72 protein-coding genes, 1 tRNA gene and 1 rRNA gene (2 of these 74 only partly in view) are annotated in these 82,344 nt (G+C 70.2%); 29 read left to right on the top strand and 45 right to left on the bottom strand.

Annotation, left to right across the window (positions count from 1 at the left end; translation table 11 throughout):
* A 16S ribosomal RNA gene (locus EU555_RS02770) occupies positions 1 to 372 on the bottom strand (its annotated part extends 1,021 nt beyond the left edge of the window); the annotation flags it as partial.
* Positions 373 to 1,031: 659 nt separating this feature from the next.
* On the opposite strand from EU555_RS02770, the gene EU555_RS02765 reads away from it, so the two are divergent.
* Positions 1,032 to 1,436 carry a Ros/MucR family transcriptional regulator gene (locus tag EU555_RS02765; protein ID WP_135412889.1) on the top strand — a complete coding sequence of 135 codons (405 nt, stop codon included), beginning with the start codon at positions 1,032 to 1,034 and terminating at the stop codon, positions 1,434 to 1,436.
* A gap of 104 nt (positions 1,437 to 1,540) precedes the next feature.
* Here EU555_RS02765 and lon read toward each other — a convergent pair whose 3' ends face one another.
* The 5 genes from lon to EU555_RS02740 form a co-directional block, all read right to left on the bottom strand.
* Positions 1,541 to 3,964, bottom strand: coding sequence for an endopeptidase La (lon, locus tag EU555_RS02760; protein ID WP_135412888.1), 2,424 nt, complete (start codon positions 3,962 to 3,964; stop codon positions 1,541 to 1,543).
* Between the two features lie 292 nt (positions 3,965 to 4,256).
* Positions 4,257 to 5,528: an ATP-dependent Clp protease ATP-binding subunit ClpX gene (gene clpX, locus EU555_RS02755; protein ID WP_048445376.1), complete on the bottom strand. Its 1,272-nt coding sequence runs from the start codon at positions 5,526 to 5,528 to the stop codon at positions 4,257 to 4,259.
* Between the two features lie 274 nt (positions 5,529 to 5,802).
* Complete coding sequence (locus tag EU555_RS02750) at positions 5,803 to 6,432, bottom strand: ATP-dependent Clp protease proteolytic subunit (protein ID WP_048445377.1); 630 nt, start codon at positions 6,430 to 6,432, stop codon at positions 5,803 to 5,805.
* A gap of 115 nt (positions 6,433 to 6,547) precedes the next feature.
* The gene (gene tig, locus EU555_RS02745; RefSeq protein WP_135412936.1) at positions 6,548 to 7,975 is read right to left on the bottom strand and encodes a trigger factor; all 1,428 of its coding nucleotides are present in this window, start codon (positions 7,973 to 7,975) and stop codon (positions 6,548 to 6,550) included.
* Between the two features lie 143 nt (positions 7,976 to 8,118).
* A tRNA-Leu gene (locus tag EU555_RS02740) sits at positions 8,119 to 8,203 on the bottom strand.
* Positions 8,204 to 8,396: 193 nt separating this feature from the next.
* Here EU555_RS02740 and EU555_RS02735 point away from each other — a divergent pair.
* Both EU555_RS02735 and EU555_RS02730 read left to right on the top strand, forming a co-directional pair.
* Positions 8,397 to 9,815 carry a multicopper oxidase family protein gene (locus tag EU555_RS02735; protein WP_135412887.1) on the top strand — a complete coding sequence of 473 codons (1,419 nt, stop codon included), beginning with the start codon at positions 8,397 to 8,399 and terminating at the stop codon, positions 9,813 to 9,815.
* A gap of 240 nt (positions 9,816 to 10,055) precedes the next feature.
* A complete protein-coding gene (locus tag EU555_RS02730; RefSeq protein ID WP_135412886.1) occupies positions 10,056 to 10,520 on the top strand; it encodes a hypothetical protein in 465 nt (154 codons plus the stop codon).
* A gap of 139 nt (positions 10,521 to 10,659) precedes the next feature.
* Here the strand turns inward: EU555_RS02730 and cobT are convergent, their stop codons facing one another.
* Positions 10,660 to 11,691: a nicotinate-nucleotide--dimethylbenzimidazole phosphoribosyltransferase gene (gene cobT, locus EU555_RS02725; RefSeq protein ID WP_135412885.1), complete on the bottom strand. Its 1,032-nt coding sequence runs from the start codon at positions 11,689 to 11,691 to the stop codon at positions 10,660 to 10,662.
* Positions 11,692 to 11,865: 174 nt separating this feature from the next.
* Between cobT and cobS the strand changes: the two genes are divergently transcribed.
* From cobS to EU555_RS02710, 3 genes are read left to right on the top strand one after another with little or no spacing between them, the layout of a single operon-like run.
* Complete coding sequence (cobS, locus tag EU555_RS02720; protein WP_135412884.1) at positions 11,866 to 12,741, top strand: adenosylcobinamide-GDP ribazoletransferase; 876 nt, start codon at positions 11,866 to 11,868, stop codon at positions 12,739 to 12,741.
* The gene (locus tag EU555_RS02715; protein ID WP_135412883.1) at positions 12,741 to 12,971 is read left to right on the top strand and encodes a DUF1289 domain-containing protein; all 231 of its coding nucleotides are present in this window, start codon (positions 12,741 to 12,743) and stop codon (positions 12,969 to 12,971) included. The genes cobS and EU555_RS02715 overlap by 1 nt, the downstream gene beginning before the upstream one ends.
* 3 nt (positions 12,972 to 12,974) lie before the next feature.
* Complete coding sequence (locus EU555_RS02710) at positions 12,975 to 13,766, top strand: retropepsin-like aspartic protease family protein (protein ID WP_135412882.1); 792 nt, start codon at positions 12,975 to 12,977, stop codon at positions 13,764 to 13,766.
* Here EU555_RS02710 and EU555_RS02705 read toward each other — a convergent pair.
* From EU555_RS02705 to EU555_RS02690, 4 genes are all read right to left on the bottom strand, one after another.
* Positions 13,685 to 14,560 (bottom strand): bifunctional helix-turn-helix transcriptional regulator/GNAT family N-acetyltransferase, encoded by an 876-nt coding sequence (locus tag EU555_RS02705; protein WP_135412881.1) that lies wholly within the window; start codon positions 14,558 to 14,560, stop codon positions 13,685 to 13,687. The genes EU555_RS02710 and EU555_RS02705 overlap by 82 nt on opposite strands.
* 135 nt (positions 14,561 to 14,695) lie before the next feature.
* On the bottom strand, positions 14,696 to 15,499 hold the full coding sequence (locus tag EU555_RS02700) for a Bax inhibitor-1/YccA family protein (RefSeq protein ID WP_135412880.1): 804 nt from the start codon (positions 15,497 to 15,499) through the stop codon (positions 14,696 to 14,698).
* 235 nt (positions 15,500 to 15,734) lie between these two features.
* Complete coding sequence (locus tag EU555_RS02695) at positions 15,735 to 18,329, bottom strand: ABC transporter permease (protein ID WP_135412879.1); 2,595 nt, start codon at positions 18,327 to 18,329, stop codon at positions 15,735 to 15,737.
* 5 nt (positions 18,330 to 18,334) lie between these two features.
* Complete coding sequence (locus tag EU555_RS02690; RefSeq protein ID WP_135412878.1) at positions 18,335 to 19,030, bottom strand: ABC transporter ATP-binding protein; 696 nt, start codon at positions 19,028 to 19,030, stop codon at positions 18,335 to 18,337.
* Positions 19,031 to 19,201: 171 nt separating this feature from the next.
* On the opposite strand from EU555_RS02690, the gene EU555_RS02685 reads away from it, so the two are divergent.
* The 3 genes from EU555_RS02685 (at position 19,202) to EU555_RS02675 (ending at position 22,282) form a co-directional block, all read left to right on the top strand.
* On the top strand, positions 19,202 to 19,801 hold the full coding sequence (locus tag EU555_RS02685) for an arylesterase (protein ID WP_245524110.1): 600 nt from the start codon (positions 19,202 to 19,204) through the stop codon (positions 19,799 to 19,801).
* Between the two features lie 5 nt (positions 19,802 to 19,806).
* Complete coding sequence (gene thpR / locus EU555_RS02680; RefSeq protein ID WP_135412877.1) at positions 19,807 to 20,355, top strand: RNA 2',3'-cyclic phosphodiesterase; 549 nt, start codon at positions 19,807 to 19,809, stop codon at positions 20,353 to 20,355.
* 355 nt (positions 20,356 to 20,710) lie between these two features.
* A complete protein-coding gene (locus EU555_RS02675) occupies positions 20,711 to 22,282 on the top strand; it encodes a Hint domain-containing protein (protein WP_135412876.1) in 1,572 nt (523 codons plus the stop codon).
* 97 nt (positions 22,283 to 22,379) lie between these two features.
* Here EU555_RS02675 and coaA read toward each other — a convergent pair whose 3' ends face one another.
* The 13 genes from coaA to EU555_RS02610 all read right to left on the bottom strand — a co-directional run bounded on the left by coaA (position 22,380) and on the right by EU555_RS02610 (position 33,472).
* Positions 22,380 to 23,468 (bottom strand): type I pantothenate kinase, encoded by a 1,089-nt coding sequence (gene coaA / locus EU555_RS02670; RefSeq protein ID WP_245524094.1) that lies wholly within the window; start codon positions 23,466 to 23,468, stop codon positions 22,380 to 22,382.
* A complete protein-coding gene (locus EU555_RS02665) occupies positions 23,465 to 23,788 on the bottom strand; it encodes a phosphoribosyl-ATP diphosphatase (protein ID WP_135412875.1) in 324 nt (107 codons plus the stop codon). Before EU555_RS02665 ends, coaA begins: the two co-directional genes overlap by 4 nt.
* A 97-nt stretch (positions 23,789 to 23,885) precedes the next feature.
* The gene (hisF, locus tag EU555_RS02660) at positions 23,886 to 24,668 is read right to left on the bottom strand and encodes an imidazole glycerol phosphate synthase subunit HisF (protein WP_135412874.1); all 783 of its coding nucleotides are present in this window, start codon (positions 24,666 to 24,668) and stop codon (positions 23,886 to 23,888) included.
* A 10-nt stretch (positions 24,669 to 24,678) separates the two neighbouring features.
* Complete coding sequence (locus EU555_RS02655) at positions 24,679 to 25,176, bottom strand: DUF29 domain-containing protein (RefSeq protein ID WP_245524093.1); 498 nt, start codon at positions 25,174 to 25,176, stop codon at positions 24,679 to 24,681.
* A 55-nt stretch (positions 25,177 to 25,231) separates the two neighbouring features.
* Positions 25,232 to 26,008, bottom strand: coding sequence for a 1-(5-phosphoribosyl)-5-[(5-phosphoribosylamino)methylideneamino]imidazole-4-carboxamide isomerase (gene hisA, locus EU555_RS02650; protein ID WP_135412873.1), 777 nt, complete (start codon positions 26,006 to 26,008; stop codon positions 25,232 to 25,234).
* A 47-nt stretch (positions 26,009 to 26,055) separates the two neighbouring features.
* Positions 26,056 to 26,715 (bottom strand): imidazole glycerol phosphate synthase subunit HisH, encoded by a 660-nt coding sequence (gene hisH / locus EU555_RS02645; protein WP_135412872.1) that lies wholly within the window; start codon positions 26,713 to 26,715, stop codon positions 26,056 to 26,058.
* 64 nt (positions 26,716 to 26,779) lie between these two features.
* Positions 26,780 to 27,271, bottom strand: a complete 492-nt coding sequence (locus EU555_RS02640; RefSeq protein WP_135412871.1) for a DUF2628 domain-containing protein — start codon at positions 27,269 to 27,271, stop codon at positions 26,780 to 26,782.
* Between the two features lie 52 nt (positions 27,272 to 27,323).
* Complete coding sequence (gene hisB, locus EU555_RS02635; RefSeq protein ID WP_135412870.1) at positions 27,324 to 27,926, bottom strand: imidazoleglycerol-phosphate dehydratase HisB; 603 nt, start codon at positions 27,924 to 27,926, stop codon at positions 27,324 to 27,326.
* A 114-nt stretch (positions 27,927 to 28,040) separates the two neighbouring features.
* Positions 28,041 to 28,919 carry an S-methyl-5'-thioadenosine phosphorylase gene (locus EU555_RS02630; protein ID WP_135412869.1) on the bottom strand — a complete coding sequence of 293 codons (879 nt, stop codon included), beginning with the start codon at positions 28,917 to 28,919 and terminating at the stop codon, positions 28,041 to 28,043.
* Positions 28,920 to 28,991: 72 nt separating this feature from the next.
* Positions 28,992 to 29,888: a cytochrome c1 gene (locus tag EU555_RS02625; protein WP_135412868.1), complete on the bottom strand. Its 897-nt coding sequence runs from the start codon at positions 29,886 to 29,888 to the stop codon at positions 28,992 to 28,994.
* An 86-nt stretch (positions 29,889 to 29,974) separates the two neighbouring features.
* Positions 29,975 to 31,261 carry a cytochrome b gene (locus tag EU555_RS02620; RefSeq protein WP_135412867.1) on the bottom strand — a complete coding sequence of 429 codons (1,287 nt, stop codon included), beginning with the start codon at positions 31,259 to 31,261 and terminating at the stop codon, positions 29,975 to 29,977.
* A gap of 41 nt (positions 31,262 to 31,302) precedes the next feature.
* A complete protein-coding gene (petA, locus tag EU555_RS02615) occupies positions 31,303 to 31,866 on the bottom strand; it encodes a ubiquinol-cytochrome c reductase iron-sulfur subunit (protein WP_135412866.1) in 564 nt (187 codons plus the stop codon).
* 298 nt (positions 31,867 to 32,164) lie between these two features.
* The gene (locus EU555_RS02610) at positions 32,165 to 33,472 is read right to left on the bottom strand and encodes an MFS transporter (protein WP_135412865.1); all 1,308 of its coding nucleotides are present in this window, start codon (positions 33,470 to 33,472) and stop codon (positions 32,165 to 32,167) included.
* A gap of 266 nt (positions 33,473 to 33,738) precedes the next feature.
* On the opposite strand from EU555_RS02610, the gene ribH reads away from it, so the two are divergent.
* The 4 genes from ribH to EU555_RS02590 all read left to right on the top strand — a co-directional run bounded on the left by ribH (position 33,739) and on the right by EU555_RS02590 (position 38,335).
* The gene (gene ribH / locus EU555_RS02605) at positions 33,739 to 34,281 is read left to right on the top strand and encodes a 6,7-dimethyl-8-ribityllumazine synthase (protein WP_135412864.1); all 543 of its coding nucleotides are present in this window, start codon (positions 33,739 to 33,741) and stop codon (positions 34,279 to 34,281) included.
* Position 34,282: 1 nt separating this feature from the next.
* Entirely contained in the window at positions 34,283 to 34,780 is a 498-nt protein-coding gene (gene nusB / locus EU555_RS02600; protein WP_135412863.1) for a transcription antitermination factor NusB, read from the top strand.
* Positions 34,781 to 34,975: 195 nt separating this feature from the next.
* The gene (gene thiL, locus EU555_RS02595) at positions 34,976 to 35,980 is read left to right on the top strand and encodes a thiamine-phosphate kinase (RefSeq protein WP_135412862.1); all 1,005 of its coding nucleotides are present in this window, start codon (positions 34,976 to 34,978) and stop codon (positions 35,978 to 35,980) included.
* A 207-nt stretch (positions 35,981 to 36,187) separates the two neighbouring features.
* A complete protein-coding gene (locus EU555_RS02590; protein ID WP_135412861.1) occupies positions 36,188 to 38,335 on the top strand; it encodes a sodium-translocating pyrophosphatase in 2,148 nt (715 codons plus the stop codon).
* Positions 38,336 to 38,457: 122 nt separating this feature from the next.
* Here the strand turns inward: EU555_RS02590 and EU555_RS02585 are convergent, their stop codons facing one another.
* The 7 genes from EU555_RS02585 to EU555_RS02555 all read right to left on the bottom strand — a co-directional run bounded on the left by EU555_RS02585 (position 38,458) and on the right by EU555_RS02555 (position 43,981).
* Positions 38,458 to 39,672, bottom strand: a complete 1,215-nt coding sequence (locus tag EU555_RS02585; protein WP_135412932.1) for an MFS transporter — start codon at positions 39,670 to 39,672, stop codon at positions 38,458 to 38,460.
* Positions 39,669 to 41,045 (bottom strand): FAD-dependent oxidoreductase, encoded by a 1,377-nt coding sequence (locus EU555_RS02580; RefSeq protein WP_135412860.1) that lies wholly within the window; start codon positions 41,043 to 41,045, stop codon positions 39,669 to 39,671. Before EU555_RS02580 ends, EU555_RS02585 begins: the two co-directional genes overlap by 4 nt.
* Before the next feature lie 46 nt (positions 41,046 to 41,091).
* The gene (locus EU555_RS02575) at positions 41,092 to 41,409 is read right to left on the bottom strand and encodes an ArsR/SmtB family transcription factor (protein ID WP_135412859.1); all 318 of its coding nucleotides are present in this window, start codon (positions 41,407 to 41,409) and stop codon (positions 41,092 to 41,094) included.
* Between the two features lie 195 nt (positions 41,410 to 41,604).
* Positions 41,605 to 42,669, bottom strand: a complete 1,065-nt coding sequence (gene arsB / locus EU555_RS02570; RefSeq protein ID WP_135412858.1) for an ACR3 family arsenite efflux transporter — start codon at positions 42,667 to 42,669, stop codon at positions 41,605 to 41,607.
* Positions 42,670 to 42,676: 7 nt separating this feature from the next.
* Entirely contained in the window at positions 42,677 to 43,102 is a 426-nt protein-coding gene (arsC, locus tag EU555_RS02565) for an arsenate reductase (glutaredoxin) (RefSeq protein ID WP_135412857.1), read from the bottom strand.
* Positions 43,102 to 43,629, bottom strand: a complete 528-nt coding sequence (locus EU555_RS02560; protein WP_135412856.1) for an arsenate reductase ArsC — start codon at positions 43,627 to 43,629, stop codon at positions 43,102 to 43,104. Before EU555_RS02560 ends, arsC begins: the two co-directional genes overlap by 1 nt.
* The gene (locus EU555_RS02555) at positions 43,622 to 43,981 is read right to left on the bottom strand and encodes an ArsR/SmtB family transcription factor (protein ID WP_135412855.1); all 360 of its coding nucleotides are present in this window, start codon (positions 43,979 to 43,981) and stop codon (positions 43,622 to 43,624) included. The genes EU555_RS02560 and EU555_RS02555 overlap by 8 nt, the downstream gene beginning before the upstream one ends.
* A gap of 50 nt (positions 43,982 to 44,031) precedes the next feature.
* On the opposite strand from EU555_RS02555, the gene arsH reads away from it, so the two are divergent.
* Positions 44,032 to 44,778, top strand: a complete 747-nt coding sequence (gene arsH / locus EU555_RS02550) for an arsenical resistance protein ArsH (protein ID WP_135412854.1) — start codon at positions 44,032 to 44,034, stop codon at positions 44,776 to 44,778.
* 195 nt (positions 44,779 to 44,973) lie between these two features.
* Complete coding sequence (locus EU555_RS02545; RefSeq protein ID WP_135412853.1) at positions 44,974 to 48,138, top strand: PAS domain S-box protein; 3,165 nt, start codon at positions 44,974 to 44,976, stop codon at positions 48,136 to 48,138.
* A gap of 3 nt (positions 48,139 to 48,141) precedes the next feature.
* On the opposite strand, the gene EU555_RS02540 is transcribed toward EU555_RS02545, so the two are convergent.
* Positions 48,142 to 48,834 carry a DNA-binding protein gene (locus tag EU555_RS02540; protein WP_167858414.1) on the bottom strand — a complete coding sequence of 231 codons (693 nt, stop codon included), beginning with the start codon at positions 48,832 to 48,834 and terminating at the stop codon, positions 48,142 to 48,144.
* 387 nt (positions 48,835 to 49,221) lie between these two features.
* Here EU555_RS02540 and EU555_RS02535 point away from each other — a divergent pair, with 387 nt between their 5' ends.
* Positions 49,222 to 49,830, top strand: coding sequence for a toll/interleukin-1 receptor domain-containing protein (locus EU555_RS02535; protein ID WP_245524092.1), 609 nt, complete (start codon positions 49,222 to 49,224; stop codon positions 49,828 to 49,830).
* Positions 49,831 to 50,113: 283 nt separating this feature from the next.
* Here EU555_RS02535 and EU555_RS02530 read toward each other — a convergent pair whose 3' ends face one another.
* The 4 genes from EU555_RS02530 to EU555_RS02515 form a co-directional block, all read right to left on the bottom strand.
* Positions 50,114 to 50,911, bottom strand: a complete 798-nt coding sequence (locus EU555_RS02530) for a DUF3800 domain-containing protein (RefSeq protein WP_135412851.1) — start codon at positions 50,909 to 50,911, stop codon at positions 50,114 to 50,116.
* Positions 50,912 to 50,975: 64 nt separating this feature from the next.
* Positions 50,976 to 52,250 carry a PD-(D/E)XK nuclease domain-containing protein gene (locus tag EU555_RS02525; RefSeq protein WP_135412850.1) on the bottom strand — a complete coding sequence of 425 codons (1,275 nt, stop codon included), beginning with the start codon at positions 52,248 to 52,250 and terminating at the stop codon, positions 50,976 to 50,978.
* Entirely contained in the window at positions 52,238 to 54,514 is a 2,277-nt protein-coding gene (locus EU555_RS02520; RefSeq protein WP_135412849.1) for an argonaute/piwi family protein, read from the bottom strand. Before EU555_RS02520 ends, EU555_RS02525 begins: the two co-directional genes overlap by 13 nt.
* Before the next feature lie 237 nt (positions 54,515 to 54,751).
* Entirely contained in the window at positions 54,752 to 56,185 is a 1,434-nt protein-coding gene (locus EU555_RS02515) for a hypothetical protein (RefSeq protein ID WP_135412848.1), read from the bottom strand.
* A 616-nt stretch (positions 56,186 to 56,801) separates the two neighbouring features.
* Here EU555_RS02515 and EU555_RS02510 point away from each other — a divergent pair.
* From EU555_RS02510 to EU555_RS02475, 8 genes are all read left to right on the top strand, one after another.
* On the top strand, positions 56,802 to 57,356 hold the full coding sequence (locus EU555_RS02510) for a metallophosphoesterase (RefSeq protein ID WP_135412847.1): 555 nt from the start codon (positions 56,802 to 56,804) through the stop codon (positions 57,354 to 57,356).
* Between the two features lie 271 nt (positions 57,357 to 57,627).
* Entirely contained in the window at positions 57,628 to 57,960 is a 333-nt protein-coding gene (locus tag EU555_RS02505) for a hypothetical protein (protein ID WP_135412846.1), read from the top strand.
* Positions 57,961 to 58,139: 179 nt separating this feature from the next.
* On the top strand, positions 58,140 to 60,173 hold the full coding sequence (locus EU555_RS02500) for an AAA family ATPase (protein WP_135412845.1): 2,034 nt from the start codon (positions 58,140 to 58,142) through the stop codon (positions 60,171 to 60,173).
* A complete protein-coding gene (locus tag EU555_RS02495; RefSeq protein WP_135412844.1) occupies positions 60,166 to 60,372 on the top strand; it encodes a hypothetical protein in 207 nt (68 codons plus the stop codon). Before EU555_RS02500 ends, EU555_RS02495 begins: the two co-directional genes overlap by 8 nt.
* 554 nt (positions 60,373 to 60,926) lie before the next feature.
* Positions 60,927 to 61,535, top strand: a complete 609-nt coding sequence (locus EU555_RS02490; protein WP_135412843.1) for a hypothetical protein — start codon at positions 60,927 to 60,929, stop codon at positions 61,533 to 61,535.
* A 74-nt stretch (positions 61,536 to 61,609) separates the two neighbouring features.
* Positions 61,610 to 63,823: a hypothetical protein gene (locus tag EU555_RS02485; protein ID WP_135412842.1), complete on the top strand. Its 2,214-nt coding sequence runs from the start codon at positions 61,610 to 61,612 to the stop codon at positions 63,821 to 63,823.
* Positions 63,823 to 64,869, top strand: coding sequence for an ATP-binding protein (locus tag EU555_RS02480; RefSeq protein WP_135412841.1), 1,047 nt, complete (start codon positions 63,823 to 63,825; stop codon positions 64,867 to 64,869). Before EU555_RS02485 ends, EU555_RS02480 begins: the two co-directional genes overlap by 1 nt.
* Positions 64,866 to 66,743, top strand: a complete 1,878-nt coding sequence (locus EU555_RS02475; protein ID WP_281041268.1) for a TniQ family protein — start codon at positions 64,866 to 64,868, stop codon at positions 66,741 to 66,743. The genes EU555_RS02480 and EU555_RS02475 overlap by 4 nt, the downstream gene beginning before the upstream one ends.
* Before the next feature lie 12 nt (positions 66,744 to 66,755).
* Here the strand turns inward: EU555_RS02475 and EU555_RS02470 are convergent, their stop codons facing one another.
* From EU555_RS02470 to EU555_RS02450, 5 genes are all read right to left on the bottom strand, one after another.
* Positions 66,756 to 67,421, bottom strand: coding sequence for a hypothetical protein (locus EU555_RS02470; protein ID WP_135412839.1), 666 nt, complete (start codon positions 67,419 to 67,421; stop codon positions 66,756 to 66,758).
* Positions 67,422 to 68,309: 888 nt separating this feature from the next.
* On the bottom strand, positions 68,310 to 69,320 hold the full coding sequence (locus tag EU555_RS02465) for a type I restriction enzyme HsdR N-terminal domain-containing protein (protein ID WP_342636459.1): 1,011 nt from the start codon (positions 69,318 to 69,320) through the stop codon (positions 68,310 to 68,312).
* A 363-nt stretch (positions 69,321 to 69,683) separates the two neighbouring features.
* A complete protein-coding gene (locus tag EU555_RS02460) occupies positions 69,684 to 69,959 on the bottom strand; it encodes a hypothetical protein (protein ID WP_135412838.1) in 276 nt (91 codons plus the stop codon).
* A gap of 344 nt (positions 69,960 to 70,303) precedes the next feature.
* Positions 70,304 to 70,807 (bottom strand): GNAT family N-acetyltransferase, encoded by a 504-nt coding sequence (locus EU555_RS02455; protein WP_425375072.1) that lies wholly within the window; start codon positions 70,805 to 70,807, stop codon positions 70,304 to 70,306.
* Entirely contained in the window at positions 70,792 to 72,408 is a 1,617-nt protein-coding gene (locus EU555_RS02450) for a glucan biosynthesis protein G (protein ID WP_135412837.1), read from the bottom strand. The genes EU555_RS02455 and EU555_RS02450 overlap by 16 nt, the downstream gene beginning before the upstream one ends.
* Positions 72,409 to 73,154: 746 nt before the next feature.
* Between EU555_RS02450 and EU555_RS02445 the strand changes: the two genes are divergently transcribed.
* Both EU555_RS02445 and EU555_RS02440 read left to right on the top strand, forming a co-directional pair.
* Positions 73,155 to 74,321 (top strand): type III PLP-dependent enzyme, encoded by a 1,167-nt coding sequence (locus EU555_RS02445; RefSeq protein WP_135412836.1) that lies wholly within the window; start codon positions 73,155 to 73,157, stop codon positions 74,319 to 74,321.
* Between the two features lie 181 nt (positions 74,322 to 74,502).
* Positions 74,503 to 75,039 carry a GNAT family N-acetyltransferase gene (locus EU555_RS02440; protein ID WP_135412835.1) on the top strand — a complete coding sequence of 179 codons (537 nt, stop codon included), beginning with the start codon at positions 74,503 to 74,505 and terminating at the stop codon, positions 75,037 to 75,039.
* 82 nt (positions 75,040 to 75,121) lie between these two features.
* On the opposite strand, the gene EU555_RS02435 is transcribed toward EU555_RS02440, so the two are convergent.
* From EU555_RS02435 to paaG, 4 genes are all read right to left on the bottom strand, one after another.
* Positions 75,122 to 75,751: a TetR/AcrR family transcriptional regulator gene (locus tag EU555_RS02435; protein ID WP_135412834.1), complete on the bottom strand. Its 630-nt coding sequence runs from the start codon at positions 75,749 to 75,751 to the stop codon at positions 75,122 to 75,124.
* Between the two features lie 29 nt (positions 75,752 to 75,780).
* The gene (gene paaK / locus EU555_RS02430; RefSeq protein ID WP_135412833.1) at positions 75,781 to 77,115 is read right to left on the bottom strand and encodes a phenylacetate--CoA ligase PaaK; all 1,335 of its coding nucleotides are present in this window, start codon (positions 77,113 to 77,115) and stop codon (positions 75,781 to 75,783) included.
* Between the two features lie 108 nt (positions 77,116 to 77,223).
* A complete protein-coding gene (paaI, locus tag EU555_RS02425) occupies positions 77,224 to 77,685 on the bottom strand; it encodes a hydroxyphenylacetyl-CoA thioesterase PaaI (protein WP_245524089.1) in 462 nt (153 codons plus the stop codon).
* On the bottom strand, positions 77,682 to 78,485 hold the full coding sequence (paaG, locus tag EU555_RS02420; protein WP_135412832.1) for a 2-(1,2-epoxy-1,2-dihydrophenyl)acetyl-CoA isomerase PaaG: 804 nt from the start codon (positions 78,483 to 78,485) through the stop codon (positions 77,682 to 77,684). The genes paaI and paaG overlap by 4 nt, the downstream gene beginning before the upstream one ends.
* 242 nt (positions 78,486 to 78,727) lie before the next feature.
* Between paaG and EU555_RS02415 the strand changes: the two genes are divergently transcribed.
* The 3 genes from EU555_RS02415 to EU555_RS02405 form a co-directional block, all read left to right on the top strand.
* A complete protein-coding gene (locus EU555_RS02415; protein WP_135412831.1) occupies positions 78,728 to 79,888 on the top strand; it encodes an ABC transporter substrate-binding protein in 1,161 nt (386 codons plus the stop codon).
* A 267-nt stretch (positions 79,889 to 80,155) separates the two neighbouring features.
* Entirely contained in the window at positions 80,156 to 81,193 is a 1,038-nt protein-coding gene (locus EU555_RS02410; protein WP_135412830.1) for a branched-chain amino acid ABC transporter permease, read from the top strand.
* Position 81,194: 1 nt separating this feature from the next.
* Positions 81,195 to 82,344, top strand: the 5' portion of a protein-coding gene (locus EU555_RS02405; RefSeq protein WP_135412829.1) for a branched-chain amino acid ABC transporter ATP-binding protein/permease. Its footprint extends 614 nt past the window's final position; 1,150 of the gene's 1,764 nt are visible here — the first part of the coding sequence; it begins with the start codon at positions 81,195 to 81,197; the stop codon falls past the right edge of the window.

The following is an 82,344-nucleotide window of genomic DNA, read 5'->3' as shown; positions in this document are numbered from 1 at the left end:
GCATGGCTGGATCAGGGTTGCCCCCATTGTCCAATATTCCCCACTGCTGCCTCCCGTAGGAGTCTGGGCCGTGTCTCAGTCCCAGTGTGGCTGATCATCCTCTCAGACCAGCTACTGATCGTCGCCTTGGTGAGCCATAACCTCACCAACCAGCTAATCAGACGCGGGCCGATCCTTCGGCAGATAAACCTTTCTGCTCTCGCACGTATCCGGTATTAGCTCAAGTTTCCCTGAGTTATTCCGAACCGAAGGGCACGTTCCCACGCGTTACTCACCCGTCTGCCGCTGACACCACAAGGATGCCCGCTCGACTTGCATGTGTTAAGCCTGCCGCCAGCGTTCGCTCTGAGCCAGGATCAAACTCTCAAGTTGAAGAGCTGATCAAAGCTGATCACAACTTAAACGGAAGCACACAACCGACCGGCGTTTCCGCACGATCGTGTGAGCACCGAAACGTCAGACCAGCATCATCCTACTCACAGCCGGCCCTCCCAAGAAGGCCGACCCGCAGGGACGACGCCGTCCACGCTTCTCTTTCTCATATGAACTTGTCAAAGAGCGATCCGGCGCGAGCCGGGCATCATCGGCAACAAAGAGACCAGCGCCTGACCAAGGTCAGGCTCGCCGGCCCGGACTGTGCAGAAGACGTTTCAGCGCCCGGTCCGCGGAAGCGGCCGGCGCCGATGGGTGGTCGTATAGGCCCCGATTCTCGAGCCGTCAACTCCCTTGTGAAACTCTCGCGACAAGGCCCGGCGCCCTCCCCTCTCGCACCGCCTCGTGCGCGTGAGCTGTCCGGGAGGGATGCGCCCGCATCCGGGCTGGCAGCGGCCGGGCTTCTCAGCCTAACACGCAACGCCTGTATTACGTGGGCGCATAGGGAGAAACCGGCCAGCCTCCTGGCCACTCCGCCGCTTTCGATGGCGCACAATTCTGTTTCTTCGGTGTAATTCTGTCGCATTCACAAAAAGAAATCTTGACCCGGGGCGCGCCAGCCCGCATGGGGCACCCACTCTGTCATCGGAGCCGATTGAATGCTGGACCAAGAGCAAGAAACCAATCTGATTGAACGCGCCGCCGACATCGTGTCGGCCTACGTGTCCAACAACTCCGTGCCGCTGGCCGACCTGCCGGCCCTGATCAACACGGTGCACCAATCCCTGAGCCGCCTCGGCGGCCCTCAGACGGTCGAGGCCGAGAAGCCGGTTCCGCTGATGCCGGTCAAGAAGACGGTGACCCCGGACTACCTGATCAGCCTCGAGGACGGGAAGCAGTACAAGTCGCTCAAGCGCCACCTCTCGACCCGCGGGCTCACCCCCGAGGAGTACCGGCGCAAGTGGGGCCTGCCTCACGACTACCCGATGGTCGCGGCCAACTACGCCGCGCAGCGCTCGGAACTCGCCAAGAACAGCGGCCTGGGTCGGCGCCGCAGCGCCTGAGTGAGGTACTCTCCCCCAGGGAGCACCGAGCCGACACGAAAGAAGGCCCCCGGACATCCGTCCGGGGGCCTTCTCATGTCAGCACAAGATCTGTGGCACTCGGGTCAGTGCGCGACCACCCCCGAGGCGTCGTCCTCGGTCCGCGCCGGAGCGGCCTTGGGCAGCGGCTCGTCCCAGTCGATCGCCTCCGGCATGCGCACCAGTGCCCGCTCGAGGACCTGGTCCATGCGCGAGACGGGAACGATCTCGAGCCCGTTCTTCACGCTGGCCGGAATCTCCGCCAGGTCCTTGGCGTTCTCCTCCGGGATCAGCACGATCTTGATGCCGCCCCGCAGAGCCGCCAGCAGCTTCTCCTTGAGGCCGCCGATCGGGAGCACCCGCCCGCGCAAGGTGACCTCGCCGGTCATGGCGATGTCGCGGCGCACCGGGATGCCGGTGATGACCGAGACGATCGCCGTCGCCATGGCGATGCCGGCCGAGGGCCCGTCCTTCGGGGTCGCCCCCTCCGGGACGTGGACGTGGATGTCCCGGCGCTCGAACAGCGGCGGCTCGACCCCGAAATCGACGGCCCGCGAGCGGACATAGGATGCCGCCGCCGAGATCGACTCCTTCATCACGTCGCGCAGGTTGCCGGTGACCGTCATCTTGCCCTTGCCGGGCATCATGACGCCTTCGATCGTGAGCAGCTCGCCCCCGACCTCGGTCCAGGCCAGACCCGTGACCACGCCGACCTGATCGTCCGTCTCGACCTCGCCGTACCGGAACTTCGCCGGGCCGAGGAAGGTGTCGAGATTGTCGGCCGAGACCGTCACGCTCTTCACCCCCGAGATCAGGATCTCCTTCACCGCCTTGCGGATCAGGTTCGAGATCTCGCGCTCGAGATTCCGTACGCCCGCCTCGCGGGTGTAGCGGCGGATCAGGAGCATCAGGCCGTCATCGGTGATCGACCACTCCTTCTCGTCGAGGCCGTGCTTCTTCAGCGCACCCGGCATCAGGTGCTTGCGCGCAATCTCGACCTTCTCCTCCTCGGTGTAGCCGGCGATGCGGATCACCTCCATCCGGTCGAGCAAAGCCGGCGGGATGTTGAGGGTGTTGGCCGTCGTCACGAACATCACGCTCGACAGGTCATAATCGACCTCGAGGTAATGGTCGTTGAAGGTCGCGTTCTGCTCCGGATCCAGCACCTCGAGGAGCGCCGCGGACGGATCGCCGCGGAAGTCCATGCCCATCTTGTCGATCTCGTCGAGCAGGATGAGCGGGTTCGAGGTCTTGGCCTTGCGCATCGACTGCACGATCTTGCCGGGCATCGACCCGATATAGGTCCGGCGGTGACCGCGGATCTCGGCCTCGTCACGGACGCCGCCGAGCGACATGCGCACGAACTCGCGGCCCGTGGCTTTGGCGATCGACTTGCCGAGCGAGGTCTTGCCGACGCCGGGCGGTCCGACGAGGCACAGGATCGGGCCGGTGAGCTTGTTGGCGCGCTGCTGCACCGCCAGGTACTCGACGATCCGCTCCTTCACCTTGTCGAGGCCGAAATGGTCGGCATCGAGCATCGCCTGCGCGCCGGGCAGGTCCTTCTTGATCTTCGAGCGCTTGCCCCACGGGATGCCGAGCATCCAGTCGAGGTAGTTGCGCACGACCGTGGCCTCGGCCGACATCGGCGACATCTGGCGCAGCTTCTTCAGCTCGGCCAGCGCCTTGTCGCGCGCCTCCTTGGAAAGCTTGGTCTTCTCGATCTTGTCCTCGAGCTCGGCCAGCTCGTCGCGGCCGTCCTCGTCGCCGAGTTCCTTCTGAATGGCCTTCATCTGCTCATTCAGGTAGTACTCGCGCTGGGTCTTCTCCATCTGCCGCTTGACGCGGGTGCGGATGCGCTTCTCGACCTGGAGCACCGAGATCTCGCTCTCCATCAGCGAGAGCACGCGCTCCAGCCGCTGGGCGACGGTCGGGATCTCGAGGATCGCCTGCTTGTCGGAGATCTTGACCGCGAGGTGCGAGGCGACCGTGTCGGCGAGCTTCGAGGGCTCGTCGATCTGGATCACCGCCGAGACCACCTCGGGCGAGATCTTCTTGTTGAGCTTGACGTAGTTCTCGAACTCCGAGATCACCGAGCGAGCCAGCGCCTCGGCCTCGATCCGGTCGCCGAGGTCGTTCGGCAGCACCTCGGCCTCGGCGGCGTAGTACTCGTCCGAGCGCACGAAGTCCTGGATCTTGGCCCGGCCGCCGCCCTCGACCAGCACCTTGACGGTGCCGTCCGGGAGCTTGAGCAGCTGCAGCACGCTCGCCAGCGTGCCGATGGTGTAGATCGCGTCGGTGGCCGGATCGTCGTCGGTGGCGTTGACCTGGGTGGCGAGCAGGATGTGCCGGTCGGTGCGCACCGCCTCCTCGAGGGCCCGGATCGACTTCTCGCGGCCGACGAAGAGCGGCACGATCATGTGCGGGAAGACCACGATGTCGCGCAGCGGCAGGACCGCGTAGGTCCCGGTCGAGCCGGGAACGACGGGCTGGCGCGATTTCGGCTGGGTCATTGACTGACGTCCTTATGTGGTGACGCCCAGGTCCCTCCCCTCGTCGGGGAAAAGCAGGAGGGACGGTGGGGGCCGACCGGGCCGCGGGGGTCGGAAACGAGAAGAGCGGCCGGGTCGCGGCACCGCACCTCGTTTCGGTGAGCATGCGGCCGCCGCGTCGACTCTCAGGTGGCTCCTCCGGGTGCCGCTTTCAAGCACCGTGCCACTTGCGGGTCGCTGGCCGGGTCCGGGCCGCGTGCGGGCGATTCTCGAACGGGAGGCCGCCGTTTTCGCGGCGGCCTCCGGGCGGCCATCAGGCGCTGGCGCTGGCCGGCGCGTCCTTGCCGCGGTCGCCGTGGATGTAGAGCGGCCGCGACTTGCCGTCGACGACCTCCGGCCCGATGACCACCTGCTCGACCGAATCGAGGCCCGGCAGGTCGTACATCGTCTCGAGCAGGATGCTCTCCAGGATCGAGCGCAGGCCGCGGGCGCCGGTCTTGCGCTCGATCGCCTTGCGGGCGACGAGGCTCAGCGCCTCCTCCTGGAACGTCAAATCGACGTTCTCCATCTCGAACAGGCGCTGGTACTGCTTGACCAGGGCGTTCTTCGGCTCCTGCAGGATGCGCTTGAGCGCGGTCTCGTCGAGGTCCTCGAGGGTCGCCAGCACCGGGAGGCGGCCGACGAATTCGGGGATGAGGCCGAACTTCAAGAGGTCCTCGGGCTCGACGTTGCGGAAGATCTCGCCGGTGCGGCGGTCGTCCGGAGCCTGGACGGTGGCGCCGAAGCCGATCGAGGTGCCCTTGCCGCGGGCCGAGATGATCCGCTCCAGCCCCGCGAAGGCGCCGCCGCAGATGAACAGGATGTTGGTCGTGTCGACCTGGAGGAATTCCTGCTGCGGGTGCTTGCGCCCGCCCTGCGGCGGCACGCTCGCGACCGTGCCCTCCATGATCTTCAGGAGCGCCTGCTGCACGCCCTCGCCCGAGACGTCGCGGGTGATCGAGGGGTTATCGGACTTGCGGGAGATCTTGTCGATCTCGTCGATGTAGACGATGCCGCGCTGCGCCCGCTCGACGTTGTAGTCCGACGCCTGCAGCAGCTTGAGGATGATGTTCTCGACGTCCTCGCCGACATAGCCGGCCTCGGTCAGCGTCGTCGCGTCCGCCATCGTGAACGGCACGTCGAGGATGCGCGCGAGGGTCTGGGCCAGCAGGGTCTTGCCCGACCCGGTCGGGCCGATCAGCAGGATGTTGGACTTCGCCAGCTCGACGTCGTTGTGCTTGGTCGCGTGCGCCAGGCGCTTGTAGTGGTTATGCACAGCCACCGACAGGACCTTCTTGGCAAAGTCCTGCCCGATGACGTAATCATCCAGGACCCGCCGAATCTCCTTCGGGGTCGGTACGCCGTCCCGCGACTTCACAAGCGAGGACTTCGATTCCTCGCGAATGATGTCCATGCACAGCTCGACGCACTCATCGCAGATGAAGACGGTCGGGCCCGCGATCAGCTTGCGAACCTCGTGCTGGCTCTTGCCGCAGAACGAGCAGTACAGCGTGCTCTTCGAGTCGTTGCCGCCAGCCTTGCTCATATGGGTCTCCAAGTCCCCGATCGGCCCCGCCCCGGGGGCGAGACCGCATCGCTTTTAGATAGTGGCGCCCGGCTAAAGAAACAGTCACCGCCCCCCACGGGCCGGGCGCCCGGTGCAGAATCGCGATGCAAACACGCAGCCAACGCCGGATCAATCCCGCGGATGCGACAGGCTCCCGCCAAATGGCCGCATCAGTGGGATCCGCCTTCGGGAGCGGGGACCGCCCTCGAAGAGGGGCCCGCGCGGGGCGGGACCCCTCCGGCGGATGGCGTCGTCAGGCCTGGGCCGGCGCCTCGGCGCGCTTCTGGAGCACCTCGTCGATCAGGCCCCACTCCTTGGCCGCGTCGGCGGTCATGAAGTTGTCGCGCTCGAGGCCCTGCTCGATGGCGTCGTAGTCGCGGCCGGTGTGCTTCACGTAGATCTCGTTGAGGCGCCGCTTCAGGGCCTCGATCTCGCGGGCGTGGATCAGGATGTCGGTGGCCTGGCCCTGGAAGCCGCCGGAGGGCTGGTGCACCATGATCCGGGCGTTCGGCAGGGCGAAGCGGTGGCCCGCCTCGCCGGCGGCCAGCAGCAGCGAGCCCATCGAGGCGGCCTGGCCGACGCAGAGCGTGGCGACCGGGCAGCGGATGAACTGCATCGTGTCGTAGATCGACAGGCCGGAGGTGACCACGCCGCCCGGCGAGTTGATGTAGAAGGAGATCTCCTTCTTCGGATTCTCCGCCTCGAGGAACAGCAGCTGCGCCACGATCAGCGACGCGGAATAGTCCTCGACCGGGCCGGTCAGGAAGATGATGCGCTCGCGCAACAGGCGCGAGTAAATGTCGAAGGCGCGCTCGCCGCGGCTCGACTGCTCGACCACCATGGGGACGAGCGCGCTGTTGTAGTACTCGACCGGATCTCTCATCTCACTGGCCCTCTGAACGGAGCCCGGCCGCGCTCGGTGGCGGCCGGGATGGCGGCGAAAACGAACGACCTCGCAGGTCCCCGTCCGCCACCCCGTTCGGGGCTTGAGCCGGGGATCAGGCCGGGTTGGCCTCGCCCGCGGGAGCGGCCTCGGCGGGGGCGGCGTCTGCCTGCGCAGGCTCGGCCTTGCCCTCCTCGGCCTCGTCCTCGTCGGCGAACAGCGCCTCCTTGGAGACGGGCTCCTCGACCAGTTTGACCTGCCCGAGGACGTGGTCAACCACCTTCTCCTCGAACAGCGGGGCGCGCAGCTCGGCCAGCGCCTGCGGGGTCTTGCGGTAGAAATCCCAGACCTGCTGCTCCTGGCCGGGGAACTGACGGACGCGGGCGATCAGGGCCTGATTCACCTCGTCGTCCGAGACCTTGATATCGGCGCTCTCGCCGGCCTGCGCAAGCACCAGCCCGAGGCGCACGCGGCGCTCGGCGATCCGGCGGTACTCCTCGCGCGCCTTCTCCTCGGTGGTGTCCTCGTCCTCGAAGGTCTTGCCGCGGTTCTTCAGGTCCTGCTCGACCTGGGCCCACACCGCGGCGAATTCCTGGTGCACCAGGCTCGGGGGCAGCTCGAACGAGTAGCGGCTGTCGAGGGCGTCGAGGAGGCCCTTCTTCAGCTTCTGGCGCGAGGCCGCCTCGTACTCGCGGCCCATGGTCTCACGCACGGCGTCCCTGAGGGCGTCGAGGGAGTCCATGCCGAAAGTCTTGGCGAGCTCGTCGTCGATCGTGAGCGCGCCCGGCGCCTTGACGGCCTTCACCGTCACGTCGAACTCGGCCTCCTTGCCGGCGAGGTGCTCGGCGCCGTAATTCTCCGGGAAGGTGACCTTGACCAGGCGCTCGTCGCCGGCCCTGGCGCCGGTCAGCTGGTCCTCGAAGCCCGGGATGAAGGTGTTCGAGCCGAGGTCGAGGGTGATGTCCTCGCCGGTGCCGCCCTCGAACGGGGTGCCGTCGATGCGGCCGGTGAAGTTGATGACGAGGCGGTCGCCGGACTGGGCGGCCTCGCCCTCGGGCCGGTCCTCGAAGGGCCGGTTGGCCGAAGCCATCCGCTCGATCGTCGCGTTGACCTCCTCGTCGGAGGGGGTGACGACGAGCTTGGTCAGGCTCACGTCCGACAGGTCGACGAGGTCGAAGGTCGGCATCACCTCGAGGGCGACCTTGAACGACAGATCGGCCTTGGCGTCGAGCGCCTTCTCGATCTCGTCCTTGTCCTCGGGCATCTGGATCTGCGGCTCGAGGGCGAGCTTGAGCTTGTTGTCCTCGACGATCTTCTGGTTGGCCTCGGTGACGGCGTTCTGGACGACGTCGGCCATCACCGAGCGGCCGTAGACCTTGCGCAGGTGGGCGACCGGCACCTTGCCCGGGCGGAAGCCCTTGAGCTGCACCTTGCCCTTGATCCCGTCGAGCTCGGTCGCGAGCCGGCTCTCCAGCTCGGCCGCCGGCAGGATCACCTGGAATTCGCGCTTGAGCCCCTCGGACTTGGTCTCGGTCACCTGCATCGTCGTCATTCCGCCTTGCATTGTCGAATCCGGCCTGGCTGCGGGGCCCGGACGGCGCTGTCCTGCGCCGTGCGACGGGACCGTCAGCACGATGGGCCGGCCCTGCTGCTTGAACCCAATCCGTCGTGTCGCCTGGCGGAAGATGGTGCGGGCGGAGGGGCTCGAACCCCCACGACTCTCGTCACTGGAACCTAAATCCAGCGCGTCTACCAATTCCGCCACGCCCGCGACGCTCGCGCCCGAGGCTTTACGCGCCCGGGCGCGGCTCTATAGCATGGTGGATCGGCCACGCAGCAAGAATTTTGGCGCCCGCCTCGCCCCGGACCGGCGCCCCGGCTACAAGGCGCTCGCCGCGTCGGGCGCGCCCCGCCGGCGCCCCGTGCGGGCAGACCCGCCGATCGATTCCGCCCAGCGAGGTGCCATGCCGTCGTCCCTGCCGCCCTCGCGCCGCGCGATCCTGTCCGCCGCCGCCCTGTCCCTCGCGCCCGCCCTCGCCCGGGCTCAGGGCGGCGCGCCCCAGCCGGCCGCGCCCGCCGCCCCGGAGCCGCGGCGCCTGACGGCCGCGCCCGCGCGGGCGCGGATCAAGCCGGAGCCGGCGCCCGAGACCCCCGTCTGGGCTTTCGATGGGCAAGCCGCACCGCCGGTGCTGCGGGTCAAGCTCGGGGAGGCGGTCCGCCTGCGCCTCGAGAACAAGACCGAGCGGCCGCTGTCGCTGCACTGGCACGGGGTGCGCAACCGCAACGCCATGGACGGGGTCGGCGGGGTGACGCAGGCCCCCGTCGCCCCGGGGGCGAGCTTCCTCTACGAGTTCACCCCGCCGGATGCCGGCACCTCCCTGATCCGCCCCCTCGTCGTCGGCGGGGCGAGCGAGCCGGCCGGGCGCGGCCTTTCCGGGATGCTGGTGGTCGAGGAGGCGAAGCCCCCGGCCGTCGACCGCGACGTGCCGCTCATCCTCCAGGACTGGCGCCTCGAGCCCGACGGGACGCCCGCCGCCTTCGGGCAGGTCGCCTTCGCGGCGAGTTCCGGCCGGCTCGGCAACGCGCTCACGGTCAACGGGAAGCCGGCGCCGGTGACGATCGAGGCGGCGCCCGGCACGCGGCTGCGCCTGCGGCTCGCCAATGCCTGCAACGCCCGGGCAACCCGGATCCGCTTCGACGGGCTCAAGGCCTGGGTGGCGGCCGTCGACGGCCAGCCGACCGACACCTTCGAGCCCCTGCGCGCCACCCTGCCCTTCCCGCCCGGCACCCGCTACGACATCCTCCTCGACGTGCCGGGACCGACCGAGCCCGCCGGCAGCGTGGTGGCGCTGATCGGCCCGGGCATGCCGCTCGCCCGCATCGTCCAGACGGGCGCGCCGGTAGCGGCCCGCCCGCCCGTCGCGCCGATCGGCGAGAACAAGCTGCTGCCGCCGGAGATCAAGCTCCAGAACGCCTTCCGGCGCGACATCGCCCTCGCGGGGGGCGCGGTGTTCGACAAGGCGAAACCCGAGTCTGCCCCCGCCTTCACCGGCGACCCGACCCGGATCTGGACCCTCAACGGCGCCGCCGGCCGGCCGGAGAACCCGCCCCTGTTCTCGGTCAGGCGCAACACCGCGGTGGTGCTGGCGCTCACGAACGGCACCGCCTTCGCGCAATCGCTGCACCTGCACGGCCACGCCTTCCGGCTGCTGCACCCCCTCGACGACGGCTGGGAGCCCTACTGGCTCGACACCTTCCAGCTGCTGGAGGGGCGCACCGCCCGGATCGCGTTCCTGGCCGACAATCCCGGCCGCTGGCTCGTCAGCGCCACGGCGCTGGAGCGGTTCGATACCGGCCTGTGGGGCTGGTTCGAGGTGACCTGAGGCCGTCCGGCCCGATGCGTCCGGCGGTCGCAGGCCGACCGCCGGATGAGTAACGGCCAAGCTGAGAGATACCGATAAGCCCTTGATGCTGGCGCCTTTGCCGGCATTTGCTTGTAGCTTGGCGGAAAGCCGATCAAGAGAATGTGTTAACCAGGGCGAATGCATCGGCGAGATGCTTGGCGCATGCTGCATCAACAGCAGCGCGCACCGGTCTGCAGCGCATCGACGAGGATGCCCAGCATGGAACATCAGCCGCTTCGCCATATCCGTGACATCGCCGACGTCGAGACGGTCCCGGGGCTGCTCGAGGGCCGCCGGGCGCGTCTCGAGCGCTTCGCCGAGATCCTCGAGCGTGATCCCGGCCGCAGCTTCACGACGCTGGAGGAGATCGAGTTCGTGCCCCGCAAGATGCGGGGGGCGATCCGGGCCGACAACTCGCCGCTCGCCTACGCCTATGCCGACCCGGTGCTGCGGTCGAGCGGGCTTGCCGGCGACACCTTCGGGGATGCCCGCAGCTTCTTCGAGCTGAGCACCGGCGAGGCGCACCACCTGCTCTGCTCGTGCGTGAACGGGCGCAGCGTCAAGGGCGGCCCGACCGCCAAGCGCCTGCGCCGCCTCGCCGCCCGCCGGCCGGGCCTCTGGCTCGCCTATGGCTGCGCCGCCGGCTTCGTCGCCCTGCCGGGGGCGATGTACCTGTTCGGCTGAAAGGGCCGCCCGACCTGCGGCCGGGGGCGACCCATGCCCTCCAACATACTGCTGGTCATCCGGGTGTCTCGCCCGCGGGGCACCGGGATGACCGGCGGGATATCGGCTTCGCCGCGGAGGCGGACGGCTCTGCCCGGCCTTACGCCACCGGCCCCGAGACCCCTGCCTGCGCGAAGGTCGCCATCTCGCGGTGGCAGGCCACCGCCGCCTTGACGATGCCGAGCGCCAGCGCCGCGCCGGTGCCCTCGCCGAGGCGAAGCCCCAGGTCGAGGAGCGGGCGCAGGCCGAGCCGCTCCAGCACCGCGGCGTGGTCGCCCTCGGCCGAGACGTGGCCGGCGAGGCAGTGGTCGAGGGCGCGGGGATCGACGGCGTGCAGCACCGCGGCCGCCGCGGTCGAGACGTAGCCGTCGATCACCACCGGCACCCGCTGCAGCCGCGCCGCCAGGATCGCGCCCGCCATCGCGGCGACCTCGCGGCCGCCCAAGCGCGCCAGCACCGCCAGCGGATCGTCGAGGTGGCCCTGGTGATGGCTGAGCGCCGCCTCCACGGCCGCGACCTTGCGGGCAACGCCGGCCTCGTCGACGCCCGTGCCGCGGCCGACCCACCGGGCCGGCTCTCCGCCGTAGAGCGCGGCGTAGATCGCGGCCGCCACCGTGGTGTTGCCGATGCCCATCTCGCCGACCGCGAGCCCGTCGGTGCCCGCCGCCACCGCCTCCATGCCGAACGCCATGGTGGCGACGCAGGCCTTCTCGGTCATCGCCGGTTCGATCGCGATGTCGCCGGTCGGCATGTCGATGGCGAGGTCGAACACCTTGAAGCCGAGCCCGTAGGCGGCGCAGATCTGGTTGATCGCCGCACCGCCGGCCGCGAAGTTGTCGAGCATCTGGCGGTTGACCGCCGACGGGTAGGCCGAGACGCCGCGGGCCGCGACACCGTGGCTGCCGGCAAAGACGCAGACCAGCGGCCGGTCGAGGCTCGGCGGCGCCTTGCCCTGCCAGGCCGCCATCCAGGCGGCGAGGAATTCGAGGCGCCCGAGGCTGCCCGGGGGCTTGGTGAGCAGCGAGTCGCGGGCCGAGACCTCGGCGGCGGCGGCCTCGTCCGGCCCCGGCATGGTGGCCATCAGGCGGCGGATGTCGTCGAACGGGGCGGCGTCGGTCTGGGTGTCGGCCATGGCGATCGTCTGTCCTGGCGGGGCGAGCCCGCCCGTGGGGCTGGCCGGGGTCGGCTGTCGGATCAGCTCCCGGGGGCAGCTCTAGGGGCTATCGTGGGGCGTGCAGATACAGCAAAATGGCGCGGGTGGGCGAATCCGCGGTCGGGGATCGCGCTGCTCCGGGGTGCGTACGGGATGGCGACGGGATTGAACGCGAGGCCGGGGGGCGCCAGCGACGACCAGGCCGACGACGCATTCGAGCCGCCCCCGCCCCCTTCCGGCGCCTGGCCGCCGCTCGCCGACCTCGCCGCCTGCCTGCGCTTCTTCAGCCGCCTGCCGGTCCCGGCGGTCCCGGGCGAGACCGACCGCCACGCCGCCCCGGATTTCCGCACCGTGCCCCGGATGCTGCCCCTCGCCGGCCTGGCGATCGGGCTGCCCGGGGCGGTCGCCGCGGCGGCGGCGCTCGCCCTCGGGCTCGGACCGTTCCTCGCCGCAACGCTCGCCCTCGCCTTCGCGGTCCTGGTCACGGGGGCGCTGCACGAGGATGGCCTGGCCGACGTGGCGGACGGGTTCGGCGGCGGCACCAGCCCGGCCCGGCGCCTCGAGATCATGCGCGACAGCCGCATCGGCGCCTACGGGGCCGTCGCCCTGGTCCTGTCCTGCGCGCTGCGCATCGGCGCGATCGCGACGCTCGCCGACCGGATCGGCTGGCGCGTCGCCGTGGCTTTGCTGGCGGTCGCGGCCCTGTCGCGCACCGCCGCCCTGTGGCCGCTCTGCCGGCTGCCCCCGGCCCGGCCGGACGGCGCCGCCCACGCGGTCGGACGACCGAGCGGGACGACCCACGCCACCGCCTGGGCGCTCTGCCTCGCATTGCTGGCCCTCGCCGGCCTCCTCGGCCTGCCCTGGCTCGGCCTGTGCCTCGCCGGGCTCCTCGCGCTCGTTGCCGCCTGGACCCTGACCCGGATGGCGGAACGCCTCGTCGGCGGCCAGACCGGCGACGTGATCGGGGCGAGCCAGCAGCTCGCCGAGATCGCCGCCCTCCTCGCCCTCCTGATCGCGATTCCCGCCTGATGCCCGTATCCGCTCCCCCGGTCTCCGATCACTTGATCTCCACGCCCTGCATCCGCCTCTGCGTCCTCGACCCGGTCACCGGCCTGTGCGAGGGCTGCGGCCGCAGCGGCGACGAGATCGCCGCCTGGGGCGCCCTCGCCGAGCCGGAGCGCCGGAGGATCATGGCGGAGCTGCCGGCGCGGCTTTCCGCCCTCGCGCCGGAGCCCGCGCCGGCCCCCGCCCTGGCCTGACCGGTGCCGGGCGCCGTCGGCCTCGGGCTCCTGCTCCTCGCCTGCGCCTGGGCGCTCACCGCCTTCGGCGGGCGCGAGGTCGCGGGCCTGCGGCCCGAGGAGGCCGCCGGCCTCGCGGCGGCCGGCGCCGCGATCCTGATCGTGCTCAACGGCGTCGGCAACCGGTTCCGGTCGAGCCTGGGCGAGGGCGTGCTCGCGCTCCTGGCCTGGAGCACGGTCGGGGCCGGGTTTGCGGCCCTCTACGCCTACCGCGACGAGGCCCGCGACATGGCGTTCCGGGCGCTCGGCGAGCTCAGCCCCGGCCAGCCGGTGGCGGGACAGGGCAACGAGGTGGTCATCGCCCGGCGGGTCGACGGCGGCTTCACGGTGCAGGCCAGGATCAACGGGCGGCCGCGCGCCTTCGCGTTCGACACCGGCGCGAGCGCGGTGGTGCTCACCGCGGAGAGTGCGGCGAGCCTCGGGATCCGCCCGGGGCCGGGCGCCTACCGGATCCAGGTCCAGACCGCGAACGGCCGCACCGCCGCCGCCCCGGTCGTGCTCGACACCGTGGCGGTGGGACCGATCAGCGAGACCCGCATCGCCGCCCTGGTGACCCGCCCCGGCGCCCTGACCGTCAACCTCTTGGGGATGAGCTTCCTGGAGCGCCTGGCCTCCTACGAGGTCCGGGGCAGCCGGCTGATCCTTCGCGGCGGTGCACGGGGTGACGATCCTCCTCACACACGCTTCTCGAAGAAGACATCCGGGTACGGATCGTCGTTGAAGCGCGCGATCTCGGTCCAGCCGGTGCGGCGGTAGAGCTGCAGGGCCTCCGTGAGCGCGCTGTTCGAATCGAGGCGCAGGACCCCGATCGCCAAGGACCGGGCCGCCGCCTCGGCGGCCTCCATCAGCCGGCGGGCGAGGCCGAAGCCGCGGGCGGAGGGGCAGACCCAGAGCCGCTTGATCTCGGCCACCTCGCCGCCCTTTCCCTTCAGGCCGACGCAGCCGATCGGCAGCCCGTCCGACAGGGCGACCAGGAAGGCGCCGCGCGGCCGCATCATGTCGGCGGCGTCGGGATCGCGGGAGCGTGCCACGTCGAAGCCGGTCGCGAAGCGCCGCCCGAGCTCGGCGTAGTACGCGGTCAGGCAGTGCAGCGCCGCCTCCCCGCGCGGGTCGGTCTCCTCGATGGCGATCCGGTCGCGGCCGAGCGCCGTGGCGACGAGGTCCATGGCGCGCAGGAGGTCGTCGCCCCGGGGGATGCGCGCCATCAGCTCCGCGGCCCGCGCGTTCGACAGCGCCTCGTAGGCGGCGAATTCCTTCCGCCCGGCCTCGGTCAGCGCGACGACCCGCCGGCGCGCATCGCCCGGATGGGGCAGCGTGACGACGAGCCCCTCCTCCTCCAGGCTGCGCAGGAGCCGGCTCATCAGGCCGGAATCGAGCCCGAGATAGTCGCGCAGGCTGCCGACATCCTGGCGCCCATGCCCGACGGCATTGAGCACGCGGGCCACGCCGAGCGGCCGGCCGCGGCCGAGGAACGAGGTGTCGAGGGCTCCGACCTCGGCCGTGACGGCCCGGTTGAAGCGGCGGATGCGGCTGATGGCGTCGATCGTCATACCTCTGACCTAAGTCAGATGCTTTGGGCCGTCAACGCACGTGGCTCCCGGCGGACCGCAACAAAAAAGCCCCGGCGCGAGCCGGGGCTTCCCGTCGAGCGGTCCGGGGCGGGAGGGCCGCCCCGGCGCAGCTTGTCAGTTGTTCCGGTTGCCCATCAGCGAGAGCAGGAACTGGAACATGTTGATGAAGTCCAGGTAGAGCGTCAGGGCGCCCACCACCGACACCTTGGCGGCGGTCTCGCCGTCGAAGTTGCCGTAGACGTACATCTCCTTGAGCTTCTGCGTGTCGTACGCGGTCAGGCCGGCGAAGATCAGGACGCCGATGACCGAGATCGCGAATTGCAGCGCGCTCGAGGCCAGGAAGATGTTCACCAGGCTGGCGATCATCAGGCCGATCAGGCCCATCACCAGGAACGAGCCGATGCCCGACAGGCTCCGGGTCGTGGTGTAGCCGTAGAGGCTTAAGCCTCCGAAGGCCGCCGCCGTGATGAAGAACACCTGGACCACGCTCGCGCCGGTGTAGCGGAGCAGCAGCGTCGAGAGCGACGCACCCATCACCGCCGCGAAGGCGAAGAAGGTGGTGCGGGCCGACGCGGCCGACATCCGGTCCATCCGGAACGAGAACAGGAAGATGAAGGCGAGCGGCGCGAGCGCGATCACCCACATCAGCGGGGTGGCGTAGAGCGTGCGGCCGAAGCTGGTCAGCGGGATCGAGCCGATCCGCGCCACCGCGTCCGCCGACGAGGACGCCACCGCGAGCTTGTTGATGCCGATCGCCACCAGGCCGGAGATGCCCAGGCCGACGATCATGTTGTTGTAGACGCCGAGCATGAACGCGCGCAGGCCCTGGTCGACCTGCACCTGGCTCTGGGCATAGCCCGTGGGGCTGCCGAAGCCGCTCGCGTTGCCCTGCCGGAACGGGCTGTTCTCGAATGCCATGGGAGTTTCCTTCGGAAGCTCTCTAGCGTGGATGTTCCTGGTGCGAGGCTCTCACGCGACCCTCGGACGCTTCGCAGCGTCGGACGGCGCCCGGTCCCTCGCGGGTCCGCTCGCCTTGACGGGAATATGTGGGGCCCGGCGGGCGGGCACAAGGGCGGCACCCGGTCCGTCGCCGGGTGCCGAGGACCAAAACACGACGTCCATGCGTCGCAGGGAGTCTGATGGATTAAGCCCCCTAGAGATTTCGTAGGTATTGCGCCGGCTTCTGGCCGAGGATGCGCCAGGTGCCGGCGAGACCGAGCGTGACCGCCACCACGACCGCCAGGAAGGCCGCCAGCAGCGCCCCCGAGAGGTCGAGGGCGAAGTCGAGCTGCATCACCCTGGTGAGGATCGTCCAGCCCGCCAGCGTCCCGGCGAGAAGCCCGAACAGAGCGGTGGCAAGGCCGAGCGCCCCGTATTCGAGGGTGTAGGCGGCGAGGAGCCGCGCCCGCGTCGCGCCCAGCGTCTTGAGCACTACCGCGTCGTACAGCCGGGCCCGGTGGCCGGCGGCGAGCGCGCCGGCGAGCACGAACAGGCTCGTGGCGACCGCCACCGCGCTGGCGCCGCGGATCGCGAAGACGAGCTTGCCGACGAGGTCATTGACCGCGTCGAGGGCGTCCTTCACCCGCACGCTGCTCACGGACGGAAACTGCCTGGCCGCGTCGCGCAGGATGCGGGCCTCGAGGGCCGAATCCGGCCCCTCCGGCAGGGTGAGCGTGGCGAGATCGCTGTGCGGCGCCCCCCGGAAGGTGCCGGGCGAGAAGACCATCACGAAGTTGATGCCGAGGTTGCGCCATTCGACGTGGCGCAGGTTGGCGATCTCGACCGTCAGGCTGCGCCCCAGCACGTTGACCGTGACCCTGTCGCCGACCTTGAGGCCGAGGCTGCGGGCGAGCTGGTCGTCGAAGGAGACGAGGGGCTTGCTCGCGTCCTCGCCCGTCCACCACCGCCCGGCGGTGACGCGCGAGCCATCCGGCAGGTCCTCGGCGTAGGTGATGCCGCGGTCGCCGTCGAGCACCCAGGCGGCGTCCTCGCCGGCCTTGACCTGGGCGGCCGGCACGCCGTTGAGCGCCGTGATCCGCCCGCGCATCATCGGCACCCGCTCGATCTTGGCCCGCGGCGCCGCCTTGCCGAGGAACTGGTCGAAGGCCTCCGCCTCGCGGCTCGGGATGTCGAGGAAGAACAGGCTCGGCGCCTTCGCGGGCAGGGAGCGGGTCAGCGTCCGGGTGATGTTGGCGTCGATCAGGCTCAACGTCACCAGGAGCGTGATGCCGAGGCCGAGCGACAGCACGATCGAGGGCGTCAGCGCGCCGGGCCGGTGGAGGTTGGCGAGCGCGAGCCGCGGCGCGGCCTTCGCCGGTCGCGGCAGGCGGCGGGCCAGGGCCATCATCCCGAGGGCGACGAGGCGCAGGAGCCCGAAGGCGAGGCCCGCCGCCGCGATGAAGATCAGGGCGACGCTGCGGTCGTAGGCGGTGAGGAGCGCGAGCCCCACCAGGCCGACGAGGGCAAGGGCGAGCACCGCGAGGTAGCGCGGCCGCGGCCAGCGCCGGTCGGGATCGACGGTGTCGCGAAACAGCCCGGACACCGCGACGTCGTGGGCGCGGCCGAGCGGCCCGATCGCGAAGGCGAGCGCCGTCAGCACGCCGTAGAGGGCCGCGACCGCGAGCTCGCCCGGCGCCAGCGTCGGATCCAGGGGCAGCGGCAGCAGCGACCCGAAGGCGGCGTCGAGCCCGAAGGGCAGCACCGCCCCGATGACGAGGCCGGCCGCGATGCCGATCCCGGCGATCAGCATCACCTGGGTCAGATAGATGCCGACCACCTGGCTCCCGGGCGCGCCGAGGCTCTTGAGCGTCGCGATCGAGGCCCGCTTGCGCTCGACGAAGGCCCTGACCGCATTGGCGACGCCGACGCCCCCGACGAGGAGCGCGGTGAGGCCGACCAGCGTCAGGAACTGGGTGAAGCGCTCGATGCTGCGGGCGAAGCGCGGATCGGCGTTGAGGCGCGAGCGGATCTCCCACCCGGCCTCCGGCAGGGCGGTGCGGGCCTCGCCCATCATGCGCTCGACGGCGGCATCGTCGCCCTCCGGCAGCATCACCCGGTAGACGAAGCGGTTGAGGCTGCCGGGCTGGACCAGGCCCGAGGCCCGCAGCGCGTCGAGCGACACCATCAGGCGGGGCCCGAAGCCGATGCCGCCGGCGATCTTGTCGGGCTCGGTCACCAGGACCGTGCGCAGCACGATCTCGGCCCCGCCGACGGTGAGGCGGTCGCCGAGCTTGAGATCGAGGCGGGCGAGGAGCGCCGGATCGGCAGCGGCGCCGTGGACGCCGTCGCGGGCCGAGAAGATCTCGGCGGGCGGCAGCGCCGGCTCGGTCGTCAGCGCACCCACCGCCGGATAGTCGGGCCCGACCGCCTTCAGCTCGACGAGGGCCGCGCCCTTGTCCCCGGCCGAGGCCATGGCGCGGGTGAAGCCCACCGTCGAGACGCGGCCCCGGGCCTCCAGGAAGGCCCGCTCCTGCGGGCTCGCCTCGCGGTGGACCAGCCCGAAGGTGACGTCGCCGCCGAGGATCTTTCGCCCCTCGCGGGCGAGCCCGTCGGAGAGCGAGCGCGACAGCGAGGCGACGCCCGCGATGGTGGCGACCCCGATGGCGATGCAGGCGAGCAGCACCGTGAAGCCGCGCAGGCCGCCGCGCAGCTCGCGGAGCGCCAGGCGCAGGGTGAGCGGCAGGCGGGAGGCACCGGCGGGCTCGGCGCCGGGCGGGCGGGCCGGGATGCGGGGAAGGCTGCCGTGCATGGGGCTTACGCGCTCACGGCCGCGTCGACCAGGCCCGAGCGCAGCCGCACCGTGCGGTCGCACAGGCGGGCGAGGCCGGGATCGTGGGTGACCAGCACCAGGGTGGCGCCGCGGTCGCGCTTGAGGGAAAAGAGCAGGTCGACGATCTGCGCGCCCGTCGCCTCGTCGAGGTTGCCGGTCGGCTCGTCGGCGACGAGGATCGCGGGCTCCGGCGCCACCGCCCGGGCGATGGCGACGCGCTGCTGCTCGCCGCCGGAGAGCTGGGCCGGATAGTGGTGCTGGCGGTGGCCGAGGCCGACCGCCGCGAGTTCCCGCGCCGCCCGCGCATGGGCATCCGGCACGTCCGCCAGTTCGAGCGGCAGCGCGACGTTCTCGAGCGCCGTCATGGTCGGGACGAGGTGGAAGGACTGGAAGACGATGCCGATGCGCCGGCCGCGGAACCGCGCCAGCGCGTCCTCGTCGAGCCCGGCGAGGTCGGTGCCCTCGACCACCACGCGCCCCGCATCCGGCCGCTCCAGCCCCGCCATCGTCATCAGCAGGGTCGACTTGCCCGAGCCCGAAGGACCGACGAGGCCCACCGCCTCGCCGGGCGCGACGGAGAGCGAGATGCCCTTGAGGATGTGCACCCGGGCGGCGCCGCGGCCGAGGCTGAGATCGACGCCGTGGAGCGCGATCGCCGGTCCGATGGCCTTGTCGGTCATGGGCAGGAAGCCGATCTGTGGGAGGCGACCGATGGGGTCGGTGCCGGAGGTGGGGTATTGGGACGGACCTACGCAGGACAGGCGGCCCGCCGGCTCGATATGGGCCGCGCATCCATGTTCCGCCATGATGGCCGCCGCGCGGCGCTCGCATTTCTGATCGTTTCGGTGCTGATGACCCTGGTGACGCCGCTGCGCGCGCAAGACCGCGCCCTCACTCTCGTGGCCCTCGGCGACAGCCTCACGGCGGGCTACGGCCTGCCGGCGGACGCCGCCTTCCCGGTCCAGCTCGAGGCGGCCCTGAAGGCGAAGGGCCACGCCGTCACGGTCGCCAATGCGGGCGTGTCCGGCGACACCGCGACCGGCGGGCTCGACCGGGTCGCGTGGTCGGTGCCGGACGGGACCGACGGGGTGATCCTGGAGCTCGGCGCCAACGACATGCTGCGCGGCACCGACCCGGCGGTGACCGAGAAGGCCCTCGACGGGATCATCGCGACGCTCAAGGCCCGCGGCATCCCGGTCCTGCTCGCGGGCATGCGGGCGGCGCCGAATCTCGGGCCCGATTACGGCAGGCGCTTCGACGCGATCTACCCGCGGCTCGCGGAGCGCTACGGCCTGGTCCTCTACCCGTTCTTCCTCGACGGCATCGCGGGCGACCGCAGCCTGAACCTCCCCGACGGCCTGCACCCGACCCGGGCCGGGGTCGCGCGGGTGGTGGCCGGCATCCTGCCGAGCGTCGAGACCTTCCTGACGCGCCTGCGCAAGGGTTCGTGAGCGCCATGCCGCGCCTGTTCACCGGGATCGAGGTCCCGCCCGAGGCCGGCCTGGGCTTGGGCGCCCTCCGGGGCGGCCTGCCGGGGGCCCGCTGGGTCGAGCCGGCGGATTATCACGTCACCCTGCGCTTCATCGGCGACGTCGACGGCGGCCTCGCCGACGAGATCGCCGAGGCCCTGGCCGAGGCGAAGGCCCGCCCTCCCCTGATGCTGACCCTCGACGCGCTGGCGGTGTTCGGCGGCGCGCGGCCGCACGCGCTCTTCGCCCGGGTGGTGCCCGATCCCGGCTTGTCCGAGCTGCAGGCCGAGCACGAGCGCATCCTGCGCCGGCTCGGCGTTCCGCCCGACACACGGCGCTTCACGCCCCACGTCACCCTCGCCCGGCTCAAGCGCGGCGCCGGCCCGGACGGGGTGGCGCAATATCTCGCGCTGCAGCCGGTCTTCCCGCGGGTCTCGTTCACCGCCACGCGGGCGGTGCTGTACTCGTCGCGCGACTCCGTCGGTGGTGGTCCCTACGTCGTGGAGGCGGCCTATCCGCTGGAGGAGGAGGGCTGAGCGTGCTTTGAGCGCCGCCCGGTCGCGTCGACCCTCGCGCTCGCGCTGCGGCTTCTGCCGCTCCTGCTCGAACGATCCCGGTCGAGGCCCGGCCTTCGCGGGCGGACCGTCATCGTCCATCCGTCAGCATACGAACAATCCCGCACAGGCTCGTGGCGTCGCAACTCATCGGGGCTGCCGGTCTCGCGGGGAGTTTCCGCAGTGCAGTGGCAATTGCCGGGCCGACGGCCGCACCGCCGTGCTTGCGCCCGCAGCGCTCTGAACCCGCGTGCTGTGGCTTGGCGGTGACAGCGCCCAGCCGTGATCCTTCCATACTGTCACCAGCCGGGCGGAAAGCCGGCCGACGGGGGCGACGATGGCGGCCGATTACGTGCTCGAGGGACCGAAGTGGGGCAGCAACGTCGCCGGCTCGCCGGGCGGCACGATCACCTGGTCGTTCGACGCCACCGTCCCGAACTCGTTCACGTCGGACGTGACCCGGGCTTTCGCCCAGTGGTCGGCCGCCGGCAACATCCAGTTCCAGCAGGTCGCCTCGAACGCCAGCATCACCTTCACGTACGGGGCGCTCGACGGGCCCGGCAACACCGCGGGCCTCGCCAGCTACAGCTTCTCGAACGGGGTGATCACGTCCTCGAGGATCACGATCGACAATGCGGAAGGGTGGCAGACCGCGGGCGCCGGCGTGGTGTCCGGCACCAACTTTCCGCTCTACCTGATCGCCACGCACGAGATCGGCCACAGCATCGGCCTCGACCACTATACCGGCGGCCCGGCGGTGATGAACCCGACGATCTCGGCCAGCTTCACCGGCCTGCAGCCATCCGACGTCAACGGCGTGCGGGCGCTCTACGGCGCCGCCCCGCCCTGCTACGCCACCGGAACGCTGATCCGGACGACGGCGGGCGACGTCGCGGTCGAGCACCTCGGCGTCGGCGACGCCGTCGTCACCGCCTCCGGCGAGGCGCGCCCGATCCGCTGGATCGGCCGCCGCACCCTCGATTGCAGCCGCCATCCCCGCCCCGAGGCCGTCTGGCCGGTCCGCGTCCTCGCGAACGCCTTCGGCCCCGGCCTGCCGGCCCGCGACCTGTTCCTCTCCCCCGACCATGCCGTGCGCGTCACCGTGCTCGACGACGTCCTGATCCCGGTCAAGCACCTCCTCAACGACGCCACCGTCGCGCAGGTGCCGGTGGATCAAGTCACCTACTGGCACGTCGAGCTCGACAGCCACGACATCCTCGTCGCCGAGGGGCTGCCCGCCGAGAGCTTCCTCGACACCGGGGTGCGCGCCGGCTTCGAGAACGGGTCTGAGCACATGGTGCTGCATCCCGACTTCAGCCCGCTGACCCTCGACGATTTCTGTCTGCCGCTGGTGCAGGACGGGCCGGTCGTCGATGCCGTGCGCACCCGGCTCATCGCCCGCGCCATGGCTCTGGGCTGGCGCCTGACGAGCGAGGACGACCTGCACGTCCTGGCCGACGGCGTCGCGATCCGGCCGGAGCGGGACGGGGCGCTCGCCCGGTTCCGCCTGCCGGCCGGCGCGCGCGACATGCGGCTGGTGTCGCGCTCGTTCGTGCCGGAGCGGGTGCGGGTGGGAGCGGGCGACGGGCGGCGCCTCGGCGTGCCGGTGCGGGGCGTGTCGGTGGTCGATCGCCACGGCGTGACGCGCAGCCTGCCGATCGGCAGCGATCTGCTGGCGACCGGCTTCTCGTTCGTGCAGGACGGCGGAGCGGGCGCCTGGCGCTGGACGACGGGCGACGCGGTGCTGCCCGCCGCCTTGTGGGCCGGCTGCGAGGGCGTGGCGACCCTCGTGGTCGAGACCGCCGCCGACCAGGGTACCCTGCAGGCCTGGGCGGCACCGGTCGCGGGCGTGCAGGAGCCCGGGGCGGTCCCGATCTCGTCGCGCGACGGCGCGCGTGCCGGCGCCTGATGAACCCGCGACGGCCTCGGAGGCCCGTCGCATCCCCCGAGCGGGATGACGCTCGCGCGGCCGAACCCCGTTCAGCCGTCCCGCTTCCGCGCGGCCCTCACAGACGCCGCAGCGCCACGCTCTCGATGCGGTGGCTCGCGCCCTTGGCGAGGATCAGGCTGGCGCGCTGGCGCGTCGGCACGATGTTGTCGCGCAGGTTCAGCAGGTTGATGCGGTTCCACAGCCCGTCGGCGATGACCAGCGCCTCCTCCTCGCTGATCTCCGCGTATTTGCGGAAATAGGAGAGCGGGTCGCGGAAGGCGGTGTTGCGCAGGCGCAGGAAGCGGTTGACGTACCAGCGGTGCAGGTCGTCTTCGTGGGCGTCGAGGTAGACCGAGAAGTCGAAGAAGTCCGAGACGAAGGGGATCGCCGTGCCGTCCCGCGGCAGGCGGGCCGGCTGGAGCACGTTCAACCCCTCGACGATCAGGATGTCGGGCCGGTCGACCACGGTGGTCTCGCCCGGGACCACGTCGTAGACGAGGTGGGAGTAGAGCGGTGCCGCGACCTGGCGCTTGCCGGCCTTGATGTCGGCGAGGAAGCGCAGCAGCGTCGGGGTGTCGTAGCTCTCCGGAAAGCCCTTGCGCTCCATCAGGCCGAGGCGGTTGAGCTCGGCATTCGGGAACAGGAACCCGTCGGTGGTGACGAGGTCGACCTTCGGGGTGTTGGGCCAACGGGCGAGCAGCGCCTTGAGGACCCGGGCGGTGGTCGACTTGCCGACCGCGACCGAGCCCGCCACCCCGATGATGTAGGGCACCTTCACCTCGCGCTCGGCGAGGAGGAAGCGCTGCGTCGCCTTGAACAGCCCCTGCGTCGCCGCGACGTAGAGCGAGAGCAGCCGCGACAGCGGCAGGTAGATCGCGATCACCTCCTCGAGCGAGATCGGGTCGTTGAGCGATTGCAGCCGCATCACGTCGTCGGCCGTGAGGGTGAGCGGCGTGTCGGCGCGCAGGTGCGCCCATTCCTCGCGGGAGAAGACCCGGTAGGGCGAGAGGTGGTCGGTGGCCTCGTCGAGGCTCGCGGCCAGCTCCGCCGCCCCGAGGGTCGTGGGGACGCCGAGGCCGGCCCCGTCGAAGCCGGCCCCGCTGGTTCCGGCCCCGGTCGTGCGGGCCCCGCTGACGCCGGCCTCGTTCATGCCGGCCTCGTTCATGCCGGCCTCCTGGACGCCTTCTCGGCCAGGCCGCTCTGAGCCGTGCGCCGCTCCAGCTCCGCCATCACCGCCTCCAGGGGCACGTCGCTCGCCCGCAGCAGCACCAGCAGGTGATAGAGCACGTCCGCGGCCTCCGCCGCCAGCCCGTCGCGGTCGCCCTGCACGGCGGCGATGGCCGCCTCGACCGCTTCCTCGCCGAGCTTCTTGGCCGGCCGGGCCGGCCCACCGGCGACGAGCTTGGCGGTGTAGGATTCCTCCGGCGCGGCGGCGGCGCGCTCGCGGACGGTGCGGTCGAGGTCGGCGAGGGTGAAGGATGTCATGTGGCGGCCGTTGGTGTGTCCGGGTGAACCCTGGCGCCGGCCGTGGCGGGCGGTCAAGCGGCATCGCGCACCGGCCCCGGCGGCGATTGCCGTAAGGTCATGGCGTCGGATCGAGCCGCATCGCCAGGCCCGCCGCCGCCATATGGGCCTTGGCCTCGGCGACGGTGTGCTGGCCGAAATGGAAGATCGAGGCGGCCAGCACCGCGCTCGCGCCGCCGTCGCGCACCCCCGCCACGAGGTCGTCGAGGCCGCCGACGCCGCCGGACGCGATCACCGGCACGGTCACCGCGTCGCTGATCGCCCGGGTCAACCCGATGTCGTAGCCCGAGCGCATCCCGTCGCGATCCATCGAGGTGACCAGGAGCTCGCCGGCCCCCTTCTCCGCCACGAGACGAGCGAAGCCGATCGCGTCGATCCCTGTGGGTTTCCGGCCGCCATGGGTGAAGATCTCCCAGCGGCCGGGCTCGCCCTCGCCCGAGACGCGCTTGGCGTCGATCGCCACGACGATGCACTGCGCGCCGAACTTCTCCGCCGCCCGCGCCACCAGGTCGGGATCGTTCACCGCCGCGGTGTTGATCGAGACCTTGTCGGCCCCGGCGAGGAGCAGCGTGCGGATGTCCTCGACCTTGCGCACGCCGCCCCCGACCGTGAGGGGCATGAAGCAGGCTTCCGCCGTGCGGCTCACCGCGTCGAGCAGGATGCCCCGGTCCTCGTGACTCGCCGTGATGTCGAGGAAGCACAGCTCGTCGGCCCCGGCGCGGTCGTAGGCCTTGGCGGCCTCGACCGGATCGCCGGCGTCGCGCAATTCGAGGAACTGCACGCCCTTGACGACGCGGCCGTCCTTGACGTCGAGGCAGGGGATGATGCGGGTCTTGAGCACGGGCGCCGTTTCAGGTTCTGGGGTCGATGGGGTAGTCGCGCGTGATCATCTCGTCGCGCGTATAGGGACATGTCTCGGGAAACGTCTGCAACGGAAGGCCGGTCTCCCGAGCCGCATCGAGGCGAGCACCCCGATAGGCGCGGGCCATCGCCTCATCCAGCCGGCTTTTCAGGCCAGGACTGTCGGTGAGAACATCGGCCGCCTCGTCGCGCTGGTCGCGGATCGAGAGCGCCCAGCTTCGCGTGCGCCGCTCGGGCTGGTAGTCGACCTTCAGCATGTGCAGGAGCACGACCCGCCAGGCGCTGACGAGGCTCTTCAACTCCGAGCGGCCCAAGCTCTCGATCTCCTCGGCCAGGTTCTCGCGGTCGATGACCGAGAGGTTACCCGCCCGCAAGGCGGCGGCCTGCTCCATCGCCCAGCCATAGATGTCGTCGGCATAGGCCGTCGCGGCTGGCGGCGGGGGCGGCCCGGCCGGGTTCGGCTTTGATCTGCGGGTCGCGGCCGTCACGTCGTCTCACGCCTCCGGGAAGCCGCCCTTCTATCACGAGGCGAGCCCGTCCGCCTCAGCCGGCCGGCTGGGTCGTTGCGGCCTGGCTCCTGGCCTGTGCTCCCTTCGCCCGCGCGATGGCGGCGAGCGCCTCCTTCGGGTCGATGCGGCCGTCATAGAGGGCGCGGCCCGTGATCGCGCCGGCAAGCCCCGCGCAGTCCGGCTCGAGGAGGCGATGGACGTCCTCGATCGAGGCCAGCCCGCCGGAGGCGATGACCGGGATCTTCACCGCCTGGGCGAGGCCCAGGGTCATCGGGATGTTGAGGCCCTTCAGGATGCCGTCGCGGGCGATGTCGGTGTAGATGATCGCGGCGACGCCGGCATCCTCGAACCGGCGCCCGAGTTCCTCTGCCGTGACCGTCGAGGTCTTGGCCCAGCCCTCGACCGCGACGCGCCCGTCCTTGGCGTCGATGCCGACGGCGATCCTCCCGGGAAAGCGGCGCGCCGCCTCGCGCACGAAGGTCGGGTCCTTCACGGCGGCGGTGCCGATGATGACGCGGCTGACGCCCTTGGCGAGCCAGCCCTCGACCGTGCGCATCTCCCGGATGCCGCCGCCGAGCTGCACCGGGATCGTCACGGCGGCCAGGATCGCGTCGACGGCTGCCGCGTTCATCGGCGCGCCCGCGAAGGCGCCGTCGAGGTCGACCACGTGGAGCCAGGAGAAGCCTTGCTCCTGGAACGTCGCGGCTTGCGCCGCCGGATCGTCGCTGAAGACGATCGCCTGCGCCATGTCGCCCTGCACGAGGCGGACGCAGCGCCCTTCCTTGAGATCGATGGCCGGAAACAGGATCACGCGTCGTCACCGCAGGGCTTGAGTTCGTGGAGGGCGGGGCGCCGCCGTCAGGGCCGCCAGCGCAGGAAGTTGCCGATCAGCCGCAGCCCGAGGGTCTGGCTCTTCTCGGGATGGAACTGGGTGCCGGCGATGGTGCCGCGGGCGACCATCGCGGTGACCGCGCCGCCGTAATCGGCGGTCGCCACCACGTCGCCGGGCTCCGCCGGCGCGAGCGCGTAGCTGTGCACGAAATAGGCGTGCAGGCCCCCCGCTCCCGTCGGGATGCCGTCGAGGAGCGGGTGGGCTAAGCGCTCCTGGAGCGTGTTCCAGCCCATATGCGGCACCTTGAGGCCCGGATCGGCCGGCCGGATCGCCGCGACGTCGCCGGGGATCCAGCCGAGGCCCGGCGTGACCTCGTATTCGAGGCCGCGGCTCGCCAGCAGCTGCATGCCGACGCAGATGCCGAGGAACGGCCGGCCGCGGCCATGGGCGGCCTCCGTCATCGCCTCGACCATGCCGGAGACGGCGTCGAGCCCGCGCCGGCAATCGGCATAGGCGCCGACGCCCGGCAGCACGACCCGGTCGGCCGCGGCCACGGCGTCGGGGTCGGAGGTGACGACGATGCGGGCGTCGGTCCCGGTCTCGCGGGCGGCGCGCTCGAAGGCCTTGGCGGCCGAGTGCAGGTTGCCGGAGCCGTAATCGATGATGGCGACGGTGTCCGCGCTCACGGACGGTCCTCCCGGGTCGCGGTGTTCCGGATCGACGGAACGGATGACGGGTCGGTTGCGGCGCTCACCGGTGGCTCTGCGCCTCCGGGAACAGGCCGAGCGCCGGGCTCTCGGCGCGGGCGTTCGCCGGCGTCGCCGGCCGGGCGGGGGCGGAGCCGAGGCGCGCGCCCTCCTCCCGCAGCCAGCGGGCGACGAACTTCACCTCGGCCTCCTTGGCGTCGGAGGCCGTGACCGCGTCGCGGATCGGGCGGCCGGTGCGGGCGTAGGTCCAGCGCCGCAGGGACGAGGCCTCGAGCCCGATCAGCCAGGAGAGCAGCAGCGCGATCACGAAGCCGGCCGCCGGGCTCAACCCCAGGGCGAGGCCGGCGGCCCAGACGACGACCTCCGCGGCGAGCACGACCAGTCCGGCGAGCCAGAGCCGATGCCAGAAGAACCACAGGGCCGTGAACCAGAAGGCCGGCCACACGAAGGCGTCCGGCACCAGCTTGGCGCGGTCGAGGGCTTCCGGCTCGGCGGGATCGACCTCGTCGGGCACGTGCAGGGTGTAGGTGGTCATCCGGTCTCCCCCGGGATCCGCATGCAGAGGTCGGTCTTGGCGTCCTGCAACTCTAGAGCGAGCCCTTCGTCGATGGCACCCGGCCGCCCTCGCGGGGATCGACCTCGACCGCGTGGCGCAAGGCACGTGCCAGCCCCTTGTAGCAGCTCTCGGCGATGTGGTGCTGGTTGTCGCCGTACAGCGTCTCGACGTGGAGCGTGATCCCGGCATTCATCGCGAAGGCCTGGAACCACTCGCGCACCAGCTCGGTGTCGAAGGCGCCGATCTTCTCGCGGGCGAACTGGGTCCGGAACACCAGGAACGGCCGCCCCGAGATGTCGACGGCGACCCGTGTCAGTGCCTCGTCCATGGGCAGATGCAGGTCGGCGTAGCGGCGGATGCCGCGCTTGTCGCCGAGCGCCTGGGCGAAGGCCTGGCCCAGCGCGATCCCGCAATCCTCGGTCGTGTGGTGCTGGTCGACGTGGAGGTCGCCCGTCACCTTGACCTCGAGATCGAACAGCGCGTGCCGGGCGAGCAGCTCGAGCATGTGGTCGAGGAAGCCGACCCCGGTCGCGATGCTGGCCCGGCCGGTGCCGTCGAGGGTGAGCGCGACGCTGACGTCGGTCTCGGCGGTGCGCCGGTCGACGCGGCCGGCGCGGAGGGGGGTGTCGGTCATTGCGGGAGAGGAGTTGCCAAAGCGAAACGGGCTGCCTTGTTAAAAGGCAGCCCGCGGAAACGCCAGGGGTGATCGGGTCTTTTGCAGACGCCCGCCCGCGGGCGCCGGCGGAAATCACGCCTCCGCCAACACCCGGGCGCAGACCGCGTCGAGCTTGGCCATCAGGGCCGGGTCGCGGTGGGTCGGGGCGGTCATGATCGCGCCGTCGAGGGCCCGGTCGGAGCCCGCCGGGCAGGGCTCGCGCTCCGCGGGCAGGTCGCGGGCGAGCCGGCTCACCAGGCGGGCGGCCTTGGCGGCGTTGGCGCGGGCCACCGCCACCACGGAGGCGACGTCGACGGCGCCGTGCTCCGGGTGCCAGCAGTCGAAGTCGGTCACCATCGCGATGGTGGCGTAGGTGATCTCGGCCTCGCGGGCGAGCTTGGCCTCCGGCATGTTGGTCATGCCGATCACGTCGTACCCTTGCGCCTTGTAGGTCAGCGACTCGGCGTAGGAGGAGAATTGCGGCCCCTCCATGCAGACATAGGTGCCGCCCTTGCGGACCGCGATCTCCTCGGCCTCCGCCGCCGCCTGGATGCGCGCCTGCAGCCCCGGGCCGACCGGATGGGCCATCGAGACGTGGGCGACGCAGCCATTGCCGAAGAACGACGAGGCGCGGCCGACCGTGCGGTCGACGAACTGGTCGACGAGCACGAACAGGCCCGGATAGAGCTCCTGCCGGAACGAGCCGCAGGCCGAGAGCGCCACGATGTCGGTGACGCCGGCGCGCTTGAGCACGTCGATATTGGCCCGGTAGTCGATGCCGGACGGCGAGAGCCGGTGGCCGCGGCCGTGGCGGGCCAGGAACACCACGGGCGTCTGCCCGATCCGGCCGATGCGCAGGGCGTCCGACGGCTCGCCCCAGGGCGAGGTCACCCGCTCCTCCCGCACGTCCTCCAGCCCGGGCAGGTCGTAGACGCCCGACCCGCCGATCACTCCGAGCACGGCCTTGGCCATGGGGTTCTCCTGTCCGTCGTCAAACGAAAGAGGCCCCTCTCGGGGCCTCTGAGCGGTGCATGAGCCTGGTCGTCAGCTCGTCTTGTGCAGCTCGGGCTGCAGCCCGTGGGTCTCGCCGCCGACGTCCGACCAGATCTTCTTCTTCACGTAGTAGAGCAGGCCGGCCAGCACGATCAGGAACAGGATCGCCCGCAGGCCCAGCTGCTTGCGCGCCAGCAGGTGCGGCTCGGCGGTCCACATCAGGAAGGCGGTGACGTCGCGCGAGTACTGGTCGAGCGTCTCAGGCACGACCGGCTTGCCGTCGGCGCCCTTGGCGTAGGTCACCTGACCGTCGCTGAGGGGCTTGGGCATCGCGATGACGTGGCCCGGATAGTACTCGTTGTAGTGGCCGCCCTCCGGCACGGTCACGTCCTTCGGCGGCTCGTCCTTGTAGCCGTTCAGGAGCGCGTGGATGTAGTCCGGGCCCTGCTCGGTGTAGCCGATGAAGGGCAGCCAATCGACGATGAACCACAGGCCGCCGCGGGCGAAGGTGCGGGCCTTGGCCATCAGCGACAGGTCCGGCGGCGCCTTGCCGCCATTGGCGGAGGCCGCGGCCTGCTCGTTCGGGAACGGCGCCGGGATCTTGTCGGCCGGGCGGCCGGGCCGCTCGAACATGTCGCCGGAATCGTTCGGGCCGTCCTTGACCTTGTACTCCGCCGCCAGCGCCTTGACCTGGGCGGCGGAGAAGTCGGGCCCGCCCTCCTCCTCCAGGTTGCGGAAGCGGATGTAGTTCAGGCTGTGGCAGTTCGAGCAGACCTCGCGGTAGACCTGGAAGCCGCGCTGCAGCTGCGCCTGGTCGAAGGTGCCGAACATCCCCGAGAAGGTCCACTTCTCGCGGGACGGCAGCGGCCCGTGCTCCTCCGCCGAGGCGGCGCCGGCCGACAGGAACGCGGCGAGTAAGGCTGCCGCGAGAGCGCGTGTTCTGATCATTCCCCTCGATGCCCCTTGCGGCGTCGTTAGTGCTTAGCGGTCGTGAGGCGGGGCGGGCGCGCGCGGCGCCCGCCCCTCCGGGCATCTCAGCCCTTGGTCGGCGGGGCCGCGGCGGCGCCGGCCGGCATGCCGGACGAGCCGACCTGCTTGCCCGGGCCGGTGACGCTCTCGAGGATCGAGCCCGGGAGGGGCTTGGGCGTCTCGAACAGGCCGACCAGCGGCATCACGATCAGGAAGTGGGCGAAGTAGTAGATCGTTGCGATGCGGGCCGCCAGGACGTAACCGCCCTCCGGGGGCTTCGAGCCGAGCCAGCCGAGCAGGAAGCAGCAGAAGATGAAGACCCAGAAGAACTGGCGGTAGATCGGCCGGTAGTTGGCCGAGCGGACCCGCGAGGTGTCGAGCCAGGGCGCCAGCGCCAGGATGATCACGGCGCCGAACATCAGGATCACGCCGCCGAGCTTGTCCGGCACCGCCCGCAGGATGGCGTAGAAGGGCAGGAAGTACCACTCGGGCACGATGTGCGCCGGCGTCACGGCGGGGTTCGCCGGGATGTAGTTGTCGGCGTGGCCGAGGTAGTTCGGCTGCAGGAAGATCCAGTAGGCGAAGAAGACGAAGAACACCACCACCGCGAACACGTCCTTGATGGTCGCGTAGGGGGTGAACGGCACGGCGTCCTTGCCCGACTTGATCGGGATGCCGGTCGGGTTGTTCTGGCCGGTGACGTGCAGCGCCCAGACGTGCAGGACGACGACGCCGGCGATCATGAACGGCAGGAGGTAGTGCAGCGAGAAGAAGCGGTTGATGGTCGGGTTGCCGACCGAGTAGCCGCCCCAGAGCAGGCTCTGGATCGTGTCGCCGACGATCGGGATCGCCGCCAGGATGTTGGTGATGACGGTGGCGCCCCAGAACGACATCTGGCCCCACGGCAGGGTGTAGCCGAGGAACGCGGTCGCCATCATCAGGAGGTAGATGATCACGCCGAGGATGTAGAGCACCTCCCGCGGGGCCTTGTAGGACCCGTAATAGAGGTTGCGGAACATGTGCACGTAGACCGCGATGAAGAACATCGAGGCGCCGTTGGCATGCATGTAGCGCAGGAGCCAGCCGTAGTTCACGTCGCGCATGATGTGCTCGACGGAGTTGAACGCCTCGGTGGCGGAGGGCTGGTAGTGCATCGCGAGCCAGACGCCCGTGATGATCTGGGAGCCCAGCATCACGATCAGGATCGCGCCGAAGGTCCAGAAGTAGTTCAGGTTCCGCGGAACCGGGAAGGCGATGAACGAGGAATGGACCAGGCCGACGATCGGCAGCCGGGCCTCGAACCACTTCGCGATGCGGCTCTTCGGGATGTAGGTGGTGGCGTGTGCGCTCATGGGGCAGCCCGCGTCTGGCGTTGCTTCACGATCGGCGTCAATCAGGCGGTGGCGCCTTCGCCGATGCGGACCTTGGTGTCGCCCTGGAAGGCGTAGGGCGGGATCGGCAGGTTGATCGGGGCGGGGCCCCGGATGACGCGGCCCAGCGCGTCGAACTGCGAGCCGTGGCAGGGGCAGCCCCAGCCCTCGTGGCCGTTGGCGTTGGCGATCGGCACGCAGCCGAGATGGGTGCAGTTGCCGTAGGCGACGAGCCAGCGCTCGTGGCCCTCCTTCACGCGGCCCAGGAACGGCGCCGGGTCGATCATGCCGCCGGGAGGCGTCGCCTTCATGTCGGCGACTTCCTTCTCGGTGAGGTGGCGCACGAAGATCAGCTTGCCGCGCCAGAACACGTTGATGATCTGGCCGTCGGCGATCGGCGAGAGGTCGACGTCGATCGGCGCGCCGGCCGCGATGGTCTCGGCGTCGGGAGCCATCGAGGCGACGAAGGGCCAGGCCAGGGCGGCGGCCCCGACCACGGCACCCGCGCCGGTGGCGAGGAACAGGAAGTCCCGGCGGGTCGCGCCGTGGGGATGCGCGGCGTCGGAGGGGGCGGCGGTGGTGGCCAAGTTCCGGCTCTCCCGAGAGATTCGTTGACGACGGCGGGCCGCCGCGGGTGCGCGGCTGGGACCCGCCCGAAAGGGTCGGCGGGGTTGTCGGTCCCCGGTCCTGCCGGACCGAAACACCTCCCCGCGCGTGGCTGCAATGCGACCGGGCGTCGCCGCACGGGTCGCTCTCTTGCACGGCCAAGCCCCGGAATAAAGGGCGAAAAGGGCGGCTGATCCGGAGGAATTCCAGATTTCCCGCGAGTGTGTTGCGGTGCACCCGGAACGACCGGCCGCCGGCCGTCCCGGGTGCTCTCACGCCCTACTCCGCCGGGGCGCCGACGCGGCCGGGCACCGCGGGTGCGCTGCTGTGGCTCAGGCGCAGGACCGTGATCATCCCGACGATGCCCGCGCAGGCGATGAGCAGCAGGCCGCCGGTGAAGCTGCCGGTCCAGTCCTTGATCGCGCCGACGGCGTAGGGGGCGACGAAGCCCGACAGGTTGCCGATCGAGTTCACCACCGCGATGGCGCCGGCGGCGGCCGCCCCCGACAGGGTCTCGGTCGGCAGCGTCCAGGTGATCGGCAGGGCCCCGAAGATGCCGAGCGCCGCGCCCGAGAACAGGATCACCTTGACGATCGGGTCACCGACCAGCGCCGCCCCGACGGTGCAGAGCGACGCGCAGGCGAGCGCCGCCGCGAGGTGATAGCGCCGCTCGCGCTTGGCGTCCGAGCGCCGGCCCCACCACAGCATGCCGACGGTGCCGACGGCGTAAGGGATGATCATCACGAAGCCGGTCTGGGCGTTGGTGAGCCCGAACGCCTTGAAGATCTGCGGCAGGAAGAAGCCGAAGGCGTAGAGCAGCGCGACGGCCCCGAAATACACGACCGCGATGGCGAGCACCCGCGGGTTGAGGATCTCCTGGGTCAGCGGCACGTGGCCCTGGCGCGGGTTGCGGGCGGCTTCGGCGGCGAGCGTCCGCTCGAGCCAGGCGCGCTCGTCGGCGGCGAGCCACTTGGCGTCGGCCGGCCGGTCGGTGAGGTAGAAGTAGGTCATGACCGACAGGATCACCGCCGGCAGCGCCTCGATCACGTAGAGCCACTGCCAGCCCTTGAAGCCGAGCACGCCGTCGAGCTCGAGGAGCAGGCCGGAGATCGGCGAGCCGATGACGCTCGAGAGCGGGATCGCCACCATGAACAGCGAGACGATGCGGGCCCGGTAGGCCGCCGGATACCAGAGCGTCAGGTAGAAGATGATGCCCGGGAAGAAGCCGGCCTCGGCCGCGCCGAGCAGCAGGCGCATGATGTAGAAGCTGACCTCGCCGCCGATGAAGGCCATGCCGCCGGAGATCAGGCCCCAGCTCAGCATGATGCGGGCGATCCAACGCCGCGCCCCGAATTTCTCGAGCGCCAGGTTCGACGGCACCTCGAAGATGAAGTAGGTGATGAAGAACAGCCCGGCGCCGAGGCCGTAGGCGGTGGCCGAGATGTTGAGGTCGCGGTTCATGCTCAGCGAGGCGAACCCGACATTGACACGGTCGAGATAGGCCACGAAGTAGCAGACGATCAGGAACGGGATCAGGCGCCAGCTGACGCGCCTGATGGTGCGGGCTTCGATGTCGTCGGTCGTCACGTCCTTTTCCTCCCGGCCGATTTCGTTGCGGCAAGTGTCGGAGTTGTCAGGTCTAGGCTGCCGCCTGCGGCATCCCGCCCCCGGCGCTCGGGATGACCGGATTGCGGGCCGTTTGCAAGAAGCGGCGATCTCCGGAGGCGCGCGCCCTTGTGGGAGGGCCCTCTTCTGGTCTAGTGCTCCCCTCCCCCACCGGTGATGCACCGCAGCGAGGCCAGAGGCCGGCCGCGCGCACCGGCGCCCGATTCGAGACTCAAAAGAAGTTCGCCATGGTCACGCCACGCCGCGACAGCGGAGCCGACCGCCCCCCGCTCACCGGAGCCCGGGTGCTCGTCGTCGAGGCCCGCTACTACGAGGACATCGCCGACGAGCTCCTCGCCGGCGCCAGGGCGGCCATCGCGGCGGCCGGCGCGGATGCCGTCGTCGTCACGGTGCCGGGCGCCCTCGAGATCCCGCAGACGGTGGCGATCCTTCTCGAGGCCGCCGCCCGCGCCCGCAAGCCCTACGACGCCGTGGTGGCGCTCGGCTGCGTCATCCGGGGCGAGACCGGCCATTACGACATCGTGGCGGGCGAGAGCGCGCGCGCCCTGATGGACCTGTCGGTGATGCTGCGGCTGCCCCTCGGCAACGGCATCCTGACCGTCGAGACCGAGGCCCAGGCCCAGGCCCGCGCCCGCGTGGCCGAGATGAACAAGGGCGGCGGCGCGGCGGAGGCCGCCCTCGCGGTGCTGGCGCTCCGCCGCGCCGAGGAGGCCGGGCGGCAGGACCGCACCATCGGCTTCACCCCCCGCCGCAGCCCGGAGGCCGAGTGAGATGAAGCCCGCCGAACGCAGCGGCGCCCGCCTCGCGGTGGTCCAGGCCCTCTACGAGATGGAGATCTCCGGCAAGGGCGTGATCGACGCGCTGGCCGAGTTCGAGGCGTTCTGGATCGGCCAGGTCATCGACGAGGTCGAGCACCCGCCCGCCGAGACCGCCTTCTTCCGCGACCTCCTGCGCGGGGTCGTCGAGGAGCAGCGGGCGATCGACCAGCGCCTCGACGCGGCGCTGTCGGCCGGCTGGCCGCTGCGCCGCCTGGAAGCGGTGGTGCGGGCGATCCTGCGGGCCGGCGCCTACGAGGTGATGTTTCGCCGCGACGTGCCGGTGAAGGTCGCGATCTCCGAATACGTCGACGTCGCCCACAGCTTCTACGAGGGCGAGGAGCCCGGCCTCGTCAACGCGGTGCTCGACAAGGTCGGCCGCGCCGTCCGGCCGGACGACTTCGCCAGAGGATCGGGCAACGAACCGGCCAAGGGGGGGTCGCGCGCCGGCTGAAAGCCCGGGCGGCCGTGGCCGCGGACAGCCGTCGGCCACCGCAGAGAGGAAGCGCCCCGTATCCCCGGATAATTTTCCGCTTTTCGCCGTCGGATCGTTGCGGCACCCTTTGCCCAGACTTCACGCTGTCGGCCGAGGTTCGGGCTGATCCTGAGATCGCCCGTCGCCCGCATCTTCTCCGCGAGACATTCCGCGATGGCACGCACCGCCCTGCCCCGCCCCACGGAAGACGAGCTGATCGCCCGCTACTTCGCGCCGCTCGCCGGCGAGGGCGGGCTGGGCTTGCGCGACGACGCGGCGGTGCTCGCGCCGAGTCCGGGACACGACCTGGTGCTGACCACCGACGCGGTCGTGGCGGGCGTCCACTACTTCGCGGATGACCCGCCAGCCTCGATCGCCTGCAAGGCGCTGGGCGTGAACCTGTCCGACCTCGCCGCCAAGGGGGCGGAACCCCGGGGCTTCCTCCTCACCCTCGCGCTCGCGGACGGGTGGGACGAGACCTGGCTGTCGGAATTCTGCACCGGCCTGAGCGAGGCCGCGGCGCTCGCGAGCTGCCCGCTCCTCGGCGGCGACACCGTGCGGGCGGCCGGCCCCACCCTCATCGGCATCACGGCCTTCGGCGAGGTCCCGGCCGGCACGATGGTGCGGCGCGGCGCGGCCCGGGCCGGGGACAGCCTCCTCGTCTCGGGCAGCATCGGCGACGCGGCGCTCGGCCTCAAGCTCCGGCAGAAACCCGCCGCCTCGTGGGGCGACGGGCTCTCCTACCCGGTCCGGGCCGCCCTGGTCGACCGCTACCTGCATCCCCGGCCCCGCCTCGCCCTGGCCTCCGCCCTGCGTGCCCATGCCCACGCGGCGATGGACGTCTCCGACGGGCTCGTCGGCGACCTCGCCAAGATGATGCGGGCCTCCGACCTCTCCGCCGAGGTCGCGATCGCGGACATTCCCGTCTCGGAGGCGGCCCGGGCCGCCCTCGCGGTGGAGCCGGCGCTCCTCGACACCGCGCTCACCGGCGGCGACGATTACGAGATCCTGTGCGCCGCCGACCCGGAAGCGGTGCCGGCGCTCCGGGAGGCGGCCCTCCGGGCCGGCGTACCGCTGACGGTGATCGGCACCGTGACCGAGGGCGCCGCCCCGCCGGTCTTCCGCATGCCCGACGGCGCCGCGCGCGCCTTCCGGACCGGATCCTTCAGCCACTTCTGAGCCCGCCGCGAGCGCCGAAAGTCTACGCGGGCGAAGCTTGGGAGCGTTTGCGCTCCGTTGTGAAGTTTGGCACGAGTGTCAGTGCGGACCCGCGCCGTCGCGCGGGGCCCCGCTCACAAGGGAGGGAGGCCTGCGCGCGTCACCACGGCCGCTCGCCATCTCGGCCGTCCGACGTCGCGGGAATGCCCGACAATCAAGGACGGTAGAATGACCGCACTCCTGCTCATCATCCTGGGCGGCCTCTGCGCCGTTGCCTACGGCATCGTCACGATCAACGACGTCATGCGGCGCGATGCCGGCACGCAGCGCATGCAGGAGATCGCCGGGGCGATCGCCGAGGGCGCCCAGGCCTATCTGCGCCGCCAATACGCCACCATCGCGGCCGTCGGCGTGGTGCTGTTCGCACTCCTCGTCTGGTTTCTCGGCCTCAAGGTCGGGATCGGCTTCCTGATCGGCGCGGTCCTGTCGGGCGTCGCCGGCTTCATCGGCATGAACGTCTCGGTCCGGGCGAACGTGCGCACCGCGCAGGCCTCGGCGCAGTCGCTGGGCGCCGGCCTGTCGGTGGCGTTCAAGTCGGGGGCCGTCACCGGCATGCTGGTGGCCGGCCTCGCGCTCCTCGGCGTCGCACTCTACTACACCTACCTCACCCGGTTCGCGGGCCTGAGCCCGTCGAGCCGCGAGGTGATCGACGCCCTCGTGGCCCTCGGCTTCGGCGCCTCGCTGATCTCGATCTTCGCCCGCCTCGGCGGCGGCATCTTCACCAAGGGTGCGGATGTCGGCGGCGACCTCGTCGGCAAGGTCGAGGCCGGGATTCCCGAGGACGATCCGCGCAACCCCGCCACCATCGCGGACAATGTCGGCGACAATGTCGGCGACTGCGCCGGCATGGCGGCCGACCTGTTCGAGACCTACGCGGTGACCCTCGTCGCCACCATGGTGCTGGCGGCGATCTTCTTCTCCGGCCAGACTGACGTGGCGGGGCGCAACGTGCTCGAGACGATGCTGCTCTATCCGATGGCGATCGGGGCGGCCTGCATCATCACGTCGATCATCGGCACCTTCTTCGTGCGGCTGGGCGCCAACCAGTCGATCATGGGGGCGCTCTACAAGGGCCTGATCGGCGCCGGCGTGCTCTCGATCGGGGCCATCGCCGGCCTGAACCTCGTCCTGTTCGGCGGCTTCGCGACGCGCTTCACCACCACGGGCGGCGAGAGCTTCACCTCGCTCAGCCTGTTCCTCTGCGCGGTCGCGGGCCTCGTCATCACGGCGCTGATCGTCGTCATCACCGAGTACTACACCGGCACCCGCTACCGGCCGGTCAAGTCGATCGCCCATTCCTCGGTCACCGGCCACGGCACCAACGTGATCCAGGGCCTGGCGATCTCGCTGGAATCGACCGCGCTCCCGGCGATCGTGATCGTCGCCGGCATCATCGTGACCTACTCGCTCGCCGGCCTGTTCGGCATCGCCATCGCGGTCACCGCCATGCTGGCGCTCGCCGGCGTCGTCGTCGCCCTCGACGCCTTCGGCCCAGTCACCGACAATGCCGGCGGCATCGCCGAGATGGCAGGGCTGCCCAAGGAGGTGCGCAAGTCCACCGACGCGCTCGATGCCGTCGGCAACACCACCAAGGCGGTCACCAAGGGCTACGCCATCGGCTCGGCGGGCCTCGGCGCCCTGGTGCTGTTCGCCGCCTACACCTCGGACCTCAACTACTTCATCAAGAACGCCTCGCCGACCCAGTACCGCTTCTTCCAGGGGCTGACCGTCGATTTCTCGCTGTCGAATCCCTACGTGGTCGTCGGCCTGCTCCTCGGCGGCCTGATCCCGTACCTGTTCGGCGGCATCGCCATGACGGCGGTCGGCCGCGCCGCCGGCGCGGTCGTCGAGGAGGTCCGCCGCCAGTTCCGCGAGAAGCCCGGCATCATGCAGGGGACCGAGCGGCCCGATTACGGCCGCGCCGTCGACATGCTGACCAAGGCGGCGATCAAGGAGATGGTGGTGCCCTCGCTGCTGCCGGTGCTGTCGCCGGTGGTGCTGTTCTTCGTGATCCAGGCCATCGCCGGCAAGGCCCAGGCCTTCGCGGCGGTGGGCGCGATGCTCCTCGGCGTGATCCTCACCGGCCTCTACGTCGCGGTCTCGATGACCTCCGGCGGCGGCGCCTGGGACAACGCCAAGAAGTTCATCGAGGACGGCCACCACGGCGGCAAGGGCTCCGACGCCCACAAGGCGGCGGTGACCGGCGACACCGTCGGCGATCCCTACAAGGACACTGCCGGCCCGGCCGTGAACCCGGCGATCAAGATCACCAACATCATCGCGCTGCTGCTTCTGGCGATCCTGGCGCATAGCTGATCAATTGATAGCCGAGCCAGTGTTCTGCCTCCGGACACCAAAGTTCCGCACTGCAGCAACCTAGAGTGATGAAGGGCCGCCATCGCATGATGGCGGCCCTTCGACCTTTCTGCCGAAGCGAATCACTCCTCCCGCGGCTCCGCCTGGACGCCCTCGGGTGCGACTGCGGTTTCCGGTCGGGTGCCCCACAAGGCAGACGCCAAGCCGACGTTCGCCAGGGCGAGCGCCGCCAGGAGAGCGTAGGCCGCGTCGGGGCCCCCATGGGTCAGCGCCACGGCGCCCAACGACGGGGCGAGGGCCTGGGCGATGAGGCCCGGCCGGGCAAGGCGACCCACCAGCACCGGGTACCGCTCCGCGCCGAAGAGGGCGAGCGGCACCGTGCCTCTCGCGATCGAGTAGATCCCGTTGCCGGCACCGTAGAGGACCAGGGCGACGGCGACCGCCGGGATGCCCGCGGCGAGGATGGCGAGCCCGAGCGCCACGAGGACCATGGCGACCGTCAGCGTCCAGAGCGGGTGATGGCGCCCCTTGTTGGCCATCTCGACGACCCGGGCGCAGACTTGGGCCGGCCCGATTAAGGCGCCGTAGGACACGGCGGCAGCGAGCGCCACGCCGCGCGCCTGCAGCAGCGCGATCAGGTGCACCGAGACCAGTGCCATGACGGTGCCCCCCAGGACCAGGACGCCCGCCATCAGGAGGAAGCCGCGCCGTTCCCGTGAGGTGAGCGGTGCCTCGTCACGGCGTCCTACGTCCGGGCCGGCGGGCAAGGCGGGTGCCTTCGGGATCAGGCCGAGCACCAGGGGAAGCGTGACGAGGAGGTGCATCCCCGCGTAGGCGAGGCATGCCGAGCGCCAGCCGACCTGCTCGACGAGGAAGGCCGAGAGCGGCCAGCAGACGGTGCTGGCGAACCCACCCCACAAGGTCAGCGTCGTGATGGCCGGGCGCGCCGCCGCGCCGTAGAGCCGGCCGAGCGTGGCGAACGCAGGGTCGTACAGGCCGCAGCCCATGCCGAGGCCGAGGAGGAGCCATCCGGCGAGGAACACCGGCAGGGTCGGCGCCAGGCCGAGCACGACGTGGCCGCTCGCGAGCAGCAGCGCGGCGGTTGCCAGGACCGGACGGCCCCCGTGCCGATGGATGGCGATTCCGACCCGCGGCGATGCGATGGCCGCCACCAGGAGCCCGATGGACAGCCCCCCGACCACCCAGGCCAGCGGCCAGCCCGTGTCGGCGGCGATGGGGCCGGCGAGAACCGCCGGCAGGTAGAAGGACGAGCCCCAGGCGAGGATCTCCACCACCCCCATGGCCGAGATGACGGTCAGGCGGCCGCGGCCGCTCATGCCGGTACGCCGCAGCAGGACGCCGATGCCGGGCGCCGCGCCGGCGCCGACGGGCAACAGGTCTCCGTCACAGCTGGTTCGGGGCCGCCGCAGCACCCGTCCGCATCGGCGTCTCCGCGGGACGCCGAGCACACCCCGGTCTGCGGCAGGACGAGGTGCACGTCGTCCGCGGCGGCGAGGTCCCCCGCCAGCGCGGCGGCCACCGAGCGGACCTGCTCGTACCCCGTCAGCATCAGGAAGGTCGGTGCCCGCCCGTACGACTTGATGCCCACGGTGTAGAGGCCGGGCTCGGGGTGGGACACCTCGCGGTGCCCGTGCGGCTCGACTGAGCCGCATGAATGCGCGTTCGGGTCGATCATCGGCCCAAGCGCGCGCACGCTCTCCAGCCAGGGGTCGAGGTCGACGCGCAGCTCCCGCGTCAGGGCGAGGTCGGGGCGCTGCCCGGTCGCGGCGACGATCCGGTCCACCGGGCCGAGGGTGCGTGGCCCCTCCGCGGTGACGCCGTCGACCATGAGGCGTCCGCAGCACGTCCGCACGGCGGTGACGGCGAACCCCCGCTCCAGGGGTACCCGGCCACCCTCGACCAAGCCGCGTAGACGCGCGCCGAGGTCGCCGCGGCCGGCGAGCTCGTCGGCCTCCCCTCCGCCGTAGACGCGCGACAGGTCGGTCCCGCGGGTCGCCCACAGGGCCGCCGTCCCCTCGGCCTCGTCGGCGAGGTGCGCGAGGTCGATGAGCACGTTGGCGGCGGAGTGGCCGGCGCCGACCACCAGCGTGGTCCGGCCGGCGTATCCGGCCCGGTCGCGACCCAGCACGTCCGGGATGCCCGTGGCGATCCGGTCCGAAAGGTCCGCCTCGCCGTCCGCCGGCAGGCCGCCCGCGCCGAGCGGGTTCGGCTGCCCCCAGGTTCCCGACGCATCGACGACCGCCCGCGCCAGGTCGCGGCGGGTGCTCCCGCCGGCATCGACAATCGTCAGGACGAAGGGCGCATTGGACCGGTCGCGGCTGGTGACCTTGTCGATGCCGAGGCGCCCGAGCGCCGTCACCCGCGCGCCGGTCTCGACGGCCCCGGCCAGCCCGGGCGTGGCCGCGAGGGGCGCCAGGTAGCGGTCGACCAGTTCGTGGCCGGTCGGGAAGCCGTCCTCGGGCGGGGCGTTCCAACCCGCCGCCTCCAGGAGCGCTCGGGCCGCCGGGTCGACGTCGTACCGCCATGGGGAGAACAGCCGCACGTGCCCCCACACCCGCACGTGGGAGCCGACCTCCGGGCCCGCCTCGTAGACGCGCACCGGCAGGCCGCGGTCGAGGAGGTGGACGGCCGCCGCCAAGCCGACCGGACCGGCGCCGATGACCGCGACCGGCAGCTTCGTGTCTGGCATGTTCTCCTCCATAATTTCTGGAATTACCGAAATAAAGGACACGGCATCAGGCCGCCTCTCCCGTCCCGGAGCAGGTCTCGTCGGCGCAGCACTCGTCCGCGAGGAACCCGACGAGGTCGTTCATGGCGGGGTAGATGGCGCGGCAGATCAGGGTAGTGGCCTGCCGCTCCTGCGAAACCAGGCCGGTCAGGATCAGCCGGTGCAGGTGGTGCGACAGCGTCGAGGCGGCGGAGATGCCGACGCGCTCCTGCAACTGGCGCACCGGCAGCCCGGCGTGCCCGGCCCGCACCAGCGCCCGGTAGATCCGGAGCCGGGCGGGGCTGCCCAGGGCTTCGAGCTGCTTGGCGACTTGTTCGACATTCATGGAAATAACATTGCCCACTCCGGTGCGGGAGGCAAGCATTAATTCGACGATGTTCGAAGGAGGGTTCCATCAGCCACCAGTCGGACCGGGAGGTCCCGAGACTTGGCGGCCGGCCGGCGATTGAACGAGCGCTCCCGTGCTAAGCCTTGACAGTCGGAAGGACGGTGCGGGCAGGCGCTGTCCGCACCGTGGTGGTCACGCCTGACGTGAAACCGGCTTCAAGGCCGCTCGCCGGTTCGCCCCCCGCTCGTACCAGCCCTGGCTCCGGTTCACGATCCACACCACCGACAGCATGACCGGCACCTCGATCAGGACGCCGACCACGGTGGCGAGCGCCGCGCCCGAGTTGAAGCCGAACAGGCTGATGGCGGCGGCCACCGCGAGCTCGAAGAAGTTCGAGGCGCCGATCAGCGCCGAGGGGCCGGCGACGCAGTGCTGCTCGCCCGCGGCGCGGTTCAGGAGGTAGGCCAGCCCCGAGTTCAGGTAGACCTGGATGAGGATGGGCACCGCGAGCAGGCCGATCACCGCCGGCTGCGCCAGGATCTGCTCGCCCTGGAAGCCGAACAGCAGCACCAGGGTCGCCAGGAGCGCGACGAGCGAGGCCGGCCCGAGCCTGGCGAGGAGCCGGTCCAGCGCCGCCTGCCCACCCGAGGCGAGGAGGGCGCGGCGCACGACCTGGGCGATGATCACTGGGATGACGATGTAGAGCACGACCGACAGCACCAGCGTACCCCAGGGTACCGTGATGGCCGAGAGCCCGAGCAGCAGGCCGACGATGGGGGCGAAGGCCACCACCATGATGGTGTCGTTGAGCGCCACCTGGCTCAGGGTGAAGTGCGGCTCGCCGCGCGTCAGGTTCGACCACACGAACACCATGGCGGTGCAGGGAGCCGCCGCCAGGATGATGAGCCCGGCGATGTAGCTGTCGACTTGGTCGGTCGGCAGGTATGGCCGGAACAGGTAGCCGATGAACAGCCAGCCGAGCGCCGCCATCGAGAAGGGCTTCACCGCCCAGTTGATGAACAGCGTCACGCCGATGCCGCGCCAGTGCCGCCCGACGTGGCGCAGCGAGGCGAAGTCGATCTTGAGCAGCATGGGGATGACCATGAGCCAGATCAGGACGGCGACCGGCAGGTTCACCTTGGCGACCTCGGCGGCGCCGACGGCGTGGAAGAAGCCCGGCATGACATGGCCGAGCGCGATGCCGGCGACGATGCAGAGGACGACCCAGAGGGTCAGGTAGCGTTCGAAGGTGCTCATGGTGTACTCAAGCGGTGGCGACGCGGCGGCCGCGCTCGTCGACGACGCGCTCGCCGTCCTCCTTCACGAACTCCCCCTGCTGGTCCGGCAGGAGGTCGAGCACCGCCTCCGACGGCCGGCACAGGCGCACGCCTTTCGGGCTCACCACCAAGGGACGGTTCAGCAGGACCGGGTGCGCCTCGACCGCGTCGAGGAGCTGCTCGTCGGTCAGCGCCGGGTCGCCGAGGCCGAGGTCGGCGTAGGGCGTGCCCTTCTCGCGCAGCGCGTCCCGGACCGAGAGGCCCGCGCGGGCGAGCATCTGCTTGAGGAGCGCCCGGCTCGGAGGCGTCTTCAGGTACTCGACCACGTGCGGCTCGACGCCGGCGTTGCGGATCATCGCCAGGGTGTTGCGGGACGTGCCGCAGGCGGGATTGTGATAGATGACGACGTCCATCACGCGACCTCCGGGCGGGCCGAGGTCGCGCCGGCCATCTGGCCGATCTCGCGGACCTTCGACGACAGCGCGACCTGGTCGAGGCTGCCGAGCGGCAGGGCGACGAAGGCCGCGATCCGATTCTTGAGGTAGCGCTGGGCGGTGACGAAGGCGCGCTTGCGCTCCATCTCGGAGCCCTCCGCCGCGGCGGGGTCCTCGATGCCCCAGTGGGCCGTCACCGGCTGGCCCGGCCAGTACGGGCACGCCTCGCCGGCGGCGTTGTCGCAGACGGTGAGAACGAAATCCATGACGGGGGCGTCGGGCCCGGCGAACTCGTCCCATGACTTCGAGCGCAGGCCCTCGGTCGGGTAGTCGCTCTCCCGCAGGACCTGCAGCGCCATCGGGTGCGGCTCGCCCTTCGGTTGGCTGCCGGCGGAGAACGCGCGGAAGCGCCCGCCGCCGTCCTTGTTGAGCATGGCCTCGGTCAGGATCGAGCGGGCCGAGTTGCCGGTGCAGAGGAACAGGACGTTGTAGGCGGGCTCAGGCATGGAGGGCGTCCCCGGTGGTGCAGTCGCAGGCGGCGAGCGCGGCGACGGCCGGGGCGCACACCTCGGGGTGGCCCTGGCAGCAGTCGCGCATGAGGAACTGGACGAGGTCGGACAGCCCTGCGTAGGCGGCGCTGTAGATGACCGACTTGCCCTCGCGCCGGGAGGTGATCAGCCCGGCGTGCGAGAGTTCCTTCAGGTGGAAGGACAGGTTGTTGCCGGCGACGTTCACCGTCTCGGCGAGGACGCCGGCGGCGAGCCCCTCCGGGCCGGCGGCGACCAGGGCGCGCACGACCCGGAGCCGATGCTCCTGGCCGAGGGCCGCGAAGGCGGCGAGGGCTTGCCGTTCGTCCATCGAATGACCTACATATCAACTATCGTTGAAACGTAGAGGATTGAAGCGCCTTGGACAAGCCCCAGCAGCCGTTCTCCGACGGGATGCCGAACCTCTCCGAGGCGCATTTCCAGGTGCCGAGCCAGGAGCGGATGGCGCCGCCGACGCCGCTCGACCATGCGCCTCGATTCCTGGTCCTCTACGGGTCGCTCCGGGAGCGGTCCTTCAGCCGCTTCTTGGCCTACGAGGCGGCGCGTCTGCTGGAGGCCATGGGAGGCGAGGTGCGCATCTTCCACGCTGACGGGCTGCCGCTGCCGGACGACGCAACCGCCGACCACCCGAAGGTGCAGGAGCTCCGCCATCTCTCGATCTGGTCGGAGGGCCAGGTCTGGGTCAGCCCGGAGCGGCACGGAAACCTGACCGGCGTGATGAAGAGCCAGATCGACTGGCTGCCGCTGAGCGAAGGGTCGGTACGGCCGACGCAGGGCCGGACGCTCGCGGTGATGCAGGTCTCGGGCGGCTCGCAGAGCTTCAACGCGGTCAACAGCCTCCGCATCCTCGGGCGCTGGATGCGGATGGTCACCATCCCGAACCAGTCATCGGTTCCGATGGCCTACAAGGAGTTCGACGACGCCGGCCGGATGAAGCCGGGGCCGCTCTACGACCGTGTCGTGGACGTCTGCGAGGAGCTGATGAAGTTCACGCTGCTGACCCGCGGGCGGGCCGACTACCTCGTGGACCGTTACAGCGAGCGGAAGGAGCGCGAGCCTGAGCGCCTGAAGGGCGTCGCCGCGGACATTGGGTTCGTGAAGCGCTGACCTAGGCTTCCCCTCCCCTATCGGGAGGGCGGTGCATGGCCTCGCCGTTCACCGCCAACCAAGGGCGCAGGCCTCCGGCAATTACCGGTGCGAAGCCGCCGCGCCCTTGCGGGTAGCTCATGACGGAGCCAACCGGACGTACTAAGTGGGACCTTCCAACGATCTCCTGCCGACCCTATTCCGAGAGGACCGAGCTTGGCCGACACGCAGGCCGAAGTGTTCCGCGCAACCCTGCTAGCTGGCGGCGAATGCGGACGGCTCATTGCCTCGCGCGACTGGTCCGTCACCTCGCTCGGGCCAATCGAGACCTGGCCGCAGAGCCTTCGAACCGCGACCTCGATCCTGCTCCGTTCACCGGTACCCATGGTGATGCTGTGGGCCGAGGACGGGGTGATGCTCTACAACGACGCCTACTCCGTCTTCGCGGGCGGGCGGCACCCGCAGCTGCTGGGCTCCAAGGTCCGGGAGGGTTGGCCCGAGGTCGCCGACTTCAACGACAACGTCATGCGCGTCGGGCTCAGTGGCGGCACGCTCTCCTACACGGACCAGGAGCTCACTCTTTATCGGCACGGCCGCCCCGAGCAGGTCTGGATGGACCTCGACTACTCGCCGGTGCTCGACGAGGGCGGCCAGCCGGCGGGCGTCCTGTGCGTCCTGGCGGAGACGACCGAGCGCGTCGCGAGCGAGCGCGGGCTGAGGGAGAGCGAGGCGCGCCTCGCCGCGATCTTCGCCGCCGCGACGGTGGGACTGTCCGAAGCCGGGCCGGATGGCCGCTTCCTGAAGGTCAACGAGGAGCTCTGCCGCATCCTCGGACGCACGCCGGACGAGCTCCTTCGTCTGGGCATCGCCGAGGTCACGCATCCCGAGGACGTGACGCGGAGCCATGACGCGGTCGAGCAGGCCGCGAGGACAGGTAAGGCCGCATCGCTGGACAAGCGCTACCTGAGGCCGGATGGGGCGACCGCCTGGGCCAACAGCCGGGTCACCCGCCTGCCGGATGCCGACGGGCGGCCCGGCAACCTGCTCGTGGTGACCGTCGACCTCACGGAACGCCATGCTGCCGAGGAGCGCCTGCGGGCCAGCGAGGAGTTCAACCGACGCATCCTCGCGAGCTCGGCCGACTGCATCAAGGTGCTCGATCTCGACGGCCGCCTGGAGTTCATGAGCGAGGGCGGCATGTGCGCGATGGAGGTCGAAGACTTCGGCCTCATCCGCGGCGGCTACTGGCCCGGGTTCTGGCAGGGCGAGGAACGGGACCGGGCCGAGGCGGCGGTCGAGACGGCCAGGCGCGGCGGCACCGGCCGATTCCAAGGCTTCTGCCTCACCCTGAAGGGTACGCCGCGCTGGTGGGACGTGATCGTCAACGCGGTCGGCGGCCGTGACGGCCGACCGGAGAAGCTCCTGGCGGTCTCGCGGGACATCACCGCGACCCGCGAGGCCGAGGAGCGCGTGCGCGAGAGCGAGGCACGCTTCCGGCTCATGGCCGACGCCGTTCCGCAGATCGTCTGGATCACCGACGCGGAGGGGCGTGCCGAGTTCTTCAACAAGCAGTGGTCAGACTACACCGGCGTCCCCTATGAGCCGACGACGGCCTCGGAGGTGGCGGCTACGCACGTCCATCCGGACGACGCCGAAGCCACGATGGTGGCGTTCGAGGAGGCCAGGCGGTCAGGCGGCACGTTCCTCGTCGAGCACCGCATCCGCTCGGCCTCCGGCGCCTTCCGCTGGTTCCTGGTCCGCGCCGAGCCCTACCGCGACCCGGCCACGGGCGAGGTCGTGCGCTGGTTCGGGGCCTCGGTCGACATCCACGACCGCAAGCAGGCCGAGGAGGCGCTGCTGGCGCTCAACGCCGACCTCGAACGGCAGGTGGTCGAACGCTCCCGCGAGCGCGGCCTGATCTGGCAGCACAGCCTCGACATGCTGTCCGTCATCGACATGGGCTCCGGCACCTTCGACGCGGTGAACCCGGCCTGGACGGCGGCGCTCGGATGGTCGGCGGGCGAGATGGAGAGCCGCCCGTACAGCGACTTCGTGCATCCGGAGGACGTCACCGCGAGCGACGCCGCCTTCGCGCAGGTACGGCAGGGCAACCCGGTGCTGCGCTTCGAAAACCGCTACCGCACGAAGGACGGCGGCTGGCGCTGGCTGTCATGGGCGGCCGTGCCCGAGGGCGGCAAGCTTTACTCGATCACCCGCGACGTCACCGAGGAGAAGGGGCGCCGGGTTGAGCTCGAAGCCGCCCAGGAGGCGCTACGCCAGAGCCAGAAGATGGAGGCGATGGGCCAGCTTACGGGCGGCGTTGCGCATGACTTCAACAACCTGCTGACGCCCATCGTCGGCTCGCTCGACATGCTCCAGCGCCGCGGCCTTGGCGGCGAGCGCGAGCAGCGCCTGATCGCCGGCGCGATGCAGTCGGCCGAGCGCGCCAAGACGCTGGTGCAGCGGCTGCTCGCCTTCGCGCGCCGGCAGCCGCTGCAATCGGTTCCCGTCGACGTCGCGAAGCTGGTCGCCGGGATGGGTGATCTCGTGGCGAGCACGACGGGGCCGCAGATCAAGGTCGTGGTCGACGCGCCCGAGACGTTGCCGCCCGCGCTGGCCGATCCGAACCAGTTGGAGATGGCGCTGCTGAACCTGAGCGTGAACGCGCGGGACGCCATGCCCGAGGGCGGCACGCTGCGCATCTCGGCCAGCGCCGAGACGGTCGGGCCCCGCCACCGTGCGAAGCTTCGGCCGGGCGGCTACGTCCGGCTGTCGGTCGCCGACACCGGGGCGGGCATGGACGAGGCCACGCTCAGGCGCGCCGTCGAGCCCTTCTTCTCGACCAAGGGCGTGGGCAAGGGCACGGGCCTGGGCCTCTCGATGGTGCACGGCCTCGCCTCGCAGCTGGGCGGCGCGTTGACCATCCAGAGCAAGCCCGGGCTCGGCACGAACGTCGAGCTGTGGCTGCCGCACAGCGCCACGGCCCCTGTGGCTGCGGAACCCGCGGCGGAGATGTCCGAGGCGCCGCTGACGCGCGGCACCGCGCTGCTGGTCGACGACGAGGAGCTGGTGCGCATGAGCACGGCGGACATGCTGGTGGAGCTCGGCTACGCGGTCATCGAGGCGGCGTCTGGCGAGGAAGCCATGCGGCTGGTCGAGGGCGGGAGGCACTTCGACCTGCTGGTGACCGACCACCTCATGCCCGGCATCACCGGGACCGACCTCGCCCGCACGGTCCAGGGCCTGCGACCGGACGTGCCGGTTCTCCTGGTTTCGGGCTACGCCGAGAGCGAAGGGGTCGAGGCCGACTTGCCGCGGCTGACGAAGCCGTTCCGCAAGGACGAGCTCGCGTCGAGCCTCGCCCAATTGGCGCACGCCTGACCTTCAGCCTGCCCTGCGGGCGTATCGGCCCTCGTCGCGCGGCTCGAAGTAGCGACCGTGGAAGACGCGGACGTCCATTTTCTTCTTGAGCGTGCCCGGCGTGAGGGGCTCCTTGTGCAGGGTGGCGCCGCGCAGCGTCACGGCCCTGAGCTCCGGCAGGATCTCGGTCGGCGTCAGCGGGCCGCGCTCGGTCAGGAGTTCGGCTATCTCCTGCATCACGCGGTCCCAGAACTCCTCGGCCCGGAAGCGGTCGAGCTGGTTCTCGACCTTGGCGAGCCTGGCCTGGACGCGGGCGGCCTCGTTCTCGGCGGCCTTGGCCCGGACGGCGAGCGCGGCGTTTTCCGCCTGCAGGGTCTCGACCATCCCGAGCAGGTGTTCGCGGTCCTGCTTGTCGTCGGCGGCCGTGGCCTCGGCGGCCTCGCGCTCGCGGGAGAAGGCCTGGGTGGCCTCTCGCTTGGCCTGCTTCCAGAGGTCCGTGGCGAGGGCGAGGCCGGCGGCTTTCATCGCCTTCGACATGTCGGTCGGTTCGAGCTTGGGGTCGTAGCCGCGCTTCTTGCGCCAGGCGCGCAGGTGCTTGCAGACCTCGCGCGGGGAGCCGCCGGTGGGGAGGGCCTCGCGCATCTTGCGCAGGCTCGGGCGCTCGCCCTTGGCGAGCAGGGCGTCGGCGACGAGGAAGACGGTGAACTCGGACGGCATGGGCGCTCCCCTGGGTGCGGGAAGCATGACCGAGGGAGGTTAAGCGGGCGCTGCGGGCGGGCCCCGCGGGAGCGCGGAAGCGCGACTCCGCGGGCAGGTAGCGGGTAGCGCTACCCGCTACCCTGTGCGCGAGCGGTTCGTACGGCGTGGCCGGTTCCCATCGTCCGGGTCGAAGACCTGGGCGGGCCGAAGACCTGGGCGAGCGGAACAAAACGGGGCCATAGGACTTGAGTCCCGAACTTGGCCGCCGCGTTCGAGGGGGCTGCCGTGACCGTGAAACCAGCGACGGGGACCGCGAAGGCGAAGCCGCCCGGCAGGAGGGCGACACCGGCCGCGCGTGCCTCGGCGCCCCCCGAGGCAGCGGAGCCGAAGCCCAGGAAGGCGAAGGTGCGGATCTTCGTCTCGTACTGCCACGCGAACGCGGTCCAGCAGGCGAAGCTTCAGGTCCACCTCGCCCAGTTGAAGCGCGACGAGGTCGAGGCCTGGTTCGACGGCGAGATGGAAGCCGGGGACAAGCTGAACACCGAGATCTCGCGCAAGCTGCGCGCGGCGGACATCTTCGTCGCGCTGATGAGCCCGGAGTACATCGCCAGTCGCTGGTGCCAGATGGAGTACAAGCGGGCCATGGGCCGGCGGGCCAGGGGCTTCATGCGGGTCGTCGTCGTCGTCGTCCGGCCCTGCGCCTGGAAGGATACCGGGGCATCCGACCTCAAGGTTCTTCCGCGCGACGGCCGGCCGGTGAGCGACTGGCGGTCGATGGACCATGCCTTCGCGGACGTGGCCGAGGGCATCAAGGGGACCGTCAAGGCCGTGCGGGCCAGGCCTCCGGGAACGGCCCCGTCCCGGCCCGCCGAGACGACGCGATCCGCTGCCGCGCCCGCGCCCAAGAAGCGGCCCGCTCCCGCCAAGGGCGGCCGGAAGGCCCCGGCGAAGGTGGGTGCCGGCGCGACGACGGCCAAGGGCAAGCGTCTGGCGCGGAGCCGCGCGGCCGGGTAGGACCGGATCGGGGGCCTGGCGCCCCGACTTGAAGGGCGGCTACCTCTCCGAACCGCAGGGCTTCCCATGCGGTATTCGAGGCTGGACCGGGCAGCCCTCCCGCAAGTCAGCACGCACCCTGGGAGGGGCGCATCGCCGACCGTGACGGAGGCCGCCTCGTGCAGGGATGCCCGCTTGACATTCGCATGGCCCGAACTAATTCTCCTCTCCGAGGCCGCAAGCCTCTTAGGCTCACCGCATGGGGGCCGCGACAAGCCGAGGCATCGCCTCGGTTTTTTCGTTTCTAGTCGAAGCAGTAGTATTTCACGCCGATCTTCCGGCCCTCGCCCGGGAAGGCGAAGTCGGCGATCCGGGCGTGATCCCGGATGTGCCTGTAGAGGTCGAACTTCTTGTCATACCCGTTCCTGGCCATCGCGTAGACGTAGCTGTCCGCGATCTGCAGCAGCGGGAACGCCTTCGGCTTGTACTGGATGCGGCCCAGGATTGCGGCGAACTCCTCCTTCGGCATCGGCTCGTACTTGCCGCTGGTTCCCTGGTCGAAGGCGAGCCCGTTCTCCTTCAGGTTCTCGAAGTATCCGACCACGGTCCTGTTGAAGCTGGGATCGGCCTCGAACACGACGTGCAGCTTCCGGTCCTCCCTCTTCGCGATCTTCGCGGCCCGTTCGAGGGTGATGTCGAAGGCGCTCCTGCACAGCAGCCAGCGGTCGTTGCCGTGCTTCTCCAGGTAGCCGCGCGCGAGGTAGCGGGGCCGGTCGATGACGCAGCCGAGGCCGATCACGGGCGCGCCGACCAGTACGTCCTTCCAATCGGACCAGAACGCGTCGCGCTCGGCCTGGCTGCGTCGCTCAAGCCACGCGAACGCCTTCTTCTCGGAGCGCATGTCCGTCAGGTGGGCCGGGCCCTTCAGCTTCCATCTCGCGGCGAAGTCCTCGACGAGGCCGCGGGCCGCGTCGTTGTCCTCGCCGCGCACCAGCACGCCGCCGAACGCGAACCAGTCGCGTCCCTCGCGGCCTGTGTCGGGGCGCTTGTCCGGATGGCGGTTGCCGGTCTCGTCGAGGTAGAGGGTGTAGGGGCGGTTCATGTCCAGGCAATGGCTTACGGATCGTCGCTTGCCAAGCCGGTCGGACGTCCCCGGGCTGCGGGGATCAGGAGCGCCGGCGCGCCGGCTTCGGCGCCGATGCCGGCGCGCCCGTGGCGGCGCCCTTCTTGCGCCGCCGGGGCGACGAGGGGGTCGCCGCCGGATCCATCTTGCCGGGACGGGGCATCACGACGGCATCGTGGACCATCGGCATGACCCTCAGCCCCTGGAGCAGGGTCGCGTGCTGTTCGACCCGACGGGAATCGTCCCATATGAACGGGATCAGCACGTCCCATCGACCGTCCTGCCCGTAGAGGGTGTGATCCGCGGCGATCTCCTCCAGGATGTCCGCGAAGCTCTTGCCGGCCCTGATGAACTTGACCTCGACCACGAGCCGCAGGCTCGGGATGGTCAGGTCCATGCGGGGGTTCTTGTGCCCGACCGGCGCGGCGTACTCCTCGGCTCGGAGGTCGGGGAATAGCGGCGCCAGCACCGCCCAGAGCAGGTTCTGGACGTGGTACTCGTTCTCGACGTGCCATTTGACCGCGGTCGAGTTCGGTGTCCGGGGACGGTCCTCCCATGTCCAGGATTGGAACGAGCGGACGATGCCTTCCAGCACGCGCACCACGTCCTGGGGCTCCAGGCGCCCGAGCCGCGCCGGCATGTTGCGGTCGCACAAGGCGTCGAACGCCCGGAGCGCGAGCGGCGCCCGGGCGGGACCGCCATCCCCGGGCACGTACCGCATGGCGGCGCGCCAGGCAGGCGGTCCGCTTGCCTCGTCCAAGGGCATCAGCGCGAGATCGGCGAGGGCCACCCGCACTTCGGGCATCATCACCGACAGGTCGGGCCGGCCCGGCGCACCCATGACATGTGCCGCCGCCGCCACCAGGGACCGGTTGAGCGGCGACAACGTCTTCATCCCGGCGCTTTTCACGGCGAGCTCGGCGAGCGGGGGTAGGAGTGCGTCGTCACATCCGCGCGATCCGAGCGCCACGCCCAGCATGGAGACCCCGTCGACCTCCAGCGTCGCCTCCCGCAGCGGACGATGCCATGGCCGTTCGGCGATCCACCGGATGCCGTCCGCGAGGACGGGTGCCAAGGCGTCGGGCAATCGCCGGGCCGCGGCCGCGTAACCGAGCGTCGCGACATGCCGGGCCGACCGCTCCCCGGGCTTGCCGAACGCCTCCGCCGCCCGGGAGGCGAGGCCGGCGAGCGGATCGTGGTCGTCGAGGACGAACGAGCGGAACGCCAGCAAGAGCGGCGCGTCGCCGTTCACCGCGCAAGCCGCGACGAGACCGGCCCGAACGGCGGCGACGGTCGGCCCGTCGCTCACAGGAACCACGGTCGCCTCATGACGCGGCTGCCGGCGACCGCATCGCGGTCCCAGCCCGGGGTGCGTTCGAGCCCGGCAAGCTGCCGCGCGATCTGGTCGGCGTATCCCAGGGTGACGGGCAGCCGCGCCGGCATGAAGGTCCGCCAGGAATGGCAGGCGAAGTCCGAGACCTGACGGCTCAATGCCTCCATGTCGGAGTAGGTCGAGCGTCGATGCAGGCGCAGCAGGATCGGGTCAGGCAGACCCTGCCGGCTGCCCTTGACCTCCTTTCGGCCGGTCAGCGTCACCAACCACTCGCGGTCGCCCAACGCGATGGTTTGGCCTCGCTCGGGCGCGAGCGGGGCCTTGTGGTCCTTCTCCGCTTCGAGGTCGAAGACCGTGAACGGATGGTCCTCGACGACATGCAGGAACGCGAAATCCATCCGCGAGAGGCCGAGCCCCTTCACCGCCTCGACGACGGCGTCCGCGCTCTCGCGGCCCAATTGGGTGAATGCATGGAAGATCAAACGGACAGGATCGTCGGGTCGCCACCTTTCCTCGCTCCGGACCCGCCGGATCGCGTCGACGACCACGGTCCTGAGCGCGTCGGGCAAGCCTTCGTAGCCGACCGACGCGGTCCTGCTGTCGAGAACGAACTCGCCCTGCGCCGTGAACATCGTCGCGATGCCCACGACCCGTTGGCCCGCTCCGCGTCGTCCTTGCTTCTCCACGTGGGAGCCCAGGCCGAAGACGAACTCGTGGGCATCCCCTCGCGACGCCGGCAGGAGCCAAGGTCGCCCCCCGAGCTTCGCGTAGACCCCGAGCGCCACGTTCGCCAGGGCCATGGCGTAGGGCAGGTCTTCCATCGCCAAGGTCTCGGTGGAGAGCGCCTGGACGACGGTGCCCTGCTTGAGGAATGCCGCCTTGCCCATCCAGTAGGGGCTATCCTCGTAGGGACGCTCCTTCCACTCGCGGGACACCTGCAGGAGCGCCAGGTCCCATTGCTCGTCCCGGTCGGACGCGTCGGCAATCGCCGCCCGGGCCGCTTCCGCGTAGTCCTCCCCCCTGTCGCCGGCGGCGGGGAAATAGCCGACCTGAGGCTCGTCGAGGCGGAACCGGCCTACCAAGCCGGTCGGATGCGGGGCCAGCGGGCTCGTGCCCTGGCTGCGCACGTCGGGGAGACCGTACAGGAAGCCCTCCACGATCCCCGCGATATTCCTGCGGAAGGCGGGTTCGAAGACGACCGCGATCCTCAACTTCTTCAGCGGGAAGCTCTCGCGGTCGTAGGGGCCCGTCTCGTCCAGTTCCCTCTGCGCCCAACGGTTCTCCCTCATGCCGCCCGGGCTGAACGACAGCTTCGGCTTGGGGAAGACGTCGACGTCCGGGAAGCCGGCTCCCTTCACCGACTGGTCGAGCAGGGCGCCGAGTTCCATCGGCACGCCATCCGCGAGGGTCAGACCCTCGCAGCGCCTCAGCCAGGCGATGGTTTTCCCGACCGTGTCGCGCGTGACGCCGCCGCCGTGCCACTTGGCCTCGATGTCGGCCAGCGCCTTCAGGACGTCCGAAGCTCGCCCCTGGGTCAGCGCCGCGACCACGGCGGCGAAGTTCGCGCGCGACGGTTCGAGGTAGAGCTCGCCGTCCGGGACGGTTCCCGAACCGTCGCCATGATCCTCCAGCGTCAGGGTTCCGTCGTCGTCGACGGAAAGGATGCGGCCGGCGTAACCCAGGCGGTCGGCGAGCTTGGGATCCGCGACCTCCTGCAGGGTCGATACCGCCTTGCCGGCCAGCGGCACCCCGATCTCGCGGAGTTCCGAGACGGGGGCGTCGATGAAGGTCCTCAGGCGATGCGAGCAAGTCAGCACGACCTGGACGACGCCGCGCGAAACCAGGGTCCGGACGTCGAACTCCAGCACGAGCCGCCTCTTCAGCCATTCCGGCAGGCCGAGTTCCGGTGGAAGAACGTTCTCGGTTCCCACCCCTCCCGCCTCGACGACGAGCGGGCGTCGCCGGGTGATGCGGTAACCCCTGTCGGCACGTGTCATCACTTCCCGCAGCACGGCCTCCCGGGCGAGACCCGCAACCAGGTTGGGGTGATCCGCAGCCCTCAGCGCTTGTCTCGCCGCGGGGAGGTCGGCGTCGGGGACGAGCGGCACGACCGCCAACTCGTTCTCCATCCGGAGCGCGTGGACGTCCTGAGGGTCCCGGTCCAGGAGCCGGTAGAGCGTGTCCCGGTCATAGGGGACCATCGCCGCCGGGATGGTGCCGGCGGGGATGACGATGCGGACCGCGTTCAACGCGAGGCGGGGTTCGCGCCTCGCTCCTGCTCGGAATGCCATGCTCGACCATAGGCCACGGCCCCGGTGCGTGGACGGCCCGAGCGCGACCGCGCGCGGGCCGTCCACAGCCGAAACGTCCGCCGGGCGGCGCAGCCCGGCATGCCCCGCAACGCCCTGGCCGGGTTGGCGAAAGACACGCGATTCGCTCGACGCTGGGGGATCCGCCGAAAAATTGGAAGTGCGCCGGCCTCGATGTCACCGCCGCATGCGCGCCCTGAACTCCAGCTTCCGGCGGCGCAGGCCGGTGGCCGACTTCATGAGGAACGCGTCGAGCGCCTCGCACCGCCTCCCCGCCTCGGCCCCGAGGAGACCCGCGACCGAGGGCTCGGCATCGGCGTAGAGCAGTGCCGCGAACCTCGCCCGCACGGTCCTCGACACGACGCCGGCATCGTCCTCGGCGTCCCGCGGCAGCACCGTCGGCTCCGGGATCTCGGCGAAGGAGCGCCAGATGCCGAACGCGGTTCGGCCGTCGTCGACCAGGAGCAACCGGCAGGTCTCGGGCGTCACCGGCAGGTGCCGGCGCCCCGAGAGGCGCTCCTCGTCCCCGGGCTCCCACTCGGCGACCACCTGCTCGTGGAAGGCCCTGAACTCCTCGCAATCGTACCGGTCCGGCGCTGCCGCCTCGAAGAACAGGCAGCCCTCGGCGAGGCGGTCGACGTCACCGGGGGTCGGGTAGGCGCCGAACCGAAGGAACCGGGCATAGCCGGCCTTGTCCCAGGCATCGCCCTCGGCGGCCGGACCGGGCTCCCCGACGTAGGTCACTGGGTCCAGCGTGAAGACCATCCTCAGGCCGCCACGTCGGTCCGGGTCCGCGACCACCCCGAGACCTACTTCCTGGCAGATCGCGCCATGCGTGCGGCCCAACGGCGTCAGCTTGGGGCGGGCGAAGAACAGCACGTTCTCCTCGCCGTCCTCCCATTCACCCCGGAACAAGGTCGCCTCGGCGTGCGCCACCATCCGGGTCAGCAGCGGGATCACCGGCGTGTTGCCGCCGTCGTGCATGGAAGCGGCCGGTCCGTGGAAGACCATCTCGCCGGACGCGCGGTCGAACCCGAGTTCCAGCCTCCGCGCCTCGGCCAGGAACCGGGCGAGCTCGAACCGGCGACCGGGGTTCGCGAGATGGTCCGCGATCCGGTTGATGTCACCGGCGAGCTCCGCGTTCGGTTCGAGGTCGGGCTCGGCGCGGAACGGCTCCAGGAAGACACCGACCGCCTCCGCCAGTTCGGCGAGCAACGCCCCTTCGTCGACGGCGTGCCCCTTTTGACGGGCGTGGCGCGCGATGGCCTTCACGTGGTCGACATGGGCGCCGATGCCGGTGGCCAGCCGCTTCGTGACCTCGGCCCCGGCCATCTCCGGGTCGGTCAGGTAGAACCGGCCCGTCGCGCTCGACTGGCTCGCGCGCCCCGCCCCCACGAGCACCTTGGTCGGCTGCAGCCCGAAGCGCCGCAACATCGACGTCACGGTGCGCGTCGCCGCCAGCGCCTGTTCCCGGGACAGCTTGCGCGGCCCCTTCCAGCCGCTCTTCGGCTTCGTCATCTCGGCGGCGAAGGCCAGGACGGCGGCCGGGCCGGTGCTCTCCAGGGCGCGGTGCATCATCGCCTTCACGGTCAGGTTGGCGTCGTCCGTCATGGTCGGTCTCTCCATCGGATAGGAGACAGGAGCATGCGGTCCGACGCCGCCGACCGCATTAAGAGCATGCCATACGCCACGGAAAGCCAATTGGCTTAAGCGTCCTGCCGCATTTGGCATAGCGAGGCCTGGATCAGGTGCCCCGGACCCGATCATCCCCGTATCGGCCCGAGCGACCTCATGCGGGCCATGCCATGCCGACCCCGGCCTGGCTCCGAAACCGCCTCGCAGCCGGTTCACTTTCGGCACCCCACCGTGACCGCCTATCCGTGGGCGATGCGCGCCTGGCGCTTCCTGCGTCTCGTCCGCCTTCAGACCGGTCATCCCGACCATGGCGGCCTGGACATCGTTTGAACCCCGGAGCGCTCATCCGTCGTGCCGGCGGTACCGGGCGGCGCTACCCGCTACCCTATCTCCCGGTCGCGTTTCGGACCCTGGTCCGGCGTGGCGGGACGGCCCTGTGGATCCCGGCGCTCCGGGCTTGCGCCCGCACGGCGGCCGCGACACGGTCGGGGCCCATCAGGAGACACCGCCATGAAACCCGCGAGCGAGCACCCCACGGACTGACCCCCGGAGAGCCGCCGCGTGCCGAGCCTCCGCATACCGCGAGGCTCCGGTGCCACACAGAATCCTTTGGTCGAGCGACCATCATTTCGGGCACAAGGCCCTGCTCGACGAGCGGATGTCCGTCCGCCGCCCGTTCGCCTCCATCGAGGAACACGACGAGGCGCTGATCGCGAACTGGAACGCGGCCGTGCGCCCCGAGGACACCGTTTGGCACCTCGGCGACTTCTGTTACCGCTGCAGCGAGGACTACGCCCGCTCCGTCTTCGCCCGTCTCCGGGGACGCAAGCGCTTCCTCGTACGCGGGAACCATGACCGCATCTCGGTGCGCCTGCCGTGGGACGGCATCGTGGACGTCGCCAGGGTGGTCGTACCCGGTCCGGACGGGCTCCCCCAGGGGATCTGGCTGAGCCATTACGCCCATCGTGTATGGCCCCGCATGTACCGCGGCGACCTGCATTTCTTCGGGCACTCGCACGGCACCCTGCCGGGCACCGCCGCCAGCACCGACGTCGGCGTTGACTGCTTCGACTTCCGGCCCGTCACCATCGACGTGATCCGCGCCCGCCTGGCCGGGAACGCCCGGGACGCGTCGGGGACGCCATGACCGCTTCCGCGGGAGCCCGGGTCCTGCACGGACGCATCCCGGCCAGGCGCGTGGATTGCTGAGGACCGATTGGCAGCTTGACGCCCGCGTCGTTGGTTGCCAGTTTGTTCCAACCCTGGGCGGCCAGCCGTCCCACAGAGAGACCGTCTTGTCCCATCCCCTGCGCCTCATACGGACAGCGCCGCCGGCTACCCGCCGGACCCCGCTTTCCCTCCACGCCCTGCAGGGAGCCTGACCGGCACGGACGTCCGGCGGCCCCGAGAGAGGCTGCATGACCGACGTCATCACCGAGCATGCCCGCGCCGACGCCCGCCGCGCGCTTTCCCCGTTGCTCGCCGCTCCTCCGCCCGAGACCCAAGACCCCGCCCGTTACGTAGGTGAAATCTTCAAGCGCCTGTGCGGCTGCCAGACGACTTTTGACGAGGTCGCCTTCACCCGCATCGCCCGGGCGGTACTCGTCTCCTTGGGAAAGGCCGCGCTGGAGGAGTCCGAGCGGCAGGCGCGGCGCATCCGGGAGCGCTCGAAGCCGTCCCCGCATGACATTCGGGTCACCGCGCCACGGCAGGTCGACTTGGACACTTGGGACCCTGGCGAGCGGGACTGACCCGACCCGCACGTTGCCCGAGGAGCATGGCATGACCGAAAGCATGAAACGGATATCGCGCCGCGCCGGCTGCCTTCAGGTCTGCCCGGCCATCCGCCCCTTCATCCGATCCAGGACACCCCCACGGGCCTGACCGGCGCGCACGGACGCGCGCGGCGGCCCGATGACGGAGGCCCGCCGTGAACCATAACGCCACTTCCGCCCCCACGCTCCTCGAACTTGCCCTGCGTGTCGCCGGCCGGACCGAGGAAGAGGGCTGCCCCGACATCGAAGTCGAGCCGGCATCCCCGGCATCGCCCGAGGAGGAGCACGCTGCCTTCCTCGATACGAACCCGGTCCCGCGGCTGCTCGCCGCCGCGATGCTGATGGAGGCGCTGGCGGTGCGCGACCGGGCCGCCATCCGCTCACGCAACGGCATCGCCTTGGTCGTCGAGGTCGCCCATACCGACATGATCGCGCCGGTCGCCGAGGCTGTCCGTACCGCCGGTGTCTTCTCGGACGTCCTGCAGCGCTCCGGAAGCAGCAGGACGCAAGATCGACCCGACAACGGGGCCGAGAAGGTCGTCAACCTGCTCGGCAACGGCGCCAACATCGCGGGGATCTCGCAAGCTCCCGCACGCTACCTGCCCTCGACCCTGACAGGCTCCGCCGACATCCGCCTGAGCCTGGGCGCCCCCAGTTCCGCCGCGGTCCAGACGGTCGTGGCGCTGGTCACCGGCCGCCGAGCTCGGAAGTTGCCACCGCTGGCCGGCCTGACCTTCCTGGACATCTGCTCGGCGATCCGCCGCAACTCGACGCCCGGTGCCTGCGCGAGGCGGCTCCGAGCCATCGCGGATGCCAGGCGGGCCGTCGTCGCGACGAACGACGCCCCGCCCCTGGAACGGACGCACGGTTACGGCGAGGCGAGGGAATGGGGCCTCGCCCTCGCGGCCGCGGTCGAGGACTGGCGCGCGAAGGGCATTCCCTGGTCCGAGGCCGTCAAGGGCGACCGCGCGGTCGTGCTGGCGGGCCCGCCCGGGACCGGCAAGAGCAGCTATGCCGTCAGTTTGGCCAAGAGCCTGAAGCTTCCGTTGCATATTGCCAGTGCGTCGGCATGGCTCGGAAGTAATTCCGGATACCTTGGCGACGTTATCCGGGCTATCACGACGACGTTCCAGGAGGCATCGGCCAACGGACCTGCCGTGTTGTTCATCGACGAGATCGACGGCGTCCCGTCACGTGAGAATTTGGACAGCCGGAATAGGGATTTTTTCAGCCCCATTGTCGGCTGTCTGTTGCAGGAAATCGAGTCCGCGGCGTCGTCCAGCGTCAACCTGATCTTGGTCGCGGCGACGAACCACCCGGACAGGCTCGACCCGGCGCTGGTGCGTCCGGGCCGTCTCAACCGCGTCCTCAGGATCGGGCTGCCGGATGCGGAGGCCATCGTCGGCATCATCGGCCAGCATCTCGGGGACGATGCGCCGACCGGTGCCGACCTGACGCCGCTCGGCATTCTCGGCATCGGCGCCACCGGTGCCGATGTCGCCAGATGGGCCCGAAGCGCCCGGGCCGCGGCCCAGGCTGCCGGTCGCCCGGTCGCGATGGACGACCTCGTCCGCCAGGTGTGCCCGCCCGAGACACGCCCGCCCGAGACCGTCAGGGCCATCGCCCGCCACGAAGCCGGGCATTCCGTCATCGGCGAAGTCACCGGCTCCTTGACGCTCGACGTGGTCACCATCGTCGAGCGCGGCGCCTTCGCCGGCAGGACGAGCTTGCGCCTGCGCAATCCCACCATGATGACGGCCGCGCAGGTCGACGCCCTCGCGGTGACCCAACTCGCCGGCAGGGCGGCCGACGAGGTCTGGGGCGAACCGACGTCCGGCGCCGGCGGCGGGCGGGAGAGCGACCTCGCGGTCGCGACCGGATTGCTCGCCTCGAAGGTGGCCTCCTGGGGCCTGTCGGGTTCCCTCCTGTACCGTGGCGACCATTCGGAGGTGCAGGCGCTCCTCCGGACCGACGGCGCGTTCCTCGACGAGGTCCGGCACGATCTCGACCGCGTCTATGCCAAGGCCCTTCGTCTGGTCAGGGAGAACATGGACCGGATCGAGCGCGTCGCCGACTGCCTCGTCGAGCGCCGCGTCCTCGGCGGGGACGAGGTCCGCGCCATCATCGCGGATACCCCGGTCACGCCTCCCGACGGGGCGACGGTTGGCGAGGGAGGCTCCCATGCGTGATGATGTCGACGCCCGCATCGCGGAGGTCGTCATGAACCTCGTCCGCCTCTCGCGCCTCCTGCCGCCCGACGACATGAGCGACCTGCTCGGAGCAGTCTCCGTCGAGGTCGAGACCGGCCTGGAACTCGTCGAGGAACGCCGACTGGCCCGTCGGGCGGACGCCAACGTCGTGACCTTCCCGGGGCCTCGTCGCCCGTGACGGGGCATTCGAAGCCTCGGCCACGTTGTCCACAGGCTTTCCGGCGACGGATTGGGGCCAGGGTTTTTGTTAACTTCTCGTCAGCCTGGGCGGTGACAGGATCCATCACCGCCGCCAATCGACCCACCGGCCAGAACCTGGCCCTAACCGGAGGAGGCTTCCCATGCACAGCATAACCGCCAAGCTTCCCCGGTCCGTCGGTGCCCGCGTGGCGGGGAACTCCCGAATACGGACCTGACCCGGAGCGCCGTAACCAGGCGCCCGACCCTTCGCGAAAACCCGAAGGCGCGCCCCATCCCGGGGCGTCGTGTCTCGCCCTTTTCCCGGGAGGCTTCCCCGATGTTCAATCGCCAATCCCTCCTCGCCGACCTCTGCGCCGGCCGTCCGACCCTGTTCTCGGCACCCGCCCTCGTCGCCTCCAAAGGGTGACAGGCTAGTCCCGGCCAAAGGGGGACACGGGAACGGCCGCGCAAGCGGCTCCCGATCTCGTCGGCATCGACTATCCCTGGACGGACCCCGCCAGGAAGCCCCGCTCGCGCAAGCGGGGTGCCTCGGTGGGTAACCTGCCCGATCCGGTCCGGCGCCGGACGCACGGCTTCGACAGCGAGTCCGAGCGCACCGTCATCACGGTCCTCGCCTCGTTCTCGACGGTCCGGGCGATCCACGAGCAGGTGAAGGTCAGCTACCGGCGCAACGGTATCCTGCACGTCTACTTCATGGATGTCGTCGTCGAGCACCGCTGCGGCCACCGCAAGGCTTACGCGGTCAAGAGCAATGCGGAAGCGGCGCTCAAGGACGACACCGCGGGCAAGCTGCGGCTCATCTGCGAGCAGGACACCACCGGGTTCGCCGATGACTACAGGCTGGTGACCTTCGAAGGTCTCGACCCGGCGTCGGTCCAGAACGCCGGCCTGATCGCGCGCTGCGGCGCCGAGCAGGACCGCGAGGCTTGGGAGGCGGTCCGCGCGATCCTCCCGGGCTTGCCCGGGACCGTCACCGCCGCCGGCCTCGGCAAGGCGTCGGGGTACGGCGTCAGGGGGATGCGGGCGGCCTTCGCCCTCATCCCGGCCGGGCATCTCCGGAACCCGCCGGGCGAGCGCCTCCACATGGACACGCCCTTAACCAACGGGTCGAGCCTAATCGGCACTAACCACGCCGCTTAACAAGCCCTGCAGCTCCCGCCGGGAAGATGTCCTTCGAGGACACCTCCCGGCATCCGGGAAGGAGAGGTCGATACATGCCGAACAAGCGACTTTACCTCACGCTCAACGACCGCGTCCGGCGGAACGGCGAGTGCTACAGGCCAGCCGAGCGCCTCGAACAGGCGTGGGTGCTGATGCACGTCGTCGACGGCGAGATGCTCGTCGACGACGACGACGCGTGGCACCTCACCGACAAGCGCCAGCAGGAGCTTCGGGACGCCAAGGTCATCGCCGTCGACGAGAACTACTTCTCGGCGGCCGGGAGGGACCTCGCCCTCCGCGACGACGACCTGCTCCTGCACGACCTGACCGACGCCGAGTTGCGGGCCATCGCCTGGAAGGTCGAATGGTGCACGCGCTGGAACCGGGCGCGCGCCGGGCTCGACGGCCGCGACCGGAAGCCCGCCCTCACCCCCAAGGGTCTCGCAGGCTTCATCGAGGCCGAGCGCGAGGCCGTCCACCAGTGGTACATCGACAGGTACGACATGCCGCGTCCGCTCGGACGCGACATCGTCGGGATCCAGCGCAAGACCTACGACTATCCGGGCCCGACGACGCTCAGGGAGTGGATTTCCGAGTTCGAGGACGCGGGGTTCAGGTCGAGCGCCTTCAAGCCGGGCTACGGCCGCTGCGGGAACCGCAAGCAGCTCGACGGCCGGGTCCTCAATATCATCCAGCAGCGTGTCGACGAGTACGCGAGCCGCGGCTGCCCCGCCAAGGACGACGTCTTCATGGATGTCGATGCCGACGTTCGGAGGCTGAACAGGGAGCTCCCGAAGGACGCGCAACTGTCCGTGAACGAGCGGGCCGTCCGCCGTCGCGTGAACATGCTGCCGCCGGTGACCGTCGACGCGGGCCGGCTCGGGACCGACGTCGCCGGGCGTAAGTACACACCGGTCGGAGAGGGATTGCGGACCTTCAACGGGCTTGAGGTCATCGAGCGGATGGGCCGCGTCGAGATGGACGACTGGGAGATGGACCTCTTTGCCATCCTCAACGACGCGGAGGTCTACGACACGCTGACGCCGAAGCAGCGCGAGCAAGCGAGGAAGCTCGACCCCAAGGTCCGCTGCACCGTGACGGCCGGCATCGACGTCGTCACGCGTTGCATCGTCGCCCTGAACGTCACGCCGGGAAAGCCTTCCACGATGGGCTCCCGGCGTGCCCTCCACTCGATGTTCATCGACAAGACCGGCTGGGCCAGGCTCGCGAAGGCCACCTCCGAATGGCCGATGACGGCGAAGTCGCGCGAGATCGCGACCGATGGCGGCCCTGCCTTCGAGGGCGACTTCCGCGACACCGTGCGGCGCTGCGGCATCACCCACCGCTACCCCGGCGGCAACCCCGCCTCGCGCGGGCACATCGAGTCGTTCTTCCGGAGCCTGAAGGGGTTCTGCCGGATGTTCACGGGGCAGGCCTTCGCCAACGTGGTCAAGCGCGGCGACTACGAGGCCGAGGGAATGGCCAGCGTCATGGCCCACGAGGTCGAGATCCTGCTCGTCCGGTACATCGTCGACGAATACCACCGGCGGCCCCATTCGGGCCTGGGCGACATGAGCCCGCTCTCGGTCTGGGAACGGTCGACCAACGAGCTCCTGACCGCGCCCGACGAGGTGCAGAGGCACGCGGCGTTCGGAATCCGCAAGCGGAACCTGCGCATCCGGGCGCCGGGCGTCAGGTACATGCACGTGGACTACAAGCACCCGAAGATGGGGCTCCTGTACGGCTTGGTCGGGCGCCGCGATCTCACCGGCGTCATCAACCCCAACGACCTGGGCACCATCCTGGTGCTGGTGCCCGAGGAGGCCCGGCGCGCCATCGGCGCCGAGGGCGACTTCATGGCGTTCAAGGCGGACGAGTTCCGCGGCGTGCCGCTGACGCGGCTTGAGCACTACAACGACGAGATCAAGCGGTTCGCCGCCGACGAGGCCGCCGACGGGCGCAGCGTCAGGCACGAGGCGCGGCAGTTCATCAAGCGGGCGGCCGAGGAAGCCCGCATCCGCGCCGGCGCACCGTCCGACGTCATGACGAACGACCAGCACCTCGCCTTCCTCGAACGGTTGGAACGGGCCGGCGACAGGGCGTCGTCTCCCCGGGCCAAGCCGGAAGGGGCGCCGATGTCCGCCGCGGACGAGCCCGACACGCTGGGCGTGTCCATCGCGAGGAAGCCCGGCTCCGGCCGCGTCGCCGACCCGGCCAAGCCGGCCACCCGAAAGTCCGTCAACCGCTATCGTGACGAGGAACGGTGATGACCACGCGACCCGAAACCGTCATCGCCCCCGCGATGGATGACGACGACTACTTCCGGGGCGTCAGCGCCGGCATGCCCGAGGGCAGCCGGCGCGTGATCGACGGCCTCGCGAAGGTGAAGTCGGTCTACGTGAGGTGCGACCGCGATGACGCCCTCCTCACGGGCTTCAACCGCTTCCTGGAGCGCTACGTCGCGACGCGCCAACTCCCGCGGCAAGAGGCTGAATGCTTCTTTCTCGTGGGGTCGAGCGGCGCCGGAAAGACCTTCGCCATCGACCGCATGCTGGGCGAGCACGATGCGCTGAGGCCCGTGCAAGGGCCGTACGGCCTAGCGCCGCGCTATGTCTCGATCAAGCTCAAGGGCTACAGCCATCCGCGTCTCGTCGGCACCCATATCATTCGGGAGGCCGGTTACGGAATGGTCGCGGACATGGGACGCGGCGAGGTCTGGGACAGGATGGCCGGCATCCTACGATCCCAGGGGGTGTTCCTCGTCCACGTCGACGAGGCCCAGCACCTCTTGAAGGGGAACGCGTCGAAGGAAGAGCGCGACGAACTCGCGAACGCCATCAAGGGCGTGGCCATCGACACGAAGTGGCCGGTCGCGTTCGTGTTCTCCGGCCTGCCCGATGTCCTGAAGCTGCCCGTCGGCGACCAGCAGGTCGAGCGACGGGGGCACTTCGTCGGTTTCGCCGACGTGGAGATGCCCGGCGAAAGGGACCTCGTCCTCAAGATCCTCTCCGAGATGGGCGAGCCGGTCGGCATCGGGTCGGATCACCTAAAGGAAACCGACTTGCCCGAGCGGCTCGCCTTCGCCGCACGATACCGCTACGCCCGCATCTGCCAGCTCGTCGAAGGGGCCTTGCAGGAGGCGCTCCACTGGCAGCGGACGAAGCTGACCCCGGGCCACTTCGCCGTCGCCTTCGAGCGTCGCTCCCTCGCCTACGGCAAGGACGACAAGAACCCGTTCCTCGCCGAGCACTGGCGCGACTTGCGACAGGGTTCGTTCCTGACCGTCGATGACGCGCCGGCGCGGTCATCGTGACCGGCGGCGCAACCCCCGGGGGCCTTTCGGGCCGGTTCCTGAACCTCGGGCACCCATTGCAGCCGAGGGAACCGGCGATGGGCTATGCCGCCCGCCTCGCCGCCCTCAACGGCGTGGGCCTGCGCACCCTTCTCAAGGACATGTCCATCGACCTCGATGGCCTCGGACGTGGGGACGGGCGCGCGCTCGACGCCTTGGCCGAACTTCGCCGGCTCGACCGGCAAGGGAGGCTTGCCCTCGGGCGACATACCCCGACGCACGACGTCGGCGACAAGGCCGCCACGGTCGGCACGGAAAGGTTCCCACCCGGATCGGTCCTGGCCTCCGCGACGCGGATCTGTCCGCATTGCGTCGCCGAGGATCTCGCCATGTTCGAAGGCCCCGCTAGGGCCCGTCCGTGGTCGAGGCTCGAATGGGTGCTGGACCCGGTGAGGGTCTGCCGCCGTCACGGGTCCGTCCTGCTGCATGTCGAGGCCGATGCGACCCTCCGGGCCGGTCACGACTTCTCGGGAACGCTCGCCCGCCAGGTTCTCCCCGTGCTGGACCGGCTTCGGATCGAGGCGGTGCCTTCCTCTGGCACGGCCTTCCCGACTTGGTTCGTCGCTAGGCTCGACGGCACGCGGGATGCGGGCAACTGGCTGGACGACGCACCGCTGCCCGCCGCCTCGGCATTCTGCGAGGCACTCGGGATCTCCGTCCTGCACGGGCCGGGAACGCACCCCTCGTCCTTGGGAATGGCGGACCTCGCACAGGCAACGGAACAAGGATACAGGATCGCCTCGCAGGGTCCGGGAGACGTCGAGGCCGCCCTGGACGACATCGTCGGACGGCATCGACCTGGCAAGCGTGGCTCCGTCGGGCACGAGAAGGTCTATGGACGCGTCCACGTGGTCCTGCGGACCAGCCTGAAGGACGCCGGGTTCGAGAAATTCCGGCATGCCCTTCGGGAGCACGCCTTCGCAAGGCTCCCGATCAGCCCCGGCACGCCCTTCCTCGGAGTGCGGCTGGGCGAGAGGCGCGTCCACACCCAGAGGAGCGCCGCGTTCTCTTCCGGCCGCTCGGATGCCGGGCTTCTCCGCCTGGTCGGCGCGGAACCGCAAGCGGGCGGGCGGCGTCTCCGGATCGCCGTCGCGGACTTCGCCGCCATCGTCGCGACCGTCGACGACCACCTCACGGCCAAGGACGTCGCGGCCAGAACCGGCTTCTCGGTGAAGCAGGTCGGCCACTTGGAGGAGGCAGGCCTGCTGCCGGTCCTGCCGGAGGCCGACCGGAACGCCGGCTCGAAGCGCCGCTTCCTCCGGCCGGACGTCGACGCCTTCATGGCACGGCTGTTCCGTGATGCCGTGCCCGTGGCCAACCCCGCCGAACCGCGCATGGCCGTCGAACGGATCGCACGGACCATCCGCGTGGGCATCGTCGAGATCCTTCGGCTCGTCCTCGACGGCCGTCTCGCCTGGGTGGGGCGCAACACGACCGGCGAACGCTGCGACGACCTCATCATCGACCGCGACGAGGTCCTCGGGGTGATCCAGGGCGAGGGTTCCGGCGACGACGTCACGGAGCGGGAGGTCGTCGCCATGCTGGGGGGCGTCGATCCGCGGAACCTGTGGCGGCTGGCCAAGGCAGGCCTGCTGGAATGGTCCCCCCGGTATCGCCCGCGCGATCCGCGCTCGGTCAGGGCGTTCACGAGGGCGAGCGTCGAGGCGTTCGCCGCCGAGTACGCTACCCTCAAGGAGATCGCCGACCGCATGGGCCTGGCGCCGCACCAAGCCATGCGGCGGCTGGACGAGGCCGGCATCGGGGACGCGGCGAGGTACGACCAGGTCCACATGAAGCTCTACAGGCGCCGCGACCTACCCGCCGACGCCGCCTGACCCGTCGCCGGGTCAGTGCATCCCGGGAGCTGCCGGCCCATCGGCCAGTTCGAGGCTCGCCGACGGATCGTACGACACCTGCATGATGCCGAATGCCATGGCGGCGCAGCACATCCGGCAGGCGTCGTACCGAAGCTGGAAATCGGCCGCCGCCCACGCATCGGCCGTGACCGGGGCGTCGCCCGAGATGTCTGCCCGGAGGAGGTCGAGCTCACGCCGGACGTGACTCGCGTCGAACTTGACCACCGGTACGCGGGAGGCGAAGTGTTCGAGCATGCGCGGATCGACCGGGACCTCGTGGTCGTCGAAGCGGAACCAGCGCAGCCCCGTCGCCGGGTCCGGCGGCGGGACATTGTCGCGCTGCGCGCAGATCGACATCATGCCGACGACGCTCTCGATGGCCTCCGCCCGCGTGGCGACGGGCTCCGGAGTGCCGACGATGGTGGGGACCCCGGGCGGCAGTCCCTTGAATTCAAGGTCGGCATGCCAGCCGGCACCCACCTGGTAGAGGTGGACGCCGGACGCCTTGGAGAGCTGCCAGTACGCCTCGGCGGCGGCGAAGACGTTGCTGCGGGCCTCGACCTGCACCCCCGTCACGTCCACGAGCTGGCCCTTCAACTGCCTTAGCAGGGCCGCCGCCTTCGCCCGGTTCTGCGGAATGTAATGCTTGTAGCCCATGGCGACGCCTCGTCCTGCCGCCCGCGAAAGCGCCGGCCGGTCGAGGAATTTTCCGGTCCCGGGTCGCAACCCACAAACCGCCAAGGGGCATCGCACGTCAGGTTGCATGACCTGAAAAACGAAGTGCGGAACATTGGTGCACTAGGCAGGTGACTATGGTGTGGAGGCTGCCGCCACATCTAGGCGCTCAAAGCGGATCAAAGGGTCGGCTATCATCAATCGCCGACGCGGTATCTCGGTGCGACACACCGAAGGCCCGCGTCGGCGAACAGAGAGCAGACATGGCCGCCACCGCTCGGCGGCGGCCATGTCGCACCGGAAGGCGAGCCGTTCCGTCTTCCTTGCTTTCGGCTTCCCTTGTTTCGCCCCGCCTCTCCTTCAACCTTGGGACCGAGCGGAAGACGTCGGATGTGATCCCACCGGCGAGCAGCATCCTGAGCCTCATCCACGATGCGCTGCGGAAGCGTTTCGAGGCGGCCGAGGATCTCTGCTTCTTGTGCGACCTTGGCGCGCACAAACCTCAGCTACGGAACTTGGGCGGCAAATTTTATCGAATTGATAGGATATACGGAAATATGACTTAAGAGGTCTTTTGCTAATGCCGCATAGGTAGATGCATGTAGCAACGGTCGGTGAATACCAACCATTTCATCTGTAGCCATATCTTTGTTTAGGGCGGCAGGCCATGGCTTTAATGGAGCCAGCGGTCGACCCAACAACCAGCCGCTGGCTCATCTGTGTGACGTGTACTGATGGGATCTACAGGCAAACGTCTGGCACACCGGCCCTATCAGGCTGTAGCGTCAACGGAGACTGGAACAGCTACAGACTCGGCCTTCCGCGTCCCACCTTCGGCATAAAAGCGGGCAGTCGCGCGAAGGCGGTCGGTCAGATCGTAGATCTGATCGAGCGTATCAATGCGGATTTTTCTTCTTTTTCTTTATCAAACAGACCGACATATTTGATATTGCGATTGAAATGCAGTCGCGCCAGCGGCTTTCGATTATTGTTATCGATGATGATGCCGCAGTAGCTCTTCTGATCTCGCATAATCACACGATCCGCCTTGATGACCTCTCGGACGATCGCGCGGACGATCATGTAACCTTCACGTTCTTCCTCAGTCGTGACGATTTCCTCGTCGTCGGGAGCCACCGCGTCAAGCGGCGACAGTGTCAAATCCTCGCTATCTGCTAGCGCCGAAGATAGGCGGGCCTGTACCGCATCGCGGATGATCTCACGGAATGCGGCTTTGACCAAGGGGGTAAACTGGTCACGGACTTGGGCCGTGAACCTGCCAGTTTGCAGAGGAGCTGCGACCATTCGCACAAAATCCTCATTGGGTGCCTCTATAAGAGCGTGCAGCTCCTTTTTAATTGCGGAGGTGTATTTGAGGCGGTGTGCCGACTGTAAAATACTTTCCACATTGAATTCGTTGCGGCTAAATTTCCGCAATTCAGAAATAACAGAGACGTGCAAATCAGAAAGATCAAATATCAAGAAAGGACGGTCGTCCAGCTTGTTCGGGGACTCCAAGTCAGTATGGAAATGGAAGGTTCGACCATTCGTCAGTATCGCAAATTTCGCATCTGTAACAGAGAAATAACGGTACAGTTGAGCAAGATGCACTTTATCTAAAGTTGTCGTTATCGGCTTGCATTCAATCAGGATGCGAACTTGATTGTCTATTTTTAACGCATAGTCGACTTTTTCACCTTTTTTCCCAACTGCGTCAGCATTGAATTCGGGTATTACTTCGTTTGGGTTAAAAACATCGTAATCCAATGCTGCAAAGAAAGGCAAAACAACAGCCGTTTTGACAGACTCTTCAGTCAGCATCGCGCTTGAGTGGGATCGGACCCGTTCAGCGATCGTACGCAGCTTTTCTTCGAGGCTCATAGCAAGGCACCCCACTCGGTTCACGCACAATCCTACACATTTTTTTCTATGGAGGTAGAGCGTGGCCGGGAGCCATGACTGACTCCCGTCTAAGGTATGATATGGCTACTGTGAGCGCTGGCCGTCGGCCTTTCGGACAGAGCGTCAAGATCTGGTGCCAGCACCGGCTGAGAGCCATACCTTTCAAGGCGTTAAATGCTTGGATGCACTGCAAAAATCGACCAACTTGCAGCTAAGCTTGATGGTGCGCCCCTAGGCCGGAAACGCCCCGGATATCGGAATGTCGATCGAGAGAAAATGGCACATCGAAGTCAGATCAACTCCAGATAAATCATAGCAAAAATACCATGAGAGGCATTGGCGTCACAGCTGCCGCAGCTGCCGGTCGACGAAGGCCTGCACGGTCTCCAAGCGCTCCGACAGGCGCTCGCTCACGCACATCTGCACCGTGGTGCCGTAGTACAGCATCCCGTACTTCTTCTGCTTGTGGCAGTCGTAGAGCGGCTTGGAGTAGAGGCTGCCGGCGAGCAGCACCGGCAGGACCAGCACCTTGGCGACGGTCGCGAGGCCGGCGAGCCAGGGGCCGGGCCGGCGCGACGGCGCGGTCGCGGGCGCCCAGACGATCTCGATGGTCCGCACCTCGCGCGGCTCGGGGTGGGCCGGGAGCCGCGTTCCCGGCGCGAAACGCTCCGGCACGCGGTCGGGAACGACCAGAAACGACGCCGGCTGTGCAACGCCCCCACGGCTCTCGGCGATCATCCTGCGAAAATCGGCGCTTGTCAGAGCCATTGCTGTCACCTTATCCCGTCGTGAGGCACGATGTGCCTCGGTCACCGGGACCTGTGCTTTTCGCGTGCCAACGGCAAAATGCCGGCAACGATGCCGGATCGGCACATGTCGCTAGGGAAAGCGAGAACCGGCGGCGGGGTGGCGTGTCTCGCGGCTTTTCGGACTGTTTCAGGACGGGGCAGCGCCGAGGCGCCTCAGCCGGCCTCCCCCTCCCCGCTCCCGAGCCGCTTCTCGTAGCGCCAGGCGGTGGTGCCGTCCTCGTAATAGTCCGGCACGGTCTCGAAGCGCCGGTAGCCGGTGCGCTCGTAGAGGCGGATGCCGGCGCCGTTATCCTCGCGGACCTCCAGGCGCAGGCGGTCGCACCCGCGGGCCAGGGCCTCCGCCTCGGCGGCCTCGAGCAGCACCCGGCCCAAGCCCGTGCCGGCCCGGCTCGGCGCCACCGCGATCGAGGACAGGCGGGCGCGGCGGCTGCCGCGACGGCGCTCGATCGTGGCGGCGCCGATGAGCACCGCGCCGTCGAGAGCCACCAGCAGCGAGATCGACGGCGACCCGATCGCGTGGCGGATCGACCGGCGCTCCGCCCGGTCGGTGGCGAAGGCCGCGGCCTCGAGCGCCATCAGGGCATCGAGGTCCTCAGCGATCGCCGGCCGGATCGTCACGGCCGGCGGGTGGGAAGGACCGCTCACGCGGCCTTCCACGGATAGGTCCAGGTCTCGGTCAGGGTCCGGCCGCGGGCGCGCAGGAAGGCGCGCAGGTCCGTCGCCTGCCCGGCCTGGTCGAGCCGCACGTCGATGGCCGCGCGAAAGCCCTTCACGTGCAGGTTCGGCACCAGCGAGACCGACAGGATCCTGCCGTTCGTCGTCGAGGGCACGATCTCGACCGCCTTCGGGTCGCCGAGCCAGTAGGCGAGGTCGCCGCCGGAGAAATCGACGAGGAAGCGCCGGGTGCGGGGATCGTCGCCCTCGGCCGAGCCGCCGCTCGCCGTGGCGCGGGCCACGTAGGTGTTCACCACCCGCCCGCCGGGATGCAGGTCGTCGGTCTCGGCGAGCGCCCGGACCTTGTAGGAGAGCTCCACCGCCTCGCCGGGCCGGTAGGGCTGCTTGGGCTGCCAGGACGCCACGATGTTGTCGTGGGTCTCGTTCTGCGTCGGCAGCTCGACGAGGCGCACCGTGCCCTCGCCCCACTCGCCCTGCGGCTCGACCCAGTAGCCCGGGCGGCGGTGGTAGAACGCCTCGAGGTCCTGGTAGTCCTCGAACACCCGGTCGCGCTGCATCAGCCCGAAGCCCTTCGGGTTGCGGTCCTCGAAGGCGGAGATCCAGCGCTCCTTCGGGTTGCGCAGGGGCCGCCAGATCCACTCGCCGCCGCCGGACTGCATCAGGAGGCCGTCCGAATCGTGCAGTTCGGGCCGGTAATCGTCCGAGTGGTGACGGTCGTTCTCGCCGATGAAGAACATCGAGGTCAGCGGCGCGATGCCGATCGTCGCCAGCTCGCGGCGCGGATGCAGCGAGCAGCGCACGTCGACCACCGTCTCGTCGCCCGGATAGACCAGGAACTGGAACGCACCCGTGCAGGACGGGCCGTCGAGGAGGGCGTAGATCACCGCCCGGTCGGCCCCCTTCGGCGGCATCTCGATCCAGAACTCGCGGAAGACCGGGAATTCCTCCGGGCCGCCGACGCCCTCGACGTTGACGGCGAGGCCCCGCGCCGAGAGCCCGTAGAGCTGGTCGCGGCCGAGGAAGCGGTAGTAGCTGGCACCCAGGAACGCGATCAGCTCGTCGAGCACGCCCGGCTTGTTGAGCGGATAATGCAGCCGGAAGCCCGCGAAGCCGAGATTGACCGGCAGCGGCTTGTCGATGGTGGTGCGGCCGTAATCGAACAGGCCGGGCTGGTAGGGCACCGGCGTCGGCACGCCGTCGCGCACCACGTTCACGGTCACGGGCCGGGTGTAGAGGAAGCCGAGATGGAACAGCTGGAGCCGGAACGGGCCGTCCTGGTCCCCCAGCAGCGCCCGATCGGGCCGGAAGCGGATGTCGCGCCAGGCGTCGTAGTCGAGGGCGGCGAGCGGTGCCGGCAACGGCGCGGCGTTCGCCTCGAAGGCCGCGCCGGCGAGGGCGCGCGCGCGCCGCACCACCTCGTCGAAGCGGAAGCGCGGCGGACCGGAGGGGGCCGGGTCCGGCGGCGGCGGCAGGGCGGCCGGGCCGGGCTGGGTCGGCCCGACCTGCGCCGGGGCCGCCCGCGTCAGGGCGGCGGAGGAGAGCAGGCCGGCAAGCAGCGCGCGGCGGGAGGGTGCGGTCGTCATGATGTCCCGAGGATGAGGCGCGCGCGCTGAACGCGTGCCGGCAAGTGGTCTGTTGACACGTGGTCGGTTGACGGGTGGCCGGTTGAATGGCCCGTCCGGCGCCGCTTGAGAAGGCCCTACCGGCCGCTTGCGTTCCGGTGCGGCGGAGGCGCCGTGTCACTTTCGCCACCCTCTCGCCATCCTCGCGCGGCCGTGGGGAAATCAGGCGAAAATCCGCATTCCGGGGGTTGCGGCGGAGGGGGCCGGCCCGTATGTATCGCCCTGCCCAATTTCGCACGTGCCTGTGGCCGCGTGCCGGTTGGTGGGCATCCGGACAAGAGGCCGGACAGCCGCCAGGGGTCTTAAAGGATCGATGGTCGGGAAGGGGTGGATCCCTCCGGCCGGCATCCAGGTGGCGACACCGGACCCCGACAACAACCGGCAGCCGGAGGCAAAACCGGCGAACCCCGCTCTCCACGGGGGACGCAGCTTAAAGCAACGACGAACGGGCTTTTTTGGTCTCGTCGGCCCTCCAAAGGCCGACACCGAAGAGGCTTGTTTCTCCTTGCCCCGAGTGCGGATCGGGTTTCCCCGTTCCAAGCAAAGGCAGCTTCCGGGTGCTCTGCGCCCGCGTCGCACGGCGTGTCTCCACAGCACGTCCGCGCCGCGCCGCATCGCCCCCTGACGCCGGACGGCCGACGCGCGCCGTCTCGATCTCGACTTCGGGTTCCCGCGGGAGCCCTCTCGAACCTTTGGTGGGGATGATCATGACCGATCGCATCCGCGATTTCCTGCGCGTGCGCCGCGAGCTCGGCCGGGACGAGGGTCCCGTGATGGTCCTCGACCTCGACGTCGTGCGCGACAACTACACCGCCTTCGCCCGCGCCCTGCCCGACACCCGGGTGTTCTACGCCGTCAAGGCCAACCCGGCCCCCGAGGTGCTGCGCGCGCTCGCCGAGATGGGCTCCTGCTTCGACACCGCCTCGGTGGTCGAGATCCAGATGGCCCTGTCCGCCGGCGCCACCGCCGACCGCATCTCCTTCGGCAACACCATCAAGAAGGAGCGCTGCATCGCCCGCGCCCTCCAGCTCGGCGTGCGGCTCTTCGCCGTCGACTGCCAGGCGGAGGTCGACAAGATCGCCCGCGCCGCGGACGCGGTCAAGGTCGCCCGCGAGGACGTGCAGGTGTTCTGCCGCATCCTGTGCGACGGCGCCGGCGCCGAGTGGCCGCTCTCGCGCAAGTTCGGCTGCGTGCCCGAGATGGCGGTGGACGTGCTCGAACACGGCTACCGCGCGGGCCTCAACGCCTACGGGGTCTCGTTCCACGTCGGCTCGCAGCAGGGCAACACCGAGGCCTGGGACGGGGCGCTCGCCTCCGCCTCGATGATCTTCCGCGAATGCGCCCTGCGCGGCATCCACCTGTCGATGGTCAATCTCGGCGGCGGCTTCCCGACCAAGTACCTCAAGGCGGTGCCGGGCGTGGAATCCTACGGCGACGCGATCTTCCGGGCGCTGACCAAGCATTTCGGCAACCGGCTGCCGGAGACGATCATCGAGCCGGGCCGCGGCATGGTCGGCAATGCGGGCATCATCGAGGCCGAGGTCGTCCTGGTCTCGCAGAAGTCCGACGCCGCCGACGAGGTGCGCTGGGTCTATCTCGACATCGGCAAGTTCGGCGGCCTCGCCGAGACGATGGACGAGTCGATCCGCTACCGCATCGTCACCGACCGGGACGCGGACCGCACGATCCCCTGCGTGCTCGCCGGCCCGACCTGCGACTCGGCCGACGTGCTCTACGAGAAGACCCCGTACCCGCTGCCGATCTCGCTCGCGATCGGCGACAAGGTGCTGATCGAGGGGGCGGGCGCCTACACCACCACCTACGCGGCGGTGGCGTTCAACGGCTTCCCGCCGCTCCAGTCCTACGTGATCTGAGCGCGACTCGGCGCCCCCGGGCGCCGATCTCCGTCGGAACGATGCGCCGGGTGCCCCGTTATCGGGGCCCCGGCGTGATCGCGCCTCCACATCACCGACGAAGTCCCGGACGGCCCGCCGCGATGCGGCGGGTGCGAGGGCTGTCCTTTGCCCGTCTTGTCAGTCTCGGGAGAGTACGGCCGTGATCCAGATCCGCGACGAGCACCCCGCCGACATCGCCGACCGCGAGCACCTGCTCGACCTGTGCTTCGGCGAGGCCCGCTTCACCAAGACCTGCGAGCGCCTGCGCGAGGGACGCCTTCCGGCCGAGGGCCTTGCCCTGGCGGTCGAGATGGACGGCCGCCTCGTCGCCACCGTCCGCCTGTGGAACGTCGACGCGGGCGATCGGCCCGCCCTGATGCTCGGGCCGATCGCCGTGGATCCCGTTCTGCACGGGCTCGGCATCGGCAACCGGCTGATGCGCGAGGCGCTGGCGCGGGCCGCCGCCCTCGGCCACCGCGCGGTGATCCTGGTCGGCGACGCGCCCTACTACGCCCGCTTCGGCTTCACCCGCGAGCGGGTCGGGGCGCTCTGCCTGCCCGGGCCCTACGCGCCGGAGCGGTTCCTGGCCCTCGACCTCGTGCCGGGCGCGCTGGACGGGGCGGGCGGCATGGTGCGGGCGACCGGGCGGGTGGTGCCGTGCGCTCTTCCGGCAGAGGAGTTCCGCGTCGCGGCGTGAGCCGGTGGAGCGCCCGCTCCTCTCCCCGCCCGCGGGGAGAGGAGAACGCGCACCCCTGTTGTGAGACAAGCCCTGGTTCTGATTACCCCCCCGCCACCCGCACCTCCGTCGCCCGCTCCTCCACGATCCCCCGGGCGCCCTCGGCGATCAGACGCGTGACGAGATCGGCGTAGTCCGCCCGGGTCAGGCCGGCGCCGGGCCGGAACCAGAGGTAGTGCCAGTTGACCATGCCGAAGAACGACATGGTCACGGGCTTGAGCAAAGCCGTGCCGGCGAGGTGCGGCGCCACCCCGGCGATCGCCTCGGAGAAGAGGCGCACCAGCTCGCGCTCGCTCGCCTTCAGCTCCGCCTGGCGCTCGGGCGGCAGCAGGCCGAGGTGGTTGATCTGCACCTTGTGCTGGGCGTCGGCGTCCCGGTAGGCCTCGAGCAGCGCGGTCGCGAGGCTGCGCAGGCGCGGCTCGGGGGCGAGCCCTGGGCGGTCGGCGGCCTCGACCGCTTCCAGCAGCTCCTCGAGGTGCAGCCGGATCACGTCGAACAGGATCTCGTCCTTGTCGCGGTAATAGTGGTAGAGATTCGCCTTCGAGACGCCGCAGGCCTCGGCGATCCGGCTCATCGAGGCGCGGTCGTAGCCGTGGGCGGCGAACAGCTCGGCCGAGCGATCGAGGATCGCCCGGCGCTTGTCGTCGTAGTCGCTGGCGCGGGTGCGGGCCATGAGGTCTCGTCGCTGCTCGGATCGTGTCGCTAGTCTCGGGGACGCTGGTCGATGACGCGCCGCGCCTTGCCGAGGGAGCGCTCGATGCCACCGGGCGGCACCACCTCGACCGTCGCGGTGATCCCGATCGTGTCCTTGACAGCGTGGCAGAGCCGATCGGCGGCAGCCTCGCGCAGATCGGCGATGTCGGCCTCGGGCCGCGCCTCGACCCGGATCGTCATGGTGTCGAGCCGTCCCTCGCGGGCCAGCACCACCTGGTAATGCGCCGAGAGCGCGGGGATCGTCAAAATCTTCTCCTCGATCTGGCTCGGGAAGACGTTGACCCCGCGCACGATCATCATGTCGTCGGAGCGTCCGGTGATCTTCTCCATCCGGCGCATCGCCCGGGCGGTACCGGGGAGCAGCCGGGTCAGGTCGCGGGTGCGGTAGCGGATCACCGGCATCGCCTGCTTGGTGAGCGAGGTGAAGACGAGCTCGCCCTCCGCCCCGTCCGGCAGCACGTCGCCGGTGCGTGGGTCGACGATCTCCGGGTAGAAGTGATCCTCCCAGATGTGCAGGCCGTCCTTGGTCTCGACGCACTCGCTCGCCACGCCCGGTCCCATCACCTCCGAGAGCCCGTAGATGTCGACGGCGTGGAGGTCGAACGCCTCCTCGATCTCCTGGCGCATGGCGTTGGTCCAGGGCTCGGCCCCGAAGATGCCGACCTTGAGCGAGGAGGCCCGCGGGTCGAGCCCCTGGCGCCGGAACTCGTCGAGGATCGCCAGCATGTAGGACGGCGTGACCATGATGATGTCGGGCCGGAAATCCTGGATCAGCTGGACCTGGCGCTCGGTCATGCCCCCCGACATCGGGATCACCGTGCAGCCGAGCCGCTCGGCGCCGTAATGCGCGCCCAATCCTCCCGTGAACAGGCCGTAGCCGTAGGCGACGTGGATCAGCATTCCGGGCCGCCCGCCCGCCGCCCGGATCGAGCGGGCCACCACGTCGGCCCAGGTGTCGATGTCGGCCTTGGTGTAGCCCACGACCGTCGGCTTGCCGGTGGTCCCCGACGAGGCGTGGATGCGCGTCACCTGCTCGCGCGGCACCGCGAACATCCCGAACGGATAGTTCGCCCTGAGATCCGCCTTGGCGGTGAAGGGAAAGCGGGCGAGGTCGGGGAGGTCCGAGAAGTCGCGCGGATGCACGCCGGCCCGGTCGAAGGCGGCGCGGTAATGGGGCACGTTGGCATAGGCGTGGTGCAGCGTCTCGCGCAGCTTCTCGCGCTGCCAGGCGGCGAGCTCCGCCCGCGAGGCGGTCTCGAACCGGTCGAGTTCGCTCGCCTCCGGCACCATCCGGGCGAGCTTGCGGGGGGCGATCTGGAGCATGGCGTGTCTCCCAAAATATTTTTATAGATGCTTCTCAAGCAAACCGGTCGGATTACTTCAACCAACCACCTCAGGACGAGGTCGCGGGTGGGATGAGCGAGGGAGCAGTCACGCCCGCTCCACCAGACCGGGCGCCGCCCCACCCTCCCCCGGCAGCACCGTCCCCGGCACAATGCGCGAGTGCCCGCGGAACTCCGCCACCACGCGGCCCTCGGCATCGGTCACCGTCACGTCGTAGATCCCGGAGCGGCCCTCGCGCACCCGCTCGACCGCCCGGGCGGTCAGCACCTCGCCGCGCCGGCCCGGGCGCAGGAAGGTGACGGCGCAGTGTTGCGCCACCGCCCGCTGATCATAGGCGTTGCACGCGAAGGCGAAGGCCGAATCGGCGAGCGCGAAGATGACGCCGCCGTGGCAGCTGCCGTGGCCGTTCGTCATGTCGTCGCGCACCCGCATCGACAGCACCGCCTCGCCGGGCCCGACATGGTCGAGGCGCATCCCGAGCCCCTGGCTCGCCCGGTCCTCGGCCCATAGCGCCTCGGCGCAGGCGCGGGCCACCGCCTCCGGGCTCACCGGGACCGTCCGGTGAAGCGCGGCGCCCGCTTCTCCAGGAACGCCGCCACGCCCTCGCGGTAATCCGGAGACCGCCCGGCCTCGCCCTGCAGGTCGCGCTCGACGTCGAGCTGAGCGTCGAGGGTGTTGGTCTCCGAGGCGTCGAGGGCGCGCCGGATCAGGGCCAGGCCGTAGGTCGGCGCCTGCGCGAGCTGGGCGGCGAGCCGGTGGGCCTCCGCCATCAGATCGGCGTCGTCGATCACCCGCCAGATCATGCCCCAGGCCTCCGCCTGCTCGGCGGTGATCGGCTCGGCGAGCAGCGCCATGCCGCGGGCCCGGGCCCGGCCGGCGAGGCGCGGCAGGAGCCAGGTGCCGCCGGCATCCGGGATCAGCCCGAGCTTGGCGAAGGCCTGCAGGAACTTCGCCGAGCGCGCCGCCAGCACGAGGTCGCCGTGGAAGGCGAGGCTGGCGCCGGCCCCCGCCGCCACGCCGTTGACGGCGCAGATGAGGGGCATCGGCAGGTCGCGGATCTGCCGGACCAGGGGGTTGTAGAACGCCGCGAGGGTGCGGGAGAGGTCGGGCTCCACGTCGGCCGCGAAATTGCGGGCGGCGAGGTCCTGGCCGGCGCAGAAGCCGCGCCCGGCCCCGGTGAGGATCAGCGCCCGGCAGTCCGGATCGGCCGCCGCCTGGCTCAAGGCCTCCCGCAGGGCGAGGTGGAGCGGCTCATTGAAGGCGTTCAGCCGGTCGGGCCGGTTGAGGACCAGCACGCGGTATCCTGCATGCCGTTCCGTCAGCACGAGAGTCTCGCCCGTCTCGCTCATGGTGCCCTCCCCGTCGCGCCGTGTCGGGCCCCGCGGGGCGCCGCCGGCACGATCTATTGACCAACCGGACGGTAAATTATAAAGCTGTGCGGGCGAAGTCAAACGCGGGTGACGTTAGCCGAACGCCAGGGTGGACGGGGCGCCCGCGGACTTGCAAAGCAGCACGTCGCGGCCGCAGCAGGGCCCGCGACGCCGGCGACCGGACACCAACCGGCGCGGCCCGCAAACGGGAGGACAACGACATGAGGCGCATCGTCTGGGCGCTCGCCCTCGCCGGCACCGTGCTGGCCGGACCCGTGATGGCGCAGCAGCCGATCAAGATCGGTGTGACCATCGCCAAGACCGGCCCGGCGGCCTCCCTCGGCATCCCGCAGGCCAACACCGTGACGCTGCTGCCGACCGAGGTGGCGGGCCAGAAGATCGAGTGGATCGTCCTCGACGACGCCAGCGACACCACCAAGGGCGTCGCCAACGCGCGCAAGCTCGCGAGTGACGACAAGGTCGACGCCATCGTCGGCTCTTCGGTGACGCCGGTCTCGCTGGCGCTGATCGAGGTCGCGGCCGAGGCCAAGGTGCCGATGATCAGCCTTGCGGCCTCCGCCAAGATCGTCGCCCCGATGGACGACAAGCGCCGCTGGGTGTTCAAGGCGCCGCAGAACGACGCCCTGATGGCCGAGGCGATCGCCGCCCACATGGCCAAGGCGGGGGTGAAGTCGGTCGGCTTCATCGGCTTCAACGACGCCTACGGCGACGGCTGGCTCTCCGAGATCACGCCCCGGCTCGAGGCCAAGGGCATCAAGCTCGCCGCCACCGAGCGCTACGCCCGCACCGACACCAGCGTCACCGGCCAGGTGCTCAAGGTGATCGCGGCGAAGCCGGACGCGGTGCTGATCGCGGGCTCCGGCACGCCCGCGGCGCTGCCGCAGAAGACGCTCAAGGAGCGCGGCTACGCCGGCAAGTACTACCAGACCCACGGCGTCGCCAATGCCGACTTCCTGCGCGTCGGCGGCAAGGACGTCGACGGCACGGTGCTGCCGGCGGGCCCCCTGCTGGTGGCCGAGCAGCTCCCGGAATCGAACCCGGTGCGCAAGGTCGCCCTCGACTACACCAAGGCCTACGAGGCGAAGTTCGGCGCGGGCTCCCTCGCGACCTTCGGGGGCCACGCCTACGACGCGCAGGTGCTGCTCGCGAACGCGATCCCGGTGGCGCTGAAGACCGCCAAGCCCGGCACGCCGGAGTTTCGCGCCGCGCTCCGCGACGCCCTCGAGGGATTGAAGGAGGTCGTCTACACCCACGGCGTCGTCGCCATGACCCCGACCGACCATGTCGGCCAGGACGACCGCGCCCGCGTGATGGTGACGATCGAGAACGGCCGCTGGAAGCTGATGCCGGCGACGAACTGAGTGGGGTTAAGGCCGGGGCCGCTCGCGGCCCCGGAAGCCTCACGGCAAGATCGCAGCTTTCCTCCCACCATCTCCACCTCATCCTGAGGTGCCCGCGATCGGAGATCGCACCCGATTGAAGATCGGTTGGGCCTCGAAGGAGGGCTCCAGAGATCGCGTAGACTTCTGGAACCCTCCTTCGAGGCTCGTTTCACTCGCACCTCAGGATGAGGTCGCGGATGGGACCGATTTCACAAAATGACCCGAAACGCCCCGAGTTCTCCCGCCGTGGACGCCACGATCCTCCTTCTCCTCCTCCAGGACGGCGTCGTGAACGGCGCGATCTACGCGCTGATCGCCCTGTCGCTGGTCCTGGTCTTCACCGTCACCCGGGTGATCCTGATCCCGCAGGGCGAGTTCGTCGCCTACGGGGCGCTGACGCTCGCGAGCCTCGAGGCCGGCACCCTGCCGGGCACCGTGCCGCTGCTCTTAGGACTCGGCGCCTGCGCCTTCCTGGCCGATTGCGCCGAGGCGCGCCACAACCTCGACGGGAGGGCGCTGCTGCGCTTCGGCCTGCGCGACCTCGCCCTGCCGGGGGTCGTGGCGGTGATCGCCTGGCTGCTTGCGCCGACGAAGCCGGGCCTCCCCGTCGAGATCCTGCTGACGCTCGTCATCGTGACGCCGATGGGCGGGTTCCTGCACGCGGTGGCGTTCCGGCCGCTCGCCCATGCCTCGGTGCTGGTGCTGCTGATCGCCTCGGTCGGCGTGCATCTGGCGCTGACGGGCCTCGGCCTCGTCTTCTTCGGCGCGGAAGGGTCGCGCACGCCGCCCCTGTCGGAGGCGTCGTTCCCGGCGGGCCCCCTCCTGGTGAGCGGGCAGTCGCTCTGGATGATCGGCCTGACGCTGGCGATCATCGTGGCGCTGTGGCTGTTCTTCTCGCGCACGCTCCTCGGCAAGGCGCTGATCGCCACGGCGGTCAATCGCCTCGGCGCCCGGCTGATGGGCATCGCGCCCTCGCTCGCCGGCCGGCTCAGCTTCTCGGTCGCGGCCTTCATCGGCGCCCTGTCCGGCGTGCTGATCGCGCCCTTGACAACGGTCTACTACGACACCGGCTTCCTCATCGGCCTCAAGGGCTTCGTCGCCGCGATCATCGGCGGGCTGGCGAGCTACCCGGCGGCGGCCGCCGCCGCCCTGCTCGTCGGCATCATCGAATCCGTCGCCTCGTTCGAGGCCAGCGCCTTCAAGGAGGTGATCGTGTTCATGGCGATCATCCCGGTGCTGCTCTGGCGCTCCCTGCGCTCGGCCCCGGTGGAGGACGAGGAGTAACATGCCCACCCGTCTGCTCGCCGGCCTCGGCGCCCTCCTGATCGTCGCCTTGCCCTTCATCCCCGGCGTGCCGCCGTTCTGGCTCACGCTGCTCACCTATGCGGGCCTCTCGGCCATCGTGGTCACGGGCCTCGTCGTGCTCACCGGGGTGGCCGGCATCACCTCCTTCGGGCAGGCGATGTTCGTCGGCATCAGCGCCTACGCGACAGCGCTCCTGACCACGACGGGCGGCCTGTCGCCCTGGCTGTCGCTGCCCGTGGCCCTGCTGCTCTCCGCCGCCGCCGCCTGGGTCACCGGCGCGATCACCTTGCGGCTCTCCGGCCATTACCTGCCCCTCGGCACGATCGCCTGGAACATCTCGTTCTTCTACGTGCTCGGCAACACCGACGCGCTCGGCCGCTACGACGGCCTGACCGGCCTGCCGCCGATCAGCGTGCTCGGCCACCCGGTCCTCGGCGGGGCCGAGGCCCTGCTCCTCACCTGGGGCTTCCTGGCTCTGAGCCTGTGGCTGACCCACCGCCTGCTGCGCTCGCGCACCGGCCGGGCGATCCGGGCGCTCAAGGGCGGGGTCGTGGCCGCGGAGTCCTTCGGGGTCGACACGGCGCGAGTGAAGATCGTCGCCTTCGTGTACGCGGCGATGCTGGCGGCCCTGTCGGGATGGCTCTACGCCCACATCCAGCGCGCCATCAACCCGACGCCGTTCGGCATCAATGCCGGCATCGAGTACCTGCTGATGGCGGTGATCGGCGGCGCCGGCTCGATCTGGGGCGGCGTGTTCGGCGCGGTGCTGGTGACGGTGCTGAAGGACCAGCTCCAGAACGTGCTGCCGCTGGTCTTCGGGGCGCAGGGAAACTTCGAGGCGATCGTGTTCGGGGTGCTGCTGGTGCTGATGCTCCAGCGCGCGCCGGACGGGCTGTGGCCGCTCGTCGTCCGCCGCTCGGTCGCGCCGCCGCCGGACCGTGGGCCGGCCTCGCACCCCCTGGCGCCGCGCCCGGCCTGCGCCCCCGGCACGGTGCTGCTCGAGGCATCCCATCTCCGCAAGACCTTCGGGGGCCTCGTCGCCGTCAACGACATCGGCTTCCAGGTCTCCGCCGGCGAGGTGGTGGCGTTGATCGGGCCGAACGGGGCCGGCAAGAGCACCACCTTCAACC

Origin of the sequence: Methylobacterium nonmethylotrophicum (assembly GCF_004745635.1) — a bacterium.
In the GTDB taxonomy this organism is placed as follows: Bacteria; Pseudomonadota; Alphaproteobacteria; order Rhizobiales; family Beijerinckiaceae; genus Methylobacterium; species Methylobacterium nonmethylotrophicum.
The sequence above is the reverse complement of the archived record's forward strand: the minus strand, read 5'-3'. Positions and strand labels throughout refer to the sequence as shown.

Excerpts from the sequence above, each read along its gene's own strand:
- EU555_RS02765 (WP_135412889.1), top strand. The coding sequence starts at position 1,032 with ATGCTGGACCAAGAGCAAGAAACCAATCTGATTGAACGCGCCGCCGAC.
- lon (WP_135412888.1), bottom strand. The coding sequence starts at position 3,964 with ATGACCCAGCCGAAATCGCGCCAGCCCGTCGTTCCCGGCTCGACCGGG.
- clpX (WP_048445376.1), bottom strand. The coding sequence starts at position 5,528 with ATGAGCAAGGCTGGCGGCAACGACTCGAAGAGCACGCTGTACTGCTCG.
- EU555_RS02750 (WP_048445377.1), bottom strand. The coding sequence starts at position 6,432 with ATGAGAGATCCGGTCGAGTACTACAACAGCGCGCTCGTCCCCATGGTG.
- tig (WP_135412936.1), bottom strand. The coding sequence starts at position 7,975 with ATGCAGGTGACCGAGACCAAGTCCGAGGGGCTCAAGCGCGAATTCCAG.
- EU555_RS02735 (WP_135412887.1), top strand. The coding sequence starts at position 8,397 with ATGCCGTCGTCCCTGCCGCCCTCGCGCCGCGCGATCCTGTCCGCCGCC.
- EU555_RS02730 (WP_135412886.1), top strand. The coding sequence starts at position 10,056 with ATGGAACATCAGCCGCTTCGCCATATCCGTGACATCGCCGACGTCGAG.
- cobT (WP_135412885.1), bottom strand. The coding sequence starts at position 11,691 with ATGGCCGACACCCAGACCGACGCCGCCCCGTTCGACGACATCCGCCGC.
- cobS (WP_135412884.1), top strand. The coding sequence starts at position 11,866 with ATGGCGACGGGATTGAACGCGAGGCCGGGGGGCGCCAGCGACGACCAG.
- EU555_RS02715 (WP_135412883.1), top strand. The coding sequence starts at position 12,741 with ATGCCCGTATCCGCTCCCCCGGTCTCCGATCACTTGATCTCCACGCCC.
- EU555_RS02705 (WP_135412881.1), bottom strand. The coding sequence starts at position 14,560 with ATGACGATCGACGCCATCAGCCGCATCCGCCGCTTCAACCGGGCCGTC.
- EU555_RS02700 (WP_135412880.1), bottom strand. The coding sequence starts at position 15,499 with ATGGCATTCGAGAACAGCCCGTTCCGGCAGGGCAACGCGAGCGGCTTC.
- EU555_RS02695 (WP_135412879.1), bottom strand. The coding sequence starts at position 18,329 with ATGCACGGCAGCCTTCCCCGCATCCCGGCCCGCCCGCCCGGCGCCGAG.
- EU555_RS02690 (WP_135412878.1), bottom strand. The coding sequence starts at position 19,030 with ATGACCGACAAGGCCATCGGACCGGCGATCGCGCTCCACGGCGTCGAT.
- EU555_RS02685 (WP_245524110.1), top strand. The coding sequence starts at position 19,202 with ATGACCCTGGTGACGCCGCTGCGCGCGCAAGACCGCGCCCTCACTCTC.
- thpR (WP_135412877.1), top strand. The coding sequence starts at position 19,807 with ATGCCGCGCCTGTTCACCGGGATCGAGGTCCCGCCCGAGGCCGGCCTG.
- EU555_RS02675 (WP_135412876.1), top strand. The coding sequence starts at position 20,711 with ATGGCGGCCGATTACGTGCTCGAGGGACCGAAGTGGGGCAGCAACGTC.
- coaA (WP_245524094.1), bottom strand. The coding sequence starts at position 23,468 with ATGAACGAGGCCGGCATGAACGAGGCCGGCGTCAGCGGGGCCCGCACG.
- EU555_RS02665 (WP_135412875.1), bottom strand. The coding sequence starts at position 23,788 with ATGACATCCTTCACCCTCGCCGACCTCGACCGCACCGTCCGCGAGCGC.
- EU555_RS02640 (WP_135412871.1), bottom strand. The coding sequence starts at position 27,271 with ATGACCACCTACACCCTGCACGTGCCCGACGAGGTCGATCCCGCCGAG.
- hisB (WP_135412870.1), bottom strand. The coding sequence starts at position 27,926 with ATGACCGACACCCCCCTCCGCGCCGGCCGCGTCGACCGGCGCACCGCC.
- EU555_RS02630 (WP_135412869.1), bottom strand. The coding sequence starts at position 28,919 with ATGGCCAAGGCCGTGCTCGGAGTGATCGGCGGGTCGGGCGTCTACGAC.
- EU555_RS02625 (WP_135412868.1), bottom strand. The coding sequence starts at position 29,888 with ATGATCAGAACACGCGCTCTCGCGGCAGCCTTACTCGCCGCGTTCCTG.
- EU555_RS02620 (WP_135412867.1), bottom strand. The coding sequence starts at position 31,261 with ATGAGCGCACACGCCACCACCTACATCCCGAAGAGCCGCATCGCGAAG.
- ribH (WP_135412864.1), top strand. The coding sequence starts at position 33,739 with ATGGTCACGCCACGCCGCGACAGCGGAGCCGACCGCCCCCCGCTCACC.
- nusB (WP_135412863.1), top strand. The coding sequence starts at position 34,283 with ATGAAGCCCGCCGAACGCAGCGGCGCCCGCCTCGCGGTGGTCCAGGCC.
- thiL (WP_135412862.1), top strand. The coding sequence starts at position 34,976 with ATGGCACGCACCGCCCTGCCCCGCCCCACGGAAGACGAGCTGATCGCC.
- EU555_RS02590 (WP_135412861.1), top strand. The coding sequence starts at position 36,188 with ATGACCGCACTCCTGCTCATCATCCTGGGCGGCCTCTGCGCCGTTGCC.
- EU555_RS02585 (WP_135412932.1), bottom strand. The coding sequence starts at position 39,672 with ATGAGCGGCCGCGGCCGCCTGACCGTCATCTCGGCCATGGGGGTGGTG.
- EU555_RS02580 (WP_135412860.1), bottom strand. The coding sequence starts at position 41,045 with ATGCCAGACACGAAGCTGCCGGTCGCGGTCATCGGCGCCGGTCCGGTC.
- EU555_RS02575 (WP_135412859.1), bottom strand. The coding sequence starts at position 41,409 with ATGAATGTCGAACAAGTCGCCAAGCAGCTCGAAGCCCTGGGCAGCCCC.
- arsB (WP_135412858.1), bottom strand. The coding sequence starts at position 42,669 with ATGAGCACCTTCGAACGCTACCTGACCCTCTGGGTCGTCCTCTGCATC.
- arsC (WP_135412857.1), bottom strand. The coding sequence starts at position 43,102 with ATGGACGTCGTCATCTATCACAATCCCGCCTGCGGCACGTCCCGCAAC.
- EU555_RS02560 (WP_135412856.1), bottom strand. The coding sequence starts at position 43,629 with ATGCCTGAGCCCGCCTACAACGTCCTGTTCCTCTGCACCGGCAACTCG.
- EU555_RS02555 (WP_135412855.1), bottom strand. The coding sequence starts at position 43,981 with ATGGACGAACGGCAAGCCCTCGCCGCCTTCGCGGCCCTCGGCCAGGAG.
- EU555_RS02540 (WP_167858414.1), bottom strand. The coding sequence starts at position 48,834 with ATGCCGTCCGAGTTCACCGTCTTCCTCGTCGCCGACGCCCTGCTCGCC.
- EU555_RS02530 (WP_135412851.1), bottom strand. The coding sequence starts at position 50,911 with ATGAACCGCCCCTACACCCTCTACCTCGACGAGACCGGCAACCGCCAT.
- EU555_RS02515 (WP_135412848.1), bottom strand. The coding sequence starts at position 56,185 with ATGACGGACGACGCCAACCTGACCGTGAAGGCGATGATGCACCGCGCC.
- EU555_RS02505 (WP_135412846.1), top strand. The coding sequence starts at position 57,628 with ATGACCGACGTCATCACCGAGCATGCCCGCGCCGACGCCCGCCGCGCG.
- EU555_RS02495 (WP_135412844.1), top strand. The coding sequence starts at position 60,166 with ATGCGTGATGATGTCGACGCCCGCATCGCGGAGGTCGTCATGAACCTC.
- EU555_RS02485 (WP_135412842.1), top strand. The coding sequence starts at position 61,610 with ATGCCGAACAAGCGACTTTACCTCACGCTCAACGACCGCGTCCGGCGG.
- EU555_RS02480 (WP_135412841.1), top strand. The coding sequence starts at position 63,823 with ATGACCACGCGACCCGAAACCGTCATCGCCCCCGCGATGGATGACGAC.
- EU555_RS02470 (WP_135412839.1), bottom strand. The coding sequence starts at position 67,421 with ATGGGCTACAAGCATTACATTCCGCAGAACCGGGCGAAGGCGGCGGCC.
- EU555_RS02465 (WP_342636459.1), bottom strand. The coding sequence starts at position 69,320 with ATGAGCCTCGAAGAAAAGCTGCGTACGATCGCTGAACGGGTCCGATCC.
- EU555_RS02450 (WP_135412837.1), bottom strand. The coding sequence starts at position 72,408 with ATGACGACCGCACCCTCCCGCCGCGCGCTGCTTGCCGGCCTGCTCTCC.
- EU555_RS02445 (WP_135412836.1), top strand. The coding sequence starts at position 73,155 with ATGACCGATCGCATCCGCGATTTCCTGCGCGTGCGCCGCGAGCTCGGC.
- EU555_RS02435 (WP_135412834.1), bottom strand. The coding sequence starts at position 75,751 with ATGGCCCGCACCCGCGCCAGCGACTACGACGACAAGCGCCGGGCGATC.
- paaK (WP_135412833.1), bottom strand. The coding sequence starts at position 77,115 with ATGCTCCAGATCGCCCCCCGCAAGCTCGCCCGGATGGTGCCGGAGGCG.
- paaG (WP_135412832.1), bottom strand. The coding sequence starts at position 78,485 with ATGAGCGAGACGGGCGAGACTCTCGTGCTGACGGAACGGCATGCAGGA.
- EU555_RS02415 (WP_135412831.1), top strand. The coding sequence starts at position 78,728 with ATGAGGCGCATCGTCTGGGCGCTCGCCCTCGCCGGCACCGTGCTGGCC.